Origin of the sequence: Streptomyces atratus (assembly GCF_040655115.1) — a bacterium.
GTDB lineage: Bacteria > Actinomycetota > Actinomycetes > Streptomycetales > Streptomycetaceae > Streptomyces > Streptomyces atratus_D.
In genome coordinates, this window is record NZ_JBFAJH010000031.1 from 1 (window position 1) to 87,722 (window position 87,722).

Consider the following 87,722-nt stretch of genomic DNA (forward strand, 5'->3'; position numbering starts at 1 on the left):
GGCGAGGGCCTCGGGGGTCTTCTCCGCGACCTCCTCGATGTCCATGCCGCCCTGCACCGAGGCCATGGCCAGGAAAGTGCGGGGCGGAGGGAGCTGGCGCTCCCTATTGAATTCCGCCTTTCGGCGGAATTCCGCAGGAATTCACCTTGCGGCGAATTCGGGGTGGTTTCGGATAAACCCCTTCGGGGTTTATTTGGGGCGCGTTGAATTGCCTTTCGGCAATTCTGGTTGTGGATTGTTGAAAGCCTTTCAGGCTTTCTTTTAATTCCCCGTTGGGGAATTTGATGGTGGGTTAGGTGATGGGGTGTCCGCCGTTGGCGGACATGTTGGGGGCGGGTGTTGGGGTGGGGGTTGGGGTGGGGGGTGGGCCCCTGTCGGGGCCGTGGGGGTGCGGGGGTGTTTCGTAGTTGGGGCGTGGCTAGAGTCTGGGCTGTTGCTCCATGTCCCCTCCCTGATGGGAGGGGTGACGGGGTGTTGAGAGGGGTGGTGGGGCCCCTGTCGGGGCCTAGGGGGTGGGGTAGGGGGTGACCGTACCTGTACGGCGGTACCGGGGAGTGGGGACCGAGGGTGCCCGGGGGGTGGGTTCCCGGCGGGTTCCCGGGAGGGTTCCGTGCGGGTTCGAGGGTGGATTGCGGCGCCCTTCCGGGCGCAGCGGAACGGGGTTTATACGGGGCGCGCGAATTTAAATTGAATGGGAGTGCCGGCGCCTGAATTCAGGAGCGGCATTACGGCCGGAAAACCTGGGTTCTAATTCACGTGACCGAGGGGGAACGGGCCGAACCGAATTCCGAGACGTCCAACATTTGGCATGACGTCACACTTGTTGAATCTGACATGCAGTCAGAGACGAGTGACGTGAATCCGAGCCCCACCAGAAACACGGAAAAACGCTGAATTGAAAGAAAACAAACAAGGGAACCGAAAAGGGAAAGGGCCCCTTTCGGGGCCCTTTCCCAACCTCGCTCGTTACTTTCAGACCGTCAATTCAGGCTGCACCAACCCCGGTTGCATCGCGACGGAAAGGCCCGACGGGTAGACAGCAGTCCACGGGCCCGCCGTCGGCTTCGCACCGGCAGCCAGCTCGATGGTGAGCGCCTCGCTGCCGTCCGAGGGGACGACCGTGCGCCGAACCGCGTCACTCCGCTCACCGGGCAGCCACTTCGTGACAATGCCGGTCAGTACCTCGCCAGTCTCGGGGTGCTGCCACGTCACCCAGCTGCCGGGCGAGTAGCAACCGGTGGCAGGCTTCGGCGCGGTGCCCTGGCGCCGGTCCCGCCGCCACGCTTTACGCACCTTCTCCGGAGTGTCGCCGGACGCCCGAACGGTCCCGGAAACCCTCGGGATGCGCTTCTGAGCGTCTGCCAGGATCTCATCGCGCCTGCCGGGCAGACCGGCCGCGAACGCCTCCCGTACGGCCGCGTGATCGGTCCCGCTCACAGACACCAACACCGTCCACTCACCCTGCACACGGAACACCCGCGCCGACTCCTCCCACGACACCGGCTGGAAGGCCGCGCCCTTGGCGTCGATAGCTGCCAGAGCGTCCCGACGCATCTCGTCCACCACACGCTCGTACGCCTCCTTGCTGGCGGTCCGACGCGTCTCCGCTACCTCTGCGCGCCGCCAGCTCTCCACGGACGCGTACAGGTGCGCAACGTCGGCCGGAGGCTCAGCCGACGCGATCGCGGTCAGCAACGGACCGACCTCCCGGTTGACCCGGGACTCGGCCGCCCGCTCCCACGACTGGTCGGCTGCCGCGTAGACAGCCGCCCAACCCACAGGGCGGACAGTCTCCGGCCGGTCCGTGACGCTGCCGGACTCAGCGATACGGGCCGACAGGGTCAGGACGCTGACGGACTGGCTGACGGTCTCGGCGGTGCGGACGCTCATCACGGGGCCCTCTCTCGGGGTGGGTTCTCGGTGGGACGGGGGTGCCACTCCCCCGCCGCCGGGGGTCGGAGCAGCCGATCTGCTCCGACCCTGGGTTGATGCGGTGTCAGCCGAGGTCGGCGACCAGTGCGGTCGCGTTGTCCGCGCGGCTGGACGCGTGCTCGATAGCGGCGGCCGTGAGCGAGCGTGCAGCACGCTGCGGGCCGCCGGTCAGGTACTTGGCAACGTCCAGCCCCGCATCCTCAATCGGCTCGTACGCTCCGTCCGACAGGAGGAGCAGCCGCCCGCGCTGGGGTGCGGTGACGCTGCCGATGGCGGGGTCGGCCGTGCGGTCGCCGAGGTAGGACGTCACCCGGTTACGGGAGTACGGGCCGGGTTCGTGGCCCATGTCCAGCAGGACCTGGCGCATGTTGTGGTCCTTGGTGTAGCGGTGCAGGCCGTCGGGGGTGTCGATGTAGGCGCGCGAGTCGCCGCACCATGCGATTTCCAGCGGCTTGCCCGGGGCGGCAACTGCGACGACGGCGACAGCGGCAGGGATGAACTCGGCCTCCCAGGTGTCACGGCCCGGCTCGGCCGCCGCAGCGGCGTGCACGCTGCGGAGACCAGCCTCGGCGCCGGTAAGGGCGGCGGCGCGGGCAAGGCGGCGGGCGTAGGTGCGGGTCCAGTCACGTACGGCGTCGTTGCTGCCGATGCCGTCGAGGAGGGCGTAGGCGCGGGTCCCGGCGACGGTGAACGTCGCGGTCGCGTCGCACTGGTGGGAACGGCCGCCGATCAGCTGTGCAGAGGCGTGAGTACGCATGGGTGGGTTCCTCTCCCGGATGTGTTCTCGGTGCGGCGACGGGGGTGCCACTCCCCCGCCGCCCGGGGCCGGAGCAGCCAAGCCGCTCCGGCCGTCGGGGGTCTCAGAGATCGCCGAGGCTGGCGAGCAGCGCCAGGACCTTGTCCTTGCTGAGCGGCAGGGTGTCGCCCTCGGCGTCGGCGCCGCCGGTCAGCAGCACCGGCCCGTGATAGTCCTGCCAGGTGAAGCCGAAGCGGACCGCCAGGGCCGTCGCGATCTTGTTGACCGGGTGGTTGTAGAGCCCCTCGTCGTCCAGCCACATGTCGAGCTGGCTGGTGAGACCCACGACGTCCACGTTCTCGCAGCGGATCACGGAGCGCATGACGGTCAGTCGGGCCCCCGTGTCGGCGGGGAGGTTGACCGGGACGATGTCCGCTTCGGCGGTGATGAGCAGGGCGTCGGGCGTGCGGGTCATGAGTGACTCCGTTTCTCGCGAGTGTGTGTTTCGGGTGTTGGCCGACTGCCACCGCCGACCAACAAGACAACTATATCCCACACGAGTGACATTCGGGGGTGTGGCGCAGATCTTTCTTGCGCAACTTCCCAGGCCAGAAGGAGTTTTGGTGCCCGGGGGGCGGGGCACTGTGCGGGCCGTGTCGCCGCCCCATGGTGCGCAGCGCCGTGGGCCGAGGGGACCGGCAGCGCGAAGCGAGGGAGCGGGGCGCGCAGCGTCCCCGACGACCGGCTGCCGGGCCCCGGGTGCGTGAGAGCGCGCAGCGCTCGGACCGGGCCGCAGCGCAGCGGAGCGCCCGGCACGCAGCGAGGTGGGGTGGGGAGCGCAGCGGACCGCCCCACCGTGCGACGCGGGCGGCGCAGCGCCCCGCCCCCCGGAGAGGGCAAAGGCGCTGCGCCCTAGGGTGCCCGCGCTGTGCCGACTGCTGCGCCCCGTGGGTCAGTCCTGGCCGTACTGCGAGATGGTGAGCACCGGTTCGCCGTTGTCGCCGCCGGTGATCTCGGCAACGACGCATGTCTTCCTGGCGTCGCGGGAGCGGCCGTCGCGCGGAACGCGGTGCAGCTCCACCGGGAAGCGCAGGATCGCGAGGTTGCGTCGGCGGCGCAGGGCGACGCCGGTCATCCAGAGGACGTCCCACAGGCGGCCGGTCTCGTCCTGGACGGTCTGTCGGTCGGTGTCTTCGTCGCTCCATGCGACGTTGTCGGCCCAGGCCGAGGCGGTCAGCGCGACGGGGAGGGTGAGTCCGGCCTCTTGGGCGACGTCGGCGGGAACTTCCTTCAGGGAGCCGTCCTCGATGGCCATGGCACGGGTGTAGACGTCGATGGGCTCGCCGAAAATCTCGGTTAGGGATTCGGCCGGCTGGATCGGCTCGGGCGTCCAGCGCATGGCGTCGTTACTGAGTCTGTCAGGGTTGGCCGCGCCGTCCATCAAGGGCTTGTCGGTCATGGAGCTGCCTCTCTTGGGGTGTAGTCGGTGCGGCAGGGGTGCCACTCCCCTGCCGTCGGGCGGGGCGCAGCGCGTCGGCTGCGCCCCGGGGCGGTCAGTCCTGGACGAGGCGCAGGGCGCGGGCCTGGGCGGCGGGGTCGAGCGGCGGGGTGCACCACTGGATGCTGTCGAGGACGATCAGGTCGGTGACGTCGTCGAAGCCGTGGGGGGCGCTGGCGAGCATGCGGACGTAGAAGGAGAATGCGAGCGCGTCGAGTTCCTGGGCCGGGCCGGTTGCGGGCAGTGGCGGGTTCGTGCGCAGGGCCGCGATGTAGGCCAGGGCGAGCAGGCCGAAGATGTCGGCTTCGATGATCTCTTCGATCTTCCGGCCCGTGCGCTGCGTGAGCGGCACCATGCGTGCCAGCAGGAAGCCCATGGCGTCTTCCATCTCGGCCTCGGTGAACGGCATTTCCGGCTCGGGTGCGGGAGCCGGGGCGGGGGCGGCGGAGAGGTGGCGGCGAGCGTTCGCGTCGGTCATGGGTTCTCCCTCAGTTCGGAGCGTGTGTTTCCGGCTTCCGGTCGACTGCCACCGCCGATCGGCATGCTCCAATTATGCATTCCCAAAGAATGCATTTCAAGAGTTCTGGATCAATATCGCGCCGGTAATTCCCGTAATGCGAAGGGGATTTGGGGCCGGGGGCGCAGCTGGGTGGCTGCGCCCCCGGGACGGTCCGGTCAGGTCCAGTCGGGGTCGGTGCGAATGTGCTCGTACGCCATGGCGGCGGCCGTATCGGCGTCGGGTGCATCGAAGTCCCCGGCCCAGCGCGTGAACTCCTCCTCGCTGGTCGCGAGGATCACGACGTCGTCGGCGACCGGGCCTGGCAGGACTGCGGCGACGAGGAGTTCGGACATGTCGACGTCCAGGCGCAGCCCGACGACGGTGAATGTCTGAAGCATCGCGGCGGCGGTCATGCGATCAGCTCGAACGTCGGGCCTTCGACGGCTTCGCTGCTGAGATCCCCGACGAATACGCCGACGACGTAGGCGCCATAGTCGCCGCCCCAGAGGGTTTCCGGGGTCTCGCCGTCCTCGCCGTCGGCGCGATGCGGGAAGTGTTCCAGGATGGATACCGCGGCATTCGCCTTGGCTTCTTCGTAGGTATCTCCCTCGGCGACTACGGCGAATGCTGAGGCAAGATCCGGGACGGTGTACCAGTCGCCGATGATCGTGAATTTCATGAGTTTCCTCCCGGGAAAAGTCGGGTGACTCCGGGGCCCGGAATTCCGCCGGGCCCCGGTAGTGACCTCGTGTCAGTGACGGCGGGCGCGGGGAAGCTGTGCGCGCCGCTGGAGGTAGCGGTCCAGGAGCGCGAGTGCCTGGTCCTCCGTCAGCCCGCGGGGTGCGCCTTCGGCGTCTGTGGAGCCGGTGAACACGACGTCGCCGTAGTACGGGTGAACTCGCTCCTGGTAGGCGAGGAGGAGGCCGACGGCGGGGGCGTTCATCTGCACGCGAAACGCGGTGGCGTCGTCGTCGACCCACATGGTCAGCTGCGTGGTGATGTCGACCGGTCGCACGGCGTCGGCGCGCAGCGCGGCGTGCGGGGTGGCGACGGTGTCCCAGTGCAGGAGGCGGAACCTGCCGGTGGGCTGGACCAGGAACGCGAAGGCCTGGGTGTCTGGAGCGGCAACGGGCATAGCTGTCCCCTATGAATTGGTGTGTGCTTTCGGTGTTGGTCGACTGCCACCGCCGACCAACAAGACAACTATATCCAATCTTGGTCACGAATGATGGCGTTGCGGGGATCTTTTTTGAGGTGATTTCCGAGGTCAGAGGCAGTTTCAGTACTCCGGGGCGGGGCGCTGTGCGGGCCGTGTCGCCACCCCCAGGCGCGTAGAGCCTGGGGGAAGGGATGGGGCAGCGCGAAGCGAGGGCGCCGGGCGCGGAGCGGCCGGTGACCGACTGGCCCGTCCCGCGGCGCGTGAGAGCGCGGAGCGCTCGGTCCGGGCGGCGCGAAGCGGCCGCCCGGCACGCGGTGCGGTGGTACGGGGAAGCGCAGCGGACCCGTACCACCGCACGGCACGGACGGCGCAGCGCCCCGCCCCGGAGCAAAGGCTGCAACGCTGCGCCCTCGCAGTGCCGCGCCCTGCCCGCCGCGCTACGCCCAATTGTCGTTCGGGCTGGGAGAGGTGGGCCGCCGTATCGCCTCTGGCGGCCCGGAGGGCCCGTGCTGCGCCCCCTTTGGGGCACAGGTGCGCCCCGGGGCGGCTCAGGGCTGCCCCGGGGCGCTTGGAGGGTGTCTGCCGTCAGGCGGCGAGGGTGACCTGGGGGCTGCCGTTGCCGGATGGGTCCTGGTATTCGGGGTCCAGGTCCACGGTGACCGTCTCGGTGTCGCTCTCGACGGTGAACACGGTGGCCCAGGATGCGGGGTTGCGGTGAATGGCGAGCGCTTGGCGCGCGGCAGCGACGGGGTTGGAGGCGTCCAGGCTGATCGTCCAGGTGACCTGATATTCGGGCACGGCATCTTCCTTCGGTGTCGCGGGTGGCCGCCGGCCGCTGTCGAGCCAGCGGCCGGCGGGGTAGGTGGGATGTTCAGGCCGCGAGGACGACTTCGGCGGTGTCCAGGCTGCGCTCGTTGACGCTGAGGTAGCCGTTCGCGCCGGAAGGGTCGAGGGAGTCAAGCCAGAGTTCTTCGTCGTCGGCCAGGTACTCGTGCAGCGCGTCGGCGTCGCCGGCTACGCCGGCAGGGATCTGGACCTCGGTCTCGAATTCGTAGGTGACCTGTTCGGTGACGGCCAGCGAGACGGTCACCGTGACCTCTTCGTCGTCCTCGCCCGTATGCTTCGCCTGTTCGGGCTCCGGCCGGCGGACGTTGACCATGCTGGCGGTGGGGAGCAGGAACGGTCCGGGCCCGCTGGGTGCCGCGTCGATGTGCAGGCTGGTGGCGCCGGTGTCGGGGTCATGGCTGATGTCCAGGACGCTGAGGAGTGCGGCGCCGCCGAGGACGGGGATCTGGTCGCCCGGCCGAAGGTCGGCCACGCTGGCGCAGGGTTCGCCGGCGACGGAGTAGTCGAGGTTGTTGGTGCCGTGTTGCATCGCGGTGCCTTTCAGTGTGGTGTGGTCGACGGCCGGCAGGCGCTGCCGGGCAGCCGTCTGGCGTCTTTGGTCGGGCGGCGGGGGCTCAGGTGCGGCCGTTGGGCCTGGGAGCGCTGTACGGCCGCAGAATCGCGTCACCGCCCCAGTCCCACATCTCCGGCTCGGCCTGGTCGCACAGCAGCAGGCAGAGCAAGCCGTCGTCGTCGCCGGCGTCGTCCTCGTTGTAGGCCGACTCCGGCAGGATGTCGAAGCATCCACCGACGCCCTCCATGCGGCGGGCCAGGTGCAGCAGGTGCATCGGTCGGTGCGGGTCCAGCTCTCCCCACGCCTGGCGCAGTTCGGTGTCGGCGAGAGTGGCCGAGCCCAGAGGGCCTTCGAAGTCGCACACAATGCCGCCGGCGGCGTCCCGGATGCTGTGGAGCCACAGGACGTCGTCCTCGTCGTGGTGCATCACCAGGTAGGCAGCGCTCGGGTGCATCGCGGTGAGGGTGTCGGCGATCGTGCGAGCCAGGCCGCGCGCCTGGTCGAGGGCAACTTCCTCAGCGGTCGTGAAGTGGTCAACGGTGGTGCGCATGGGCATCTCCTCGGCGAGGGCCCGCCCGGGACCGGCCCGGGCGGGCGCGGGGTGTCAGTGGGCGGCGGGCAGGAGTTGGTTGCCGGTGCGTTGCCAGTAGCCGGGCGGCGCGTGCTCAGCGCGGGTCGGGTAGGACGAGCCGCTGGCGGTCATACGGAAGTCGTCCTCGCACTGGAAATACTGCACGCCGGGGAACATCTGGGCGGTCTTGGAGTCCGCCGGGAAGTCGACGAGGCCCATGAAGCGGTGTGCGCCGCCGCTGGTCCACAACGTGTCGCCGGGGGCGTAGTCGTCCGGACGGACGAGCACGGTGTCCCCGGGCCGGAACTTGCGCCACAGCCGGACACCAAGGCCGTTGCACACTGCGGCCAGTTCCTCGTACAGGGCGCAGTAGGTCTCGTCATCCATGCCGGGGGCGTCGTCCGCCTCGCCGCTTTCGCCGGTGAAGTGGACGACGCCGTTGATGTGGGCGCCCTCGTGGCCGAGACGGGAGGCGAGGGCGGTCGCGACGTCGTTGGAGGCGTCCGGGCTGTCGGGGCGGTAGTGCATCTCCAGTCCGGCGGTGAGCTGGAGCGTCATGTACGGCATGGTGCCGGGAAGGGCTTCAGTGAGGCTGAGAAGGTCGGTTGGCTTTCGGACGGACTCGTCCATGAGCCGGTCGGGGTACAGGGTGCTGAAGGAGCTGGATTCGTTCGGGTTGTCGGGATCGAACGGCACGGAGTTCTCCCTTGAATCGGGGCGTGTGCTTTCGGTGTTGGCGACTGCCACCGCCGACCAACAAGACAACTATATCCCATTAGGGGTCCGATATTGAATAGGGCGGGCGCCTCTCCTGGATCAATTCCCGCAGCTCACAGGCCATTTGTCCTCGCCGGGACGGGGACGCGCAGAAAGGTGAAAGGCCCCCGCCGGCGGCGGGGGCCTTTGTCGGAATACGGCTACCAGCCGTCGTGGCAGCCGGGGAGATAGTCCTCGGAATACGGGTCCTCGTACGAGGGGTGCGGACCTCGCAGAGGCGGGCGCTCCGGCTCTGCGGTCAAGCAGGCGCAGGGGGTCTGGGTGCTCTCGTGCGGCCAGTAGCCCAGGACTTGGTACCTGGGGCACTTCAGCCGCTGGAGGACGGTCCAGGAGGCAGCGTCGTCGTCCCGGCCGCTCACTGGCCGGCTGCCAGCTGCCGCTCGCGGCCGGTCAGCCAGGCGGGGTGCTGGCAGTACGCAGCGAGGGCGCGCTCGAGGTCCAGGCACACCTCGCCGGGCTCGCCGGCGACTTCCGGATCCGTCACGTAGTCGGCCGGGGGCCGCCAGCCGCGGCCGGTCTCCTCCGTGCCGGGCAGCGGCCGGTCGGTGCGCGGCGCCGGCACCAGGGTGCGGTCCGCGGCGACGGCGGCCGCGACGTCCTCGGGCAGCTCCATCAGCGAGCGCGGCAGCTCGCTGACGCATGAGCCGAGGGACTCGCCCGGGCCGGGCTCCAGGAAGGTGAACCAGCCGCGGTCGTCGATCCATGCCAGAACCCAGCGGCGGGTGTCGTCCTCGTCGTCCGGGACGTCGTCGGGACGGGCCGCCAAGGTGACGTGCATGCGCCGGTCCTCGTCGGTGTAGAGGTCGAAATCGGCGATGCAGGCGCCGGCAGCCTCCAACACGGCCACGACGGCCAACAGGTACGGCAGGTGCGTGTCGAAGATGCCCGGCCCATTAGCGCCGAAGGGCCTGCAGTCGGTGCCGGCCCAGACGGCGTCGGCCTGGTCCTCGAGCTGCCCCTGCTCGTCGCGGACGAGCTCGAGCGGCCCGGCACCGGTCGCGAAGAGGCGGCCGACATCCTGACTGGGCGACGGAGTCCAGCCGTCCAGGCACCGCCCCAGATCGCCATCGAAGACGGTGTGGTCGCGGCCCTCGACCGTCAGGACATGACGGCCGGGCCGCTCGCCCGGGCGCAGCGTGGCGGTGATGGTGCGCCGCACGTCGGTCTGCTCCCGGGCCAGGTTGAGGGCGGCGTGGTAGCCGATGCCCCGTTCGGTCTGCAGCGCTCGAGCTCGCTTCTGCAGGGCGGTGCGCTTGGTCACGATCGTCTCCCGACCGGCCGGCCCCCACGCCACCCGCCGAGAGGGGTGGATCGTTCAGCGTCTTTGTGCTCGTGTGCCGGATCCCGCGGGACCTTCTCCCAGCGACTGGCGGCGTGGGCGCCGGTCGGGCGGATGGGCGGTCGGCTCGCCCTGGTCAGCAGCCTAGCGGCCGGCGGATGGGCGGGCGGGCGAACTCGAGCCGTCGGCGAACTCTTGCGCCAGGAGCAGCGGTTGCTCGGCAGCGGCGATGCGGGACAGCCGGTGACGCTGCTGGCCGATGCCGCGGCAGCCGGCCAGAGGGCGCAGGACGTCCGGCCGGACGGCGGCGACGGCTTCGACGTAGGCGCGGCCGCCGAGGGCAATCAGCTGTCGGGCGTGGTGGAGGCCGAGAAGTTCAGCCTGGGCGCGCAACTGGTCGGGCTGGACGCTGCCGGGCTCGCCCATGCGCAGCTCGTACGGGGCCAGGGACTCATCGAGCATCACGAAGCCATGGGCCGCCGAGAGGACCAGGACGGTGCCGGTGCCGCTGGCGATGGCGTGGGCGGCCCGGCGGCACAGCCGGTGGAACGATCCGACGTAGAGGTCCGCGGCCGGGACGGGCGCGGTGGTGGAGAGCTTGGCTGCGCTGCACGGCACGACGACGACCGGGCAGCTGGGATTGATGGTCAAGGCGTCCCTCTCGGGATGGACCGTGCCCGCCGCCCGGATGCGGCGGGCACGGTCGGTTTCAGGCGGCCAGGGCGAAGTCGTCGGTGCGGTCGCGGCCGCAGTGCGTGCAGGGGGTGATGTGGTGGTCGATCCACCGGCCGCAGGCGCATTCCCAGGTCGCGATGGACCAGGTCCACTCCCACCCGCCGATGCCGTACAGGCGGTCTGTGGTGGGCGTGATGATGCTGGTGATCTCGGCGGGGCCCTCTTCGATGTACTGCCACCGGATATGGAGGACGACCGCGACGGGCGCGCCTTCGGTGTCGGTTCCGCCGTCGATGACGTGGACGGTGTCGGCGCAGTCGTGGCCGTATTCGGTGGCCATGGTCTGGGTGTCGGTGGCGAGTTGCCGAACGGTGTCGAGCGTGAAGAGAGGGGAGACGAAGCCGTTCCAGCGGTTGGAGGGGTTGAGGACGGCCTCGTAGCTTCGGGGTCCGTCGAGGGTGACGCGGGTGCGGATGAGTCCTGGGTGCGTGGTCGGTGATCCGGTCATGACTCTCCTGGGTGTGTTCTCGATTGGGTTGGCCGACTGCCACGATCGACCAATACAACTATACCCTACACTTCACACGTCAGGAGTGTCGCCCCCTCGTTGAGCAGCGGCTTGTCCCGGGCCCGCGGAACGGGCCCGGGACGGAATCAGGCAGCCAGGGCGAGTCGTTCGAGGTAGGCGGCGGCCGCCGCCTCGCCGAGCTGGTCACGGATCGCGTCGCCGCGGCTCCAGGACAGCGGGCCTTCGGCGGCCTCGATCCGGGCGGCTTCGGCAACGACGTCGGCGAGGCTGTACTGCTCCTTGAAACGGTGACCGATCCGGGCTTCCAGTTCGGTGTACTGCTCCGGCAGCGGCAGGCCCAGCGCCCAGCACAGCCGGACAGCGCGCACCAGCACGCTGAATCCGGCGAGCACGCAGAACACGCAGCTCAGGCGCGGCATCAGGGCGTCGTAGGCCGGGTGGTACTCCAGGCCTTCGGCTGCGATCTCCTGCCAGATCTCGGTGTCGGACAGAGCGAAGATCGGGTGCCAGGTCAGTACGAGCCGCTTGCCGTTGCTGGTCCGGGCGTCGATGGACAGCGGCAGTTTCCTGCTGCGCGCGGGGGATTCGGCGGCCCGGATGCCGAGGCAGTTGATGATGAGCGCCTGGCGGTCCAGACCGAGGGCGGTGACGATCGCGGTCAGCAGCACGTTGGCCTTGTCTCGCTTCAGCGTCGAGGTGCAGAGCCGGCGGGTGGCGTCGGGGAACATGCCGCGCTTCTCGACCAGGCCGAGCAGGCCACCTTCGGAGTCGATGGCGACGAAGCGCAGTCCGTACCGCTCGGCCTGGCGCTGGGCGAGCTCGCGCACGCCGGGCCACTCGGAGGTGTCGCCCAGGTCGCAGTGCACCACGACGACCTTGTCCGTGCAGCCGGCCCGGGCCGCCCAGGTCGCGAGCCGGTGGAGCATCACAAGCGAGTCCTTACCGGCGCTGGACTGAATGACCAGGGCGTCGGCGGCTTGGATCATCTCCGGCGGCATGGCGGCCAGTTCGTCCAGGATGCCGGCCGCGACGTCCGAGCGGCGCTTGCCGCCCGTGGCGCGGCCGCGGGCGTGCGGGGCGTACAGGGCGGCGAGTTCACGGTTGGCGGTACGGGCGGCGGCGAACGTGCGGCGCAGCTTGGTCTGGGCGGCCTGCTTGCGGCGGCCGCAGTCGGCGTGGGTCTGCTGCGCCTCCTCCAGCGCGTCGGCGGCGGCCCGGGTGGCCCGGGTGCAGGCGCGGCCGGCTGCGGTGTGTGCGGCGTCGGCCTGGTCGGCGCGCCGGATGGCTTCCAGCAGCTGCAGGCGGGTGGTGATGTCCATGGGCGTCCTCATGGTCCGGGGTGGGATTCTCGGTGCCTGGCGGCTGCCACTGCCGCCAGGCCTGGGATGGTGCGAAGTCAGTGCGAGGTACGGAAGCGCTCCGGGTGCGGCGGGACGTCGCCGAGGTAGCGGGCGAGCCATGCGGTCACCTCGCGGGCGCACAGGGCCGCGTCGGCGGCGGCGTCCAGCGGTGCCCGCGATCCGTCGAAGATGGTGGCGACGTAGTCGCCCTCGGCTCCGTGCAGGTGCGCGGACCAGGGCTCGCGGTGTTCGGTGGCAGGCCGGTCGGCCTGCTCGCCGGCGTACATCAGGACGTGCGGGACGTTGTAGGCGGCGCTCTCGTCGTCCGGGGCGGCCGGGTCGACGGCCATGATCAGGTACGTGATCCCCCTGTCGCCTCCGAGGAAGGCGTGGCGGCCGAGTGCGGCCAGCTCGGTGCGCAGCAGGTCGCCTTCGGTGGGCAGGGCGGCGGTTCGCTTCATCTTGATTCTTCCGTCTCTGGTTTCAGGAAATGGGTGAGGGCGGCTCGTATGGCACCGCAGCGACGAATTCCCCGGGGCGCGGCCAGTTGGCAGCGCCCCGGGGAGGGGGGTCAGAACGGGTTCCCGTCCATGCCGATACCGATGACGCCCGCCCGCCCGAGGAGCGATGCCTCGGTCTCGTCGTGGGCGTAGTCCCAGCCCTGGGCGTGACGCGTCTCCGCGTCGGTGTGGGAGTGCCCGTGGTCGCAGTGGAATCCGGTCTCGGTGAAGTGCAGGGTCGCTCCGCACTCACGGACGGCGGGCCCGTCCTCGTCGTGGGCGTCCAGGAGCCAGCCGCAGCGTGCGTCTTCGCCGTCGGATGCCTCAGCCATGTTGTTTCTCCTCGCGACAAGGCCGTCGGGCTGGAGGCCCGGCGGCGGGTGGGTGCGAATCCGGTTGCCGGGCGGCTGCCACCACCGACCAACGAGACAACAATACCATAGATTCATCACGACGACGAGAAGGCCCGCCACCGGGCGGCGTTGCCCACCGGGCGCGACAGTCAGCCGGCCAGGGCGTAGTTCGGGCGGGCCAGGGCGGCGAGGCGCTCGCCCGCGTCCGGCATGAGGGCGGCGCCCCATTCGCCGGTGGAGATGAACTGGCGGCCGATGTATTCGGTGTAGGCGGGCGGGATGGCCTCGGTCAGCTCCTCATGGACGTCGGTCCACGTGATGTCCATGGCGGCCTGCATCTCGGCGACGGTGCCCTTGCCGCCGCCCTTGCCGTACGCGGCGATGTACGGGCCGTCCCGGTAGACGCCGTGGCGCCAGCCTCGCACCGGCCCGCGGTGCTTGATGTGGGCAAGCTGGATGGGCTCACCGCCCCACCAGTGGATTTCGAAGTGGCGGTGGCGGATGACATCCAGTCCGAACATCTCGCCGCACAGGGTGAGGTCCTTGCGGATGTCGGCGCCGGAGACGTTCTCGATCACCCACGGGACGCCGTACCACTGGCACAGCTCGCGCATCTGCGGGATGAGGTCGACGTAGCGGCGGCCGCGGTTGGTCCCCTTGGTCAGGGCAGTGTGGGCCTGGCACGGCGGGGAGGCGTGGACCAACGAGAATTCCTGGCACATCTCGCGCATGGCGTCCAGGGCGTCGCCCTCGATGAAGCGGAAGGGGTAGCGCGGGCGGGGTGTGATGTCGACGCCGACGACGTCGAAGCCGGCGCGCCAATAGCCCATCCCGGCACCGCCAGAGCAGCAGAACAGATCGAGGACGCGAGGGCGGCGGCGGAGCGCCGCGCCAGGGACAGCGTGCATGGTTCCCCCGGAAGTGAGGTGTGTCTCGGCGGTGTTGACCGGCTGCCACCACCGATCAACAACAAAACAATACCATACACACATCACGCAGCGGTCGCCAGATTCCCGCCCCGACGTGACCTCGGTGGCCGCACCTGCCAGCGCCCCGGCGGCGGGAGGGTGCACACCGCCGGAGCGCCGCTCAGCCGTTCACGGGCAGGCCGTGGAGTTGGTACGGGTCCAACTCCCAGGACGGCAGATCCTCTTCGCTCTCGTCGTCGTACGGCAGGACCTGCACCCGTATGCGCTCCGGCCGGAGCGAAGGGAACTCCTCGTCGGACTGGAGGACGTAGCTGACGGCGATACCCAGCCGCCTCATCGTCGCGTTTTCGAGGGCGCCGTTGAGGAGATCGGCGACCTGCTGGCGACTGACACTGGCGAGGCTGACGGAGACCCCGACCAGACAGTCCGTGCAGCCGCAGTCGATGGGGTCAACGCGATACGGGTCAGACATGATCCGGGCCCTTCGATCGGCACTATGGCGGAGGTGGGAGGAAGGCGGCGGAATCGCACCGCCCAATAAGACAACTATATCATGCATTCATCACGCGGCGGTCGGTAGTCCGGCCTGATAGGGAAGGCCGGGCCGGACGGTGCGGCCGCGCCGGGCCAGGAGGGAAGGCCGGCGGGTCGAGTCGGCGCGCGAAGTGGATCACCGCGACTTCCAGCAACTGCAGCTCGGCCCGGGAACCGCGGAGAGCTGTGGGCACGGAGCGGGCCGGCTGGCGCGTCAGGCGTAGGAGCGGTGGGCCTTGAGCACGCGCCCGACATACGGCACGGCTGCGTCGGGGTGCTTCTCGGTGACGTGCTCCAACGCTTCGTCCCTGGCTTCGGCGGCGGACTTGGCAAGGCCGAATCCCCGGCAGTCGTACGCCATCCGGGTGCGCCCATCGTCGCCCGGCACCAGGACGTGCACCGCGCATCCCCAGCCGTACGGGTAGGCCCGGTTGAATTCGTGCCGGTAGGCCATGGCGACGGGGCCGGGCGCCCCGGGCTGCACCAGCAGCGCGTCGTAGAGAGTGACCGTCGTGAAGTGGAGCATGTACGGGGTGACCAGCTGCCACGACAGGTCCAGTGCGGGCCACTGGTCGTCGGGCAGAGGCGTCTCTCCGGTGAGGGCGTCGACGGCGGGGAACTCCGGCCAGTCGGCGGGCGCACCCTTCGGGCGGGTCAGGGTCTTGGGCAGTGTCTTGGGCATGGCTACGGGGCCTTTCTGCGGGGAAGGGGCCGGGAAGCAGCGGGGCGCGCCCCCCGGGGCGCACCCCGGTCGGGAGACCGGGGTGCGCGGGGTCGGTGGTGCTTGCACCACTCGGCAGCGGCGCGGCCGGTGTTGATCAGGTAAGCGATCCGGTGGGCTGCGGGCTGCCGCCATGGTTCGTGATGACGTTCTTCACGTCGTCGGTGAGCGCGGTCGCCGACAGGCCGTCGTCGCTGGGCTCCACCAGGTCACCGGCGAGGGTGATGTACGGGTATTCAGCGCCCGTGTGTTCGGTGTAGGGGTCGAACAGCGGACCGGCTGCGTCGTCGTCCAGGGGGGCGCCGTCCGCGATGCGCCACGCCCATCCGTAGGAGTGGTCTCCGTTGATATCAGCGAGGACGGCCACGGTGATGATGGCGTCACGGTCGTACGCCACGGCGCGGGTGAGCGACGTGAGCAGGGTGGCGACCTCGGCCGCGTCGAACCGCATCTCGTAGTCGTCCGTGAGCGCGCCGGTGACTGCCTGGCGCGAGCGGTTGCCCTCGTGGAGGGCGATCGTCATGCGCGGGTCGTCCTCGAACACGATGTTGAAAACAGCGGCGAACAGGGAGGCGGCGCGGGCTTCGGGCGTGGCGGTGGTCATCACGGTGCCTTTCGCGGGTCAAGGGGTGGGCGCGGCGAGGTGCCGCGCCGGACGGTGTGCCAGCCGGACCCAGCAGACAGGGGTGCGCGGGGTCGGGGTCGGCTGTCCGGCCCGGAGGGGAAAGCCGGGCCGACGGTGCGGGCAGAGGGTCAGGAGGGCAGGTCGGCGAGGTCGAGTCGGCGTGCGGAGTGGATCACGGTGACTTCCAGCAACCGCAGCTTGGCCAGGTCCACGTGGGGAGTTGTGGGCAGCGGGCACCCCTGTCCATCGGTGAGCCACTTGTAGTAGCGGCGGACGTGTTCCGGGGTGGGGAGCACCGCGGGACCGCTCGTGAAGCGGTAGTGCCGACCGGCCTGATGGGCACCGGCGGGCAGCTCAGGCAGCTCAGGCAGCTCGGCCGACCGGCCGGGAGCGGGGAGGTCACCGAAGGCGATGAAGCGCTCCGTGATGTCGATGGCGAGTTCGGCGAGCTCCACTCGCCGCACGAAGCGCTTGCCGCTCCAGTGCTCGTGCCAGTACCGGGCGGTGTCGGCCGACTGCATGGAGCCGGTGGCGCACACCTGGCGCTCGTGGTCGTCGTAGGCGGTGACGGTCCAGGACACGGCCCGTGCGGTGCGCTCAAAGCGATTGGCGTTCCACTGAAGGGTGTGGGACATGGATCCTCATTCTCAGTGCGTGTGATCGGTGGGGCGGCTGCCACTGCCGCCGTGCTGACTTGCGGGTCTGCCGGGGGCGGGTGGCGCCCGCCCCCGGCGGCCGGGCCCCTACCGGGCGGCGCGACGCGCCTGGCGGAGGCGGAGTCCCCAGCGCTGGAGCCGGTACCGCACGGCCGCACTTCCCGGGAACTCCCCCAGGCCCTGGTAGACGTTGATGACGGTGCGCTCGGACATGTCCTCGATCGCCCCGATAACGGTGGCCTCGTCGGGGAAGGCGAAGCCGACGGTGCGCGGCTCGAACGAGGCGGGGCCGAGTGTGTAGAAGTACACGCGGTACCCGCCCTTGGCGTCGTTCTCGTTGAACAGGCCGAGCACGACGGCCTTGCGCAGTCCGGTGTTCTTGCCGTTGACGTAGCGCGGGGCGCGCACGACCGTGCCCGCCGCCAGGACGTTCTGCTTGGTGGTGGCGGTGACGGTCATGGTGACTCCTGGGGAGTGAGGGGGAGTTGTTGGCGGGACGCCCCCGCCAACAAGACAACCATATCCCACACTCGTCACATACCCAAGGGCATCATGCGATCAGTACGACGTCCCCGACCGACCGTGCGCGGCGCACTGGGGCGGGACCGCCGGTTGACCTGGTGCGGCGCACCGGCTGAGGCAGTTCACGCAGCGGCGGGAAAACAGGCCTGCCGCCGGTGTGCTCGGTCCACTTCTTCTCAAAGCCGGGCCGCTGCTTGTCAGCGACTCCGGCGGGTGCGGCGACGATGAACGCCTCGGTGCGGGGCAGGCCTTCGGCGTCAGGGAGGTAGTGGGCGCGCCGGATCCCGGAGGTGGTTCCGGTGACCAGGCGGACCCTTTTCGGGAAGTAGTCGGCGAAGGTGCCGACGACGAGTTCGGCCCGTTTGCGGGGGCCTTCCAAGACGGTGCGGACCGAGCGCCAGGTCTGCCCCTTCTGCTGCTTGCCGCGACAGCGTGGGTCCGTGCCCAGGCAGTTCGGCTCCGCGTCGGCCGGAGCACCGTCCTGGCTGATGACCGCATGGAGGCGGTGACAGCGCGGTGTGCGCTGCCAGCTGCACCACCATTGCGGCTCGTCGCACTTCTTGCCGTGCCAGCGGCGGCAGTCCTTGGTGCGGCCGACGAAGGTGATGCGGCGCACCTCGTAGACAGCGTAGGCACTCTGGTCCAGGCCAGTCTGAAAAGCCTTCAGGACTGCACGGTTGCGGCCGTCCTCGGTGAGGCGGCCGTAGAGCGATCCCGCCGGCCCGTAGAGGGACATCTGCTCATTGAGCGCCATGGAAACGTACTCCAGGCGCAGCACGTCGGCGGCGACGTGGGGATGGGCGCGCAGCCGTTCCTCGTGGCGGTCGCGAGAGGCGCAGACGCCGGAGAACGGGCACATGGCGCAGTACGACTTCTTGATCGGCTCACCGAGGCTGTTGAGCACGTAGGCCTCTACGGCGGCCCTGTCCATGCGCGCCAGAATGAGGGGATAGTGCGGCTCACAGATGGTGCGCCCGGCCTCGGTGTTGAGGCGGCGCTGGATGGTGCTGTCCTTCTCCGCGCGGCCGAGCTCATCGGCGTGATACCCGATCACTCGACGGAAGGAGCGGTCGCCGAACTCGGCGGCGGCCCAGTTGTCGAGCACCCAGCCCTTAAAACGGATGGAGCAGCGACGCTGACCGTTCGCGAGCTGCGGCACGGTGCCCGCTGCGCGCAGCTCGTCGGACAGGCGCCAGGGGCCGGCCGCGTGGATACGTCGCGGGGCGCGTGAGTCGTCCAGAACCAGGACGCCATCGGTGTCGCTCTTTCCCGCCCGGCAGATCTGGACCAGGCGCACCGATCGGGCCCGCAGAAGCGGCAGGACCAGGCGGTTGACGTAGTCGAGGGAGTCGACGAACTCGTCCCCGGTGATGGCATGGACGACGACCAGGTCCGACAGGTCCAGTTCCAGGCCGTGCGCGGCCGGTTCAGCAAGGAACATCAGCAGAATGGCAGTGCTGTCGGCGCCCAGTCCGTAGGACAGGACGGTGGGGCGCTTGCGGTGGAACGTGGCAGGTGTCGCGGGAGCGGTGCGGGCGGTGGCGGGCTGGGACGCCGGGGCATGGACGGACATGCGAGCAACTCCGAGGACGTTTAGGGAACGGCGGCGCGGGAGGTTTGCGCCGCGCCGCCGCGCAGTTCTGACGGGGTGGGCCGGGGCGGGGGCCCGCCCGGTGAGGGGCGGGCCCACGCGGCCTACGCGGCCAGAACCAGCGCCATCAGGTCCGGGTAATCGCGGTCCATCTCCAGGGAGACCAGCTCGTCCGCAGTCTCCGCAGCGTGGGTGAAGCGGACCTCGCCCGCCGGAGCGTCCAGGGCGAAGCGCATCCGGTGGATCGTGTAGGTGACGACCTGCTCGGGGTGGAAGGTGCGCATCTCGCCGCGCATGCGGCACATGGCGCGGATGATGATGCGGCCCTTGCCGGTGGTGAGGATGTCGTGGATCTCGATGGTGCGCACCGACTCTTCGCCATCGCCGTCGACGTAGGTGACGGTCGCGGCCCACTTACCGTCCATCGCGCGGATCAGGTCGGCCAGCGTGCGGGTGGAGGTCTGGCGGGCGGTGCGGTTCATCGCGTTGAACTTGAACTTCTTGATCATCGAGATCTCCCAGCGACGTGATGTGTCTTCGGTGTTGGCCGACTGCCACCGCCGACCAACTGAGATAACTATATCTCACACACGTCCCACCGGGAAGCAGAGAGGTGCTTCTGTTTCGACTTTTTCTCGGAAACCTCGGACCGGCACGCGCGGACGGGGGTGCCCTCCACGCCGAGGGGCGACACCCAAAGACGCCGGCACCCTCCGTTGACGACGTGACGTATAGTGGATATAGTTGTCTCAGTTGTTCGGCAGTGGCAGCCGCACGACGACCGAGAAACACGCACCGCGATAAATCAACAGTGGACAGGAGCCCCCGAGATGGCCCGTACTTTTCACGACCGCCCCGCACGCCTGCAGTACCAGGAGCGGCCCTGGCTGAGCCCGTTCCTTAAGGACGGCAGTCGGACCTGGCTTCAGCGGGCCGCCCACAAGCGGGACCGTGCAGCACTCAAGGAGGCGCTGCGCACCCGCAGCGAGCCGCCCCGCACCCAGCGCCGCCGCGTCGACCGCGACGCGCACTGAGCAGTAAGCCCACAAGCGGCCCCGCCCATCGGCGGGGCCGCTTCGCGTTGCGGGGGGCGCCGCCGCACATGCACACCCGGAAACCTCTCCACGTTGACGTCGTGATGCGTGTGGGATATTGTTGTCCCAGTCGCAAGGCGGTGGCAGCCAGGCGATGACCGGAAACACCGCATCGACCAAGGAGAAGCAACGATGAGCACCACGACTCTCTGCTGGAACGCCCCTTGGACCGCCGTCTCCAGCGGTCTCTGCTCCGCCCTCATCACGGCGGGCGCAACCGAGGGGGCCTCTTCCCGCCCCGCTTCCCTGTACGACCTGATGTGCAACCTGGACGACGCCGCCACCATGCGCGCGGTCCGCGCCCGGACGTCCGACCCGGTCACCGTGAGCGCGCTGGACAGCGAACTCGTCGACCTCGACCGCGAGCACACCACCATCCGCCTTGCTCTGCTGAGCCGGTTCGAGGGCGTGGACCACGACCACATCTGACCCGCACAGCGAAGCGGCCCCGCCTAATGGCGGGGCCGTTTCGTTCTGCCGGGCCTGGTGCAGTCGCCCGGCCGAGGCGGACCGCAAAAGAAGCCTCGCCGACGGGGGGCGGCGAGGCTGCAGTCAGTGTGGCAGGACCAGGCCGCCGTTGTGCCCGATTCGCCGCGCGGAGCGGAGCGGAGGCGGATCGGCGGCGAAGCTCGCCAGTCGGCGGCCGGACGTCGCCAGGGGCGCGCCGGGCGCGCGACTGGCGGAGGCAACGGCCGGCCGACACGGACGGGGCTCGCCGAGCAGTGAGGAAGGGCCGGCAGCGCGAGCAGGCCGCGCCGGGCCGTCAGACAACAAAGCCTCTTCCTCCGACTAACGCGGAGAAAGAGGTGTCGGCGTAGGAAATGGGCTTGCCCATGGGGGCTGACCAGGCGAAACGCTCAAGATCACAAAAGGGGGGTTCACACCTCCGGTAGTACCTCCGGTGCAACTTTGGGTCCCCCTGTGCAGACAACTGTGCAGACAACTGTGGGTGCAACCCTCATCCGGGGTGCGCCGCAGCAGGCTTGCCCAGAGGTCATGAGTCATCCGAGCTGCCGAAGCGGCCGAGGAAGTCGGTCAGGCGCCGGCGCTGGCGCCGCTCCTCGGCGAGCTGCCGGGCGAGCTGCGCGCGGTCGATGTAGAGCTCCACGGCTTCGAGCACCAGGCGCTGGAGCTCGGCCGGTTCGAGGGCTTCGACCTCCCACTGGACGGGCTGACAGATATCGAAGCCGTACCGGCGGGCGAACGCGGGCCAGCGCGGGTCGTCACGCTTTCCTTCGGCCGCGGGCAGTTCGTACGTCAGGACCTGCTCGCGGGTGAGCAGGACCCGCTCCACCGTCGACCAGCAGTTGGTGCGCGCCACCCAGTCGCGTTGAATGTCGTCGCCCGAGCAGTCGAAGTCGCCGACGTAGAGCAGGACCGCAGGGCGCGGGTCGCGGGCAGTGCGTGCTCGGACGATATCGACGTAGGTCTGTGAGCTGAAGCCGCGTACGACCAGGACCGGGATGCCGAGGTCCGCGAGCCAGTCGGTGAACATGCGGCGCAGGGTGTCTTTCTCGGCCGCGACGTACAGCGCCGCCTTCTGGCCGGCGGTGCGGTCCAGGGCGAACCAGTCGGCGACGTCACCAAGGAAGTCGCGGGTGTCGTCCCAGGCCGGGGGCACGTGGACTTCGCGCAGGGTGTCGATCAGGTCGGGGAAGTGGCCGTCGCGGCGCGCCTGGGCCAGCCGGGAGGACAGACGCCGGTAGGTGGGCGGGGTGTTGGGAATGAGGCCTTCGGCGACGAGCCGGTAGTGGACCTGGCGCAGCGTGCAGCCCATCTCCCCGTAGCCGGTCACGATGTCCCGGGCGCGGTCGACCATGTCGGGCCAGTGGATGCGTCCCATACCGGTACATGTACCCATCGGCCTTTGTTCCAGGTCAGCGGGTTAGGCAAGCCTCGGTCGGCGCGCGGCGGGCAAGCCTGAGACGTCGTGGGCAAGCCTCCGCTTCGATTCGTCGTTTGGCGACTCTTTCGGGCGGTGGCTGGCCAATCCGGCCTGCGAATAGACGACCGCGCCTGACCTATCGGACCCGCCCGGGGTGCCGCGAATGCTGCGTGTTCGATTCTTGTTCGAGTACGGTGAGGGTGGAGGTGTCGCCATGGGTGAGGAGCACGACCAGGCCGTGGGGTTCGATTCGTCGATCCTGCATCTGCGCTGCCCGATGGACGTGGAACCGGATCTGTACCGGCTGCTGCTCGGCCTGACCGGCGACGTGACGCCGGTGGTACAGGCCCTGCCGCCGGGCGCTCTGGTGGCCGACGTCTCCGGCAGTGTCCGGTTTTTCGACCGGGATCCGGTGGACCTTGCCCGCATGATCCGGACCCGGGCGCTGGCCTTGTACGGGCTGCCGGTGACGATCGGTGTGGGACTGAACTGGACGATCGCCGCCATGGCGTCCCGGGAGCCGGGGCCGGGCGGGGTGCGCGCGGTCGGTTCCAGTCCGTCTGCGGTGGCGGCGTTCCTTCACCCGCGGCCGGTCGGGGAGCTGCACGGCATCGGCCGCGCCCAGGAACGCACGCTGACCGCCTTCGGGGTGCACACGGTCGGGCTGCTGGCGGGTCTGCCGGAGGCAACGGTGCAGCGGGTGCTGGGCGGGAAGTCCGGCCGGCTGCTGCGCGAGCGGGCACGCGGTATCGACCGGCGGAAGGTCGTGCCGGCCGAGTTGCCGCACAGCGCGGCGGCTCAGCGCCGGTTCCCGACTGACACCCTGGCCCCGGAGCTGGTGAGGTCCGCGCTGCTGTCGCTTGCGGTCGAGCTCGGGGAGCGGCTTCGGAATCGCCGGCAGGCGGCAAGGGCCGTGACGCTCACCGTGACCTTCGCCGACCGCACCCAGATCCATCGCAGCCGCCAGCTGTCCGGTGGTCCGTCCTCGCACACTGATGATCTGCGTGACGCGGCGTACGAGATGTATCAGGCACTGGGGCTGCAGCGGGCCCGGGTGCGGGCGGTCGCTCTGCGCTGCGAGCAGCTGCTGGACGCGACGGCAGTTGCCGAGCAGCTTTCCTTCGACGGCGGCCGGGAGCACCGGCTGCGCGCCGAGCAGGCGATCGATGCGCTCAACGCCCGCTTCGGCTCCGGCACCGTTGGTCCCGCGGCGAGCTACCTGCAGGCCAGCTGAGGCTCATGCGGCAGCGGGTGCCGATATGGTCCGCAGCCACAGCTCGTCCCGCCTCGGGACTTCCCTGTGTTCAGCGGCGGGGGAGGTGGTGGCGGGCTCCCCAGGCGAAGGCGAGGTCGTCCAGCAGGATTTCCGGGAGTTCATCGGACCACACTCCGTTCAGGAGGAGCGGGGCGCTTTCGAGCCGTTCGCAGATCACCAGGCTCTCGGGCTGGCCGACCAGGGCGTACCGGCCGTGTTCGGCGGGAGCACTGCCCGGCCCGTACGCGCGCAGCAGCTCTTGAAGGCGCCCGCGGTGCTGGTCGGCGAACGCCCCCAGGCGCTGCACATAACCTTCCTTCTCGTCCTCGCGTACGGCGGTGAGGGCCACGGTCAGGATCTCGCGCGACTCATCGAGATCGAAGACCGGGTCGGCGCAGGCCCACGTGCATCGCTGCGCTGCAGCCAGGATCTCCTCCGCATCGAGCGCCGGGGCCGGCCCGGGCCCCGGCGCTGGGGTCTGCGGTGCGCGGGGTGCCGGTTGCCGGAGATGGGCAAGCAGCTGGGAGGTGGAGGCTGCGCGTCCGCGCTGAGCGGCGGTGTTGTCGGCGATGCGCAGCAGCTCGCTTGCGACCGCGCGGACGCCTTCGAACCAGCCGTCCTCGAAAGCCTGCTCCGCGCCGTGCGGTGCGCTGCTCTCGGAAACCCAGGTGTGGGCCCCGGCCACTGCCCCGGCCTCCAGTATCGAGACCAGCTCATCGGCCTGGGTGTGCGAGTACCCGGCGCCGGCCAGCGCCTCGAACACGCTTAAGCGCGCGGATGTCGCGTCACTCTGGTGTCGGCTGATGCGGGCCAGCTCTTCCCCGTATGCGTCGTGCTGCTCGGTGCTCATGCTGCTCCTCCCCTGTCTTTCGGGGTCCGGTCGGTGACCCAGTTCGGATCGCGGACGGGCATCGGCGCCTGCGTCTCGGTGGCCGGGGTGCGCATCATGTTCCAGGTGGTGCGCGGCGCGGTGATGGCGTGTGCCAGGACGACGACGGCCTGGCGGCCGGTGCCGCCCTGGACCCACGGTCCGGTGAAGCGGACCTGATCGGCAGCCCAGTTGCCCAGCCGATCCCAGGGACGGAGCCGACCGAACAGGTAGCCGACTGTGAGCGCGACTGCTGTGGTGACGAGGACGCTCATGCGATCACCGCATTCCGATCTCGGTCGGCATCAGCGCTCTGCTTCCTCGGCGGATGCCAGGGCCTCGAGGACCTCGGCCGGCTCCGGCCGGATGCCGCTTGCGAGGTAGCGGATGCCTTCGCCTTCCGGTGCGCTGCCAGTGTCCTTGCCGATCGGGTGGCGCCTACTGGTTGCCGTGCGCCATCCGTAGCGCTCGTCCCACACCAGGGCCGGCCAGGTCTGGCCGGCAGTGAGCGGGAGCGCGGCCGCCAGGTGCTCGTCGCCGAGCCGGCGCAGCTCGATCTGGATCGGGTCGGCGACGCCGGCCGCGGCCAGGGCGTCGGCGACCTGCTGCAGGTACGGGCGTGCCTGGCGGGTCTGCAGCTCTGCCGCGGCGATCGCCGCGGCGCCGCGGCGGGTGGCGGTCGGGTAGCCGAGGCGCTCGGCGGCCTCGAGCGGGGGGAGGTCGGGGTCGACCTCGATCAGGTCGGCGATCCGCCGGCCGCGCAGCTGCGCGAGGCCGGCCTGGGCGGTGGGGAACTTCGCGATGCCCAGGGTGTCGGCGACTTCGGTGAGCGTGATCGCCGGGTTGTCGTCGAGCAGTTCGGCGATCCGGGGCAGGATCTCGTCGCGTGGGATCATGTCGCCGCTGCCGACGCGGCGGCCGCCGCCGGCACCGCGGCCGGGCCGGGATGCCTTGAACTCACGGACGACGCGGCGTGGCCAGTGCTCGGTGCCGCCGTCGCCGGCCGGGACCAGGACGACGTGCTCGGTCAGCTTCGGGTCGCTCTTGTACTTGTTCCAGCTGGCCGCGGACACACCGAGCTCGGCGGCTGCCTCGTGGCGGTCCAGCAGGTCCTCGTCGGCGTCGGCCTTCGGCAGTGCCGGGACGGGCTTGCCGGCGTGGAAGGCGGCGGTCTGCTCGCTGTCCCATAGCAGGGCCCGGGAGGTGGGCGAGCTGATCGGGGCGGGGTGCCCCTTCTGGGTGTGGGGCTTCTTGTTGCGGAAGGTGCCGAGCGGCATCCCGAGCTGGGCGGCCAGATCGGCCATGGTCTGTGCGTACTTGAGGCGTCCGGCGCGGATCATCGTCTTGTCTCTCCATCACGGGGCGGGCGGGGCGCCGGTGTCAGCGCCCCGCCCGGGGTGGGCGGTTCAGGTGGTTGAGGGGTCCGGCAGGCAGTTCGGCAGGCACGACTCGCCGGGTTCTGCGTCGCAGCCGTCGCAGCCGAGGGCGGCGGCGTCGATGAGCGGCTGGAGGTAGGCGAGGGCGCCGGCTGCGTGGGTGTGCGGGACCAGTTCGGTGGCGGTGATGACGTACAGGGCGTGCGGGGCGCGGCCGGTGGCGCGTACGCGAATGCCGGCGGTGTCGCCCGGGCCGGCGGCGAGGTTCGGCAGGTCGAGACCGTCGCGGTGCCACTCCACGGTGACGTCGGCGCCGGCCAGGTCGCGGGCCAGCTCTGCGAGTTCGGCGGTCGCGGCCGCGGCGGTGGCCGGCCAGGCCAGGTGCGCGTTGTCGAAGTCGGCCCGGTCGGCGGCGTCAACAACGGTGGGGGCCTCGAGGTCCTGGACCTGGTGGTCGGTATCTCGCCGGGTGAGGTAGACGGGCACGGGACTGCTCCTTGCGTGAGGTGTGTTCGGTGCTGGCGTGCTGCCACAACCCGCCATCGAGACAACATTACCGCTCTTACATCACCATCGCAAGCAGGCGCGTCCCGGCGCCGGCGCCGTGCGGATACACTTGATGACGAGACAGGCCTCTCGGGTTCTCCCGCGGAGTGTGTGTTTTCGGTTGGCCGGCGCCCTTGCCACCCGCCTCGGCGGAAGTGGGCGCCGGCCTTTTACGTCGCCGCCCCTCAGAGCATGGGGCCGCCCGCGTCAGGTGAGGTCCTTCAGCTTCATCCGCTAACAGCGACTCGGCAGTTCAGGCCTCGACATAGGCGACAAGGACGAGGGTTCCCAGGGCACTTGGCACGTACAGCACGCGCACGCCGTCGCGTGCGTACTCGCGGTAGGCGGCGTGTTTCGAAACGGAGCCGATTGCCGGGTCGGTGGAGATCTCGGCCAGGGCGAGGTCCAGGCGGACACGCTCGGCGTCTGTCATCCGCTCGACCTGCTCCTGAGCTACGTCGTAGAAGACGATCCTGGCTCGGCGGGGAACGCGGTTGCCCATCAGGCGACGTGCGGGGTGTCGGTGCTGCGCGGCGGAAGGCCGGCCTCGACGCGAAGGTCTTCCCAGTCCTTACAGGCGTCCAGGTCGATGCCTTCCGAGGCAAGGCGCTCGAGGACGTAGGCAACGTGGGGATCGTCGTGTGCCTGGTCGCGGGCGTCGGCTCGCAGGGCCTCTTGCTCGGCGGGGTCGAAGACGATGCGCATTCGGGTCCTCCATGGACTACTCGAGATCCACGGTAGCCCCGTCATTGCGTCCCGTCAGCCACATGCCCATGGGTATGCCCGGCAGGACTCGGCCTCACGGATGAGTGGCCGAGACAACCGCGTGCAGCCGGACCACCGTGGACGGTCCAGCAAAGGCTGCCCGGCAGGCCGGCTTCGAGGACGGACGCGCGCCGGGCAGCCCCACCCAGGATCGCACTGATCGCAGGTACTCAGAACGTCAGCTGCTCACCCTGAAACGGCGGAACATGTCCGGCAGGAACTGCCCCAGAAGGGCTTCGGCGTCAGGAAGATGCGCGAGCTCATCGTGGCCGAAGCGGAACACCTCGTATCCCCTGAGCTTGAGGTCACGGTCGGCGGCAACCATCTCCGCGTACTTGCCGGTGTCCGGAATTTGGCCGCGGTCGCGCGTGTAGTGCTGGGACCCGTCGACCTCCAGGACGACGCGCTGTCCGTGAGGCAGCAGCAGGAGGAAATCCATGCGTGAGCGCAGCAACGCCTCGGGGCCGCGCTCCTTGACGGTCTTGGGGTCCCAGTGCAGCCACACTTCGGGCAGGAGAGCGGGATGATCCACGGAAGGCGAGAGTGCCGTGTGGTAGGCCTTGAATAGGTTTATCTGGCCAGGCGATCTGGTCGGCAGGCTCTTGAGGAGACGTTGGTAGAGATCCACCCTGGCGTCCTTCTCATTGCTGAACTTGCGGGTGGCCTGCCACCAGCTATGCAGGTCACGCCACCGCAGGCCCGCGGTGGGGATCTCCCGGTCATAGACAAGGGTGGCGTCTGGGCGCCCTCCGACGATCTCGATGTCGTTGTCCAACGAGGACTGGAAGCGGATGTCCGGTTTGGTCAGGGAGGCAAAGATGATGTTCTTCGGTCGCCGATTTCCCTGCAGCCGCGTCGACAGCAGCGTGAACACGGGATAGCCGCCATCACTGCCGGTGTGCTGCAGTTCGATCCCGGCAGCCTGGAGATGACCGTTGATCGTGCTGACGGTCGTCTGCTGGAGGTGCTCATCAAGGAGGACGTCTCCTGATACCAGGCCCTCCAGAAAGCGGGCGAACCTGGCGTCCCCGGCGTCGAACGCGCGGAGGTTCTCGAAAAGGTCTTCTGCTGACCAGTCCCCGGGGTTGCGAAAGACGTGCCGCTTGATGCGGTCCGTCAGTGTCACCTGCCGCATCCCGTTCAGTAGGTGATCGAGGGAGATGCCCGGCTCCTCGGTTATCCAGAGGTGGTCAAGCAACTGCATGAATCGGTCGGGGTACTGGGTCAGCTCCGTCAGGTCGAGGGCGCGCGCCAACTCACGGCGGGCCTTCTTGGGTATCTCGGGCGGTGCGTCCTCTTCCCACAGCAGGTCCTCGAGCCGGTAGAGGATCGATGGACTCATATCTACGGGACTCTGTTCCACGAAGTGGCGCGTGACCTGCGGCAGCTCAGCGTCGGATACCTGGCGGAAGCTCAGCTCGATCCGTTCGCGCTTGGTTCCGGCGTCCTCAGGGACCGGCGGCATGCCCAACTGTTCGAAAGCCGGGTTCAGTTCGCTGTGCGTCAGGCTGCCAAGACGCGCGACGGCCTCGCCGACCAGTGTGCGCAGCGCCGAACGATCTCTGCTGTCGACCATTGACAGATGGTTGCAGAAACCGGGGGAATCCGGCAGTGGCACCAGGACGTAGCACTCCGCGCAGTCTGGTCAGAACGGCCGATGTACGGGATGATCATTCCGCCCCCACACAGAACGACGCAAAGGGGTATCGGGTGAGTCAGTCGCCGCTCAGCACGACGCGTGCAACCGTGGTCCGCGCTGGCCAACGCACGACGCTTGTGGCCCTGCCCGCCTGGTGCAACGGTCAAGTTCTCATCCCGGTAGAAACTTGGATCATCGTGATGGCCACCGGCCAGATGCCCGGCAGTCTGCCGGGCACAGAGCTGGAGGTACGTGCCAGGCTCAAGGCACGAACCGAGGCTGGTCTGGCGCTGCAGGACTGGGCGCCGATCAACCCGATGGAGCCCTCGGTGGTCGCGGCGACGCCCTCGACGGCGTGGAGTTGACCGGGGACCGAGACACAAAAAGGGCCCTGTCCGTTCCCGAGATTCGGGACGGACAGGGCCCTGGTGGCCGGTGCGCGGATCAGTGATGGCGCAGTCCCTCGGCCCAGGACATCGGTGACGTCCTGGGCCGGTTCCTGTTCGCCGGCCAAGCATCGACAACGACGGCGGCCGCGCGGGTTCCAGCGCGACCAGTAGCTGCCGGCGATCCATAACACCGAGCCATCCGGTCAGGCTCCGTGCGGGACACGGCCGGCACCGCAGGGGTGCCGGCCGAACCTGGATGGGTGCTACTGGTCTCCGTCCGGGCCGCGCCGCAGGTAGTCGTAGGCGTTGGAGGCCTGCCCCCATACCTCGTGCGCGCGGGTCGGGCCCTCTTGGGCGACCAGCCGGACGAACAGGTCGGGGAAGTTGCGGCCGGTGCCGTCGCCACCCTCGATGTCGCCCATCGCCTCGGCGAGCGCGTACGGCTCGGCCGGGACGCGTGGGTCCAGGTGCTCGAGCTCGGGGCGGTAGCCGTCAACACCGATGACGGTTCCTTCGACGTGCTGGGTGTTATACATCTGGGCGCGCAGGCCGGCAGCCATCTCTTCGGCCTGACGCTGCTGTTCGTAGGGGCCGATCCGGATCGGGGAGAGACCGGGGCGCGTCAGGACGACGGCGTGGCCGAGCGGGTCGGTGTAGCGGACGGGGCGGCCGAGGCTGTGGGCGTAAGCGATCTCAGCGCGGGTGGAGTCGCCAACGTATCCGCCGGTATTGACGACCAAAACCTCATCACTAGCGCGGATCTTCCATCGGTGCAGCACGTCGAGCTGCTGCTTCAACTCTTCGGCGCGCCGCGGGTCGGCCCACAGCGGGTGCGGATTCTTCATGTCGCATCCGGGGGCGAGGACGATGCGGCCGGCTGCGGTCTCGCGCAGGTTGGCCTCGGCGAGCTCGGCCCAGAATCGGGTGGAGCCGCACAGGCAGACGACTTTGGGACGGTCAGGGCCGGCGGTGGTCAGCGGCAGGGAGTCAAGGACGGCGGCCGCGGTGTGGCCGTCGGTGATGCGATTGGTGTGTGCGACGAGCGCGGCGGCGTATTGGTCGCGCAGGTGCTTCTCGTGCGTCATGTCGGGTCCTCTGCTTCCGGGGCGGGGTGGGGCCGGTGAATGGGGATGTCGAAGAGCGTGAGGTTGGTGCGCTCGAGCTCCAGGTGCTCAAGGAGGGCGTCGCCCTTGGTGCGCACGCAGGAGGGGCAAATGTGGCGGCGGGTGGCGATCCATCCGTCGGCGGTCATGCGTCGGGCCCAGGTCGGGTCGAGCTGGCAGGTGGGAAGGGTGAGTTCGTATTCGTCGTCTTCGCTGTCGGCGCACGGGGCGTAGTAGGTGGCGCCGCAGGTGTCGCACCCGACGACGTACACGGTGCGGGGCTCGAGGCTCATCGGCTTCTCCGGGCTCGGGTGCCGGGCCGGCCGGTGGCGGCCGGCCCAGCAGTCGCCGTGGTGCGGGGGCTGTCGGCGCCTAGAAGGGAGGCTCGTCGGCGTAGCCGGCGGCCGGTGCGCTACTGAACGGGTCGCCGTGGTGGGCCGGTGCGGGGGCAGGCTCGTATGCGGGATCGGGGGTGTAGGTGTCGCAGACGGTGTATTCGCCGCGCTCGGCGTCGTACTTCTTTCCGATGCCGTGGCAGCGGGTGCAGTCCTCGGCGTGCGGGTCATCGTCCTCGCCGCGCAGGCAGGCGACGGGTTCGGCGTGGACGGGGGCGCCGTCGTTCTGCCAGATGACCGGCTCCAGGACTTCTCCGGATCCGCGGCAGCCGCCGGGGCAGTTCGGCGGGTGAGGGCTGTCGTCCTCGGTGTGCTGCTGGTACTGGTCGCGCAGCCAGACCCGGGCGGCATGGGCAGGCAGGGGCATCTGCCAGTCGGCGCGTCGCAGGGCATTGACGGCGGCCGCGGCCTGGGCGGCGTGGTGGGTATCGGCGGGGTCGGCGAGGGCGACAAGGTCGGCGATGACGGCGCGCAGGAGCAGCGCGGTGCGTTTGCGGTCGGTGGTGTAGTCGGGGTGGAAGGCCTCGGCGTCGCCACGGATGGTGGCGTATCGGGTGAAGAACTCTTCGGCCACCAGCTCGGTCAGCAGGCGTGGGATGGACGGGGTCGGGGTGTAGGCGGGCTGGGCCGGGTCGGCGGCCGGCGCGGAGGCGGTGATGGTCACGGGCGGTTGTCCTGTCTTCTGGATGGTGCTGTGGCGGGAAGCCCGGGGGGGGCGGCCGACGAAGTTGGTGACCTGGCGGCCGCCCCGGGGGCGGGTCAGTTAGGGAGTCGGACCGGCATGAGCAGGTACTCGAGGGCGCCTTCGCCCAGGTCTTTGCCGTCCTTGCCGACGCCGGTGATCACGGCGGGCTTGGTCGGGGCGACGATGCTGAACTTGACGGCGTCGACGTCGATGGCGCCGAGGCCGTCCAGCAGGAAGGTGGGGTTGAAGGCGACGGTGAGGGGTGCGCCGGTCTCGGTGTCGAAGGCGGCGTCGACCCGGTCGCGGGCCTGGGCGTCATCGCCGCTGCCGGCCGTCAGCGTGAGCGCATCCTGGGCGAAGTGGAGCTGGACGGGGGTGCTGCGGTCGGCGACGAGGGCGACGCGCTTGACCGCCGCGGTCAGCTCGTCGCGGTCCACAACGGCGGTGGCGGTGAAGTCGGTGGGCCACAAGCTCTTGTAGTTGGGCAGCTGGCCTTCCAGTGCGCGCATGGTGGTGCTGCGGGAGGGGCCGGCCATGCCGAGGACGCCCTGGCTGGTGGGCAGGGCAAGGTCAATCTGCCCGGCGCCGGCGAGCATCTTGGCGGAGTCGAGGAGGGCCTTCGCCGGGACGACAGCCTGTCCGTCGGCGATGCCGCTGGTGGACGTGAAGTCGATGGTTCGGACGGCGAAGCGGTAGCGGTCGGTGGCTGCCAGGGTGAGTTTGCCGTCGGTAGTGGTGAGGTGGATGCCGGTCAGGATGGGCAGGGTGTCGTCGTGGCCGGCGGCAACGGCAACCTGGGCGACGGCCTGGCCGAGCTCGCTGCCGGTGACGGTGCCGGAGGCGTCGCCGAGCTTGGGCAGGCTCGGGTACTCCTCCAGCGGCAGGGTGTGCAGGGTGTAGCGGATGCTGCCGGAGGTCAGAACCAGACGCGGGCCGACGAGTTCGAGGTCGACCGGGTTCTTGCCTTTGACGGTGCGGGTGATGTCGGACAGCAGGCGGCCGGGGACCAGAACGCTGCCGGCTTTGGTGATGTCAGCCGCGAGGGTGGCCTGGGCCGATACCTCGTAGTCGAAGGCCGCGACCGTCAGTTGCCCGGCGGCGGCATCCAGCCTGAGCGCGGCGAGGACGGGGGCGGGCGGCCGGGCAGGCAGGGCGCGGGCCGCGTCGGCGACGGCGGCGGCGAACGGGCCGAGTTCGAGGCGGAGCTTCATGGGCAGTCCTTCTTTCTCAGACGGACGCGGGGGCGGCGGGCTGGGTGAGGTGGCTGCGCAGGTGCGTGTCGCGCACGTACTCCAGTGCGGCCCTGACCGGGCTCGTATCGGTCCAGGGGCAGGCGGAGCAGGTCGCCGTATAGCCGTGACGGCCGGCGCAGCCGGCTTCCTTCGGCTTTCCGGCGCTGGTGAGCTTGTGGGGGCAGACGGATCCGTCGGCGTGGACGGGCTTGATCGTGGCGGCGATGCGGGCCATCAGGAATGCACCTCCGAGGTCACTGAGGATGGGGTGGGAGCGGGCTGCGGGAACCAGGGCAGCGGCTCGTCGCAGGCGGGGGCGGTCACGGCCGGAAGCGCGGGCGGCAGAACCGGCTCGACCGGAACTGCCACGATCGCGACCGCGTCGAAGGCGAGCTGGCCGGCGGCGGCCAGACCGGCCGCGCGGGTCAGCGCGGCGGTGACACGGTGGTGGGCCCGGTCATGGTGGAGGTGACAGCCCTGGCACATCACGACGAGGTTCTCCGGACGGACGTCCTCGGGCTGGTGGTTGAGATGGGCGGTGGTCAGGATGACCGTCGTGCCGGTGCCATAGGCGGGCCGGCCGTGCCGGTTGGGGCAGCGCCCGGCATGAGTGCCGCGGCCGCACTGACCGGTGCAGGCACATCGCCAGGCCGCGGCCTGTTTCGCCGCGCGGGAGATGGCCGGCCAGTCGTCGGGGTATCGGTCTTTGTTCTCGGGGCGGATCGGCATCGTCAGTCCTCCTTCGGTTCGACGGCGACCAGGCGGCCGATCCGGGCGACGGTGTGGCCGGCGTATCCGGCCGAGGACTGCTTCGTGACGAGCGGAATGACGTGCTCGGTGGTGATCTCCCAGTTCGCGAGGGGGAGGTCGACCGATCCGGGCGGCGGAATGATGCGGCCGGTGTGCGCGGTGCGGACCAGGCGCTCGGCCAGCCGGTAGTCGTAGGCGGCCTGGGTTTCGGACTTGCGTTTCTCGTAGTCCAGGGCGGCGGCCCACCGCATCAGCGACCGCTTCTCGCTGGTCTGCGGCCCGTACCGCTGGGCGCGGTTCAGTCCCCACCGTGGGTCGGTGTCCTCGGGGCGGGCGGCGGCAATGATCGCTTCCACTCCCCCGCCGGGCACCGACCGGGTGGTGTAGAGCAGTGCGTAGGCGCCGAAGCCGGCACCGCCGCCGGTACGGAGCAGGGTGACCCGCCCCGTACCGGCAAGCAGTTCACCGGCCGGCACGTCAGCCGGTAAGGCGACCATCGGCTACCTGGCCCGACGCTGCACGGGTACGGCCGGGCGACGCTTGTTCCAGGCGTCCGTGACCATCTTGACCATGACGGCGCGGTTGGCGTCGTTCACTTCTGCTCCTTCGCGACGGTGGTGAGTTCACGGCGCAGCTGGGCGCGCTGACTGCGGTTGGTGCCAGCCCAGATGGCGTTGCCTGCGGCGGTCGGGTGGTCGATGGCCCAGGCCAGGCAGCGTTCGAACGTGGCGAGGGGGCAGCGGCGGCACGCCAGTTGCGCGGCGGCCCGGTCGTTGGAGTTGCTGCTGCTCCACCAGTCGGGGTCGGTGTCGGGGGCCCGGCAGGGCTCGGTGCCGGTGAAGCGGGGGAATGCGGCCGGGCGGGCCGGGGCGGTGGTCATGACTTCCGCTCCCTCTGCGGCCGGACCTTGCTGATGTGGCCGACGGTCGGCAGGAGGAACTCGAACGGCTGCCACCCCTCCAGCTGGTACAGGTCCAGCAGCTCGACGCCGAACTCGGCGCCTGCGGTGTGGTTGTTGTGCCACAGGTCCCTGCGGGGCAGCGCGCAGGCCTGCCCGGCGTCGGTGGCGTCGGTGGCCGCGTCAATGTCGATGTAGGCGACGAAGATCCCGGTTCCGGTGCGCTCCAGGATGTACAGGCGCCTGACGGGGGCCTCTTCGGGGTCGACGTCGGGGCGGCGGACCCAGGTCTGGCGGGTGGCGGCGAGGACGGCTGGGTCGCCGGCGTCGGCTGCGTCGGTGATCTGCCGGTAGGCCTCGGCGCGCTCGAGGTGCTCGCGGTCGATGAGGTCCTGGACGGCGGCGGTCAGGTGGTCGCCCAGGGCCTGGGCGCCGATGAGGTCGGTGAGGGCCTTCAGGGTGCTCATGCCAGGGCCGCCTTCCGGGGGCTGGGGGAACGGACGGCGTGGGCGTCGACGGCGGTCAGGAGCCGCTGGAGTGCGGAGCCGCGCCGATCGGGGCGGATGGTGGCGGGCATGCCGCAGTTCCAGCAGTCGGCCTCTTCACCGGCCCACGCGACGAAGCACTGCTCGCGCTCGCAGACGGACTCAGGCGCGAAGCTGGGGTTGCGGGATGCGATGGCCCGCATGATCGCGGCGACGGTGCGCTGCTGGGGCTTCGGCCGGTCGCTCAGGGCGTGCATGATGGGGTTTCTCCTTCTCCGCTGGTGCGGGGTGAGGGGCCCGGGGCGGCCGGCGGTTTCTCAGGCCTTGTGCGGCCGCCCCGGGGCGTAGTCAACGGACGATCTGCTTCATTTCGGCGCGGTCCCACCGGAGGACCCAGCCGGACCGCAGTCCTCGGGCGGACCAGTCGACGCGGCTGCTCCCGACGGGGATCGGCCGGCCGGACATGGCGTGCAGCCGGGCGATCTGGCAGGCGCGCAGGGCGGCGGCGACGGCTTCGCCGGCGTTCTCGGCGAGGCCGGTGAAGACGTGGTGCCCCTCGCGGGACTTGTCCAGCCGGTGCTCTATGGGGACGTCGATCTCCCACACCGTGCGCGGACCCCCCATCACTCCTCGGCCTCCGGGTCGTACACGGCGGTCAGGGTGAGCGGGGTGACGAGGTAGCCGGTCGGGCTGCACTCATCGCCGGCGGGGCCGACCACCGTCAGCTCCTCGATCGCTTCGTCGTCGTCGAAGTCGGTGGTCCAGGTGAGGGTCGTCCCGTCGGGGGTGCCTTCGCGGGTGATGAGGTCCTCGCCATGGGCGCGGGCGGCGTCGCGGTTGGTGTAGAGGCCCAGCGGCAGCTGCCCCTCCTCGTACTCGGCGCGGTAGATGGTCAGCTCGACCGGTTCGCCGGGGGTGAGCTGGGTGATGCCGGGGAGGACGGCCTCGGCGGCCGCGAGGCGCTGCTGCAGCAGCTCGATCTGAGCGAGCAGCTGCGGCACGTCCTGCGCCGGGTTCCCGGTGCCTGCGGCGGTGCGCAGGCGGATGTCGTGGACCAGGTCGCTGCGGTCGGTGGGGGCCGCGGGCGCCGGGTGGGTCAGGGTGGTGGTCGGGGTCACGAAGTGCTCCGTTTCGGGTAGCAGTTGCGGGCCGACTGTCCGGTTCTCCGCGCTGCGCGGCCTCGGTGGCCGGGGCAGCGTTTCGTGGTGCGGAGCCGGGCTGTCCGGTCCTGTGCATCGCCCCAGCCCCGGGACGGGGTTGGGGCGGCACACAGGGCCGTCAGATGAGCCGCGACACCAGCTGGCGCGGCGGCGCGGGCCGGAGCCGGTGCCACGCTGGCGGCGCGGGGGGATGCGCAGGTCAGGTGGCCCGTGACGACTTGGCTTCAGCCGAGCAGCCGAAGCAGGACCCGAGAGTTTTGAGAGGGAGACAGATGTCGAATCGGACCCGGCAGACCGGGCACGACTGCCGGGCGGCCATCGCTTGGTCCAGCGCCCATTCCTGCGCGAGTGTCGGCACTCGCTTGGGCTTCGCCAGGTCGATCCGGTACAGCCACGCCCTGCGCTTCTTGTTGCGCCAGGTGAGTTGCGCGACGGGGTCGTGCCCTCCCGGGCTCAGGTTCATCGCCCTGAGCTGCCGGCGGGTCGCGAGTCCCTTGGGAGCCCGCTTGAAGCCGAACTCGGGAATGGCACCAGACGGGGGAAGGGCGTACAGATCGACGTCCCGTACGGTCTGCTCCTCCGCGGCCGTGCTGGGGCAGTTGCGATGGTGCTCGCTTGTCGGGTCGAGATCCTCTATGCGCATGGACGACCTCCCAGTCGAACCGTTGCGATTCGCGCCACGAACCAAGTGGTGGTGGACAGTGGTGCGTTGGCCGGGTGGCCTGTCCCGTGCCCGATCCGGGGCGGTTCGGGCACGGGGCAGGGGGCTCGGACGGGCGGGGCTAGAGGCCGCGGGCGTCGGCGAGGCCGGCGGCCTGGTCGACCATGCGGATCGGGGTACGTCCGCTGGCGAAAGCGTCGTTGAAGCCGGGTACGGAATCGACGTCGCCGAATTTGCGGTGGATCGCGTCCATGACCACGGAGACGGCACTGCTTTCCAGCCCCGCGTCACCGCGGGCTTCGGCCCGGATGGCTCCGAACATGCAGCGGGCGCCTTCCGCGTCGACCAGGGCGCCGCTGCACCAGCCGCCGGTGACAAGGCGGTGGTGGGCGCGCTGTAGGAGGGCTGCGACCGGCGTCGGGTACAGGTCCGGCAGCGGAACGGTCGCCGTGGCGAGGGGGCCGGTGATGACGTCCGCCAGGTCGACGGGCTCGGTGGGGATGTGGGCGGTGTTGACCTCGTAGGCGACCTTGGCTTCGTCCAGCCGTACGGTCATCGCCGCGTCGATGAGGGTGAGGCGGTCCTCGAGGGACAGTTCCGCCGGCGGGGCGGCGGCCGGGGTGGTCGGGGTGAGGTGGTCTATTGCGTGAGGCATTGGGGCTCCAGGCGAGGAACGTCGAAGGGCGCCGCCGGGGTCGTTCTCGGCGGCGCCCTTCGGCGTCGTGCAGCAGGGGGAGGGGAGAAGGCGCTGGGTTCCTCCTTCGCAGGGTCGGGTGGGGCCCGCCGTGCTCGGGCTGGTTGGCCCCGGGTGATGGGGTGCGGGGGGGGTCAGGCGTTGTTGAGGCTCTTGATGGCCTCCAACGCCTGCCGGGGTGAGGTGACCTGGGGCTCGGCACGGCGGGTGTCGGACTTGGTGCCGCGCTTGCCGCCGTCGACCTTGCCTCCGCTTCCGCCGCTGCGTCGGCGGGACCGGCCGTCGTCGTCGCCGTCGTCGTCCTCGGCGGGCTCGGGCCAGAACTCGCCGGGGTCGGGCTCGCGGTTCCAGTCGCCCCACAAGCCGCGCTTCTCCAGCTCGCTGATTTCGTAGTCGGTGAGCCTGTTGACGTCGTTGGGGAACAGGTTGGACAGGTCGGTGTCGAAGTCCGCGTACAGCGCCCGCATGAGTACGGCGCGGCCGTTGTCGAGGACGATGACGGCGACGCCGCCGGTGGAGACGCCGTTCTCCGGGTCGGCCTCGCCTCGCATGGCGCGCTCGATCGCGGAGCCTTCCTGGCGGGAGTAGCGGGCCGGGATGGTCGGCACGTCGTAGGCGTTCTCCATGGTGCCCTCCGCAGCTTTGCGGGTGGCGCCGGGCGAGCCCATGTTGAAGATCACCGGGCGGCTGTTCTGCCGCAGGTTGTCCTTCATCTCGGTGGAGAACCCGTTGTGTGCGAACGGGGACTGGCCGGCGGGCTTGAAGCCGATGCCGTACTTCAGGCCGGTGACCGTGAGGTCGTCGCCGTTGGTCTGGATGTCCTCACCGAACAGGGCGTCCTGCGCGGCGGTCATGAACTCATCCGCGTACACCGACAGCAGCCGGTACGGGCAACGCGAGTCCCCCGGCTTGTAGTCGTGCGGCTTGCCGTCATGCGGCCAGGGCATCTCCGCCCTGATCTCGCACAACGCCTTCGCCGCACGCAGCTGCCGGGCCATCCACAGCGCCGTGGAGCCCTGCCGGTCGATGTACTGGCCCAGCGTGGTCGTCTTCTCGTCCTTGCGGACGGTCGACAGCCACACCACCGCGCCGGCCAGCGACTCCGCCGCCATGTTGATCGCGAAGAACTGCGTCTTCCCACTGCGGCTCACGCCGAGGATGAGGCCGTGAGCTGCGGCGTTCTTGTCGTGCTGGAAGACCATGTTCTTCACCGGCTGGCCGGTGATGGTGAACCCGCACACGTACATGCCGTTGGCGTCCGGGGTCAGCAGCTCCCGGGTGGCAAGGAAGATCGCGCTCAGCGGCGGTTCGTCGAACGCGCTGATGAGGAACTCGTTGCCATCGATGAGGACGAACACGCAGGAGTCGTCCTCGGGCAGGCTCAGGCCGCGGCAGACCTTGGCCAGGTCGATGCGCGGGCTCTCGGTGGAGTCGGCCATCTTCGCCCGGTAGAACGTCACGCCGCGTTCGTCGTCGCGGGTGCGGTGGACCAGGACGGAGCCGGGGGCGCCGCCCTTGGGGCCGCCGACCCGGTCCGTCCAGCGCTCCTGGTCGGTCGGCTTGGTGCGGCGGCGCTGGTTGGCGTCGGGGGTGATGCGGGCCTCCAGCCATCCCGGCCCGCCTTGCCGGCCGGGCTGGATCGCGACGTCCGCGAGGACCACGTCGCTGGAGGGCACGCCGAACGGTGCGGCGACGGCGGCCTCAGTGAGGCCGGTGATCGGCCGTCCGGTCTCCGAGGCGCGCAGCAGGATCGTCATGTCGTTGCGCATGCCGGGGTGCCGGGTGGCTTTGACGATGTGGGTGCGGGCGGGCATCCCGGCGCGCTCCCACAGCATCCGCGCTTCGCGGGTGAGCAGGTCTGCGCCGTCGTCCGGTTGTGCCGGGGATGGCTCCGGGGCCGGGGCGGGCCTGAGCTGCGTGGCCGGGGCCGGGGCCGCGACGGCAGGACGGTGGTGGCGTCGGGCGTGCCGGGAGAACGGCAGCACGGTGAAGCCGGCTGCTGTCCATGCGGCGGTGAGCAGTCCGTCCATCCACCAGGGGCCCCAGCCGGGCGTGTGCCTGGCGGTGACGTCGATGGCGGCGGCCAGGACCAGCGGGGCCCAGCGCAGGATCTTGCGTCCGGTACCGGCCTCGTCGCTCTTGGCGGCCAGGATCCATCCGCCGATTCCGGCGGCGCCGGCCAGCTGGACGACCTGGTTGACGGGGCTGTCGGGATAGACGTTGGGGGCCACGGCCAGCACAGGCGCGGCGAGGGTGTAGGCGAGGCGTTCGAGCGCGACACTGCGCGGCGTGGTCACCGGTGTCTCCTTCGGGAACGGGCACGGGCGGCCCTGCGGTGTGCGGGGCCGCCCGTGGCGGGGTGAGTGGGTGGGGAGGGATCAGCGGTTGAAGAAGGCCGGCCTGGGGGTTTTCTCACGCCGGTTGGAGCGGATGTCGTCCAGCGCGCCGTACAGCTTGGAGTGGGTGCGCTTGGCCTCATGGGCGAGGTCGGCGGTCTCCTGCGCCGTGCCGTGCATCTTGCGGACCTCGACCGCGGCGCCACCCAGGGCGACCGACACCAAATTGGTCACCTCCACGAACTTGGCGTCCAACTCGGCGGCCTCGATGTCGCGGGCGGCGTCCTCGCTGCGGGAGGCGTTGGACTGCATGCTGCGCCGCAGCCCCTCGAGCTCGAGCGTGGCGTCGTCCAGGGCAGCGCCGAGCTTGTGCAGCTTGGTCTGGACGGCCTTGTAGCGGTTGTCACCGTCGGCCGGTGCGGGCGCCGCACCGGCGGAACGGGGTACGAGATCACTCATCAGGGGGTGGCCCTTCCTGCTTCCTAGTCGTGGTGGGCGCCGGCCGACGTGAACTTCAGACCCGCGTCTTCCTTGGCGTCCATGTCCTGGCCGTAGACGCGGGCGACCTCGGCGGCCGCGAGCCTGGCGGCCTCCTTCGCGATCCCGCACTGCTCGGCGCACCGTTCGGCTTGCTGCTTCATGCGGCCGGCGGCGTCGGCGAGGTCCGAGATCAGCTCGGTGACCTCGGTGCTGATGTTGTGGTCGCCGACCAGGTCGGCTGCCATGTCCCGCAGGGCGTCGGCGACCTTGCCGAGCGCCTCCATCAGGGCTTCCGCCCGCTCCTGGTCGGAGGCGGCCTGGACGGCGATCTTCGCCATCTCCATCAGGTACTCGTCGAACGTGATGTCCGTGCGGTGCTGGGCGGCCAAGCCACCCTGCCCGGACGGCCTGTTGACCTCCGCGCTGCTCACGCTGCTCCCTTCCGTGGTGGCGGGTCGGCTGGTGCCAGGCCGCTGGGTGTGCGGCTCAGGCGCGGGCGGCAAGCCCTTGGCTCCGGTCGTCACGGACGCCGGGCCGTCAGGGACGATGACCGCGTCATCGATGTCCTCCTCGCCGCCAGCGGGGCGTGAGGTGCGTGTGGACCGGTCGGGCCACTCGACGTTCGGGGCGGAGTCGTCCGGCCCGAACGGGCTGTCCGACGACCGGCCCCGCCGCCCGGCGCGACCGGTACGACGGCCCCACCATCCGGCCCGGCCCGTGCTGCTGGTGCGTCGGCGCCGGAACCGTCGGCGCTTCTTCGACCCGTCAGACGGCTCGTCACCAGTCTTGGACGCCTTGCCTGGTTCGTCGGACGCGGCGCCGCCCTTTCCGGCGCTAGACGGGCCGTCAGAGCCGTCCTTGGTGGCCTTGTCGTCCTTGCCGTCGGCGCCCTTCTCCTTAGCCTCCTTGTCCTTGGACAGGCTCACCTTCTCCGCGCCAGCCTTGCCGTCCCTCTCGTCGGCGCGACGCTTGTCCCATCGCCGCCGGGCCTCCTCCGAGACGGCAGCGCCCAGGGTGGTTCGGCCGGGTTCCGCCGATGCCTCGGTTTCCCGCTTCGACTTCCTCGCCGCGTCCCGTTCGGCCTTCTTCGCGCGGCGCTCCTCCCAGTCCCTCTGCCGGTTGTCGCGGGCCTGGTCGCGGTTCTTCGTCCGATCGGCGACACCCGCGGCATGTCCCGCGGTGCGCCGCTCCTGGCGGCCGCGGGTCCGCTCGGCACGGGCGTTGGATGCCGGGCCGTGCTGCGCCCGGCCGCTGTCACCCTTCGAGCTGCCGCTGCCAGAGCCCGCGTGCGAGCCCTTCGAACCCCCGGAGGACCCGTCGCGCCCGGAACCGGCTTTACGGCCGCCAGAGGACCGGTCAGGGCCCTTCGCGCCGCCCTTGCCGCCTCCGCCGGACTGCCCGGACCCCGAACGCCCCCCGGAGCCGCTGGAGTTGCCGTTTCCGCGTGAGGGCCCGGGCCGGTTCGGTCCCTGCCCGGAGTTGCTTCGCGACGGACCGCCGCCACCCCCGCCGGCCTTCGAGCGGCCCTTGTCCGCGCCCAGGCCGGAACCGGTGGACTTCATGCGGTCGGCGTCAGCCTTTCCGCGCGCTGCCGCCTTGTCGCCCTTCGCTTTCATCATCGCGGCGTGGAGCTTTCCGTTCTGCTCCATCATCGCGACTTCTTGCGCAGTGCGACCCTCCAACAGCGCCGCCTTCCGCGCTATTTCCGCCTCACGGAAAGGACTTTCGCCTTCATGGCGGGCCCGCGCCATTTCGATCCGGAGTTCCAGCCAGTCACCGAGACGGTCAGCGAGAGAACGAGGCTGAACATATTCGCCGTCCTCGTATTCGCCCTCGTCTTCTCCGGTTTCCGGTGCCGTAATTCCGTCCGAACGCAGCGCCATTTCGGGATCCGGTGCGGTCGGAATCTGCGGCAGTTGCATCGTCGTCTCTTCCGGAGATTCCGGCGGAGCCTCGGAAATATCCTCCGGGTCCGGAATGGTGTCGGCGTAATCCGGCATCGGCGGTGGCACGTACGAGGATTCACCGCTCCAGGGGCCGCGGACCAGGATCCCGTTCGGGTCGTCCACGTCGGACACGATGTACCTCCCTTCAGGGTCTTGACAGAGCGTGGGGTCTTGTGCGCACGCGTGTGCACGTGCACGTGTGCACGCTTTACACGCGCGAGGCCCCGCCGGAGCCCGGCGGGGCCTTCACTGGTGACGTTCAGTGACGCGGGGGGTGCTTCGCCACGACCTGCTCCGCGTACTGCAGGAGGTCGCTCCAGATCCGTCCGTCGCCCTCCGCACGCTTGTCCATCGCGGTGATGAACAGGCGGCAGATGAGCGCGAATCCGACGTAGACGTCACCGCGACCGGCTTTGACGTCCTTGGCGATTCGGGATCGTGCGAGGCGGAGCCAGAATTCCATCTGCCCCTGCTCGCCGCGAGATTCGCGGGCTTTATCCGCCTCTTCCTTCAGCCAGTTCTGGCGCCGTTCGGCGGAGCGTTCTGCGCTGCTGAGGGGGCGGGTCACGCCGACTCCCTGTTACCCAGGTCGTAAATCGACGTGGGACCACCATAGCCGGAATTCTGGCTCTGCGCACCCTGCTGTGACGGATTCTGCGGGGCGGCCTGGAGCGGCGGGGCGCTCTTCCGCTTCTTTTCCAGCTCCTTTTCCTTCCTCTTCTTGACGGTATTCGCGACCGCCTCATCGTGGGCGCGGCGCTTGAATGCGCTCTTTTCCAGGCCCTTGGTGACAGCCTGGACGTTCTTGAGCACGTCCTTGAGGGCCCTTTCCACGGGCTGCGCGCGCAGCCAGGCGTCGAAGAACCGGTCGCCCTCCACGTGGGTGTCGCGGCAGTGGACGCGGGTCTCCAGGGCGAGGGTCTCCAGGTTCTTGCCGATGTCCAGCAAGAACCGCTGAACGTCGGCCAGGTACCGGGCGGTTGCCTCCGGGCTCTGCGCCACGTCGCGCAGAGGTGCTGCGTGATTGGGGTCGTTGCTGTTCACGGCAGGGTTTCTCCTTCTCCGGGCGGGCCCGGGGGGGGATGGGATGAGACAGGGCGGGGCCTCAACCGTTCGGCAAGGCCTTGGGTGGTGCGCTCGCCTCACCGCGCTCGGGGCGGGCGTGGCGACCGGCCTGCCGGCCGTGGCCGTCACCGGTCCGCGCTCGGTGTGCGAGCGCGGACCGGTGGCGACCATGAGCGGCAGGGTTCTGCGAGCGGGGTGAGCGCTCAGGCGCTCACCGAGCGCTCATTCACGCGCTCGGTGCGGCCTCTTCGACCTGAGCGCGCAGCCGCTGAGCGGTAGGGCGGGAGACCGGCTTATCGGACAGGCCCGCCTCGGTGAGCGCGTCGCGGATCTCGGTCGCCTCTGGACGGCGCCCGAGCTCGGTGTAGAGGAGTCGGATGCGAGCGTGGCGGCGCTCGGTAAGCGCCTCGGTCTCACTGCGCTTCCTGTTGCTCTCCGCTCCCTGAGCGTCGATGTCCTCCGTGGTGCGCTCACCCTCGCGAGCGCCGGGGGTGAGCGCCGAGCGCTCGCGCTCACCCCGCGTCTCGCCCGAGTTGAGCGCGCTCGTGTCGGAGTGAGCGTGCTCGGATTCCTCCACGCGCTCGATGATGTGAGCGTCCTCGGGGGCGAGCGTGTCGGCGAGCGCGGCGGGCGCGGTGTCGAGCTTGAGCGCCATCCGCTGGTCCAGCGGAGCCTTCCAGCGCCACAGCCAGCCGTACGTCTCCTTGAGCTGCGCTCGCAGGTAGGTCTGCTCCTGAAGGCGGGTGAGCGCCTCCTCGTAGGAGGTGATCTCCCACAGGATCATCCGGCGACGGAGGCGAGCGGTGGGGATCGGGGCGAGCAGCCAGCGGGAGCGGCGCACCGTCTCCATCCGCTGCTTGCCGGTGACCGCGCCGATCCTCGTGGCGTACACGTGGGAGGCGATCTCCGAGAAGATCACCCACAGCAGCGTGAGGGCGGCGTGCCCCAGACGCCCCGACGTGCTGTCCGAGGCGTTCCAGTTCAGGTAGACGGTCACCGCCGTCAGCGCCCTCGGCACCCAGCGGATCCAGCGGAGCTCCATGCCCATTCGGATCAGGACCAGGCTGGCGCCGGTGAAGGCCGGGATCGCGACGTCGATGCCGACCGGCAGCAGCCACGGCCACTCCCAGCCCCACCCAACTGCCTTGGTCTCCAGCGCGGTGTAGGAGGAGAGCAAACCGAGGGTGGAGACGGTCGCGGCGGCCAGCACGATCGCGACCACGCCCACCAACTCCTGCCCGGACAGCGGCGGAACCCCACCGGTGGGCCGGGCGTCATTGCGTGCCTTGCGGCGGGCGGCGCGCGACTCGGCCCGGATTTCCCGGCGCCTGGCCCGCTGCACGGTGCGCTGCGTCGCCGCCTCCAGGACGCGTTCGCCGTCGGCTCGGGCCTGGGCGGCGGCGGCCTGGTCGGCCGTGGCCTTGGCCGCCGCCTCCCGGGCCGTCTTCGCGTCGGCTTCGGCCTGCTCGCGCAGCCGGGCGACGTCCTTGTCGACGGCGGCCCGCAGCTCCTCAGCGGAAGTGCGGGCGTCGTCCAGGGCGCGGTCGGCGTCCTGTCGAAGGCCGGCGGCCACCTTCTCAGCTCCGGCCCGCACCTGCGCGGCCTGGCCGTCCGCGCTCTCACGCATCCGGCCTGCCTCATCCCGTGCCCGCTCCAGGAGCTGCTCGGCGTCGGTGGTCGCGCGGGTGCGGGTCTCAGCCGCGGTGCGCTCCGCGCTGGCGAGCAGCTCGGTGCGTGTGGCTTCGGCGTCGGCCACGGTCTTCGCGGCGGCCTGCGCGGCCTCGGTCCGGACTTCGTCGGCCTTCGCGGCCGCCGTGGTGGTGACTTCCTCCGCCTGGCGGCGGGCGTCGGCGAGGACCTGGTCGGCCGCGCCGGTCGCCGTTGTCGTCACGGTGTCTGCCTCACGGCGCGCGTCGGCGAGCAGTTGCTCCGCCTTCGCTTCGACGTCGGCCCGGACCTGGTCCGCGTCGGCGGCCACGGTCGTCGCGGCTTTCGTGCGGATCTGGTCGGCGTCCTGCCGGGCGCCGTCCAGGATGCGGGTCTGCTCGGTCGATGCCGCCTCGGTGATCGAGGCTGCCTCGGTGCGCGCGCCGTCCAGGAGTTCGGCGGCGCGAGTCTCGCCGTCGGCGAGGATACGGGCGACGTCGTCGGCGGCCTGGTCCCGTAGGTCGGCGGCGCGGTCGGCGGCGTCTGCCAGTATCGGGTCGGCCTCTGGGTACACCACCAGCGGCGCGATGTTCTCGGGGGCGGTGGTCTGGGCGGGGATGGCGGCCGGCGGGGTCGACGCCTTGGCGCGCCTGGCGTTGCGGGGCTTCGTAGCCGGGGCGGCCTGGCGCCTGCCGCGGGTGGCGGTGTTGGGGGCCACGGGGTGTCCTCTCTTAGGTTCTGGCGCCTCCGTGTAAGAGGTCACCGCGGGTCGGCGTCGATCGGTAGGGTCGTGACCAGGCCCTCCGAGGCCCCGGCAGCTGAAATGCCGGGGACTCGGAGGGCCCTCTGCTGGGGGCAGGTGGTCAGTGCCGGGCAGGAAGCGTGCTGCTGTCCTGCCCGAGGTGCTGGCGCAGCCAGGCCACGGCGGCCGGGGTCATCGCCCCAGGGTCCGGCTCGCTCAGTGGCGCGGTGTCGATGTCATGCATCGCGTCCGTCGCCGGAAGCAGGCGCATGTAATCGGGGTCGATCCCCGTGACGTAGCGGTTGCCGCTCAGCTCGACCAGGTCGTAGAGGACCTTGCCGGTGTCGACGTGCCGCCAGGACCGCTCCACCCGGCCGACGAACGTGTGGCCAGGCTTCCCGAGCCAGAACTTCTCGACGTCGCGGAACAGAACCATGTCGCCCCGCTTGTAGGTGGTCGTGGAACGCGTGGCCTCCATCTGAGGCTGCTGTGCCATGTGTTCTCCTCGCATCGTGTGGACCGGCATGAGCCGGTGGGTCCGGCAGGTCGTCAGCTGCGACGGCCGAGCCGGTGGTTGGGCATGAGGGGCGGTGCCTCCCGAATGGAAGGCAGTGCGGGATGGGTGTCGTTGACGCGGTGGCCGGCGTCCCAGGCCTTGGCGGCCGCCGTGGCGGCGGCCGCCAGCAGGGCGAGGGTGAGTGGGTGGGCCAGGCCGCGTGCGGCAATGGCCCGCATCGCCCTGTGCTGGGCGACGCGGGCACCGCGTATGTGGAGGTCCAGGGCTCAGTCAGCTCGCCTGTCCGGAGCCGTTGCAGCCGGTGCAGGTCTGCATCTCGACACCCTGATAGGGGGTGCCATCCGCACCGACGTGGTTGACGGTGACCATCTGCTGGCCAGAGCCGCCACAGGAGGTGCACGTCATCGGGCCACCCCGGCACTGCCGCAGCGGCACGTCCAGTAGCCGCACAGCACGCACGCGTCGTCTGCCGCCCGGAAGTTGAGCGGGCGGGTCAGGTGCAGGACCGGCTGGCGGGTGTAGCCCGGCACCATCTCGGTGAGCGTACGGCGGGCCCGGCGGCCAGCAGCCCGGGCATGGTCGTCGCCGTCGGCGACCAGGTGGTCGACGAGCTGGTGGAAGCGGTCGGTCTCGTCCCGCTCGTATCCGCGTCCGTCGTCCCCGCCGCAGTCGTCCTCGCGGCGGATGTCGTCGATCGTCCCGGCACGCGGGGAGATGCGCGCCGGACTGATGCCGATGAGCTGTCGGGTGGGTTGTGCGATCATGACGTTCACGGGGCCTCCTACTAGGTCCTGGACAGCCCCGGGGCCCTAATCCCTGGGGTTGTCGCTGTTTTGGCTGCCGTACGAGCAGCCGCGGCCGCCGCCATCCCTGGTTCGTCGGGATGGCGACGGCCGTGGTCGTTCGTCGCGGAGTGCAGGTCAGGCGGCGGCTGCGGAGGCCAGTTCGACCGCCGGAGACGGCAGCGCCGCCATCGGCTTCGGAGGCAGACCGCGCGCAGCGGGCAGCTCCATGCCGGAAGGCACCTCCCGGTCGGGGCCGGACTCCATGGCGGCGAGCACCTGGTCGAGCAGGGAGGTGAGGACCGCCCACGCGTTCTCCTGCGCAGGCATTGCGAGGAGTTGGGCTGCGAGGACCCATACGTCCTGGGTGACGTCGTCAACGTCGGCGATCGGGTCAGCGCCGGTCTCGTTCAGGCGCTCGGCAACGCGAGCGGCGAGGCGTGCGGAGTGGCGGGCGTAGAGAGTGGCCAGCGAGACGCGCATGGGAAGAACTCCTTCGAGGCGGGACAGGAAGAAGCCCCTGGGAGGTTTCCCAGGGGCTGGTGGTTCTTGAGACATGCAGGTGAAAGAGGGTCAGGCGGTGATCCGAAGGGGTTCCGTCGGGAGGGCGGGGCCTCGGAATTCCGAGACCGTGTTGGCCGGGCGAATCCGGCAGGTGTTGTTGAGCTCCTCGGTCGACGTGCCGGCCTTCTTGGCCAACGCGCTTCTCAACACCTTCGTCTCGGCCTGCTTGGCCCACTCTGCTGCCCGATCCTTCGCCGCCTGGGCGGCGTATGCCTGGTCGAACCGTGCCCGCTCCCGGGCGAGGATCGCGCGGATCTGCTGGCGGCGCGGTTCCTGGCGGATCAGACGAGCAACGGTCTCGGCCAGGCGTGCCCGTTCGGTGCAGCGAGCGCGGGCCGTACAGGTCGGGCACTGCGTGATGTGCGTCTGGTACGCCGTGCGGGCCGTCTTCGGGCTGAGCGGGCGAGGTGTGATCTGGGGGACCGCCGGCGCCACGGCCACCTTGGGCTTGCGCAGGACGTTGGTCGCGCGCCGGGACGACGTTTCCTTGATGGCGTCGGCCAGCTGCTGGTGCCACTGCGGGATCGTCAGGTCGATCTGCACCCGGCGGTTGCTCCCGCTGCATCGGCGCGCCTGCGGGGTGCGGGCGCGGCTGGTGTGGTGAGGAACGAGCTTCGGCGTACGGCCGTCGTGCCCGGTGATGGGGCACCAGGTCTCGCAGTCCGGGCAGACCAGGCTCTCCGTGCCGGGGAGCAGGTCGATCAGGTTGGGGAGCATCTTCGAGACGGTGATCGCGGGGCGGTTACTGACCCGCTTGGTGCGGGTCCGGGTCTTGCGCTCCTTGGCCGTGGGCATCGCAGACGTGACGGACATTGAGCAATCTCCTTCCGTACGGCGGGGGCGGGGCTGCGTCGCGGTGCCCTCTCCGCCCGCCAGGTCGCACGGGAGGCCCGGCGTCCTGGAGGACGGACAGCGCATGCGCTGCGACGTGCATGCAGGTGAGTCGAGAACCCGGGGGATTTGGTCTGGCTATCAACCCCGGCCACCTCGTGAGAGGCAGACAACTTCCTGCAGTGGAGCTGTTTTGCCGATCAGGTCGCCTCGAAGCTGCACGACCGCACGATCGGCTACGCCAGGCGGCCGTTGCGGACCTCGCTAGCGATGTCCCAAGAAAACCACCGCCTCGCTATTGATGTCAACACCTCGCTAGCGATGTACTATCCGTGTCGGATGCCGCGTGATCGGCGTTTCCCGTGGACCGTAGGATCGCTAGCGAGGTAGGGAGAGGGAGTGACTGGCCGAAAGCGCGAGAAACCGATGTTCCGGCAGATTGCCGATGACTTGCAGGCAGCGATCGATGCGGGCCAGTACGGCCCTGGAGATCGGCTCCCAGGCGAGAATCCCCTGGCCGCGGAGTATGGCGTAGCCGCCATGACCGCCCGTCAGGCCCTGCGAACGCTCGCGACTGAGGGCGTGGCCGAATCGCGCAAGGGAGCCGGCTTCTTCGTCCTTGCTTCGTTCACGCCGATTCGGCGGCGCGGTGTCGCCCGGCTGGCACGGGAGAACTGGGCAAGCGGCGCCTCCATCTTCTCCGCTGACGACAGTCGAGACCTGACCGTTGAGAGCAGAGTGCTGGGCCCCGTGACGCCTCCCGGCAAGATCGCGGATGTCCTGGATCTCGGAAAAGACGAACACGCCTTCGCTCGATACCGCCGGCACATCGTTGAGGGCCGTCCTGTGCTGATTTCAACGTCGTACCTACCCCTCGCGCTGGTCGAGGGGACCGCCATCACGGAGGCGGACACAGGGCCCGGGGGTATCTACGCGCGCCTCGCCGACCTGGGCTTCGCCCCGGCCCGTTTTCGAGAGGAGATCCAGGTTCGTATGCCCTCCGACGACGAGAGGGCCGCCCTGAATCTGTCGGGCAGCACGCCTGTGATCAAAGTCTGTCGAACCGCCTACACAGACGAGGGCCGCGCTGTGGAGCTCAACGAAATGACGTTGGACTCACAGGCCTACGTTCTCGAGTACGACTTCGATGCCTAGCACCCCGACCGGACTTGCCGCGCCCAGCTGACCGCCACTGAACTGAAGAGGAGATGATCCGCCGTTATGGCCCCTACGGTCGAGGCCTTCCTCGAGGACGGTTCCATGTCCGCGAGGCGCCGGTCCTCAAGGACAGGTCGCTTCCATCCATTGACCGAGCGGGAACCGCACATCGTCTACGCCGGTCGGCCGGACAGTGTGCCCTCGGTACTTGACCGACCAGTTTGAGCGGCCGGAGTCGACACTCCGGCATCCACATAGTGACTGCATTGCAGCTTTGAGGGGAGGAAGATGTGCTCCGCGAAACGCGAACAGGCCCCCGAAGGGGCCTGCCGGTCGCAGCGTTGGTGTGTGGAAGCCCGACGCGCGATCAAGCACCTGGATGGGAGGTGCCTGCGTTGGTCAGCAGGCTACGCGTATCAACCGGCGGTCAAGCGCTGATCGCATCTAGCGACACGCCGCCTCATGTTGCACCCGCCTTTATGCAACCCCCATGACATGCCGATGGCCGCCCTGCGCGAACAGGAGCGGCCATCTGAAACACAACGACTCCACGCCTACCAAGCTCGAGTCGTGTCCGGTGAGGCGACCTCGCCGGGGTGATTCGTGGACCTGCCCGGTCCGCGTGGTCACCTCCACCCACAATAGGCGTTCCGCAAGGCGGGAAGCCACTATCTGGGTTTGCGCCAGGTCACATCCACCGGTCACGGCTCCCCTGAATCAGGGGAGACACGCCAAATGTTCCGCCCGCAATACCGCCGTCGGCTCCTACATGCCGCGGTCCCAGACGTCGCCGTCCAGGCTGTCAGGCCGGCCACCGCAGATCTCCTGTTGGGCACGAATTGGGGCCTTGCCCACAGCACCTTGCCCGCAGCTCCTCATCGTGGGCAAGCCTCCAACTTGGTCCCACCGCGCTCTGGGCAAGCCTTTGGGCAAGCCAGGGTGAGGAGTGTTCTCGGCACAACATCCACAAGGAGGTGTGCCGTGCACAACGATGAAGTGCACCCCGCTGACGTATCCCCGCCTGTTCGGCGCTCCCTCGAGTCTCCTTCGGGGACCGTCCTGACGGTGGTGCTCCAATGAGTGAGCGTTCGGGACGGGAAACCTGGTCTCGGGCGATTGAGACCGAGCCGTCGGTGACTGTGACCGAGGAGACCTTCTTCGGTCACGGGTGGCAGCCGCTGACGCTCACGGTCCTGCAGGCAATCTGGTTTTTGCCGGCGTCGGCCGAGTTCAACGTCGGTCAGCTTGTGAGCTGGTTCGACGCCCTGGGCTGGAAGTCGGCCAACGGCAAGCCGCTCGGTGAGGATGCTGTGCGCCGCGAACTCAAGTTGATCCGTGAGGCCGGGTACGTCCGCGCTTTCCGCGTCAAGGGCGAGGACGGGCGGATGACCGGGATGCGCTACGAGATCTCGAAGCGGCAGATGCCCCCTCAGGAGCAGATCGGGATCGTCACCGAGTTCGAGGCAAAACCGCAGGTCGGACCACATGCCTCCAATGAGCGCACATGGATGCTCCCCGGCACGGCAAAGGCAGAAATCCGCAGGTCAGCCCATGTGCCTCCAATGACCACCCATGGTGATCCGCCAAGCATGGTGGATCAGGCAAAATCGCAGGTCGCTCCATGTGCCTCCAATCACGGTGCACCCCCCACACCCCCCTATAGGGAGGAGGAGGATTCCTCCTCCCTTAAGCCCTCCTCCATCACACCTGGCGCCTCGGCAACAGCAGTAGCGGCTGCGGCCGAGTTCCTTGCCGAGCTTCCTGGACGGTGGGCGTGCGGCCGGAAGTCCGTTGAGGAGCTTGCGCCGCTACTGGCCGAGGCGATCCAGGAGCAGGGCTGGCCACTGGGTGCCGACCTGGTGAACGAGCTCACCCGGCGTTCCCAGGCACGCCGAAGCACGGTGTCGGTGCTGCGGGATCGGATCCAGGACCTGCCCCGATACCAGGCTGTCCGCAAGAGCCTGCCGCGCGAGCGGTCAGCCGTCGGACAGGTGCCTGGGCAGCCTCGGGCGCTATCCCTCGGTGATCGCGACCAGCTGGCTGGTGATGCTCTTCCAGAGGGCGTGTCTGCCGAGCGGGTCGAGGAAGCGCGGGTGTTCCTTTCGGGACTGACCGGCCCGTGGGCCCTCAGCCCCGAAAGTGCAGCGCGGCTGGCTCCACTCCTCGCAGTGAAATCGCTGGAGCGGGGTTGGGAGTTCGATAGCAAACTTCAGAACCAGCTCATGTCCAACCCGAACGGCGTGAACAACTACGAGCTGATCTTGGAAACGCACCGGATCGGCCGTCTGCCAGCACGCGACAAGGCAACTGGTGCAGCGCGTCGGGCTGCGGAGCGACGTCCGGCGGAAGGGATGTGTGAGCGGCATCCTGCGTTCCGGGCCGACGACTGCTCACCCTGCCGTCTCGCCGAACGTGAGCGGCAGCAGCGGGGGAAGTCCGAACCCGCGGCTGTCGACGGGGCTGGGCTCCTGGCCCGGCTGCGGGCCGGTCAGTCCGCCTGACCCATTACGACCACTCCTGCGGCGGCCGCTCCCGACAAGAACCGGCCGCCGCAGTGGAGAACCCCCAGGAGGAGATTCACATGTCTATCGTCGCACCCGCCGGCCTTGCCGATGGCCCTATGGAGATTCCCCGCCAGGACAGGTTGCCGCCGCACGATATGGAAGCGGAAACGTCCGTGCTGGGCGGCCAGCTGCAGAGCAAGGACGCCATCGAGGACTGGATCGAGTCCCCGATGCAGCAGCGCGACTACTACCGTCCGGCGCACGAGACGGTCCAGGCCGCAATCCTGGATCTGCATGCCAAGCACGAGCCGGTGGACCCGATCACGGTCGCCGCCGAGCTTGTTAAGCGCGGTGAGCTCGCCAAGGTGGGGGGTGCTCCCTACCTGCACGAGCTGGTGCAGTCCGCGCCTACGGCTGCGAACGTCGGGTACTACGCCGAAATCGTGCACGAACGGGCCGTGCTGCGTCGGCTGGCCCAGGCCGGGATGCGGATTACGCAGCTCAGCAATTCCGGCGAGGGGGAGCTCGACGACATCAGGAACGCGGTAGAGGCCGAGGTCCTCAAGGCCCTGGCTGGCAGGGACGAGTCCGCCAACTACGCTTACGTTCGCACGGATCTGCCTGGTTTCTGGGACGACCTCGACGCACGGATGAACGGCGCCGACAAGGTGAGTGGCCTGTCGACGGGGTTTACCGACTTCGACGCCCTGACCAACGGCCTCCAGTCCGGCCAACTCATCATCATTGGCGCCCGCCCGGCCATGGGCAAGTCCACGCTCGCGCTGGACATTGCCCGCGCCGTCTCAATCAAACACGGCATGACAACGGCGTTCTTCTCCCTGGAAATGGGCCGGGCCGAGATCACGCAGCGGCTCTACAGCGCCGAGGCCCGTGTCGCTTTGCACCACATTCGTGCCGGTACGGTCACTGAAGGGGACCTCGACCGCATGGCCAAACGTACGCCTGCCATCGAGGCCGCCCCGCTCATCGTGGACGATTCCCCGAACCTGTCGATGATGGAGATCCGCTCCCGGGCACGGCGCATGAAGCAGACCCGGGGCCTGGACCTAATGATTCTGGACTACCTGCAGCTGGCGCAGTCCGGGGGAAGCCGCAGGCCGGAGAGTCGGCAACAGGAAGTCTCCGACATGTCGCGGAATCTCAAGCTGCTGGCTAAGGAGTTGGAGATCCCGGTTATCGCGTTGTCTCAGCTCAACCGCGGACCCGAGCAGCGCACCGAGAAGAAGCCTCAGCTCTCCGACCTGCGTGAGTCCGGCTCGATCGAGCAGGACGCCGACATGGTGATCTTGCTGCACCGTGAGGACGCGTACGAGAAGGAGTCTCCGCGGGCGGGTGAGGCCGACCTGATGGTGGCCAAGCACCGCAACGGGCCCACGGGGACGATCACAGTTGCCTTTCAGGGCCACTACTCGCGTTTCGTCGACATGGCACAGTCCTGAATTATGCATTCCCTGTGTATGCCTACTATTGACATGCCTACACTGGCAATGCATGCTTCTGTCGCGCGCATTGCGCCAGCCGGCACCTGGAGGCGCACTCTCGCCCTCGCCCTGCCCTACGCCCGCCGCCAGCCCGGCATCGAACCATGCGGAGTCCCTATGTCGCCTCGCCCATCCAAAGACGTTCGAGCCGAACTCAAGAAGGAAGTGGAGGCTGCCTTGCGGCAGCGCGCCGACCGCAGGGACGAGGCAGATCGCCTCAAAGAGGAGGCCGAAGCCGAGTTCTGGCGGGCCATCGATGTACTGAGGCAGCGGTACCACGGCGCCCAGACCGACATCGCCGAGGTGACGCAGTACACGCGCGACCACATTTTCAAGCAGAGCAAGCGGTACGCCGCGGACCCTCAGGACGGAGACAACGGTGACCAGCGCTAAGGCCTACCAGGACGGGCTGGCCGAACTCCGCGGCGTGCGGGACGAGATGAAGCCGCTGGAACGACAGCTCACGAAGATCCAGGCCGACCTCGGGAAACTACGCGCCCAGCGGGACGAGAAGATCCGCGCCCTGGGCGCCTACGAAAAGGCCAAAGCGGACCGCCTCGCAACATCCGCCGGCGTCTCAGTGATCGACGTCGTCACCCTGGTGCCCTCGCTGGGCCCCCAGGCCCCCGCCAGCACGCCTGAAGAGCCGTCGCCGAACGATTCCGCCACTGAAGATCACGCAGCGCCCCAGGTGGCCGCACAGTCGATCACGGAATCAACCGGCGCGCTGGCGCCCGACCTTCGGTCGTCCGGACAGTCCGAGCCAGCCGCCGACCGCGCAGAACCGCGAACTGTCGGCGCCGCGGACACACACCAGGAGCTGCGTGTCGACGGCGACATCGTCACCGAGGCAGCGGTCCCCTCCCCCGCACCTGCCGCACCGGCACCGACACCCGCTCCGGCTGAGGAACGGACGCTTCCGTCGATCCCGGAGGGGGCGCCGGGCGACCGCTGGTTCCGTGCCGAGCCGGACCTGGCATCGACCCGGCCCAAGTTCAAGCAGGCCACACGGCAGATGGCGTTCCTGGACACCGCGACCGGCGTGCTGGTCTGGCAGGGCGGGACGATCACGCTGGACCTGGGCCGTGCGAGTGTTGCGGAGATCCTCACCGCGGTCTACGCCACGGTCCCGGCGGATGTGGAACGCATCTATGTCACGGCCGGCGACCCGTGGCACCGAGAGGCAGGGCGTCATCAGTTCCTCAAGGACGCGGTCGCCGAGTGGCTGAACGGACCGCTGCCGCAGGGATGGCAGGTCGAGTCCTCGCGCGGCAAAGACCGAATGGCCGGTCACCTGGTCCACCCGCGCAACCCGGTGGGCCGCTGGCAGCACGGCAAGGACCAGCACACCGAAATCCGGTCCGTGGGCGAGTGGTTCGACGCGGCCGGCGCCGACCCGGCCACCGTCCGCGAGGCGTTTGTGCTGCTGTGGAAGGCGCTGCGCCGGCACTGGGACGACGTCGTGCTGATGGGCTCGCCGTCGCAGACGGGCCGGGACCTGTGGTCACGGACCATCCCTGCGAAGGCCGGCGCAAAGTGGGCGGACGGATTTCCCGTCCTGAGCCAGGAGATCCGTGGTCTGCTGCACGCCACCGCCGGGCAGGGCCGCACCGAGCTGATCGCCCCGCCGCGTGTCCCGGAACGGGTGCCTGCCTGGTACGAGGTCGACCGCACGTTCGCCTACGCCAAGCACACCTGGTCCTCCGGTGTCGGGGTGCCGCAGCGTGTCACGGCGGCCACGTTCGCCGCCATGAGCGAGAAGGAGCAGAGCGACGCGCTGTTCGCGCCGTCGCACTGGCAGGTGCGGGTGACCATCCCGAAGGACTGGAACCACGTGGGCCTGCTGCCCGCCCCGGCCCCTGGCGAGCGGGCCTGGCATTACCCGTACGAGGGCGGCCGCACCTTCGTCACCTGGGCAGGCGGCGCCGAGGTCAACCTCGCGCTCCGGAACCCGCTGCAGCCGTGGCGGATCGAGATCCTGGACGGCCTGGTCTGGGAGAAAGGCGACCCGCTCAAGGGCTGGTCGAACAAGCTGAAGGACGCGTGGCAGTCCCTGCGTGCCCAGGCTGAGATCCACGGCGATGAACGGCAACGCCAGGCCGCACGGCTCGCCTCGCGCGGTGTGCGTTCGATCCTGCTGTACGGCATCGGCACCTTCGCGCAGCGGCCGCGCATCACCACGGGTTCGCTGGAGCTCGGTACCGGCGGCGAGGTTCCAGAGATCCCGGACGGCGCACGGCTGACTGGTATCTCGGACACGCACGTCACCTGGGAGCGCAACGCGGGTTTTGCCCGGGACCCGTACGCGCATCCGGAGTGGGCGGCCGGTGTGTGGTCGGCGGCCCGGGCCGCGCTGCTGTCGACCAGCACTGGCATCAAGGACCCGGAGACGGGCATGCCGTTGAAGGCTGGTGCGCTGCACCTGCCGGCCGGGTCGATCCTCGCGTTCCGCACCGATGCCATTTACAGCACGGTCCGCCCTCAGTGGCCGTACCGGGGCGAGCCCGGCGACTACTTGCTGAAGGGCGCCATGGCGTGGGACCAGCCGACCCCCACCACCGATGAAGAGTTCTACGTCCTGCAGGGCCTGGGCCGTCAGGCATGGGAGGCGGAAGGCCAGTGAGCGCAGAAGTGGCATGGGGCGGCACGTGGGAGCACGCGGCATGCGGCGCATCCGGCGATGCCCTGTGGGACGACGAGGACACCGCCTTCTCGGATCACGACTGCGGCCGCGAGGGCGAGGTCACCTGGAGCGCCGAGTGGCACTGCCACGGCTGCGGCGCGACGGGTGACGGCCAGTTCGACGACGACACCACGCCGTACTCCCATCACGAGTGCGCCGACGACGAGAATCAGGGGGTGGCCGCATGACGCCGCGTAGGAGGCGGGCAACGGGCGGCCGCCGCGCCCAGCGCAACGAGGCCGCGCGACTCACCGACGATCTGCTGGCAGCCGGGTTCAACAAGAAGCAGGTCGGTGAGATCCTCGGCCGCAACCCTTCCCTGGTCAGCCAGTTCTTCACCAAGAACAAGGGCGCCAGCTTCGTGGCAGCGCTCCGGGCCGTGGTGCAGGAAGTGCAGGCCGGCGGCCCCCGGGATATCGCCAGCCTCAAAGCCCTGGCCACTGCGTACGTCCAGCCGCGCTTGAACCGGGAGGGCTACAAGGCACGGGTGCGACGGAAGGACGAGCGCCGGGCCGAGAAGGTCGTGAAAGACAACCGCGGCAAGGCGGTGATCGGGAAGGACGGCAAGCCGGTGAAGACCTGGGCGTCGTCGCTGGCCAAGGCCGGCAAACAGCACATCGCGTCCGGGGCGTCCCGGCTGCGGCCGGTAGTTGAGGACGCGGCAAAGTTCGGCGGGAAGATCGCTTTCACCGTGCGGGCCAAGAAGGGAGCCTTCAAGCACGCGGCCGGCCGCATGGCCGACTCCCCCGGTGTGCGGCGCAATGTGGTCCAGCGGCGCGACGGCACAGAGGAGCGCGCCTACGCCGACAACCGCGGCGGCCCCGGATCCGGCGAGGAAGGCTTCGACGGTGCCGAGTTCAAGGCGATGGTCGACGCGGCCGGCGGGGACGTCACCGCAGCGGTGCAGAAGTGGCTGGTCGACAACGACCGCATCGAGCCCGGCACTCCGATCGTCGGCCTGGAGATCCGGGCCTGGATGCCGCGGGAGGACTGACCTGCTCTGCCGAAGCCCCGGACAGCCTGCTGTCCGGGGCCTTCTGCTGTCACCGACACAAATCAAAATGGATTCTCTTGATATGCATACTCTTGATATGCATAATGAGAGTGCGAGATGGTCCCGGGTGCCCCGGAACCACAGTCGCCCCGTGAGGAGAAGCAGGCATGAGCAGGCAGGACGCCATCGGCCAGGCCGCTGCAGCAGCGGACACCCTCCAGCAGACCCGCAGCATCGTCGACCTGCACACCATGCAGGACGCCGTGCAGCACGCCCTGAACCTGGGCGCCACCCTCCAGGACATCGCCGCCGCCCGGACCCCCGCCCAGCAGAACTGACCTTGCGCCCTCAGGTGGGCGGCAGCAACTGCCGCCCACCACCTACGAACCGACAGGAGCGTCGCCCGTCATGACCAGCCCCGCCTCGCCCCCCTCCCCCGAAGCCGCCTACGCCACGGCGCCTCAGCTGCACCTGGAAGGCGACGACCTGGTGCGGCTGCGGCGCTCGATGCCCAAGCGCGAGTGGCTGCTGCGCTGGGCCGCGCTCGCGGACCGGCAGACCCTGACCGCCCACCCGGACGACGGGAAGGCGCAGACCGGAGCCCTGCGACCGATCCAGACGCTCATCGCTTTCGACACCGAGCACGGCACCGCGTCCGGACCGGTCCACCCCGATGATGCCCAGTGGGTCGTCTTCCCCCGTGGCTACGTCCGTCAGGAGTACCTGGCCTGGGCGGCCGAGCAGGAGGCGGCCGACCTGGCCGGCAGCGTTCCGCACCAAGGTCACGACGGGGAGCTGTACGACGGGGACGGACGAGCCCTGTGATGGCCGCGGCCGCGCCCGTCGCGCACCTCACCTATCAGCACCGGACTTTGACGCCTGCCACCATCACCAATGCCCGCAGCGAGACGTTCGGCTGGAACTGCTCCGCGCGAGGATGCCCGGTCCGGATGGACGGCTACGGCGACCAGCGGGCCTCCCGAAAAGACGCCGCCGACCACGAACGGCGCCTGGCGGTGGCCCTGTTCGAACCAGGGACACTCGTGGTGTCGGTAGGCCCCGGCGGATCGGGGAAGTCACGGTTCGCGGCGATGTTCCCGAGCGACTGGGTGGTCTGCCTGGACGAGCTGCGCGAACGGGTCTCCGGTGACGCCGGCGACCAGTCCGCGACGCCCGACGCCGTTGCCCTGCAGGACGTACTGATCCCTGCACGCCTGGCCCGAGGTCTCACCACCGTCGTCGACTCCACCAACGTCGAAGCCCGCGTCCGCCGCGGCCTGGTCGATCAGGCAAGCCGGCATCGCCGGCCCGTCGCGGCCGTCGTGTTCCTCACCGACCTGGACACATGCGACGCCCGCAACGCCCAGCGGCCGCCCGGCCGGCGCGTCCCCTCCACCGTCCTGCGCCGGCAGCACGAACAGACGCTGGCCGCCATGCCGCTGCTCGCCGACGAGGGATTCACCGACATCCGCACCGTCGGCGGCGACCGCAGCTGACCTGGCCGGGCCCGCCCGTCGAGTGCGTCGCTGTATGCGAAACCCTGGGGTGAGCTGGACGGTAGCCGCCCCCACCTGGAAGCCTGATCCAACGCTCAGAGAGTGAGAGACAGAAGATGCTGAAGCCGTTGCGGGAGCACCAGGCCGAGGCGGTCGTCGCCACGGTGCGCGAGCTCGAGCTGCCCCAGGATGCACCGTTGCCGCCGGCTGGGCTGCGCACGCAGGTCATCATGGCCACCGGCAGTGGCAAGACCCTGGTGGCCGTGCACACGGCCGAGGAGCTCGCCGCCGACCGCGTTCTGATTCTGGTCCCCTCCCTCGATCTTCTGGAGCAGACCGCCCGCGCCTGGCGCGACGGCGGCCGGCCCGGCCCGTACTTCGGCGTCTCCTCCCTGAAGTCGGAAGAGGTGGGCTTCCCCAACACCACCGACGCCGACGAGCTGGTCCGGCTCACCCGCGGTCCGGGCCGCGTCACCGTCTTCGCTACCTACGCGTCACTGGGCCTGGGGTTCCTGGAGAAGGCCCACATCGTGGGCCTCCCCCTGTGGAATTTGATCATCGTGGACGAGGCGCACCGCGTTTCGGGCCGGATGGGCAAGCCCTGGGCCGTCGTTCACGACAACACTCGCATCCCGGCCGAGCGGCGCCTCTACATGACCGCCACGCCACGCGTGTGGCAGGCCGGCGAGATCGACGACGACGAGACCGGCGGCCGCCGTCGGCCTGGCGAGCTGGTCGCGTCCATGCTGGACGACCCCGACGGCGTCTTCGGCAAGGTCGCATTTCACCTCTCGCTGGAACAGGCGATCGAGCAGGGCATCGTCGCCCCGTACCAGGTGCTGGTGGTCGACGTGCAGGACCCGGCGCTGAACACGGCGCTGCGGACCGCCGGGGACGGCAGTGAAGAGGTCCGCGGCAAGCGGCTCGGCGCCCTGCAGGCAGCGACGCTGAAGGTGTCGGCGAAGGAAGAGCTCGAGCGGGTTCTCTCCTTCCACCAGCGTGTCGCCGAGGCCGAGGCCTTTGCCCTGGGGCTGCCCGGCAAGGCGGCCGAGCTGCACGCCCAGGACCCCGACCTGTACCCCGCAGAGGATCAGGTGTGGGCGCAGTGGCTGCACGGCGAGCACAAGCCGGCACACCGGCGGCGCGTGCTCACTCAGTTCGCCGCCGGCGTGACCGACAACGGCACCGAGACCGCTCTGTCGCTCATCGCGTCCGTGAAGGTCCTCGGCGAGGGAGTCGACACACGCGAATGCGACGCCGTCGTCTTCGCGGACGTCCGCGGCTCCATGCCCGACCTGGTCCAGGCCGTCGGCCGCGCCCTGCGCATGCACCCGGGCGAAGGGAAGATCGCCACCCTGGTCGTGCCAGCATTCCTCGCCCCCGGTGAGAAGCCGGACGCCATGCTCACCTCGACCGCGTACAACGGGCTGGCCAAGCTCCTTGCCGCACTCCGCGCACACGACGCCCGCATCGAGAAGCTCACCGACCCGGGCACATCACGGACCCGCGCCCCCGAGCCCCGCGACGAGACCCGCGACTTCGACGAGGACCTGGACCAGGACACCGACGGCGAGGCGGCTCCGGCGGTCAGCCGGCCCGCCAAGGACCTGCTGCGGTTCTCCGCCCCGCGCGACGCGCGCCAGCTGGCCGCCTTCATCGAGCTGCGCGTCCTCAATCCCGAGCGGGTCCACTGGCGGCGCGGCATCCAGGCCGCCCAGCGCTACGCCAAGGAGCACCAGGATCTGCGCGTGCCGTACGACTACCGCACCCCGACCGACTGGTCACCCGCCGATTTCCCGCTCGGCGTGTGGGTCACCGACTGCCGCCGCCACTACAGCACCGGCAGCCTGGACCCCGATCGCACCGCCCAGCTCCAGGCCCTCGGCATGGTCTGGTCGCACTTCGACACCAGCTTCGAAGAAGGACTGGCCGCGGCCGCAAAGTGGGCCGACGAACACGAAGTCGGACTCGCTGCACCAGTGGACGCTGTCCTCGGCGAGTACCCGGTAGGGCGTTGGCTGAAGAATCAGCGGGCTGCCGCGCGCCGGGCCGCCGAGCTCGACCGCTGCCGCGCCGAAGGACTCCCCGAGCCGGAAGGCACCGCCGCTCCCCTGTCCGACGAGCGTCGGAACGCGCTGGAAGAGATCGACCCGGGCTGGTGTCCGACCTGGAGCATCGACTGGCAACGGGCCTTCCGGCTTGCCTGGCTCCACACCAAGGCCGGTGGCACTCTGCCCGACAAGGCAGGTGTAGCCATCGCGGACGGCGAGGACCTGGGCAAGTGGGCCGCCGCCCAGCGCGCCGGCTTCGCCAAGCTGACCATGCCTCAGCAGGCGATGCTCACGGGCACGCTGAACATCACAGCCGCGCCGGCCAAGCGCACCCGGGCCGAGATGTGGGCCGACAACCTGACCGCCGCCCGGCAGTACCACAAGCGCGAGGGGCACCTGGAAGTGCCGCGAAGCCACACTGAGCCGGTCGGTGACCAGGCTGTGCGGCTCGGCGCCTGGATTAGTCAGCAGCGCGTGAAGGCAACGAAACTGGCACCCGAGCGCGTGAAGGAGCTGACCGACCTCGGCATGCGCTGGTGATGAAGCAATTTGAGTCCGGACGGGGCGGTCAGCGTAGTTCTTGACTCCCTGAGGTCATAGGGGTGCTTGGGATGATCACGCGGAGGTCGGCTTCGGACTGCGCGCTAGGGGGTGCACGCAGTACGCGCAACGTACCCAAGCACAGGGGTGCTGCGTTGGCGTCAACGGCGACGATGAAGCACAAGGGATCTGGGTACGAGCGGGCTCTCTGGCAAACCTTGGAGGTGATCGCCCGCAGCCGGTACGTCGCCGAAGGGTCAGCCAGGTGACACTCCGCCGTCTTCGGTGGCGATGGGCCGGTCAAGCTGACGGGTCACCAGGTTCTCGATCGCGTCGATGACGGCACGAGTATCGAGCCGACCAAGCACGTCGAGATCCGCAAGGGGGCCGCTCCCTCTCACGGCCAGATGGCCCTTGTCATCGACGTGAATGGTTGCGCTGACGGTGTCACCGGAGAAGCCGGGCAGGCGCACGGTGAAGCTGACCTGGGTCAGGTGCGCCTCAGGAGGACCGCAGTTCGGGTCGGCCGCCTCGCATGCCCGTTCCTCCTCCGCCAGCTGATCGTCGTCGTGATGACCAACGAATTGGCGGAGCGCCAGCCGGACTGCTCTGGCAGCCTCCACAGCGTTCGCTTCAACCGTGCGCAGAGCCTCGGTCACCCTCTCATCATCAACAGGGCCAGTCTTTCCCAGCCACCACACTGCCGACAGAAGACGGCTCAGCACAGGCAGCGTGGGATGCCCGCGCTCCTCCTCCGAGAGCCCTCTGCACGGCAGGGTCCGGTCCTCGAGGGCACACAGGTGGAGGAAGACGTCGTCGGTCCACCAGTCCGGGCGAAGATGAGAGGCGGGATCGATGGCGCTCATGGACCTTCCCAGCGTTGAGGCGGTAGTCACTGAGTTGAACGCCGCTGCGAGCCCTGGGATGCGCCCCCGTACCTGACCGGCCCAACGACATGCCAAGGCTGGCGCCGCCTGCTCGGGGTCGAGGTGTACGCAAGGCGCGCCACCGCGTAACAGCCCACGCGATCGGATGAGGAGGACGGGGTGACGGTGACGTCGTGGACGACGGCGATCGGGCCGATCTGACCTGACCGTTCCATGAGTGGGCCCGACTGGCACCATGAGGCGCTCAACGCCCCTTCCAGAGGGGCGAAACCGGCTGTACGCCGCCCTGACGGCCTAGGAGTAGCCCCAAGGTCGCTCCATACCGGCGACTTGGAGATTGGCCGCGTAGGCTGCCATTCTGTGGGTCGCTTTTGGGTCATGATGCAAGCTTTGGTCAACTTCGCCCCTTGGTAGCCGTTGAGGCGAAGCTGACGGAGCGTCGGGAAAGCGAATGACGATCGGGACTCGGCGTCGGGATCTTGATTGCACAGAGTCGGGAGCTGAACTCGGGAAGGGCGTCGACAACACCAGCGCAAAGAGGGATGCTGCACCCCATGCCAGCAATTCCTACCGTGTACGCGGACGAATCGAACTCAACCGGGGAGAACCTGCTTGACCCGGCTCAACCCGTCTTCTGTTCAGCAGCCGTCTACGTCGGCGAGGACCTAGCCCGCCGGATCGTCGACGACGTCAAGGCGCAACTTCCGCTGGCTCACGGCGAGCCGAAGTACACCTCGCTGTCCAAGACGGACAAAGGTCGTTCAGCGTTGTTGGCAGCGTTCGACTCGCTGACCGACGAGACGATCCTGGCCTTCGTCGCGCATAAGCGGTTCATGGTGACGACCAAGATGGTCGACATGCTGGTCGAGCAACTGGCACACGAGACCGGGTACAACATGTACGCCGACGGGGCCGCGGTCGCCTTGGCGAACCTGCTGCATGCGGGTGGCGGGCTGATGGGTGACCCAGACACCTACGACCATCTGCTTCACACGTTCGTTGGCGCCGCTCGCCGACGCAGCCGCGCCAGCGCCGACGAGCTGTTCACCGCGATCGCCGCCTACCAGGCCACAACACACCCCGAGTTCGCCGACGTCTCAGAGGTACTCCAGTACACACGGACGCAGGCGGACGACATCATCGCCACGATCGCCTCCGGGGACCTTCTGGACGCGTTGGACCCGGCCGTGCCGTGCCTGGTCTCGCTCTGCTACGAGATGGGTCAGATAGTCGGCGACTTCGCCCTGGTGCACGACGAGTCGAAGACCATCTCGCGTCACGCGGATCAGCTTCTCGCCCTGCACGAGCTGCCCGACGCCGCACGACCTGGGCAACTGATGCAACGCCTACCCATGACCAGCGTCACGTTCTCCGACAGCAGCACCGTTCCGCAGCTCCAGCTCGCCGACTGGGCAGCGGGCGCCGTGCGCCAACGGACCACACATCTGGCCACAGGGCTGCCTGATCCGTTTGCCGAGAAACTCCAAGCGGTTGTCGAGCCCTGGATTGTCGGGGGAATCTGGCCCGACCTGTCCACTGTCGAGAACCCCCGACGTCTGGAGTAGTGGCTCCGCTGTGCGCAGCCGCTGCAAAGAGATAACACCGGACAGGGCCGCGTCCGGCGAGTTCAAGAAACGTCGGGCGTGTAGGTCACCGATTCCCGTGCTGCCGGCACTGTGCGCGGCGCCTCTCTCAAGTCCGGCACCGCAGGCGGAGGATCGCCGCACCCGGAGATCTGAGATCGGACGGGTGCGTCCGCAACACGCGCCCTGAGCAGGGTCACACACCTCGCGCCCTGGAGTTAGTAAGCTGACCTCATGGTTACCCCAAGCCCCAGTGGAGACAGAGAGAAGGTCGTCTCCAAGCTGCCTTCCTGGCTACGCCAGGACCTCAAGGTTCGCGCCGCCGAACTCAGTATCGACATCCAAGACGCTGTGTCAGCTGGCATCTCTGCCTGGCGAGCAGTGCCGGACGGCCACTCCCCCGTCGAGACGTCAGGGTCCGCGTCGTTTTCGACTTGGCTCCCCCCAGGGCAATGGGATGAGCTGAAGGACACGTGCACCGAGCGCGGGATCCCCTTCGTTCAGGGGCTCGCCCAGTCCGTTCAGACGTGGATGAGCTCTCATCCCTCCCCCAGGCATCGTCCTGTGACTGGCATCTGCCAACGCAAGGTCGTCATAAACCAGAAGGGTGGGGTCGGAAAGACGGCCATCGCGGCTGGCGTAGCCCAGGCTTTGGCCGAGGACGGCATGCGCGTGCTGCTCGTCGACTACGACCCTCAAGGGCACCTGAGCGATCAGCTTGGTGTTGAGCAGCTTCCGCCTGGGACGGACAGCCTGGTGCTGCACATGTGCGGTGAGGCCAAAGGGGATCTGCGGGACTTGATCGTCACGATCGAATCGCCGCGCTTCGAGAAGCGACTGCACGTCCTGCCGGCGTGCCCTGACGGGTTCCTCCTTGACGCCAAGATCGCGGTGTCGCGCATGCGTAACAAGGAAGCTGCCCTGGAGCGCGCCCTGAAGCCTTTGGAGAAGGACTTCGACGCCATGGTGATCGACTGCCCACCGAGCCTGGGCATGGCGACCGACGCAGCCATCTACTTCGGCCGTCGCCGGCAAGGGGAAGGCGAAGGGCTTTCAGGCATGGTCATTCCGGTCCTCGCGGAGGACTCATCGGCCACGGCCTACACGATGCTTGCCGAGCAGATCGAGTCGCTGCGCGACGACCTTCGCCTCGAGATTGAGTACCTCGGACTGGTCGTCAATCTCTACGACAGCCGCCGCGGCTACGTAGCGACGTCCTCCCTGAAGGAGTGGCGCAACCTCGGGGACCCCAGAGTCCTTGCCGTCATCGGAGACCTCAAGGAACAGCGCGAAGCTGTACGGAAGCGCATGCCGCTGCTGGCGTACGCCCCGCACAGCGATCAGTCGGAGATCATGCGGCAGATTGCGAGGGAGATCTCATGAGCTCCAAGGAAGACCAGCTCGGCGCCTCGTCCTCTTTCGCTCGAGCCGGCACGGCCCGCAGTGTCCGTCGCCAGCTGACGGATGCAGCCTTCGGACTGGGCGACCCCAACGAGCTAGCCCTCAGCGAGATCAGTGCCAATCCTGATAACCCGCGAGAGAGCCTCGGCGACGTCTCCGGGATGGCCGCGAGTCTGAGCGAGATCGGTCAGATCCAGGCAATCACCGTGGCTTCAGTCGATGCCTACCTCCGGGACCGGCCGGAGCGCGCTTCTGAACTGGAGCCTGGCGCCCAGTACGTCGTCGTGGACGGACATCGCCGTCTCGCTGGTGCCCGCACGGCCGGTCTCGCGACGATAAAGGTCTCCGTCGACGACGCGCGCGTCACCACAGACGAGTCGCTGCTCGAGGCCGCGTTCGTCGCCAACGCCCAGCGGGAAAACCTGTCCGATCTGGAAGAAGCGCAGGCACTCAAGACCCTGGTCGCGTTCTACGGATCGCAGCACAAGGCCGCACGACGACTCGGAGTGACTCAGCCCTACATCTCGCAGCGCCTGTCGCTGCTGGAGCTGGTACCCGAACTTCAGGCGGACCTGGAGGCTGGGCGTCGAAAGGTCGAGCACGTACGAGGGCTCGCCAAGCACTCCCCGGAAGAGCAGCGCACCCTGGCAGACGCCCGAGCGCAGCAGGCCCAACAGAAGAAGCAGAAGCGTAAGACGCCCGTCACGCAGCCACCCACTGATAACGGCGTTATCACCAAGGACTCGCCATCGGGGGAGCCTGACGAGGAGTCGGCAGCTGATAACGGCGTTATCAGCGAGGGACGCCCGCAGCCCAGCAGCAACCAGCTCACTGATAACGGCGTAATCAGTCCGGGCACGGAAGAGCCTTCGGTAAGCCTCCACGTTCCGTGGCACAACCCGCAGGCCCTCGATCGGTTGGCCCGCGAGCACATGACCGCTGAGGACCGCCATACCCTCGCAAAGCTCCTCGCTCAGGAGTGATCGCGGATTTGAACGTCCCTGTTTTCCCACACTGGCAAGGCAGGGACGTTCTTGATGCCAAGGTGGATCTCCAAACAGAAGATCTACGGAACACGCTTCAGGGAGGGGATCGCGGGTGGCCGCGATGCAGCTGACACGCACGCACCGGGTACTCATCGGGGTCGTCGTCGCCGGCGCGGCAATCATCGCCGCGATCGGCTTCGCGGGCTCGTACGCCGCTGTGCGCGCGCTCGCAGAACAGAAGGGCTTCGGGAACTTCTCCCTGGTCTTCCCGATCGGCATCGACGCGGGCATCTGCGTACTGCTGGCCCTGGACCTGCTCCTGACCTGGATGCGGATACCGTTCCCGCTGCTGCGCCAGACGGCCTGGCTGCTGACCGCCGCGACGATCGCCTTCAACGGCGCCGCGGCCTGGCCCGACCCGCTCGGCGTCGGCATGCACGCGGTGATCCCGGTGCTGTTCGTGGTCGCCGTCGAGGCCGCCCGGCACGCGGTCGGCCGGATAGCCGACCTGACGGCCGACAAGCACATGGAGGGCGTCCGGCTCACCCGCTGGCTGCTCTCCCCCGTCCCCACGTTCAAGCTGTGGCGGCGGATGAAGCTGTGGGAGCTGCGTTCGTACGAGCAGGTCATCAAGCTCGAACAGGACCGGCTGATCTACCAGGCCCGGCTCCAGGCCCGTTTCGGCCGGAACTGGCGCCGCAAGGCCCCCGTCGAGTCGCTGATGCCTCTGCGGCTGGCGAAGTTCGGCGTTCCGCTGGCCGACACCGGTCCGGCCGGCCTGGCCGCAGCGGGCATCGAACCGGTCCTGCTGCCCCCGGCCCCGGCCGCCGTCGAGACGGAGCACCACCAGGCCGAGCTGCTGGGTGAGCATCAGCGTGCTCTGGAAGCCAGCCCGACAGGGGCAGCTATGGCAGCCCATGGGGAGCTGGCGGGCTCGCCTGAGCCCGAGGGTGCCGAGTCCTTCGTGTTGGACGAGCCGGTTCTGCCTGACGTCGACTACTACGAGGCTGTCCAGGGGTTCATCGCTCAGTACGGCGAGCTGCCGAACGCCCGCCAGTTCGGGCTCTTCCTTGCGCAGTACGGTGTCGTCGATCCGGTCTCCGGCAGCGTTCTCACGGAGGGACAGCTCAGGCCGATCCTGCAGGACTTCAAGATGCAGGTTCCGCAGCCGTCCATGCCGGCAGACGACCAGGAGCGACCGACCGATGATGTCGCGGTGCCGGCATCGGTCGTGGCCGAGGGCGCGGATGGTCGAGGCGCATGGACTGACACAGCGGCGGACAGCCGCTCCTTTTCCGGTGCTGACGTGACTGAGTCGGCTGTTGCCTCGCAGCCGTATGCGGCCGAGCCGGTCCTGGTCCCGACCGCCTCGGTGGAAGCCGGGCGTGCGGCCGGTGGGGGAGTACCCCACCAATCTCCCCGGGAAAGCCCGGCGGCGGGCGTGGCTGGAGAGGACGCGACCGTCTGGGAGGCCACGGTCTCCGACACGGGGGAGGCCACTGCGCGACTGCCCGAGCAGCAGAGCCAGGAGCCTGATCTGGACCCGGTGCAGCAGCAGATTGTGACGGTCGCGGAGTGGCTTGCCGAGGCCGAGGAGGCCGGCCAGAAGCTCTCCGGAGCGGAGGTTGCCCGGCGTCTGGAGCTGTCCCCGAAGACCGGTCAGCGGCGGGTCAACGCAGCGGTCGAGTACCTCACGGAGCAACGGCGGCAACAGGGCCGCGCGCATCTCCGGTCGGTCAGCCGCTGAGCGAACCGCCCTGACGAGTGGCCGATGACCGATCCCGGTCATCGGCCACCGTCATGTCCGGGCCCTGCCGCGTGACCGATTCCGGGGGCGTGACCGGTGACCGATGGCCGGTGACCGATGGCGCCGTGACCGACTCCGACGCTCGTGACCGATGACCGCTGCGGCCCGGATCGGTCATCGGTCATGACCAGCAGAATGCTCATCGGTCACCTCGCCGGTGTGACCGACGGACCTCTCCGCGGGGCACTGCTCCGCCTCTCGGGGCAGGGCTTGCCCACGCCATTGGGGGGTTGCCCGGGGTTGCATGGACCGGTCACCGAGGCTTGCCCACCCCCTGAGGAGGCTTGCCCAATCGGTCATCGAGGGCTTGCCCGCCACATGGGCAAGCCTCTCATCTGCTGTTTCTGGAAGTTGGGCAAGCCGTTGGGCAAGCCGGTCTGAGGAGAGTTCACGGCACGACATCCGAAAGGAGAAGTGCCGTGCCGAACCTGCCGCCGACTGCCCCCACTGCCCGCGGGATCTTTGAACGCCTGGACGTGGAGTGGGAAGTCCTGTGCGCGGACACCTCCGTCCAGGCCGCCGTGACCGATTGGCTGGTGACCGATCGACTGGCCGATGACGTCGCGGCCGTGACCGATTCCTGGGTGCGCGGTCTTGGACCTGCCCAGCTGCTCGCCGCTCTTCGGCCGCCCAACGGGGCGGTGACCGATGCGCTGACCGATGCCGTGCTCCGCGCCCTGTTGCGCCGCGCGGCCGGCCGTGACCGATCGGCCACGCTCGCCGCCCGTGTCATCGTCCAGGCGATGATCCCGGCCGCGGTCCGCATGACCCGTGGCCAGGTCCGCCCCTTCGGTGGCCGCACCTTCGACGACATCGGTCACATGACCATCGCTGCCCTCTACGTCGTCGCCCGCTCCGGTCGCATCCACACCCGGCCCGGCCGGCCCGCCGCCAACCTCGCTCTGGACACGCTGCGTCACGTCTGCCGGGAGCTCACCGCCGACCGCGAAGAGCACGGCGAAGAGCTGGGTGCCGCTGAGGACCTGGCCGACAGCACGCCCGGGCCGGCCGAAATGGCCGAAGCACAGACCGTCCGCGCGGCCGCGGTCGCCGCCGGCCTTCAGCCCACCGGGGCCGTCAGCAAAGGGGAAGCCGACCGTGCCCGTCTGGAGCTGCTCGAGCTGGTCCTGGACGCGATGAGCAGCGGCACCCTCTCGTCGGCCGACGGACGCGCCATCGCCTGGCACTACACCACCGACCCGGTCACCGACACCGTCGCCGCCACTCGCACCGGCACGACCGCCACGGCATGGCAGCGCCGCCGCTCCCGCGCCGTGGCCCGCCTGTCGGCCTCGCTCCAGCTGAGGCCTGCGGCATGACACCGACTCGTCCCCCGTCCACCGTCGGCCCGAACACAGAGAAGGACACCCGCATGACCCAGACCGCCAAGGCGCCCCTGGATGCAGACGAAGAGCGCGTCACACGCGCCCAGCGTCTGCTCATCCAGCTCGGCGCCGCGCTCGTCGCGCAACCCTTCGACATCCACACCCACGATCGGCTGCGCGCCTTCCTCGCCAAGGATGCCGATGGTGTCCTCGCCTCTCTGGAGACGCTGCAGCAGCGACCGGAGACCGAGCTACGCCGACGGATCGCTGAGTTGGGCGGCCACACCCTGCGGCCCTTCGGAGACTCGGCATGAAGGCTTCATGGAACCGTCGCCCGGGCAAGGGAGCTGCGGCACAGGACGCCGAACCGCAGGACTGGGACATCGACGAGGGGCCGCAGGATGTGGCCGGCTGGTCGACTGGCGCCCAGGCAAACACTGCCGCCGCCCTCCGCTGGACGGCTTGGGGCTTGCTCGTCCTCGGCCCGCTGCTCGGCGCGTTCGCGTATCTGTCGGCACCGGCACAGGCCGGACCCGCACAGAAGAGGCTGGCGCCCACTGCTCCGGCTGCGACCGGCGCTCAGGGCGCGGCCGGCTTCGCCCAGCTCTTCGTCGCCGCCTTCATCTCGGCGGGGGAGGGCGACCAGGACAAGCTCGCCGCCTACTACCCGGATGCCACGAGCCTGCGCCTGGAGGGGGCTTCGGACCGGCGGCACGGCGAGCAGCTCACCGTCGTTCGGCTGCGCCAGACCGATTCCGGCATCTGGTCCGTCACGGTGGCCGCCCGCATCACCGACACGAAACCGGCCGGGAAGCCGGCCGACGGACCGCCTGACGACAAGGATGAGGCGAAGGCCACGGCCGCCCAGGCGGTGCGGTACTTCCAGGTCCCGGTCGCCACTGCGACCACGGCCGGCGGGGCGAGCGGCTACACGGCACTGGCGATGCCGGCCGAGGTCGCTGCCCCTGAGCGGATCGAGGCTCCCGGACTCGTCTACGGGCCGATGCGGCCCGCGCTTCCAGCGGATCCGCGTACCCAGGCCACCACCGAGTTCCTGACCGCCTACCTGACTGGTGCCGGCGAACTCGACCGCTACCTCGCACCGGGAACCCACCTCGCCCCCGTTGCTCCCGCGCCGTACACGGGTATCGCGGTCGACACGCTCGCCATCGAGGGCGAGAAGGGCACCGAGCCGGTGACCACCGTGCCCGACGACGGCACCACGCTGCAGCTGCTGGTCGCGCTGCGCGCCACGGGCCACGACGAGGTCCGCGTCCCGCTCACCTACGCGCTGACCCTCAAGGCCCGGGCCGGCCGCTGGGAGATCGCCACCCTCGACGGCGCCCCCACACTCGCCGCCACTCCCACCGAGCCGACCGCCTCCAACGCCAGCACGACCCCCTCGGCGGCGCCCAGCACGGCCCCCACCCCCGCCTCCACTTCCTAAGGAGAAGACGTCATGCACGACATCACGCTCGCCGCGGGCTGGATCCAGACCGGTACCGGCCTCGGCAACGACATCAAGGCCCTCATCTTCAACGTCGCCATCCCGGTGCTGTGCGGTGCCTTCGTGGTCATCGTCGGCTGGAAGACGAAGGCGCCCGGCCCGACCATCATGGCCGTGATCTTCGCGGCCATCGTCTGGGGCGGCGCCGCGAACATGGACACCCTCAAGGACAAGACCACCGAGGACATCACCCAGTACGACGGCGGCGGCAAGCAACTGACCGGGCCGGGTGACCAGTGACCACCCACCTCGTCGACGCATCCGAGACCAGCGACGAACTGATTGGCCGCTGCTACACCAAGGCCCGTCGCGCCCCGCTGGTTCACGGTGTCATTCGCGACGTCAACGGCGGCCGCGGAATCCGACTGCCGGGCGGCCCGTACACGCTCACCCAGCTCGCCGCGATCGTCGGCACGTTCGTGGCACTGATCCTGACCCGTGCGATCTGGGGCGGGCACGGGCTGACGGACGTGGTGGTGCTGCTCGGCCTGCCGTTCGCGGCCGCGTTCCTCCTGCGGCATCTGCACATCGACGGCCGCAACCCTGCCGCCGCTCTGGTCAGCGTCGCCGTGATGATGACCGGCCCCCGGTGGGGGCGGCTGCACGGCCGGCCCTTCCGCCCGGCCCACCCGGTGAGCGGCGACACGCTCATCACCGTCACAGCCGACGGTCCTGCGGCCGGAAGCTTCCCCGCAGCGGCACGGCCGGCCGCCGCCGTCACCGCCCCTGCGCGGCCGGCGCCGGCCGCACCCACCCCCAATACGACGGTCGGCGTCCCGGTGGCGTCCGGTGTGCAGGCCCTGCTCGCCCGCCGCGCCACATCCGCACGAACCGATCCGGAGGAATGAGATGCGCCTGCCGATCCGGCACGTTGCCAACAACCTCGCCTTCACCACGCACGGCACCACCTGGGCGATCTGGCGGGTGGCCGCGGCCAACTACTCCCACGCGCCCGCGACCGCGAAGAAGCGCCGGCTGAAGTCGCTTGAGTCGCTGTTCAAGTCGCTGACGGGCGAGCCAATGCTGATGTCGCTGTGCCCGCAGGTCGACCCGATCGCCGTGGTCCGCGCCATGGTCGCCGACGTCGACCTGAAGAAGTCACCACGCTACGAACGGCTCGGCCACGCCGTGCTGGACCAGCTTGAGGAAATGGAGCTGACCGGCCGCACCGACTGGCTCGCGATCCCGCTGCCACCGCTGTCCCGCAAGGACGCCGCCCTGTCCGCTTTCGCCGCGGCCAAGGCCGAAGTCGCGCTGCAGCTCGGCCTCATGCCCGCACCTGTCACCGCCGGCGAAGTCGAGCGGCGCACCGAGCAGGCCAAGCGGATGCAAGCCCAGTGGCCTACCGGGGTCAGCATGCGGCCGGCCACCGAGGCAGAGATCCTGTGGATCTACGGGCACAGTGCGCGCCGTGGGCTGCCGGAGCCGTTCCTGCCCGACGGCACCGAGCAGCCCGTGCGCGGCCGCGGCCGTACGGTCGCGGCTCTGGGGGAGATGCTGCTCGCCGAGGGCGGCGCCGACTTCAACGACCGCAGGGCTGTGCCGGGCAATCCGTTCGAGCGCCGCTATCTGCAGGTCTCCTCCGAGTGGGGCGACTCCTACCAGGCGATGCTGGCCCTGTCTGAGATGCCGGAGGCCTTCGCGCTGCCCGGGGCGGCGTACCTGCAGCAGCTGGATGATCTGGCCTACCCCGTGGACTGGACCGCCCGGTTGGTCATCACCCCGGGCACCAAGGCGGAGGCGAAGACCCGTAAGCGCGCCCGTCATCTGAAGGCGCAGGCTGCGGAGTACCAGGGCGACCCGGCCGGCCCGCCGGCAGCGCTCGCGAAGAATGAGGCGGACAACGACGAGTTCCGTGACCGGCTCACCGCCTCGGCCCGGGAGGTCGAGATCCGCGCCATGGTCACTCTTGCGGTCTGGGGTGCCACCGCGGACGAGGCTCAGGACCGTGCGGCCGCCCTGGCCAGTGACTTCGGCGCCACCGATTACACGTTCTCCCGCCCGGTGGGGGAGCAGACCAGCTTGTGGCACGCGATGCTGCCCGGTTGCCGCACTCCGCGGGTGATGACCGGGTACGCCCAGTACCTGCTCTCCCGGGACTTCGCGATGGCCATGCCCTGGTGCGGCTCCCAGCTCGGCGACGAAAGGGGCGGGCTGTTCGGCCTGCAGCTCGCTTCCGGCGGTGCTCGGCCGGTCATGGTCGACCCGGCCCGTGGGCCCCGGGAGAACGCGTCGGCGTCGATGGCGTTCATCGGCGAGCTCGGCGCCGGCAAGTCCGTCGGCCTCAAGTCGGCGGTCTACAACGTCCTGGCCCGCGGCCATCAGCCCGGCAAGCCGAACAGCCGCGGGCGCGCCGTCATCGTCGACCGCACCAAGGAAGAGGAATGGGCGAGGTTCGCGCAGGCTTGCCCCGGCACTACCCAGGTCATCCGGATCGACCAGAGCGCGGAAGTGTCCCTGGACCCGCTGCGGCTGTATGTGCAGGACAGTCCCAAGGTCGCGGCCCGCTTCTGTGAGTCCTTCCTGACGCTGCTGCTCGGTGTGAGGCCGATGGACCTGGAAGGCGTTGCCCTGTCCGAAGCAGTGCAGGCGGTACTCGAGCGGCCCGAGCCCTCCATGCGTGCCCTGATGGATGAGCTCGTTCTGCGCGGGGGAGAGGACACGCCCGCCCGGAACCTGGCCCGCAAGCTCAAGGCCGTAGCGCGCAAGGACCTCGCTGCTGTCGTCTTCGACGACGCCCTGCCGGTCGTGGATACGGCCCGCGCCGACAGCGTCGTCTTCCTCGTCAACTCCCTCGCGCTGCCGAAGAAGAGCGAGCTGGCCTCCGACCACCGCATCGAACGCCTGGAGTTCGAGAAGGTCCTGGGCCGCTCGCTGATGTATCTGATCGCCGCGGTGGCGCGCGAGACGGTCATGCGGCACAAGGACGAGTTCGGTGTCGCTGTCTTCGACGAGTGCTGGTGGCTTACGAGTTCGGACGAGGGCCTGGAGCTGCTGCTCGAGCTGATGCGTGACGGACGTAAGCACAACGCGGCCGCCTATGTCGGCTCCCATGACCCGGATGACATCGGGCCGGCCGACAGCGAGAAGGGGGCCATCATCCGCGGCCTGATCCCGCACCGGCTCCTCTTTCGCCAGACGACGCGGTCGCTTGCCGAGCGCGGATTGGAGTTCCTCGGCGTCGATGCCACCGATCCCGAATTGCTGGACCTGGTCACCGCCGGCCTCTCGCCGCTGGACCTGCCCGAGGAGGAAAAGCTCGCCCGGGCGGGGGAGTGCCTGTACCGGGACCTGGCCGGACGCATCGGACTGATGAAGGTCCTGATCCCGATGGACCCGGCCATCATGCGCGTCATCCACACAACACCCAGCGACTACCGGACCGCAGCATGACCACGATCCTGACCTGGCGAATGCGGCTGCGGGTTCTCGGCGCCGCCCGACTCCGTGTGGCGCTGCTGTTTGCCGCGCTCGCCGCCACCACCTTCACCCTGCTCACATCGCTGCCCGCACACGCCGAACCCAGCCCGACCCCGTCGCCGACCGCGCCGGCGGCAGGGGCTCAGCGGACCCCGACGCCGGAAGAGGTCGAGGCGATCGAAGAGGTCATGCGCGAGCAGGGCGAGAAGTTCTCCAAGGCGGCGCAGGAGGCGATGCTCGACACGGAGAAGGACCGGCTGCGCAAGCTCCTTCCCGACGAGGGTGGCGTCCTCGGCGTCTTCGACGTCACCGACGCCAACGGCCTGCCGATCAGCGTCTACACCGTCAAGTCGGACACAGGCGGCCTGACGGACTGGGACCTGGGGATCCAGAACCTGCTCACCGAGCTGTGCTTCATGGTCACCAAGTGGCTGATCGCGTTCTGCTGCTGGCTCATCGCCTGGTCCCTGTCCTTCGGCCTGGCCAAGCTGCTGCTCGTCCCGGTGCTGTCGGTCGCCGACTCCCTGCACACCCGCGTCATCCTGGAAATGGGCCTGCCCGCACTGTTCCTGTCGGTGTGCGCGGTCATCTGCGTCGCCCGGATCTTCTTCGGAGACAAGGCCCGGGGCTGGGGCGACGCCGCCCTGTCCCTGCTGCTGGCGGCGCTGACCGCCACGCTGCTGTCCTCCGCTCCGAACACACTCCTCGGGGAACAGGACGGGGCGATCGCGGTGACCCGCGGTCTGGCCCTGGAAGTCGCCGACGTCATCCTGGACGCCAACCCGGCAACCCCGAACGCCAACGACGGCGTGACCACCCCGGCCACCAGCACTACCCTGTCGCGGCCCATGACCGACGCGCTCACGGACGCGTTCATCGTCAAGCCCGCCATGCTGCTGCAGTACGGCCGCGTCTTCGAAGGTAAGTGCGCCTCCGAGTACGCAGACACCCGCCTCGCACAGCTGGCCTACGACCGGCAAATCCACGCCTACACGAACAAGCTCAAGAAGCTCACCGGCCTCACCGACTACCTCAGCCCCGTCGGCCTGCCCGTGTCCTCCTGGTACGACATGCAGATCGACATGAGCACCCGGTGGGCCGTCGACCACTTCGGCAACCCGCCGATGGAGCGCTTCGAAGAGCACTGCGTGCCTGGCGACGTCGACGCTGCGAAGAAGGCCAGCCTCGACAAGGTCGGCGGCGGACTCTTCCTCCTCATCGCCGCCCTCATCGTCTGCGTCCTCATCTCTGGCCTCGCCGGCAGTTTCCTGGTCGCCCAGTGCCGCATCGCGTGGGACGCGGTCCGCGGCGAGCCCGCGCTCATCGCCGGCACCATCCCCGGCGCCGGCCGCGCCTTCTTGTGGGACTGGTCTGCCTCCGTGCTCCGCTCCCTGGGCCAGATGCTCACATCCGTCATCGCCCTGGCGGTGTTCATCCTCATCGTCCAGGCCGTCCTGGACCCTGTACAGGAAGACTGGGGCAGAGAACTGACCCTGCGCTTCCTGGTCGTTGACGTCGTGTGCATCGGCGCGGTCAAGAAGCGCAAGCAGCTGGCCGCCCGCTCCAAGCAGACCGCGGAGAACTTCCGCGCCAAGATGTCCGCCGCCCGGATCGGCGGCACCCACGGCTCCATCTTCAGCGGCCCCGCCACCTCGGCCGTCCGTAAAAACCGCCACATCGCCCTGAAGACCACCCGCGGCCTGGTCCGCGGCGCCCTGGCCGGCGTCTCCCTCGCCCACGGCAACCCGCTCGCCGCCATCGCCTACGCCATGCCCCGAACCGTCGGCGCCACCGCCCTGGTGACCCGCATGCAGAGCGGCCGCTACCGCGGCCGGCCGCACCGGGCCCGCTCCGCCGGCCGACCCGTACCGCGTCGGGGCAACCCGCCGGGCACATTCGGTGGCCCGGGCACCCCACCACAAGGACCGCCGCCGAACGGCCCCCAGGGCGGCCCGCCCAGGCCGACGAACCCGTCACGCCCTGCAGGTCCCACGCGTCCGGCTGGCTCGCCGCGTCGGACAGGTCCTGCTGCCCGTACCCCCCGCCCGCGGACCGCACCCGCAGCGGCCTCGTCGACCACGTCCACCACCGGGGCGCCCGCCGCGGACCCGACGAGCCGTCCCCGTCGGCACATCCAGGCCCACCGTGCCGTCTCGCGCCGTACCCAGCAGGCGGCCACTCCGCCGAGCCGGTCCGTGAGCGGGCCGGGTGGATTCGATGCCTGGCTCGCCGATCGGGAGGAGCGGGAACTGGCTCGCCGGCGCAGGCCTTCGCAAGGATCGTCGTGACGCAGAAGAGCAAGAAGTGGCTGGGCGGCTGCGCAAGCCTGATCGTGCTGGCGATCGTCCTGATGGCGGCGATCGCCGCGCACGTCGCCGGCATCGGGCAGAGCGAAGCCGAGGCCGCGACCGCCCAGGCCCAGTGCGCCGCTAACGGGTCCGGCGGCATGGACGTCGACACTGCCCAGGTCGCCCAGCAGGTCAAAGCGGTGCTCGCCGGCAGCAGCAGTGACGTCACAGTCGCCGGCCTGCCCTCCCCGAAGGAACAGATCCCCAACGCGAAAGCCATCGTGGCAACCGGCGCACAGATGAAGATCCCGGCACGGGGCCAGGTCATCGCGCTCGCCACGGCCCTGCAGGAGTCAGGCCTGCGCAACCTCGACCACGGCGACCGCGACAGCCTCGGCCTGTTCCAGCAGCGCCCCTCCCAGGGCTGGGGCACCCGCGCACAGATCCTCGACCCGGTGTACGCGGCCACGAAGTTCTACAAGGCACTGAAATCCCTCAAGGACTGGGAGAGCATGCCCGTCACCGTCGCCGCCCAGAAAGTCCAAAAGTCCGGCCTGCCCGACGCCTACGCGAAACACGAAGCGCTCGCCACCGCCCTGCAGCAGGCCATCGCCCCGACACTCGGCACCACGGCCGCCTTCCCCGACATCACCCCGGCAGTGGCCGGCTTCGGGGCCAGCTGCGTCACCCAGGCCGGCACCGACTACGGCGACATCCCCGCCGGCACGCTCCCCGAGGGATACCAGATCCCCATCACCGCCCCCATCCAGGCGCGCAACGCGATCCGTTGGGCCCTCGGCCAGCTCGGCACCCCCTACCAATGGGGCGGCACCTGCACCAACCCCCACGGCAACAACGCCCGCGACCGCTGCGACTGCTCCTCGCTGATGCAACGCGCCTATGGAGTGGCTGGCATTGAGATCACCCGCACCACCTACACCCAGATCCATGACGGGCGGGCGGCGTCGGCCAAGGCGCTCCAGCCGGGCGACCTGGTCTTCACCAACGGGAGCGCGTCCCGGCCCGAACACGTCGCCATGTTCATCGGCGACGGGTTGGTTGTGCATGCCCCCCGACCAGGCAGGGTCGTAGAAGTCGCCGAGCTCGCGACCCACGGAACGATCCTGGTGGCCCGTCGCATCGCAGCCTGAACCGCAAGCGGCCACGGTCTGCGGGCGGGGAATCATCTTGTTTCGGGCTAGTCCGGCAGCCTGGGCAGCCGGCTGTCTGCTTGATGCACCCTGGAGCCATGCGAAGGGGCCCCGCGGTACGTGCGACGAACCCGCGGGGCCCACGAGTGCCGTCCTGTCAGGGCACCCATACCGACCGTACGGCCAACCAGCACTGACTGCCCGTCGGCATCAAGCTGAGCGGCAGCCAGCAGAACGTGAGCGAAATGGCCCCGCCCACCCGGAGTGCCGTGTCCGGCTGCTCTCAGGGTGGGCGTCAATGGCCATGGCGTTTCGTGGTCAGTAGACCCGCGGTCCGGCGTCGGTGACGCGCACCGGTTCGGCCAGTCCGCCCGGGCTCCTGCCCTTGAAGACGACCTCGCAGGAGTACTTGGTCTTCACGTTCAGAGGCACCAGAACGGCCTTCGGGATGTCATTGCAGCGCGCGTGGTCGATGCTGTCGCGGTAGTTGCCGTACAGCAGGCGTGCGACGCCGTCGCTGGTGAGGATGCCCTTGTCCGGGACCGCGTTGAATTCCACGACGTTGTCCGACCAGCCGGACTTCTTGCCGATGGTCACCTTCCACACCACCTTCAGACCGTCGTAGGTGGTTGTGCAGGTCGCCCGCGTACCGCTCTTCGATTCCAGACCCTTGGGACACTCGGCGGTGGTCTTGCCTGCGGCCTGAGCCATTTTGAGGGTCTTGCCACGCAGCTCGTACGCCAGATTCTCATCGAACGGAGCATCGGCGGCCGGCGAGGGCTGCGGCTCCGTCTCTGGCTCCGTCTCCGGCTTGGTCAGCTTCTGCGGCAGCACGGTAGGGGCTGGTGCCGACTTTGCGTCCTTGCTCGATCCGGAGCTTCCATCCGCGCATCCCGTAGCCAACAAGCCCACCACGCTGACAGCTATAACGATCTTCATCCGCATGACCGTCACCCTACCGATCACACAGCGACCGCCTTGACCAGCAGCAGAGGGCGGCAGCCCACGCCCCGTCTCGCCGAACAGCGCGGACAGCAGGGGAGAGCGGCCTTGAGAATCAGGCAGCCGAAAGTAAAGGACAAGCAAAGTCCTGCAGTTGGTGTCTGAATTGGCCTTCCGGGCTGACTTGGTCCGGGTGAAGGGGAGTTCTTCCCGCACTGACCCGGAGGCCACCATGTACACAGCGCTTCGCGAGATCGCTCGGCGGGCGGCATGAGCATCCGTCTGCCCAGCGCCCAGGTCTTCATCGACGCCGTCGACTGGGTCACCGCCGCCCCGTACCTGGCGGCGTCATCTGCGGTCGCTCTGGCCATCTGGATCTGTGTGGCCCTGTGGCGCGCCCGTCTCGTACGGGAGGCCCTCGCCGACCGTGTCACCGTGGAAGTTGTTCCCACGAGCACGTTCGACCCGAGCGAGGGCGAGGTTGGCCGGTGGGCGCGCCAGCTCAGCCGGGTCCACCACGCCGCTGACGGTGTCCCGGCGCGTGGCTCGGCTGCTCGGCTGCGTTACAGCTCCGAGGACGGCAGCATGCGGTGCTTCCTCGAGGGGCCGGCCACTGCGGCCGCCGTGCTGGCCATGCCCGGTTTCGCCGAGGTCGAAGTGCGAGCCCACCGCGGCCAGAAGGACATCCAGCCGGTCCGATTCCCCCAGCAGCCGCAGGGGGAGAAGTGACCGCCACCGTCGACTTCACGAAGCCCGCCGCCGGTGATGGCCGTCGGCGTCTGTCCCATCGCTTCGTGCAGCGCGTCGAACTGACCCTGGCGCTGCCTGACCAGAAGCCGCTCGCCTCTCTCGGCCTGAATCCTGACCCGCTCCAGCAGCTAGCTGCCGCTATGGCGTCGGTACGTACTGAGGACGACGAGCGGGCCGACGTCGTTCTCGACCTGGTCCCCGTCCGTGAGCGCCGGCTCACCCGGCTCCGGCGTCGGCTGTTGGCACAGTCCAAGCGTCGCGGACCCTCCGCGTACGGCGAGCGGTTGACCGGTGGCCTCGGTGGGGGAGGGGTGTGGGAGTCGGTCCTTGCGGGCTGGTCCGGCGGCAAGACGGCCGGCGGCGGTCGCGGGGAGCGGCTGCCGCGCATGACGGACCTGCGCGACGGGGTCGGGAAATTCGATCCGACGGCTGGCGCCGTGTTCGCGGTGCAGTTGCTGCTGCGGACCGAGGCTGGCCACCCGCAGATCGCGCTGGCCCGCATGAATCAGCTGATCGCCGCGTTCTCCGTGACCACCGGCGAGAACTACCTCAAGCCCCGCCGTCCCCGCGCCCGCTGGCGGATCGCCTCGTTCGAGAGGCGGTTCGCCACGGGTGAGTTCGCGCCCCGCAAGCGGCAGTGGCTGACTGTGCCCGAGCTGGCCGGCTTCCTGAAGCCGCCCACCGTGAAGTGCCGCGCCTCCAGCGTGGTGCGCTCCGGTGGCCTGGTCCCGCCGGCGCCGTCCGACCTGCCCGTCTACACCGGGCAGCGGGACCTGGTGCCGCTCGGTGCCGTCATCTACTCCGACGGGCGCGAGCGCATCGGCGCCGCCCGCGTCAAAGACCTCCTCTTCGGTCTGCAGCTGGGCAAGTCCGGTCACGGCAAGACCGAGGCCGCGCTGGTGCAGTGCATCGCGATGGCGCACTCCGGGTACGGCACGTGGTTCCTGGACCCGCACGGCGAGGGATGGGTGCGAGCAAAGCCGTACCTGGCCCACCCCGAGATCAAGTCCCGCGTGTGGGAGATCAACCTGGCCCACTCCGAACCGGACCAGCTCGTCGCGTCCTGGAATCCGCTGTGCATGGAAGGCCGGCCCCTGAGCGCGGTCAAGGACGTCGTCCGCTCGGTCACCGAGGGCATCGCCTCAGCGCAGGACTGGGGCGACAACGCTCCGCGCGCCCGGACCATCCTGGCCCGGGCCACCCAGTCCCTGGCGCTGCTCAACTACGAGGCGGTCCAGGCCGGCAATCCGGACGCACAGTGCACGCTGTTCCAACTGCGGAGCTGGCTGACGGATGACGAGTGGCGCAAGCAGCTGCTGTCCAAGCTGCCGCAACGGGTGCGCGATTACTGGGAGAAGACGTTCCCGAAGCTCTCTGGGGACGCCGTGCCGACCGTCACCTACGCCATCGACCGGCTCGACACCTCCCCGGCACTGCAGGCCTTCTTCGGCAGTCCGCGCTCCGCGTACGACGTCCGCAAGGCGATGGACACCAGCCGCGTCGTGTTCGTCTGCCCGTCCGGCAGCGAGAGCGACGCCCTCGTCTCCTGCCTGCTCATCCACGACCTGCACCGAGCAGGCCTGTCCCGCCAGGACACCCCGCGCGACCAGCGAAAGACCTTCTGGGCCTGGGGAGACGAACTCACTGCACTGGACTCCTCGTCGAAGGGCTTCCTCGCCGCCATCGCCGAGCAGCTGCGCAAGTACGAGGTGCGGTTCATCGGCATGACGCAGATGGCGCTGCGGCTCAGTGCCATCACTCGTCAGTCCCTGCTGCAGAACCAGAGTCTGCTGTCGACGTGCGCAGCCGACTTCGACGAGGCCGCGTTCGTCGCCCGGCGCTGGAACGGCCACGTGACCCCGGAGACCATCACCGAGCTCCCGAAATACCACTACGTCATGTCGATCAACCTCAAGGGCACCCCCACAAAGCCCTTTCGCGTCCGTGGCCTGCCGGTGGAGGAACTGTTCGCGCACTACGACAACCCCGACGGTGTGCCGGACCTGGACAAGGCGATCGACACCAACCTCCGGCGCCGGCCCGTCGGCAAGATCCTCGCCGACCTTGAAGAACTGGACGAGGTGGTCCTCGACCACCACACCGGCGGCCGCGGGTCGAACGGCACCGGCGACCCCACCACCTTCATCGACTGAACGGAGCACCGTGATGCCGTACCCGCACACCGGCCCCACGGGCCTGGGCCAGATCGCACAGCAGGCAACTCAGGTCCTCTACCTGCACCGACTGGTCTCCACCAGGCAGCTGCACCAGCTGATCACCCCGCACCACACCCGCACGGAGTACCTGCGCCGGCAGCTCCATACTCTGCGCGAAGCGGGCCTGGCCGAGACCGTCGGCCGTCGCGTCTCGGGCCAGACCGAACTGCTGTGGTGGCTCACTGAGAAGGGTGCGAACGCCGTCGAATCAGTCGGTCTGCTGCCCCAGCGGCCGTACCGGATGAGCCCGGAAGCCGCTCTCGGCCCACTGCAGGAACACACCCTCGCCACCGTCGATACGGGCCTGGCCTTCGTCGACTGGGCCCGCCGCCTCGGCCACGAATGCGGGCCACTCGACTGGTCACCCGAGATCGCGCACTACTACCGCGACGACGCCCGCCCCGGTGAAGACCTCAGCCTCATCCCGGACGCCGTCCTCAACTACGTCCACACCGACAAGAAGGCGAGACAGCGCACCCTGCTCACCTTCTTCATCGAGCTCGACCGCACCCAGATGACCATCGCCCGCCTCGCCCAGAAGCTCCACGCATACGCGGCCTACCACGACTTCGCTCCGCAGCCACCCTCCGGGCGCGGAACCAAAGCCGGTCGGCGTCTCACGGCGGCACCAGCCTGGCGCTACCGCTACCCCGCCTTCCCCCGCCTGCTCCTGGTCCTCACCGGCGCCTCCGATACGCGACTCGCCCGGCGCATTGCCGATCTCCGCAGCCTCGCCGCCAGCGATCCCGCCTTCACCAACACCGGGCTGCGGGCAGGCGTCACGACCCTGGACCAGCTCCAGCATCACGGCCCGTTCGCACCGATCTTCACCCCAGTCCTCGGAGCGGACGAACCTAACGACGCCTGGCTGCGCCCCCTCAGCATCGCTGCCTGAACACCCTCTTCAGGAAGGAAGCCCCCCATGCTCTTCTTCAGCCGCTTCAGCCAGGAGCCATCGGACGTGCAGACGACAGAGGGGTTGCCGGGCGAGTACAGGGCTTGTGACGAGCTCGGCGCCATCGCCCGACCGTTCTCACCGCTGATCAGGGAAATGCTGGCTCTGTACTGCCATACCCGCCCCATTGGCGCGCTCTCCCAGACCGAAGACTGCCGCGACGAATACCAGATGACGGCTCGCTCGATCATCCACCACATCCTGGAGGGCTGGCAGAACCAGACCGACGGCCGCGGCACCATAGACGACCTGCTTCTTCAACCAAGGAGGACCCGTCTCTCACACCCTGAAAAGGTTGCCGATCACTCGACGTCTGGTGGGGAGCAATACCGCCGTGCATCCTGACCAAGTGGCATTACTGTGCAGGGCGTTGCCGCTTCTACAACTGACCATGGGGTCGCAAGGTGCGGTAGCTCCTCAGCCCTGGCGGGCTTGCGGTGCCCCGCAGGGGTAGCTCAGGCCGTCCTCGCGCCAGCAGGTCACTGGGGGTGCGAGAGACCAAGCCCCTTGGCAGGGCACATCCGTGGTGCAGGTGGCCACTGATCGTCGTTGTAATGGCGAGGCTTGGTCGCAGCTGACGTTCGGGGGCACAGGTCACAGGCGGGGTTTAACTTGGGCTGAGACAGGCGCAGAACGTTCCGCCAGCCCCGGCTGGGGAGGATTTCAGGCTCGGGCCGGTGGCTCTTGTATAAGAGGCGCGGCCGTATGAACCCGGCCTGACCTGCATGTTTGCTGGATGCGTGTTGTCCTGTGGAGCACATTTGGCATGCCGAGATGTCAACCTGGCCGTCACATTCGTGCGGAAAAAACAAGTGCAGCTTGATCGGGCGAGCTACGACAAACGGGCCGCGTTAGGCCTGGTCAGCGACTTGAGGGTGAGAGGAAACCCATACCGTTCCCCGCTGTGTTGGTGTGGCGAATGTGCGCTCCATGCGACACATGAAATCAAGTACCACTTGATTTCATGGTCCAGTGCGACGTAGAAATCAAGCCTGAGTTGACTTTCTGTGCAGCGCTATCGCGAAGGCGGTGCCCTTGCCGTCAGGTGGCGCGCCGGTGCGTCAAAAGACAAGCTCCTGTTGATTTTTCCGATAGTGTCGGCCACGCCTGAGTACTAAGGAGGTCATGTGCCATCTGAACAGCCGGCCCGGCGTCGTCCGGGCGGGCCACGAGCCGTTCCATCCCACACGTCTGACGGCGCTGCATACGATGACATCCTCAGCGTCCTGGGGAGGCAGCTAGGCGAGGCGGCCCAGACCGCCGATCCCCGCAGCCACCGCAAGTTGAAGGGCGTGACGTTCGAGTTCGAGAACGAGGCGCGCGCCGTCCACAACATGGCGGGCAACGCCGGCTACAGCCTGGCGAGTAACTGGTTCACCCAGCTCCTCGCGCAGCTGGCTGTTGCCAACTCCATCACCAAGTCGCAGCTGTGTGTCTTCCTCTTCGTTGCCGGGGGGCAGGTTCCGGGAACCGGCATCGCCCAGTACACCCAGCAGGAGATCACCGATGGGCTGAACAAACTTGCCGCCAAGAAGAAGGACGGCAAGCAGATCACCCGGTCCACCGTGAATCGAGCCATCAAGGCGCTGTGCGAATACAAATGGGTCGAGCAGGCAGGAAACGGCAAGATCCGCCTGAACGTGACGCTCTGGTTCCAGGGCAACAGCACGGCCCAGCACGAAGTGCTCGCGGAGATCGCCTCGGAGCACGATCACGACCCGACCGCCTTCCCTCACGACATCGGCCCCGAGCAGCCGCACCAGGAGGAGTTCGACTTTGGGCAGGACACCTACACCAGGGAGAAGAGAACCGGGTGATACTGCGTACGTACCCTGGCAGCCGGCAATGAGGAGGGTGGCCTGATGGCTGAGGTCCTGTCTCCGATCGTCTCCGATCGCATCTGGGCTGTACCTGTCTCTGGGGCAGCTGTGAAGTTCCTCAGTTACCTGGTGTTCCGCTCCGAGTTCGGAGGACACCTGCCCGTACGGCAGAAGGACATGGCGAAGGAATACAAGATCACACCACAGGCCGTCAGCCTCCTGATGGCACCACTGTGCGATCTGAACATCGTCCTACGCCCCTCCAGCGACGGCCGGAAAGGCAACAGCTACCGGCTCCATCCCCTCGCGGCCAAGTACGAGAGCCACGACGACATGGAAGCGGCGTTCCGGCACACCCTGCAGGCCATCAAGGCGGGTGAGCTCCCGAACCTCAGGCTGCCCTCGTACGTCACAGCTCCACCCAGTGAGGGCCGCCCGAACCTCCAGGTCGCATGAGGCAAAAACAAGGGCCCCGCCAGATCTGGCGGGGCCCTTGTGCCTGAGTAAGAGGTACACCCGCACTATACCCGCCAGCATTTGCGACGACACCGCGAGCGGCTCCGTCCCGACGGTTGCGACGTGGGCCAGCTACGTGTTCATCCCGCGCGCTGCCCCTCAGCGCAGGGGCCTCGACCCTCACCGCGCACGCCAAGGACTGCCACGCACATTCAGCCAAACGGGTCCGCGGGACGCCAAGGAACCTGGCAAACCATCCTTGACTGGAACGGGGAGCGGGCGAGCAGGTCGACCGGGGCACTACTCACCGGCGAGAAAGAGTCCGGAGCAACGGGTCAAGGTCTTCGAGTCCGGCAACCACTGTGGTGGCGCCGGCCTCGCGTAGCTCCGAGGTACTGGAGCGGCCGGAGCCCACAGCCACAACCCGCACGCCATTGTCGAGCCCGGCGGTGACGTCAGCCGGAGTGTCGCCGATCAGCAGCACATCGTCGGCAGCGATTGGGGTGTTCAGTGCCTGGCTCGTTCGCCGGATCGCGATGCGCACGAGCTCGGCACGCTCATCGTCGTCCTCGCCGTATCCGCCACACGGAAATCGGATGTGGCCATCAAGCCCGAATGTGCCCAGTTTGATCTCGGCAACAGGCCGGATGTTCCCGGTGACCACCGTCTGCACCACACCATCCAGCCCAGCGATGGCCGCCAGCGCGGTCGCTGCACCGGGCAGCGCATGGCCGCGCTCACGCAGTTCGCTGGCACGCATCAGATGTTGCTCGCCGGAACAGCGGGCAAAGGCCTCGAACATCGAGCGGTCGCTGTCGATGCCGTGCAGCTTCGCTGTCTCTCTGAAGATGACGGGCTCCGTCATGCCGTCGACCGCCGCCTGCTTCTTCATTACTTGCCCGGTGACCTGCTCGAAGCACGCCCCGAAGATCTCGCGGCCGACCCCACGCGTGGCGATCAGTGTGTGGTCGATGTCCCACAGAACCAGCTGCACTGTCGTCGCCTCCGATATACCGCGGCCCGAGTGGGGCATCACCGTGTCACGCGTTCGTGTAGTTCCAACTGCCCGCGCGTACTCCACATCTACGCTGGGCCTCACACCCTTTCAAGAAGGGAGGCGTCGGGATGGACCTGCCCACGCTCCCGGTCGGCGAACGCGTCCGTCACCACCGGACCCGGCGCGGCCGTACCCAGGCTGTTGTCGCAGGCTTATGTGGCATCACCGAGGACTACCTCTCGCAGATCGAACGCGGTCTGAAGAAGCCCTCGCACGAGGTGCTCACCAAACTCGCCGATCACCTTCAGGTCCCCGTCGCTGCCCTGCTCGGCGACCCTGAAACAGACAGCGCGGATGTACCGAGCACGGCCGGATCCGACGTCGTCCGCGCGCTGCTCGGCCATCGCCCCGCCCCGCCGGGGCAGCCGCTCACCGCTTGCGGTCTCCGGGAGCGGGTGGAAGGGCTCTGGCGGATCTGGCAGACCTCGCCCACGCGCTTCACCGAAGCGGAGGCCGTCTTGCCCATGCTGATCGGCGATGTCGAGGCGACCGTCCGCGCCCGCCGGTACGGCACCGACCCGACCGAGAGGCGTGAGGCGCTGCGGGTGGCCGCGGACCTGTACGGACTACTGCGCTCGTACTGCCGACGTGCTGGCCGCCTCGACTTGTCCCTCATGGTTGCCGACCGTGGCCTGCGTGCGGCCGAGGACGCCGACGATCCGCTCCGTATCGCAGCCGCCCAGTGGAACCTCGGCCACGTCCTACTTTCCCAGGCCGGCGACGAGCAGGACGCCGCCGACGTCGCACTGAGCGCCGCCGACAACCTCCACCGCATGCTCACCACACCCGAGGCCATCGCGGTCCGCGGCGCCCTGGAGCTGGTCGCGGTGGTCGCCGAAGCCCGCACCCGACGCGCCTGGGCCGCTCGCGACCGCCTGACCCAGCACGTCCTCCCCCTCGCCGACCAGGCAGGGGAGGGCAACATCATGTGGACCGTGTTCGGCCCAACCAACACCGAGCTGCACGCCGTCTCCGTGGAGATGCTCGACGGCGACGCCGTCGAAGGCCTGCGCCTGGCCGACCAGGTCGCCATCGCCCGGCTCCCTTCCCGGGAGCGCCAGTTCACCTTCGGACTGGAAGTCGCCCGTTGCTACGATCTGCGCCGAGAGGACGCCGCCGTCCTGGTCCACCTCCTGGAGCTCGAGGACGTGGCCCCCGAAGACCTGGAACGCAGCCCGCTCGCTCGCGAGCTCGTCATCTCACTCGTCCAGCGCGCCCGCCCCACCTACCGCCGGCAGGCCACGGCCCTCGCTGCACGTCTCAACCTGCTCTGACCTGCCCGAGCCGGGAGACAACCCGGACTCTCAGCTCGGGTTGAACCGGCCGCCCGTACGTACGGTCCCTGCACACCAAGGATTCGACTACGGGAAGCACCCCATGACCACCAGTGCCGCTGACGAGATCCCCGGCTTCGACCACACCCGTATCGCCGCAGCCGGCAAGACGTGGGACGCCGTGCGCGTCCCACGATTCATCGGCCTGCAGGTCCTCAACGTCATCCAGGGCCAAGAGGGCGCGATCGTCATGGACCCAAGAGACCGCGCGATGTACTTCCTCGTACCGCCCGGCACGACCGCCGACTGGAAGCTCTCGCAGTCCACCGCCCTGGGCGAGACCAACTACGTCGTGCTGCCCCCAGACGACAAGGAGATCCCACCAGGGCCGTTCTGGCTCGTCCCGCCACGCCGCGGCCGGCTGCACACCGATACGGGTGCGCTGCGCATCGCGCTGCAGACCGTTCTTGAGCAACGAGGAACGGCGCAGCCGAACCTGGGGCAGCTCACGATGGATCAGATCCGGGGGTTCAATTGCGCTCTCTGCGGTGCACGGCTCACCAAAGACCGTTCGCTAGGTACGTTCATCGGGGAGGGCATTCTGCTCTCCGATCCCACCGAGTTGTGGGCGTGCTCGCCACAGTGCCGATGAATCGACATTCCGCGCCGTAAGCCCGGTTATTCCGGCCCTCAACTAGTCGGTCCACGCTGGTGAGTCGGATTTCTCACCCCACGCACCTGAATTAGGGCGATATAGGCCGCGTGTGACGAATCTGAACTACCGCAACAGGTTGGGTTGTTGGCGCGACTTTGCGTAATGTATGAGACAAGACCGCCGGGTTGGTTTCTGGAAGCGCGGGGATGATCGCAGTCGCTCACGAGACACCATGCAGGTCAGGGCACGTCATGAGATATGCACGGGAGGCGCAGTGACACGGCCAGTACGACCGGAGCGGGCTCAGCTTCGCGAGCGGAATCACATTCGGTCAGCAACGCTGCTTTTCGCGGCCTGCGCGCTGACGGCAGTGTCCGCCTGCACTTCCGAAGGGTCGGTCGACAAGAAAGCAGACCCGGAGGCCTCCGCCACTGCGACGAGCCAACCGTCAAAGCCGGTGGACCCCGAAGAGGCCACCAAGACCGAGGCCGTCGAAACATACAAGGCGTACTGGCTAGAGATGCAGAAGCTCTACGCCGACAGCACTGGCAAGAAGGCCAACCTCAAACGGTACGCCGCGTCATCGGCCCTGACGTCAGCTGAACCCGGATCCACCGGCTTGTTTCCGGAGTGATCGTTTCGGGGTTGTCTTGGCGGTCGGCGAGATGATCTGGCTGTTCGGGCAGGGAGTATCCGCTG

General features: G+C 69.1%; 98 protein-coding genes and 2 pseudogenes. 36 read left to right on the forward strand and 64 right to left on the reverse strand.

The features are described 5' to 3' along the window. From AB0I23_RS27010 to AB0I23_RS27140, 27 genes and pseudogenes are all read right to left on the reverse strand, one after another. Positions 1-81, reverse strand: a pseudogene (locus AB0I23_RS27010) (ATP-grasp domain-containing protein); the annotation flags it as partial. An 891-nt stretch (positions 82-972) separates the two neighbouring features. Continuing rightward, on the reverse strand, positions 973-1,890 hold the full coding sequence (locus AB0I23_RS27015; RefSeq protein WP_359113045.1) for a hypothetical protein: 918 nt from the start codon (positions 1,888-1,890) through the stop codon (positions 973-975). A gap of 106 nt (positions 1,891-1,996) precedes the next feature. Continuing rightward, positions 1,997-2,689, reverse strand: coding sequence for a PP2C family protein-serine/threonine phosphatase (locus AB0I23_RS27020; RefSeq protein ID WP_359113046.1), 693 nt, complete (start codon positions 2,687-2,689; stop codon positions 1,997-1,999). 103 nt (positions 2,690-2,792) lie between these two features. Then, a complete protein-coding gene (locus AB0I23_RS27025; RefSeq protein WP_331718481.1) occupies positions 2,793-3,143 on the reverse strand; it encodes a DUF3846 domain-containing protein in 351 nt (116 codons plus the stop codon). Between the two features lie 477 nt (positions 3,144-3,620). Next, complete coding sequence (locus tag AB0I23_RS27030; RefSeq protein WP_359113047.1) at positions 3,621-4,127, reverse strand: DUF6573 family protein; 507 nt, start codon at positions 4,125-4,127, stop codon at positions 3,621-3,623. Between the two features lie 94 nt (positions 4,128-4,221). Continuing rightward, positions 4,222-4,644: a hypothetical protein gene (locus AB0I23_RS27035; protein WP_359113049.1), complete on the reverse strand. Its 423-nt coding sequence runs from the start codon at positions 4,642-4,644 to the stop codon at positions 4,222-4,224. Positions 4,645-4,841: 197 nt separating this feature from the next. Continuing rightward, positions 4,842-5,063 (reverse strand): hypothetical protein, encoded by a 222-nt coding sequence (locus tag AB0I23_RS27040; protein ID WP_359113051.1) that lies wholly within the window; start codon positions 5,061-5,063, stop codon positions 4,842-4,844. An 11-nt stretch (positions 5,064-5,074) separates the two neighbouring features. After that, the gene (locus AB0I23_RS27045; protein WP_359113053.1) at positions 5,075-5,344 is read right to left on the reverse strand and encodes a hypothetical protein; all 270 of its coding nucleotides are present in this window, start codon (positions 5,342-5,344) and stop codon (positions 5,075-5,077) included. Positions 5,345-5,416: 72 nt separating this feature from the next. Further along, the gene (locus tag AB0I23_RS27050; protein WP_359113054.1) at positions 5,417-5,800 is read right to left on the reverse strand and encodes a DUF3846 domain-containing protein; all 384 of its coding nucleotides are present in this window, start codon (positions 5,798-5,800) and stop codon (positions 5,417-5,419) included. Positions 5,801-6,409: 609 nt separating this feature from the next. Next, positions 6,410-6,622 (reverse strand): hypothetical protein, encoded by a 213-nt coding sequence (locus AB0I23_RS27055; RefSeq protein WP_359113056.1) that lies wholly within the window; start codon positions 6,620-6,622, stop codon positions 6,410-6,412. A gap of 73 nt (positions 6,623-6,695) precedes the next feature. Next, entirely contained in the window at positions 6,696-7,199 is a 504-nt protein-coding gene (locus AB0I23_RS27060) for a hypothetical protein (RefSeq protein ID WP_359113058.1), read from the reverse strand. 85 nt (positions 7,200-7,284) lie between these two features. Continuing rightward, a complete protein-coding gene (locus AB0I23_RS27065) occupies positions 7,285-7,773 on the reverse strand; it encodes a hypothetical protein (RefSeq protein ID WP_359113060.1) in 489 nt (162 codons plus the stop codon). A gap of 54 nt (positions 7,774-7,827) precedes the next feature. Beyond that, positions 7,828-8,490, reverse strand: coding sequence for a hypothetical protein (locus AB0I23_RS27070; RefSeq protein WP_359113062.1), 663 nt, complete (start codon positions 8,488-8,490; stop codon positions 7,828-7,830). Positions 8,491-8,926: 436 nt separating this feature from the next. After that, positions 8,927-9,832, reverse strand: coding sequence for a DUF6292 family protein (locus AB0I23_RS27075; protein ID WP_359113063.1), 906 nt, complete (start codon positions 9,830-9,832; stop codon positions 8,927-8,929). Between the two features lie 162 nt (positions 9,833-9,994). Beyond that, on the reverse strand, positions 9,995-10,501 hold the full coding sequence (locus tag AB0I23_RS27080) for a DUF6884 domain-containing protein (RefSeq protein WP_359113065.1): 507 nt from the start codon (positions 10,499-10,501) through the stop codon (positions 9,995-9,997). A 58-nt stretch (positions 10,502-10,559) separates the two neighbouring features. Next, a complete protein-coding gene (locus AB0I23_RS27085) occupies positions 10,560-11,033 on the reverse strand; it encodes a hypothetical protein (RefSeq protein ID WP_359113067.1) in 474 nt (157 codons plus the stop codon). A 146-nt stretch (positions 11,034-11,179) separates the two neighbouring features. After that, on the reverse strand, positions 11,180-12,373 hold the full coding sequence (locus AB0I23_RS27090) for a phosphoadenosine phosphosulfate reductase family protein (RefSeq protein WP_359113069.1): 1,194 nt from the start codon (positions 12,371-12,373) through the stop codon (positions 11,180-11,182). Positions 12,374-12,450: 77 nt separating this feature from the next. Next, entirely contained in the window at positions 12,451-12,855 is a 405-nt protein-coding gene (locus AB0I23_RS27095) for a hypothetical protein (RefSeq protein ID WP_359113071.1), read from the reverse strand. A 110-nt stretch (positions 12,856-12,965) separates the two neighbouring features. Then, entirely contained in the window at positions 12,966-13,226 is a 261-nt protein-coding gene (locus tag AB0I23_RS27100; protein ID WP_359113072.1) for a hypothetical protein, read from the reverse strand. Between the two features lie 170 nt (positions 13,227-13,396). Then, positions 13,397-14,155: a DNA methylase gene (locus AB0I23_RS27105; RefSeq protein ID WP_359113073.1), complete on the reverse strand. Its 759-nt coding sequence runs from the start codon at positions 14,153-14,155 to the stop codon at positions 13,397-13,399. Between the two features lie 181 nt (positions 14,156-14,336). After that, a complete protein-coding gene (locus AB0I23_RS27110; RefSeq protein WP_359113075.1) occupies positions 14,337-14,648 on the reverse strand; it encodes a hypothetical protein in 312 nt (103 codons plus the stop codon). Between the two features lie 276 nt (positions 14,649-14,924). Beyond that, positions 14,925-15,392, reverse strand: a complete 468-nt coding sequence (locus AB0I23_RS27115; RefSeq protein ID WP_359113077.1) for a hypothetical protein — start codon at positions 15,390-15,392, stop codon at positions 14,925-14,927. 136 nt (positions 15,393-15,528) lie between these two features. Further along, positions 15,529-16,035 carry a hypothetical protein gene (locus tag AB0I23_RS27120; RefSeq protein ID WP_359113079.1) on the reverse strand — a complete coding sequence of 169 codons (507 nt, stop codon included), beginning with the start codon at positions 16,033-16,035 and terminating at the stop codon, positions 15,529-15,531. Positions 16,036-16,184: 149 nt separating this feature from the next. Then, positions 16,185-16,691 carry a hypothetical protein gene (locus tag AB0I23_RS27125; protein WP_359113081.1) on the reverse strand — a complete coding sequence of 169 codons (507 nt, stop codon included), beginning with the start codon at positions 16,689-16,691 and terminating at the stop codon, positions 16,185-16,187. Positions 16,692-16,799: 108 nt separating this feature from the next. Beyond that, complete coding sequence (locus AB0I23_RS27130) at positions 16,800-17,171, reverse strand: DUF6409 family protein (protein WP_359113083.1); 372 nt, start codon at positions 17,169-17,171, stop codon at positions 16,800-16,802. Positions 17,172-17,262: 91 nt separating this feature from the next. Then, positions 17,263-18,807 (reverse strand): hypothetical protein, encoded by a 1,545-nt coding sequence (locus AB0I23_RS27135; RefSeq protein ID WP_359113085.1) that lies wholly within the window; start codon positions 18,805-18,807, stop codon positions 17,263-17,265. A 122-nt stretch (positions 18,808-18,929) separates the two neighbouring features. Next, positions 18,930-19,334, reverse strand: coding sequence for a hypothetical protein (locus tag AB0I23_RS27140; protein ID WP_331718459.1), 405 nt, complete (start codon positions 19,332-19,334; stop codon positions 18,930-18,932). A 321-nt stretch (positions 19,335-19,655) separates the two neighbouring features. Between AB0I23_RS27140 and AB0I23_RS27145 the strand changes: the two genes are divergently transcribed. Next, positions 19,656-19,859 carry a hypothetical protein gene (locus AB0I23_RS27145; RefSeq protein WP_359113087.1) on the forward strand — a complete coding sequence of 68 codons (204 nt, stop codon included), beginning with the start codon at positions 19,656-19,658 and terminating at the stop codon, positions 19,857-19,859. Between the two features lie 192 nt (positions 19,860-20,051). Continuing rightward, positions 20,052-20,348 (forward strand): hypothetical protein, encoded by a 297-nt coding sequence (locus AB0I23_RS27150; protein WP_330481355.1) that lies wholly within the window; start codon positions 20,052-20,054, stop codon positions 20,346-20,348. 565 nt (positions 20,349-20,913) lie between these two features. Here the strand turns inward: AB0I23_RS27150 and AB0I23_RS27155 are convergent. Next, on the reverse strand, positions 20,914-21,780 hold the full coding sequence (locus AB0I23_RS27155) for a hypothetical protein (RefSeq protein WP_359113089.1): 867 nt from the start codon (positions 21,778-21,780) through the stop codon (positions 20,914-20,916). 238 nt (positions 21,781-22,018) lie between these two features. Between AB0I23_RS27155 and AB0I23_RS27160 the strand changes: the two genes are divergently transcribed. After that, positions 22,019-23,038: a DinB/UmuC family translesion DNA polymerase gene (locus AB0I23_RS27160; RefSeq protein ID WP_359113090.1), complete on the forward strand. Its 1,020-nt coding sequence runs from the start codon at positions 22,019-22,021 to the stop codon at positions 23,036-23,038. Between the two features lie 70 nt (positions 23,039-23,108). On the opposite strand, the gene AB0I23_RS27165 is transcribed toward AB0I23_RS27160, so the two are convergent. The 7 genes from AB0I23_RS27165 to AB0I23_RS27195 all read right to left on the reverse strand — a co-directional run bounded on the left by AB0I23_RS27165 (position 23,109) and on the right by AB0I23_RS27195 (position 28,190). Then, complete coding sequence (locus tag AB0I23_RS27165) at positions 23,109-23,909, reverse strand: hypothetical protein (protein WP_359113092.1); 801 nt, start codon at positions 23,907-23,909, stop codon at positions 23,109-23,111. After that, positions 23,906-24,202, reverse strand: coding sequence for a hypothetical protein (locus AB0I23_RS27170; protein WP_359113094.1), 297 nt, complete (start codon positions 24,200-24,202; stop codon positions 23,906-23,908). Before AB0I23_RS27170 ends, AB0I23_RS27165 begins: the two co-directional genes overlap by 4 nt. Positions 24,203-24,232: 30 nt before the next feature. Further along, complete coding sequence (locus AB0I23_RS27175; protein ID WP_359113096.1) at positions 24,233-25,267, reverse strand: DUF6292 family protein; 1,035 nt, start codon at positions 25,265-25,267, stop codon at positions 24,233-24,235. Positions 25,268-25,333: 66 nt separating this feature from the next. Beyond that, positions 25,334-25,789, reverse strand: coding sequence for a hypothetical protein (locus tag AB0I23_RS27180; protein ID WP_359113098.1), 456 nt, complete (start codon positions 25,787-25,789; stop codon positions 25,334-25,336). A gap of 313 nt (positions 25,790-26,102) precedes the next feature. Continuing rightward, positions 26,103-26,351 (reverse strand): hypothetical protein, encoded by a 249-nt coding sequence (locus tag AB0I23_RS27185; protein WP_331718451.1) that lies wholly within the window; start codon positions 26,349-26,351, stop codon positions 26,103-26,105. Continuing rightward, positions 26,351-26,554 (reverse strand): hypothetical protein, encoded by a 204-nt coding sequence (locus AB0I23_RS27190; protein ID WP_331718450.1) that lies wholly within the window; start codon positions 26,552-26,554, stop codon positions 26,351-26,353. The genes AB0I23_RS27185 and AB0I23_RS27190 overlap by 1 nt, the downstream gene beginning before the upstream one ends. A gap of 238 nt (positions 26,555-26,792) precedes the next feature. Further along, on the reverse strand, positions 26,793-28,190 hold the full coding sequence (locus AB0I23_RS27195; RefSeq protein WP_359113100.1) for a hypothetical protein: 1,398 nt from the start codon (positions 28,188-28,190) through the stop codon (positions 26,793-26,795). Positions 28,191-28,324: 134 nt separating this feature from the next. Between AB0I23_RS27195 and AB0I23_RS27200 the strand changes: the two genes are divergently transcribed. Continuing rightward, the gene (locus AB0I23_RS27200) at positions 28,325-28,618 is read left to right on the forward strand and encodes a hypothetical protein (RefSeq protein WP_359113102.1); all 294 of its coding nucleotides are present in this window, start codon (positions 28,325-28,327) and stop codon (positions 28,616-28,618) included. Positions 28,619-29,286: 668 nt separating this feature from the next. Here the strand turns inward: AB0I23_RS27200 and AB0I23_RS27205 are convergent. The 26 genes and pseudogenes from AB0I23_RS27205 to AB0I23_RS27330 all read right to left on the reverse strand — a co-directional run. Continuing rightward, positions 29,287-29,625 (reverse strand): annotated as a pseudogene (locus AB0I23_RS27205) (RapZ C-terminal domain-containing protein); the annotation flags it as partial. 98 nt (positions 29,626-29,723) lie between these two features. Continuing rightward, positions 29,724-30,038: a hypothetical protein gene (locus AB0I23_RS27210; RefSeq protein ID WP_359113104.1), complete on the reverse strand. Its 315-nt coding sequence runs from the start codon at positions 30,036-30,038 to the stop codon at positions 29,724-29,726. 79 nt (positions 30,039-30,117) lie between these two features. Next, complete coding sequence (locus tag AB0I23_RS27215) at positions 30,118-30,804, reverse strand: hypothetical protein (RefSeq protein ID WP_359113106.1); 687 nt, start codon at positions 30,802-30,804, stop codon at positions 30,118-30,120. A gap of 95 nt (positions 30,805-30,899) precedes the next feature. Next, entirely contained in the window at positions 30,900-32,036 is a 1,137-nt protein-coding gene (dnaN, locus tag AB0I23_RS27220) for a DNA polymerase III subunit beta (protein WP_359113108.1), read from the reverse strand. A 16-nt stretch (positions 32,037-32,052) separates the two neighbouring features. Then, positions 32,053-32,292, reverse strand: coding sequence for a hypothetical protein (locus AB0I23_RS27225; RefSeq protein WP_331718444.1), 240 nt, complete (start codon positions 32,290-32,292; stop codon positions 32,053-32,055). Beyond that, positions 32,292-32,786 (reverse strand): hypothetical protein, encoded by a 495-nt coding sequence (locus tag AB0I23_RS27230; RefSeq protein WP_359113109.1) that lies wholly within the window; start codon positions 32,784-32,786, stop codon positions 32,292-32,294. Before AB0I23_RS27230 ends, AB0I23_RS27225 begins: the two co-directional genes overlap by 1 nt. 2 nt (positions 32,787-32,788) lie before the next feature. Continuing rightward, positions 32,789-33,304 carry a hypothetical protein gene (locus AB0I23_RS27235; RefSeq protein ID WP_331718443.1) on the reverse strand — a complete coding sequence of 172 codons (516 nt, stop codon included), beginning with the start codon at positions 33,302-33,304 and terminating at the stop codon, positions 32,789-32,791. 95 nt (positions 33,305-33,399) lie between these two features. Next, a complete protein-coding gene (locus AB0I23_RS27240; RefSeq protein WP_359113111.1) occupies positions 33,400-33,687 on the reverse strand; it encodes a WhiB family transcriptional regulator in 288 nt (95 codons plus the stop codon). Next, positions 33,684-34,172, reverse strand: a complete 489-nt coding sequence (locus AB0I23_RS27245) for a hypothetical protein (RefSeq protein ID WP_331718441.1) — start codon at positions 34,170-34,172, stop codon at positions 33,684-33,686. The genes AB0I23_RS27240 and AB0I23_RS27245 overlap by 4 nt, the downstream gene beginning before the upstream one ends. Beyond that, positions 34,169-34,447, reverse strand: coding sequence for a hypothetical protein (locus AB0I23_RS27250; protein ID WP_331718440.1), 279 nt, complete (start codon positions 34,445-34,447; stop codon positions 34,169-34,171). The genes AB0I23_RS27245 and AB0I23_RS27250 overlap by 4 nt, the downstream gene beginning before the upstream one ends. 91 nt (positions 34,448-34,538) lie before the next feature. Then, positions 34,539-34,814: a hypothetical protein gene (locus tag AB0I23_RS27255; RefSeq protein WP_359113114.1), complete on the reverse strand. Its 276-nt coding sequence runs from the start codon at positions 34,812-34,814 to the stop codon at positions 34,539-34,541. Then, on the reverse strand, positions 34,814-35,308 hold the full coding sequence (locus AB0I23_RS27260) for a hypothetical protein (protein ID WP_331718438.1): 495 nt from the start codon (positions 35,306-35,308) through the stop codon (positions 34,814-34,816). The genes AB0I23_RS27255 and AB0I23_RS27260 overlap by 1 nt, the downstream gene beginning before the upstream one ends. Before the next feature lie 241 nt (positions 35,309-35,549). After that, on the reverse strand, positions 35,550-35,993 hold the full coding sequence (locus tag AB0I23_RS27265; protein WP_359113116.1) for an RRQRL motif-containing zinc-binding protein: 444 nt from the start codon (positions 35,991-35,993) through the stop codon (positions 35,550-35,552). A gap of 139 nt (positions 35,994-36,132) precedes the next feature. Next, the gene (locus tag AB0I23_RS27270) at positions 36,133-36,666 is read right to left on the reverse strand and encodes a DUF6197 family protein (protein ID WP_331718436.1); all 534 of its coding nucleotides are present in this window, start codon (positions 36,664-36,666) and stop codon (positions 36,133-36,135) included. A 173-nt stretch (positions 36,667-36,839) separates the two neighbouring features. Beyond that, positions 36,840-39,002 (reverse strand): chromosome segregation protein ParM, encoded by a 2,163-nt coding sequence (locus AB0I23_RS27275; RefSeq protein WP_359113118.1) that lies wholly within the window; start codon positions 39,000-39,002, stop codon positions 36,840-36,842. Positions 39,003-39,083: 81 nt separating this feature from the next. Then, complete coding sequence (locus tag AB0I23_RS27280; RefSeq protein WP_267010125.1) at positions 39,084-39,500, reverse strand: conjugal transfer protein TraB; 417 nt, start codon at positions 39,498-39,500, stop codon at positions 39,084-39,086. 23 nt (positions 39,501-39,523) lie between these two features. Continuing rightward, the gene (locus AB0I23_RS27285; protein ID WP_359113119.1) at positions 39,524-41,599 is read right to left on the reverse strand and encodes an ATP/GTP-binding protein; all 2,076 of its coding nucleotides are present in this window, start codon (positions 41,597-41,599) and stop codon (positions 39,524-39,526) included. A gap of 127 nt (positions 41,600-41,726) precedes the next feature. Beyond that, the gene (locus tag AB0I23_RS27290) at positions 41,727-42,035 is read right to left on the reverse strand and encodes a hypothetical protein (RefSeq protein WP_267010123.1); all 309 of its coding nucleotides are present in this window, start codon (positions 42,033-42,035) and stop codon (positions 41,727-41,729) included. Further along, positions 42,032-42,511 (reverse strand): hypothetical protein, encoded by a 480-nt coding sequence (locus tag AB0I23_RS27295; RefSeq protein WP_267010122.1) that lies wholly within the window; start codon positions 42,509-42,511, stop codon positions 42,032-42,034. Before AB0I23_RS27295 ends, AB0I23_RS27290 begins: the two co-directional genes overlap by 4 nt. Before the next feature lie 247 nt (positions 42,512-42,758). Further along, positions 42,759-44,897, reverse strand: coding sequence for a DUF2637 domain-containing protein (locus tag AB0I23_RS27300; protein WP_359113121.1), 2,139 nt, complete (start codon positions 44,895-44,897; stop codon positions 42,759-42,761). Between the two features lie 145 nt (positions 44,898-45,042). Further along, positions 45,043-45,417: a hypothetical protein gene (locus AB0I23_RS27305; RefSeq protein WP_359113123.1), complete on the reverse strand. Its 375-nt coding sequence runs from the start codon at positions 45,415-45,417 to the stop codon at positions 45,043-45,045. Between the two features lie 53 nt (positions 45,418-45,470). Further along, the gene (locus AB0I23_RS27310) at positions 45,471-45,656 is read right to left on the reverse strand and encodes a hypothetical protein (RefSeq protein ID WP_359113125.1); all 186 of its coding nucleotides are present in this window, start codon (positions 45,654-45,656) and stop codon (positions 45,471-45,473) included. Positions 45,657-45,708: 52 nt separating this feature from the next. Then, a complete protein-coding gene (locus tag AB0I23_RS27315) occupies positions 45,709-45,843 on the reverse strand; it encodes a hypothetical protein (protein WP_267010118.1) in 135 nt (44 codons plus the stop codon). Next, on the reverse strand, positions 45,840-46,211 hold the full coding sequence (locus tag AB0I23_RS27320; protein WP_436847006.1) for a hypothetical protein: 372 nt from the start codon (positions 46,209-46,211) through the stop codon (positions 45,840-45,842). The genes AB0I23_RS27315 and AB0I23_RS27320 overlap by 4 nt, the downstream gene beginning before the upstream one ends. Before the next feature lie 147 nt (positions 46,212-46,358). After that, on the reverse strand, positions 46,359-46,703 hold the full coding sequence (locus AB0I23_RS27325) for a hypothetical protein (protein WP_267010117.1): 345 nt from the start codon (positions 46,701-46,703) through the stop codon (positions 46,359-46,361). A gap of 90 nt (positions 46,704-46,793) precedes the next feature. Further along, entirely contained in the window at positions 46,794-47,597 is an 804-nt protein-coding gene (locus AB0I23_RS27330; RefSeq protein WP_267010116.1) for a hypothetical protein, read from the reverse strand. Between the two features lie 444 nt (positions 47,598-48,041). On the opposite strand from AB0I23_RS27330, the gene AB0I23_RS27335 reads away from it, so the two are divergent. The 11 genes from AB0I23_RS27335 (at position 48,042) to AB0I23_RS27385 (ending at position 60,543) form a co-directional block, all read left to right on the forward strand. Beyond that, the gene (locus AB0I23_RS27335; protein ID WP_359113182.1) at positions 48,042-48,770 is read left to right on the forward strand and encodes a GntR family transcriptional regulator; all 729 of its coding nucleotides are present in this window, start codon (positions 48,042-48,044) and stop codon (positions 48,768-48,770) included. A 1,079-nt stretch (positions 48,771-49,849) separates the two neighbouring features. After that, on the forward strand, positions 49,850-51,274 hold the full coding sequence (locus tag AB0I23_RS27340; RefSeq protein WP_359113127.1) for a hypothetical protein: 1,425 nt from the start codon (positions 49,850-49,852) through the stop codon (positions 51,272-51,274). Positions 51,275-51,354: 80 nt separating this feature from the next. Continuing rightward, positions 51,355-52,737: a replicative DNA helicase gene (gene dnaB, locus AB0I23_RS27345; RefSeq protein ID WP_359113129.1), complete on the forward strand. Its 1,383-nt coding sequence runs from the start codon at positions 51,355-51,357 to the stop codon at positions 52,735-52,737. 219 nt (positions 52,738-52,956) lie between these two features. Beyond that, positions 52,957-53,172 carry a hypothetical protein gene (locus tag AB0I23_RS27350; protein ID WP_359113131.1) on the forward strand — a complete coding sequence of 72 codons (216 nt, stop codon included), beginning with the start codon at positions 52,957-52,959 and terminating at the stop codon, positions 53,170-53,172. A gap of 46 nt (positions 53,173-53,218) precedes the next feature. Continuing rightward, a complete protein-coding gene (locus AB0I23_RS27355) occupies positions 53,219-55,402 on the forward strand; it encodes a Mucin-19 (protein ID WP_436847008.1) in 2,184 nt (727 codons plus the stop codon). After that, entirely contained in the window at positions 55,399-55,650 is a 252-nt protein-coding gene (locus AB0I23_RS27360; RefSeq protein ID WP_359113135.1) for a hypothetical protein, read from the forward strand. The genes AB0I23_RS27355 and AB0I23_RS27360 overlap by 4 nt, the downstream gene beginning before the upstream one ends. Then, complete coding sequence (locus AB0I23_RS27365) at positions 55,647-56,456, forward strand: hypothetical protein (protein ID WP_359113137.1); 810 nt, start codon at positions 55,647-55,649, stop codon at positions 56,454-56,456. The genes AB0I23_RS27360 and AB0I23_RS27365 overlap by 4 nt, the downstream gene beginning before the upstream one ends. A gap of 167 nt (positions 56,457-56,623) precedes the next feature. Then, positions 56,624-56,794 (forward strand): hypothetical protein, encoded by a 171-nt coding sequence (locus AB0I23_RS27370; RefSeq protein WP_359113139.1) that lies wholly within the window; start codon positions 56,624-56,626, stop codon positions 56,792-56,794. A 70-nt stretch (positions 56,795-56,864) separates the two neighbouring features. Next, positions 56,865-57,281, forward strand: a complete 417-nt coding sequence (locus AB0I23_RS27375; RefSeq protein ID WP_359113141.1) for a hypothetical protein — start codon at positions 56,865-56,867, stop codon at positions 57,279-57,281. Further along, positions 57,281-57,952 (forward strand): AAA family ATPase, encoded by a 672-nt coding sequence (locus tag AB0I23_RS27380; RefSeq protein ID WP_359113142.1) that lies wholly within the window; start codon positions 57,281-57,283, stop codon positions 57,950-57,952. The genes AB0I23_RS27375 and AB0I23_RS27380 overlap by 1 nt, the downstream gene beginning before the upstream one ends. Before the next feature lie 116 nt (positions 57,953-58,068). Further along, positions 58,069-60,543, forward strand: a complete 2,475-nt coding sequence (locus AB0I23_RS27385) for a DEAD/DEAH box helicase (protein ID WP_359113144.1) — start codon at positions 58,069-58,071, stop codon at positions 60,541-60,543. A 257-nt stretch (positions 60,544-60,800) separates the two neighbouring features. On the opposite strand, the gene AB0I23_RS27390 is transcribed toward AB0I23_RS27385, so the two are convergent. After that, positions 60,801-61,409 carry a hypothetical protein gene (locus AB0I23_RS27390; protein WP_359113146.1) on the reverse strand — a complete coding sequence of 203 codons (609 nt, stop codon included), beginning with the start codon at positions 61,407-61,409 and terminating at the stop codon, positions 60,801-60,803. Between the two features lie 575 nt (positions 61,410-61,984). Between AB0I23_RS27390 and AB0I23_RS27395 the strand changes: the two genes are divergently transcribed. From AB0I23_RS27395 to AB0I23_RS27450, 12 genes are all read left to right on the forward strand, one after another. Then, positions 61,985-62,995, forward strand: coding sequence for a DUF3800 domain-containing protein (locus tag AB0I23_RS27395; RefSeq protein WP_359113148.1), 1,011 nt, complete (start codon positions 61,985-61,987; stop codon positions 62,993-62,995). A gap of 252 nt (positions 62,996-63,247) precedes the next feature. Next, positions 63,248-64,396, forward strand: a complete 1,149-nt coding sequence (locus AB0I23_RS27400; protein WP_359113149.1) for a ParA family protein — start codon at positions 63,248-63,250, stop codon at positions 64,394-64,396. Beyond that, positions 64,393-65,397: a ParB/RepB/Spo0J family partition protein gene (locus AB0I23_RS27405; RefSeq protein WP_359113151.1), complete on the forward strand. Its 1,005-nt coding sequence runs from the start codon at positions 64,393-64,395 to the stop codon at positions 65,395-65,397. Before AB0I23_RS27400 ends, AB0I23_RS27405 begins: the two co-directional genes overlap by 4 nt. Before the next feature lie 115 nt (positions 65,398-65,512). Further along, positions 65,513-67,147: a DUF2637 domain-containing protein gene (locus AB0I23_RS27410; RefSeq protein WP_359113153.1), complete on the forward strand. Its 1,635-nt coding sequence runs from the start codon at positions 65,513-65,515 to the stop codon at positions 67,145-67,147. A 479-nt stretch (positions 67,148-67,626) separates the two neighbouring features. Beyond that, positions 67,627-68,526: a hypothetical protein gene (locus AB0I23_RS27415; RefSeq protein WP_359113155.1), complete on the forward strand. Its 900-nt coding sequence runs from the start codon at positions 67,627-67,629 to the stop codon at positions 68,524-68,526. 53 nt (positions 68,527-68,579) lie between these two features. After that, positions 68,580-68,846: a hypothetical protein gene (locus tag AB0I23_RS27420; RefSeq protein ID WP_267009973.1), complete on the forward strand. Its 267-nt coding sequence runs from the start codon at positions 68,580-68,582 to the stop codon at positions 68,844-68,846. Continuing rightward, a complete protein-coding gene (locus tag AB0I23_RS27425) occupies positions 68,843-69,979 on the forward strand; it encodes a conjugal transfer protein (protein WP_359113157.1) in 1,137 nt (378 codons plus the stop codon). The genes AB0I23_RS27420 and AB0I23_RS27425 overlap by 4 nt, the downstream gene beginning before the upstream one ends. A gap of 12 nt (positions 69,980-69,991) precedes the next feature. Further along, positions 69,992-70,279 (forward strand): hypothetical protein, encoded by a 288-nt coding sequence (locus AB0I23_RS27430; protein ID WP_330481433.1) that lies wholly within the window; start codon positions 69,992-69,994, stop codon positions 70,277-70,279. Further along, positions 70,276-70,887 (forward strand): hypothetical protein, encoded by a 612-nt coding sequence (locus AB0I23_RS27435; RefSeq protein ID WP_359113159.1) that lies wholly within the window; start codon positions 70,276-70,278, stop codon positions 70,885-70,887. The genes AB0I23_RS27430 and AB0I23_RS27435 overlap by 4 nt, the downstream gene beginning before the upstream one ends. A gap of 1 nt (position 70,888) precedes the next feature. Continuing rightward, positions 70,889-73,432, forward strand: a complete 2,544-nt coding sequence (locus AB0I23_RS27440; RefSeq protein WP_359113160.1) for an ATP-binding protein — start codon at positions 70,889-70,891, stop codon at positions 73,430-73,432. Beyond that, on the forward strand, positions 73,429-75,747 hold the full coding sequence (locus tag AB0I23_RS27445; RefSeq protein ID WP_359113162.1) for a hypothetical protein: 2,319 nt from the start codon (positions 73,429-73,431) through the stop codon (positions 75,745-75,747). Before AB0I23_RS27440 ends, AB0I23_RS27445 begins: the two co-directional genes overlap by 4 nt. Before the next feature lie 62 nt (positions 75,748-75,809). Further along, positions 75,810-76,898 (forward strand): C40 family peptidase, encoded by a 1,089-nt coding sequence (locus AB0I23_RS27450; RefSeq protein WP_359113184.1) that lies wholly within the window; start codon positions 75,810-75,812, stop codon positions 76,896-76,898. Positions 76,899-77,216: 318 nt separating this feature from the next. Here AB0I23_RS27450 and AB0I23_RS27455 read toward each other — a convergent pair whose 3' ends face one another. Further along, complete coding sequence (locus tag AB0I23_RS27455; RefSeq protein ID WP_359113164.1) at positions 77,217-77,843, reverse strand: hypothetical protein; 627 nt, start codon at positions 77,841-77,843, stop codon at positions 77,217-77,219. 267 nt (positions 77,844-78,110) lie between these two features. Here AB0I23_RS27455 and AB0I23_RS27460 point away from each other — a divergent pair, with 267 nt between their 5' ends. The 6 genes from AB0I23_RS27460 (at position 78,111) to AB0I23_RS27485 (ending at position 84,037) form a co-directional block, all read left to right on the forward strand. Then, positions 78,111-78,569, forward strand: a complete 459-nt coding sequence (locus AB0I23_RS27460) for a hypothetical protein (RefSeq protein ID WP_359113166.1) — start codon at positions 78,111-78,113, stop codon at positions 78,567-78,569. Continuing rightward, complete coding sequence (locus AB0I23_RS27465; RefSeq protein ID WP_359113167.1) at positions 78,566-80,743, forward strand: ATP/GTP-binding protein; 2,178 nt, start codon at positions 78,566-78,568, stop codon at positions 80,741-80,743. Before AB0I23_RS27460 ends, AB0I23_RS27465 begins: the two co-directional genes overlap by 4 nt. Before the next feature lie 13 nt (positions 80,744-80,756). Next, the gene (locus AB0I23_RS27470) at positions 80,757-81,701 is read left to right on the forward strand and encodes a replication-relaxation family protein (RefSeq protein WP_359113169.1); all 945 of its coding nucleotides are present in this window, start codon (positions 80,757-80,759) and stop codon (positions 81,699-81,701) included. Between the two features lie 27 nt (positions 81,702-81,728). Beyond that, positions 81,729-82,106 carry a hypothetical protein gene (locus AB0I23_RS27475; RefSeq protein ID WP_359113171.1) on the forward strand — a complete coding sequence of 126 codons (378 nt, stop codon included), beginning with the start codon at positions 81,729-81,731 and terminating at the stop codon, positions 82,104-82,106. 782 nt (positions 82,107-82,888) lie between these two features. Next, positions 82,889-83,578, forward strand: a complete 690-nt coding sequence (locus AB0I23_RS27480) for a hypothetical protein (RefSeq protein WP_359113173.1) — start codon at positions 82,889-82,891, stop codon at positions 83,576-83,578. A gap of 45 nt (positions 83,579-83,623) precedes the next feature. Beyond that, positions 83,624-84,037: a hypothetical protein gene (locus AB0I23_RS27485; protein WP_330481449.1), complete on the forward strand. Its 414-nt coding sequence runs from the start codon at positions 83,624-83,626 to the stop codon at positions 84,035-84,037. A gap of 304 nt (positions 84,038-84,341) precedes the next feature. Here the strand turns inward: AB0I23_RS27485 and AB0I23_RS27490 are convergent, their stop codons facing one another. After that, positions 84,342-85,031 (reverse strand): HAD family hydrolase, encoded by a 690-nt coding sequence (locus AB0I23_RS27490; protein ID WP_436847007.1) that lies wholly within the window; start codon positions 85,029-85,031, stop codon positions 84,342-84,344. A gap of 131 nt (positions 85,032-85,162) precedes the next feature. Between AB0I23_RS27490 and AB0I23_RS27495 the strand changes: the two genes are divergently transcribed. From AB0I23_RS27495 to AB0I23_RS27505, 3 genes are all read left to right on the forward strand, one after another. Further along, positions 85,163-86,368, forward strand: coding sequence for a helix-turn-helix domain-containing protein (locus AB0I23_RS27495; RefSeq protein WP_359113176.1), 1,206 nt, complete (start codon positions 85,163-85,165; stop codon positions 86,366-86,368). Positions 86,369-86,471: 103 nt separating this feature from the next. Continuing rightward, positions 86,472-87,020 (forward strand): hypothetical protein, encoded by a 549-nt coding sequence (locus AB0I23_RS27500; RefSeq protein ID WP_359113178.1) that lies wholly within the window; start codon positions 86,472-86,474, stop codon positions 87,018-87,020. 460 nt (positions 87,021-87,480) lie between these two features. Next, on the forward strand, positions 87,481-87,657 hold the full coding sequence (locus AB0I23_RS27505) for a hypothetical protein (protein ID WP_359113180.1): 177 nt from the start codon (positions 87,481-87,483) through the stop codon (positions 87,655-87,657). The last annotated feature ends 65 nt before the right edge of the window (positions 87,658-87,722 follow it).

Bases quoted from the DNA above. Each gene is read 5' to 3' on its own strand.
- AB0I23_RS27015 (WP_359113045.1), bottom strand. From the start codon at position 1,890: ATGAGCGTCCGCACCGCCGAGACCGTCAGCCAGTCCGTCAGCGTCCTG.
- AB0I23_RS27020 (WP_359113046.1), bottom strand. From the start codon at position 2,689: ATGCGTACTCACGCCTCTGCACAGCTGATCGGCGGCCGTTCCCACCAG.
- AB0I23_RS27025 (WP_331718481.1), bottom strand. From the start codon at position 3,143: ATGACCCGCACGCCCGACGCCCTGCTCATCACCGCCGAAGCGGACATC.
- AB0I23_RS27030 (WP_359113047.1), bottom strand. From the start codon at position 4,127: ATGACCGACAAGCCCTTGATGGACGGCGCGGCCAACCCTGACAGACTC.
- AB0I23_RS27035 (WP_359113049.1), bottom strand. From the start codon at position 4,644: ATGACCGACGCGAACGCTCGCCGCCACCTCTCCGCCGCCCCCGCCCCG.
- AB0I23_RS27040 (WP_359113051.1), bottom strand. From the start codon at position 5,063: ATGCTTCAGACATTCACCGTCGTCGGGCTGCGCCTGGACGTCGACATG.
- AB0I23_RS27045 (WP_359113053.1), bottom strand. From the start codon at position 5,344: ATGAAATTCACGATCATCGGCGACTGGTACACCGTCCCGGATCTTGCC.
- AB0I23_RS27050 (WP_359113054.1), bottom strand. From the start codon at position 5,800: ATGCCCGTTGCCGCTCCAGACACCCAGGCCTTCGCGTTCCTGGTCCAG.
- AB0I23_RS27060 (WP_359113058.1), bottom strand. From the start codon at position 7,199: ATGCAACACGGCACCAACAACCTCGACTACTCCGTCGCCGGCGAACCC.
- AB0I23_RS27065 (WP_359113060.1), bottom strand. From the start codon at position 7,773: ATGCGCACCACCGTTGACCACTTCACGACCGCTGAGGAAGTTGCCCTC.
- AB0I23_RS27085 (WP_359113067.1), bottom strand. From the start codon at position 11,033: ATGACCGGATCACCGACCACGCACCCAGGACTCATCCGCACCCGCGTC.
- AB0I23_RS27090 (WP_359113069.1), bottom strand. From the start codon at position 12,373: ATGGACATCACCACCCGCCTGCAGCTGCTGGAAGCCATCCGGCGCGCC.
- AB0I23_RS27095 (WP_359113071.1), bottom strand. From the start codon at position 12,855: ATGAAGCGAACCGCCGCCCTGCCCACCGAAGGCGACCTGCTGCGCACC.
- AB0I23_RS27100 (WP_359113072.1), bottom strand. From the start codon at position 13,226: ATGGCTGAGGCATCCGACGGCGAAGACGCACGCTGCGGCTGGCTCCTG.
- AB0I23_RS27105 (WP_359113073.1), bottom strand. From the start codon at position 14,155: ATGCACGCTGTCCCTGGCGCGGCGCTCCGCCGCCGCCCTCGCGTCCTC.
- AB0I23_RS27110 (WP_359113075.1), bottom strand. From the start codon at position 14,648: ATGTCTGACCCGTATCGCGTTGACCCCATCGACTGCGGCTGCACGGAC.
- AB0I23_RS27115 (WP_359113077.1), bottom strand. From the start codon at position 15,392: ATGCCCAAGACACTGCCCAAGACCCTGACCCGCCCGAAGGGTGCGCCC.
- AB0I23_RS27120 (WP_359113079.1), bottom strand. From the start codon at position 16,035: ATGACCACCGCCACGCCCGAAGCCCGCGCCGCCTCCCTGTTCGCCGCT.
- AB0I23_RS27125 (WP_359113081.1), bottom strand. From the start codon at position 16,691: ATGTCCCACACCCTTCAGTGGAACGCCAATCGCTTTGAGCGCACCGCA.
- AB0I23_RS27130 (WP_359113083.1), bottom strand. From the start codon at position 17,171: ATGACCGTCACCGCCACCACCAAGCAGAACGTCCTGGCGGCGGGCACG.
- AB0I23_RS27135 (WP_359113085.1), bottom strand. From the start codon at position 18,807: ATGTCCGTCCATGCCCCGGCGTCCCAGCCCGCCACCGCCCGCACCGCT.
- AB0I23_RS27140 (WP_331718459.1), bottom strand. From the start codon at position 19,334: ATGATCAAGAAGTTCAAGTTCAACGCGATGAACCGCACCGCCCGCCAG.
- AB0I23_RS27145 (WP_359113087.1), top strand. From the start codon at position 19,656: ATGGCCCGTACTTTTCACGACCGCCCCGCACGCCTGCAGTACCAGGAG.
- AB0I23_RS27150 (WP_330481355.1), top strand. From the start codon at position 20,052: ATGAGCACCACGACTCTCTGCTGGAACGCCCCTTGGACCGCCGTCTCC.
- AB0I23_RS27155 (WP_359113089.1), bottom strand. From the start codon at position 21,780: ATGGGTACATGTACCGGTATGGGACGCATCCACTGGCCCGACATGGTC.
- AB0I23_RS27160 (WP_359113090.1), top strand. From the start codon at position 22,019: ATGGGTGAGGAGCACGACCAGGCCGTGGGGTTCGATTCGTCGATCCTG.
- AB0I23_RS27165 (WP_359113092.1), bottom strand. From the start codon at position 23,909: ATGAGCACCGAGCAGCACGACGCATACGGGGAAGAGCTGGCCCGCATC.
- AB0I23_RS27170 (WP_359113094.1), bottom strand. From the start codon at position 24,202: ATGAGCGTCCTCGTCACCACAGCAGTCGCGCTCACAGTCGGCTACCTG.
- AB0I23_RS27175 (WP_359113096.1), bottom strand. From the start codon at position 25,267: ATGATCCGCGCCGGACGCCTCAAGTACGCACAGACCATGGCCGATCTG.
- AB0I23_RS27185 (WP_331718451.1), bottom strand. From the start codon at position 26,351: ATGGGCAACCGCGTTCCCCGCCGAGCCAGGATCGTCTTCTACGACGTA.
- AB0I23_RS27190 (WP_331718450.1), bottom strand. From the start codon at position 26,554: ATGCGCATCGTCTTCGACCCCGCCGAGCAAGAGGCCCTGCGAGCCGAC.
- AB0I23_RS27195 (WP_359113100.1), bottom strand. From the start codon at position 28,190: ATGGTCGACAGCAGAGATCGTTCGGCGCTGCGCACACTGGTCGGCGAG.
- AB0I23_RS27210 (WP_359113104.1), bottom strand. From the start codon at position 30,038: ATGAGCCTCGAGCCCCGCACCGTGTACGTCGTCGGGTGCGACACCTGC.
- dnaN (WP_359113108.1), bottom strand. From the start codon at position 32,036: ATGAAGCTCCGCCTCGAACTCGGCCCGTTCGCCGCCGCCGTCGCCGAC.
- AB0I23_RS27225 (WP_331718444.1), bottom strand. From the start codon at position 32,292: ATGGCCCGCATCGCCGCCACGATCAAGCCCGTCCACGCCGACGGATCC.
- AB0I23_RS27230 (WP_359113109.1), bottom strand. From the start codon at position 32,786: ATGCCGATCCGCCCCGAGAACAAAGACCGATACCCCGACGACTGGCCG.
- AB0I23_RS27235 (WP_331718443.1), bottom strand. From the start codon at position 33,304: ATGGTCGCCTTACCGGCTGACGTGCCGGCCGGTGAACTGCTTGCCGGT.
- AB0I23_RS27240 (WP_359113111.1), bottom strand. From the start codon at position 33,687: ATGACCACCGCCCCGGCCCGCCCGGCCGCATTCCCCCGCTTCACCGGC.
- AB0I23_RS27245 (WP_331718441.1), bottom strand. From the start codon at position 34,172: ATGAGCACCCTGAAGGCCCTCACCGACCTCATCGGCGCCCAGGCCCTG.
- AB0I23_RS27250 (WP_331718440.1), bottom strand. From the start codon at position 34,447: ATGCACGCCCTGAGCGACCGGCCGAAGCCCCAGCAGCGCACCGTCGCC.
- AB0I23_RS27255 (WP_359113114.1), bottom strand. From the start codon at position 34,814: ATGGGGGGTCCGCGCACGGTGTGGGAGATCGACGTCCCCATAGAGCAC.
- AB0I23_RS27265 (WP_359113116.1), bottom strand. From the start codon at position 35,993: ATGCGCATAGAGGATCTCGACCCGACAAGCGAGCACCATCGCAACTGC.
- AB0I23_RS27270 (WP_331718436.1), bottom strand. From the start codon at position 36,666: ATGCCTCACGCAATAGACCACCTCACCCCGACCACCCCGGCCGCCGCC.
- AB0I23_RS27280 (WP_267010125.1), bottom strand. From the start codon at position 39,500: ATGAGTGATCTCGTACCCCGTTCCGCCGGTGCGGCGCCCGCACCGGCC.
- AB0I23_RS27305 (WP_359113123.1), bottom strand. From the start codon at position 45,417: ATGGCACAGCAGCCTCAGATGGAGGCCACGCGTTCCACGACCACCTAC.
- AB0I23_RS27310 (WP_359113125.1), bottom strand. From the start codon at position 45,656: ATGCGGGCCATTGCCGCACGCGGCCTGGCCCACCCACTCACCCTCGCC.
- AB0I23_RS27315 (WP_267010118.1), bottom strand. From the start codon at position 45,843: ATGACGTGCACCTCCTGTGGCGGCTCTGGCCAGCAGATGGTCACCGTC.
- AB0I23_RS27325 (WP_267010117.1), bottom strand. From the start codon at position 46,703: ATGCGCGTCTCGCTGGCCACTCTCTACGCCCGCCACTCCGCACGCCTC.
- AB0I23_RS27330 (WP_267010116.1), bottom strand. From the start codon at position 47,597: ATGTCCGTCACGTCTGCGATGCCCACGGCCAAGGAGCGCAAGACCCGG.
- AB0I23_RS27335 (WP_359113182.1), top strand. From the start codon at position 48,042: ATGTTCCGGCAGATTGCCGATGACTTGCAGGCAGCGATCGATGCGGGC.
- AB0I23_RS27340 (WP_359113127.1), top strand. From the start codon at position 49,850: ATGAGTGAGCGTTCGGGACGGGAAACCTGGTCTCGGGCGATTGAGACC.
- dnaB (WP_359113129.1), top strand. From the start codon at position 51,355: ATGTCTATCGTCGCACCCGCCGGCCTTGCCGATGGCCCTATGGAGATT.
- AB0I23_RS27355 (WP_436847008.1), top strand. From the start codon at position 53,219: ATGAAGCCGCTGGAACGACAGCTCACGAAGATCCAGGCCGACCTCGGG.
- AB0I23_RS27365 (WP_359113137.1), top strand. From the start codon at position 55,647: ATGACGCCGCGTAGGAGGCGGGCAACGGGCGGCCGCCGCGCCCAGCGC.
- AB0I23_RS27370 (WP_359113139.1), top strand. From the start codon at position 56,624: ATGAGCAGGCAGGACGCCATCGGCCAGGCCGCTGCAGCAGCGGACACC.
- AB0I23_RS27375 (WP_359113141.1), top strand. From the start codon at position 56,865: ATGACCAGCCCCGCCTCGCCCCCCTCCCCCGAAGCCGCCTACGCCACG.
- AB0I23_RS27380 (WP_359113142.1), top strand. From the start codon at position 57,281: ATGGCCGCGGCCGCGCCCGTCGCGCACCTCACCTATCAGCACCGGACT.
- AB0I23_RS27385 (WP_359113144.1), top strand. From the start codon at position 58,069: ATGCTGAAGCCGTTGCGGGAGCACCAGGCCGAGGCGGTCGTCGCCACG.
- AB0I23_RS27390 (WP_359113146.1), bottom strand. From the start codon at position 61,409: ATGAGCGCCATCGATCCCGCCTCTCATCTTCGCCCGGACTGGTGGACC.
- AB0I23_RS27395 (WP_359113148.1), top strand. From the start codon at position 61,985: ATGCCAGCAATTCCTACCGTGTACGCGGACGAATCGAACTCAACCGGG.
- AB0I23_RS27400 (WP_359113149.1), top strand. From the start codon at position 63,248: ATGGTTACCCCAAGCCCCAGTGGAGACAGAGAGAAGGTCGTCTCCAAG.
- AB0I23_RS27405 (WP_359113151.1), top strand. From the start codon at position 64,393: ATGAGCTCCAAGGAAGACCAGCTCGGCGCCTCGTCCTCTTTCGCTCGA.
- AB0I23_RS27420 (WP_267009973.1), top strand. From the start codon at position 68,580: ATGACCCAGACCGCCAAGGCGCCCCTGGATGCAGACGAAGAGCGCGTC.
- AB0I23_RS27425 (WP_359113157.1), top strand. From the start codon at position 68,843: ATGAAGGCTTCATGGAACCGTCGCCCGGGCAAGGGAGCTGCGGCACAG.
- AB0I23_RS27430 (WP_330481433.1), top strand. From the start codon at position 69,992: ATGCACGACATCACGCTCGCCGCGGGCTGGATCCAGACCGGTACCGGC.
- AB0I23_RS27440 (WP_359113160.1), top strand. From the start codon at position 70,889: ATGCGCCTGCCGATCCGGCACGTTGCCAACAACCTCGCCTTCACCACG.
- AB0I23_RS27445 (WP_359113162.1), top strand. From the start codon at position 73,429: ATGACCACGATCCTGACCTGGCGAATGCGGCTGCGGGTTCTCGGCGCC.
- AB0I23_RS27450 (WP_359113184.1), top strand. From the start codon at position 75,810: ATGGCGGCGATCGCCGCGCACGTCGCCGGCATCGGGCAGAGCGAAGCC.
- AB0I23_RS27455 (WP_359113164.1), bottom strand. From the start codon at position 77,843: ATGCGGATGAAGATCGTTATAGCTGTCAGCGTGGTGGGCTTGTTGGCT.
- AB0I23_RS27460 (WP_359113166.1), top strand. From the start codon at position 78,111: ATGAGCATCCGTCTGCCCAGCGCCCAGGTCTTCATCGACGCCGTCGAC.
- AB0I23_RS27470 (WP_359113169.1), top strand. From the start codon at position 80,757: ATGCCGTACCCGCACACCGGCCCCACGGGCCTGGGCCAGATCGCACAG.
- AB0I23_RS27475 (WP_359113171.1), top strand. From the start codon at position 81,729: ATGCTCTTCTTCAGCCGCTTCAGCCAGGAGCCATCGGACGTGCAGACG.
- AB0I23_RS27485 (WP_330481449.1), top strand. From the start codon at position 83,624: ATGGCTGAGGTCCTGTCTCCGATCGTCTCCGATCGCATCTGGGCTGTA.
- AB0I23_RS27495 (WP_359113176.1), top strand. From the start codon at position 85,163: ATGGACCTGCCCACGCTCCCGGTCGGCGAACGCGTCCGTCACCACCGG.
- AB0I23_RS27500 (WP_359113178.1), top strand. From the start codon at position 86,472: ATGACCACCAGTGCCGCTGACGAGATCCCCGGCTTCGACCACACCCGT.